Source organism: Fontibacillus forbon (assembly GCF_046559655.1).
Lineage (GTDB): Bacteria > Bacillota > Bacilli > Paenibacillales > Paenibacillaceae > Fontibacillus.
On record NZ_JBKGFV010000003.1, the window covers coordinates 56,313 to 171,655 of the forward strand.

The 115,343-nt window shown below is 48.9% G+C and carries 110 protein-coding genes (3 of these 110 running past the window's edge); 82 read left to right on the forward strand and 28 right to left on the reverse strand.

Annotated elements, in window-relative coordinates; all coding sequences use genetic code 11:
* On the forward strand, positions 1-21 hold the final stretch of the coding sequence (locus ACLB09_RS12345) for an ABC transporter permease (RefSeq protein ID WP_410770760.1). It extends 990 nt beyond the left edge of the window; the window shows 21 of its 1,011 coding nt (coding positions 991-1,011); its start codon lies off the left edge, out of view; the stop codon is at positions 19-21.
* A protein-coding gene (locus ACLB09_RS12350) for an ABC transporter ATP-binding protein (protein WP_410770137.1) crosses the window boundary here: on the forward strand, positions 1-1,016 show its 3' portion. Its footprint begins 13 nt before the window's first position; only the last 1,016 of its 1,029 coding nucleotides appear in the window; its start codon lies off the left edge, out of view; the stop codon is at positions 1,014-1,016. Before ACLB09_RS12345 ends, ACLB09_RS12350 begins: the two co-directional genes overlap by 34 nt.
* A complete protein-coding gene (locus ACLB09_RS12355) occupies positions 1,013-2,047 on the forward strand; it encodes an ABC transporter ATP-binding protein (protein WP_410770138.1) in 1,035 nt (344 codons plus the stop codon). Before ACLB09_RS12350 ends, ACLB09_RS12355 begins: the two co-directional genes overlap by 4 nt.
* Before the next feature lie 282 nt (positions 2,048-2,329).
* Positions 2,330-3,418 carry an LCP family protein gene (locus ACLB09_RS12360; RefSeq protein WP_410770139.1) on the forward strand — a complete coding sequence of 363 codons (1,089 nt, stop codon included), beginning with the start codon at positions 2,330-2,332 and terminating at the stop codon, positions 3,416-3,418.
* 222 nt (positions 3,419-3,640) lie between these two features.
* Positions 3,641-4,069, forward strand: coding sequence for a CBS domain-containing protein (locus ACLB09_RS12365; protein WP_410770140.1), 429 nt, complete (start codon positions 3,641-3,643; stop codon positions 4,067-4,069).
* 139 nt (positions 4,070-4,208) lie between these two features.
* Positions 4,209-4,511: a MazG-like family protein gene (locus ACLB09_RS12370; protein WP_410770141.1), complete on the forward strand. Its 303-nt coding sequence runs from the start codon at positions 4,209-4,211 to the stop codon at positions 4,509-4,511.
* Positions 4,512-4,517: 6 nt separating this feature from the next.
* Complete coding sequence (locus ACLB09_RS12375; protein WP_410770142.1) at positions 4,518-5,438, forward strand: DUF2232 domain-containing protein; 921 nt, start codon at positions 4,518-4,520, stop codon at positions 5,436-5,438.
* A gap of 11 nt (positions 5,439-5,449) precedes the next feature.
* A complete protein-coding gene (locus ACLB09_RS12380; protein WP_410770143.1) occupies positions 5,450-7,432 on the forward strand; it encodes a DHH family phosphoesterase in 1,983 nt (660 codons plus the stop codon).
* A complete protein-coding gene (gene rplI / locus ACLB09_RS12385) occupies positions 7,429-7,872 on the forward strand; it encodes a 50S ribosomal protein L9 (protein WP_410770144.1) in 444 nt (147 codons plus the stop codon). Before ACLB09_RS12380 ends, rplI begins: the two co-directional genes overlap by 4 nt.
* A gap of 1 nt (position 7,873) precedes the next feature.
* Positions 7,874-9,235 carry a replicative DNA helicase gene (gene dnaB / locus ACLB09_RS12390; protein WP_410770145.1) on the forward strand — a complete coding sequence of 454 codons (1,362 nt, stop codon included), beginning with the start codon at positions 7,874-7,876 and terminating at the stop codon, positions 9,233-9,235.
* A gap of 312 nt (positions 9,236-9,547) precedes the next feature.
* Complete coding sequence (locus ACLB09_RS12395) at positions 9,548-10,834, forward strand: adenylosuccinate synthase (protein WP_410770146.1); 1,287 nt, start codon at positions 9,548-9,550, stop codon at positions 10,832-10,834.
* A gap of 65 nt (positions 10,835-10,899) precedes the next feature.
* On the opposite strand, the gene ACLB09_RS12400 is transcribed toward ACLB09_RS12395, so the two are convergent.
* Complete coding sequence (locus tag ACLB09_RS12400) at positions 10,900-12,666, reverse strand: ABC transporter substrate-binding protein (RefSeq protein WP_410770147.1); 1,767 nt, start codon at positions 12,664-12,666, stop codon at positions 10,900-10,902.
* 140 nt (positions 12,667-12,806) lie between these two features.
* Between ACLB09_RS12400 and ACLB09_RS12405 the strand changes: the two genes are divergently transcribed.
* The 3 genes from ACLB09_RS12405 (at position 12,807) to ACLB09_RS12415 (ending at position 17,191) form a co-directional block, all read left to right on the forward strand.
* A complete protein-coding gene (locus ACLB09_RS12405; RefSeq protein ID WP_410770148.1) occupies positions 12,807-14,360 on the forward strand; it encodes a DUF4153 domain-containing protein in 1,554 nt (517 codons plus the stop codon).
* A gap of 192 nt (positions 14,361-14,552) precedes the next feature.
* The gene (locus ACLB09_RS12410; protein ID WP_410770149.1) at positions 14,553-15,377 is read left to right on the forward strand and encodes a hypothetical protein; all 825 of its coding nucleotides are present in this window, start codon (positions 14,553-14,555) and stop codon (positions 15,375-15,377) included.
* 239 nt (positions 15,378-15,616) lie between these two features.
* On the forward strand, positions 15,617-17,191 hold the full coding sequence (locus tag ACLB09_RS12415; protein WP_410770150.1) for a peptidoglycan DD-metalloendopeptidase family protein: 1,575 nt from the start codon (positions 15,617-15,619) through the stop codon (positions 17,189-17,191).
* Positions 17,192-17,279: 88 nt separating this feature from the next.
* On the opposite strand, the gene ACLB09_RS12420 is transcribed toward ACLB09_RS12415, so the two are convergent.
* Both ACLB09_RS12420 and ACLB09_RS12425 read right to left on the reverse strand, forming a co-directional pair.
* The gene (locus ACLB09_RS12420; RefSeq protein WP_410770151.1) at positions 17,280-17,624 is read right to left on the reverse strand and encodes a hypothetical protein; all 345 of its coding nucleotides are present in this window, start codon (positions 17,622-17,624) and stop codon (positions 17,280-17,282) included.
* A gap of 13 nt (positions 17,625-17,637) precedes the next feature.
* The gene (locus ACLB09_RS12425; protein ID WP_410770152.1) at positions 17,638-18,129 is read right to left on the reverse strand and encodes a hypothetical protein; all 492 of its coding nucleotides are present in this window, start codon (positions 18,127-18,129) and stop codon (positions 17,638-17,640) included.
* 352 nt (positions 18,130-18,481) lie between these two features.
* On the opposite strand from ACLB09_RS12425, the gene yycF reads away from it, so the two are divergent.
* The 5 genes from yycF to ACLB09_RS12450 are packed head-to-tail and all read left to right on the forward strand — an operon-like array spanning position 18,482 to position 23,930.
* A complete protein-coding gene (gene yycF, locus ACLB09_RS12430; RefSeq protein ID WP_410770153.1) occupies positions 18,482-19,195 on the forward strand; it encodes a response regulator YycF in 714 nt (237 codons plus the stop codon).
* 1 nt (position 19,196) lies between these two features.
* Positions 19,197-21,020: a cell wall metabolism sensor histidine kinase WalK gene (gene walK, locus ACLB09_RS12435; RefSeq protein ID WP_410770154.1), complete on the forward strand. Its 1,824-nt coding sequence runs from the start codon at positions 19,197-19,199 to the stop codon at positions 21,018-21,020.
* Entirely contained in the window at positions 21,017-22,309 is a 1,293-nt protein-coding gene (locus ACLB09_RS12440) for a YycH family regulatory protein (RefSeq protein WP_410770155.1), read from the forward strand. Before walK ends, ACLB09_RS12440 begins: the two co-directional genes overlap by 4 nt.
* Positions 22,310-22,359: 50 nt before the next feature.
* Positions 22,360-23,115, forward strand: a complete 756-nt coding sequence (gene yycI, locus ACLB09_RS12445) for a two-component system regulatory protein YycI (protein WP_410770156.1) — start codon at positions 22,360-22,362, stop codon at positions 23,113-23,115.
* An 8-nt stretch (positions 23,116-23,123) separates the two neighbouring features.
* A complete protein-coding gene (locus tag ACLB09_RS12450) occupies positions 23,124-23,930 on the forward strand; it encodes an MBL fold metallo-hydrolase (RefSeq protein ID WP_410770157.1) in 807 nt (268 codons plus the stop codon).
* Here the strand turns inward: ACLB09_RS12450 and ACLB09_RS12455 are convergent.
* The gene (locus ACLB09_RS12455) at positions 23,899-24,108 is read right to left on the reverse strand and encodes a hypothetical protein (protein WP_410770158.1); all 210 of its coding nucleotides are present in this window, start codon (positions 24,106-24,108) and stop codon (positions 23,899-23,901) included. The genes ACLB09_RS12450 and ACLB09_RS12455 overlap by 32 nt on opposite strands.
* Before the next feature lie 372 nt (positions 24,109-24,480).
* Between ACLB09_RS12455 and ACLB09_RS12460 the strand changes: the two genes are divergently transcribed.
* From ACLB09_RS12460 to rlmH, 4 genes are all read left to right on the forward strand, one after another.
* Positions 24,481-25,746 (forward strand): S1C family serine protease, encoded by a 1,266-nt coding sequence (locus ACLB09_RS12460; protein WP_410770159.1) that lies wholly within the window; start codon positions 24,481-24,483, stop codon positions 25,744-25,746.
* A gap of 676 nt (positions 25,747-26,422) precedes the next feature.
* The gene (locus ACLB09_RS12465) at positions 26,423-28,279 is read left to right on the forward strand and encodes a glycerol-3-phosphate dehydrogenase/oxidase (protein ID WP_410770160.1); all 1,857 of its coding nucleotides are present in this window, start codon (positions 26,423-26,425) and stop codon (positions 28,277-28,279) included.
* A gap of 201 nt (positions 28,280-28,480) precedes the next feature.
* Positions 28,481-28,648, forward strand: a complete 168-nt coding sequence (locus ACLB09_RS12470) for a CxxH/CxxC protein (RefSeq protein ID WP_410770161.1) — start codon at positions 28,481-28,483, stop codon at positions 28,646-28,648.
* Between the two features lie 557 nt (positions 28,649-29,205).
* Positions 29,206-29,685, forward strand: a complete 480-nt coding sequence (gene rlmH, locus ACLB09_RS12475; protein WP_410770761.1) for a 23S rRNA (pseudouridine(1915)-N(3))-methyltransferase RlmH — start codon at positions 29,206-29,208, stop codon at positions 29,683-29,685.
* A 259-nt stretch (positions 29,686-29,944) separates the two neighbouring features.
* Here rlmH and ACLB09_RS12480 read toward each other — a convergent pair whose 3' ends face one another.
* Entirely contained in the window at positions 29,945-31,084 is a 1,140-nt protein-coding gene (locus ACLB09_RS12480; protein WP_410770162.1) for a recombinase family protein, read from the reverse strand.
* Positions 31,085-31,228: 144 nt separating this feature from the next.
* On the opposite strand from ACLB09_RS12480, the gene ACLB09_RS12485 reads away from it, so the two are divergent.
* Positions 31,229-31,489 carry a helix-turn-helix domain-containing protein gene (locus ACLB09_RS12485; RefSeq protein WP_410770163.1) on the forward strand — a complete coding sequence of 87 codons (261 nt, stop codon included), beginning with the start codon at positions 31,229-31,231 and terminating at the stop codon, positions 31,487-31,489.
* A gap of 18 nt (positions 31,490-31,507) precedes the next feature.
* Positions 31,508-32,152 (forward strand): IS630 family transposase, encoded by a 645-nt coding sequence (locus ACLB09_RS12490; protein ID WP_410770164.1) that lies wholly within the window; start codon positions 31,508-31,510, stop codon positions 32,150-32,152.
* 215 nt (positions 32,153-32,367) lie between these two features.
* Here ACLB09_RS12490 and ACLB09_RS12495 read toward each other — a convergent pair whose 3' ends face one another.
* Positions 32,368-33,234, reverse strand: coding sequence for an SDR family NAD(P)-dependent oxidoreductase (locus tag ACLB09_RS12495; protein ID WP_410770165.1), 867 nt, complete (start codon positions 33,232-33,234; stop codon positions 32,368-32,370).
* 146 nt (positions 33,235-33,380) lie between these two features.
* On the opposite strand from ACLB09_RS12495, the gene ACLB09_RS12500 reads away from it, so the two are divergent.
* Positions 33,381-33,737: a winged helix-turn-helix transcriptional regulator gene (locus tag ACLB09_RS12500; protein ID WP_410770166.1), complete on the forward strand. Its 357-nt coding sequence runs from the start codon at positions 33,381-33,383 to the stop codon at positions 33,735-33,737.
* Positions 33,738-33,906: 169 nt separating this feature from the next.
* Here the strand turns inward: ACLB09_RS12500 and ACLB09_RS12505 are convergent, their stop codons facing one another.
* On the reverse strand, positions 33,907-35,310 hold the full coding sequence (locus ACLB09_RS12505; protein ID WP_410770167.1) for an MFS transporter: 1,404 nt from the start codon (positions 35,308-35,310) through the stop codon (positions 33,907-33,909).
* 113 nt (positions 35,311-35,423) lie between these two features.
* Here ACLB09_RS12505 and ACLB09_RS12510 point away from each other — a divergent pair, with 113 nt between their 5' ends.
* A complete protein-coding gene (locus tag ACLB09_RS12510) occupies positions 35,424-36,311 on the forward strand; it encodes a LysR family transcriptional regulator (protein ID WP_410770168.1) in 888 nt (295 codons plus the stop codon).
* 297 nt (positions 36,312-36,608) lie between these two features.
* On the opposite strand, the gene ACLB09_RS12515 is transcribed toward ACLB09_RS12510, so the two are convergent.
* On the reverse strand, positions 36,609-36,965 hold the full coding sequence (locus ACLB09_RS12515) for a DUF4190 domain-containing protein (protein WP_410770169.1): 357 nt from the start codon (positions 36,963-36,965) through the stop codon (positions 36,609-36,611).
* Between the two features lie 338 nt (positions 36,966-37,303).
* Here ACLB09_RS12515 and ACLB09_RS12520 point away from each other — a divergent pair, with 338 nt between their 5' ends.
* Together ACLB09_RS12520 and ACLB09_RS12525 are read left to right on the forward strand one after the other, a co-directional pair.
* Positions 37,304-38,368 carry a serine hydrolase domain-containing protein gene (locus tag ACLB09_RS12520; RefSeq protein ID WP_410770170.1) on the forward strand — a complete coding sequence of 355 codons (1,065 nt, stop codon included), beginning with the start codon at positions 37,304-37,306 and terminating at the stop codon, positions 38,366-38,368.
* 364 nt (positions 38,369-38,732) lie between these two features.
* On the forward strand, positions 38,733-40,472 hold the full coding sequence (locus tag ACLB09_RS12525) for an ABC-F family ATP-binding cassette domain-containing protein (RefSeq protein ID WP_410770171.1): 1,740 nt from the start codon (positions 38,733-38,735) through the stop codon (positions 40,470-40,472).
* Between the two features lie 175 nt (positions 40,473-40,647).
* On the opposite strand, the gene ACLB09_RS12530 is transcribed toward ACLB09_RS12525, so the two are convergent.
* Positions 40,648-41,286 carry a nitroreductase family protein gene (locus tag ACLB09_RS12530; RefSeq protein ID WP_410770172.1) on the reverse strand — a complete coding sequence of 213 codons (639 nt, stop codon included), beginning with the start codon at positions 41,284-41,286 and terminating at the stop codon, positions 40,648-40,650.
* Positions 41,287-41,404: 118 nt separating this feature from the next.
* Here ACLB09_RS12530 and ACLB09_RS12535 point away from each other — a divergent pair, with 118 nt between their 5' ends.
* The 14 genes from ACLB09_RS12535 to ACLB09_RS12600 all read left to right on the forward strand — a co-directional run bounded on the left by ACLB09_RS12535 (position 41,405) and on the right by ACLB09_RS12600 (position 52,147).
* Entirely contained in the window at positions 41,405-41,764 is a 360-nt protein-coding gene (locus tag ACLB09_RS12535; protein ID WP_410770173.1) for a MerR family DNA-binding transcriptional regulator, read from the forward strand.
* Between the two features lie 42 nt (positions 41,765-41,806).
* On the forward strand, positions 41,807-42,442 hold the full coding sequence (locus ACLB09_RS12540; protein WP_410770174.1) for a hypothetical protein: 636 nt from the start codon (positions 41,807-41,809) through the stop codon (positions 42,440-42,442).
* Positions 42,443-42,747: 305 nt separating this feature from the next.
* Positions 42,748-43,686 carry a VanZ family protein gene (locus ACLB09_RS12545; protein ID WP_410770175.1) on the forward strand — a complete coding sequence of 313 codons (939 nt, stop codon included), beginning with the start codon at positions 42,748-42,750 and terminating at the stop codon, positions 43,684-43,686.
* 23 nt (positions 43,687-43,709) lie between these two features.
* Complete coding sequence (locus tag ACLB09_RS12550) at positions 43,710-44,135, forward strand: VOC family protein (protein WP_410770762.1); 426 nt, start codon at positions 43,710-43,712, stop codon at positions 44,133-44,135.
* Positions 44,136-44,222: 87 nt separating this feature from the next.
* Positions 44,223-44,585 (forward strand): nucleotide excision repair endonuclease, encoded by a 363-nt coding sequence (locus tag ACLB09_RS12555; RefSeq protein WP_410770176.1) that lies wholly within the window; start codon positions 44,223-44,225, stop codon positions 44,583-44,585.
* The gene (locus ACLB09_RS12560) at positions 44,586-46,130 is read left to right on the forward strand and encodes a tetratricopeptide repeat protein (protein WP_410770177.1); all 1,545 of its coding nucleotides are present in this window, start codon (positions 44,586-44,588) and stop codon (positions 46,128-46,130) included.
* 157 nt (positions 46,131-46,287) lie between these two features.
* Positions 46,288-46,692, forward strand: coding sequence for a VOC family protein (locus ACLB09_RS12565; RefSeq protein ID WP_410770178.1), 405 nt, complete (start codon positions 46,288-46,290; stop codon positions 46,690-46,692).
* A 242-nt stretch (positions 46,693-46,934) separates the two neighbouring features.
* Positions 46,935-47,438, forward strand: a complete 504-nt coding sequence (locus ACLB09_RS12570; protein ID WP_410770179.1) for a hypothetical protein — start codon at positions 46,935-46,937, stop codon at positions 47,436-47,438.
* Between the two features lie 135 nt (positions 47,439-47,573).
* Complete coding sequence (locus ACLB09_RS12575; RefSeq protein WP_410770180.1) at positions 47,574-48,767, forward strand: winged helix-turn-helix domain-containing protein; 1,194 nt, start codon at positions 47,574-47,576, stop codon at positions 48,765-48,767.
* A 130-nt stretch (positions 48,768-48,897) separates the two neighbouring features.
* Positions 48,898-49,773 (forward strand): DUF4261 domain-containing protein, encoded by an 876-nt coding sequence (locus tag ACLB09_RS12580; RefSeq protein WP_410770181.1) that lies wholly within the window; start codon positions 48,898-48,900, stop codon positions 49,771-49,773.
* A 19-nt stretch (positions 49,774-49,792) separates the two neighbouring features.
* Positions 49,793-50,200 carry a DUF7668 domain-containing protein gene (locus ACLB09_RS12585; protein WP_410770182.1) on the forward strand — a complete coding sequence of 136 codons (408 nt, stop codon included), beginning with the start codon at positions 49,793-49,795 and terminating at the stop codon, positions 50,198-50,200.
* 49 nt (positions 50,201-50,249) lie between these two features.
* On the forward strand, positions 50,250-50,867 hold the full coding sequence (locus tag ACLB09_RS12590; protein ID WP_410770183.1) for a hypothetical protein: 618 nt from the start codon (positions 50,250-50,252) through the stop codon (positions 50,865-50,867).
* A 125-nt stretch (positions 50,868-50,992) separates the two neighbouring features.
* A complete protein-coding gene (locus ACLB09_RS12595) occupies positions 50,993-51,733 on the forward strand; it encodes a YwqG family protein (protein WP_410770184.1) in 741 nt (246 codons plus the stop codon).
* A gap of 177 nt (positions 51,734-51,910) precedes the next feature.
* Entirely contained in the window at positions 51,911-52,147 is a 237-nt protein-coding gene (locus ACLB09_RS12600; RefSeq protein WP_410770185.1) for a DUF6953 family protein, read from the forward strand.
* Between the two features lie 271 nt (positions 52,148-52,418).
* Here the strand turns inward: ACLB09_RS12600 and pdxR are convergent, their stop codons facing one another.
* Positions 52,419-53,849 carry a MocR-like pyridoxine biosynthesis transcription factor PdxR gene (pdxR, locus tag ACLB09_RS12605; protein ID WP_410770186.1) on the reverse strand — a complete coding sequence of 477 codons (1,431 nt, stop codon included), beginning with the start codon at positions 53,847-53,849 and terminating at the stop codon, positions 52,419-52,421.
* 217 nt (positions 53,850-54,066) lie between these two features.
* Here pdxR and ACLB09_RS12610 point away from each other — a divergent pair, with 217 nt between their 5' ends.
* Positions 54,067-54,615 (forward strand): pyridoxamine 5'-phosphate oxidase family protein, encoded by a 549-nt coding sequence (locus ACLB09_RS12610; RefSeq protein ID WP_410770187.1) that lies wholly within the window; start codon positions 54,067-54,069, stop codon positions 54,613-54,615.
* A gap of 161 nt (positions 54,616-54,776) precedes the next feature.
* Here ACLB09_RS12610 and ACLB09_RS12615 read toward each other — a convergent pair whose 3' ends face one another.
* Positions 54,777-55,247 (reverse strand): pyridoxamine 5'-phosphate oxidase family protein, encoded by a 471-nt coding sequence (locus ACLB09_RS12615; protein WP_410770188.1) that lies wholly within the window; start codon positions 55,245-55,247, stop codon positions 54,777-54,779.
* Between the two features lie 121 nt (positions 55,248-55,368).
* Here ACLB09_RS12615 and ACLB09_RS12620 point away from each other — a divergent pair, with 121 nt between their 5' ends.
* The 8 genes from ACLB09_RS12620 to secA2 all read left to right on the forward strand — a co-directional run bounded on the left by ACLB09_RS12620 (position 55,369) and on the right by secA2 (position 64,658).
* Positions 55,369-55,848 (forward strand): DinB family protein, encoded by a 480-nt coding sequence (locus tag ACLB09_RS12620; RefSeq protein WP_410770189.1) that lies wholly within the window; start codon positions 55,369-55,371, stop codon positions 55,846-55,848.
* 177 nt (positions 55,849-56,025) lie between these two features.
* Entirely contained in the window at positions 56,026-58,170 is a 2,145-nt protein-coding gene (locus ACLB09_RS12625) for a LuxR C-terminal-related transcriptional regulator (protein WP_410770190.1), read from the forward strand.
* Between the two features lie 66 nt (positions 58,171-58,236).
* Positions 58,237-58,902, forward strand: coding sequence for a DUF4386 domain-containing protein (locus ACLB09_RS12630; protein WP_410770191.1), 666 nt, complete (start codon positions 58,237-58,239; stop codon positions 58,900-58,902).
* A gap of 145 nt (positions 58,903-59,047) precedes the next feature.
* Positions 59,048-59,440, forward strand: coding sequence for a VOC family protein (locus ACLB09_RS12635; protein WP_410770192.1), 393 nt, complete (start codon positions 59,048-59,050; stop codon positions 59,438-59,440).
* Positions 59,441-59,666: 226 nt separating this feature from the next.
* Positions 59,667-60,602 (forward strand): LytTR family DNA-binding domain-containing protein, encoded by a 936-nt coding sequence (locus ACLB09_RS12640; protein ID WP_410770193.1) that lies wholly within the window; start codon positions 59,667-59,669, stop codon positions 60,600-60,602.
* A 176-nt stretch (positions 60,603-60,778) separates the two neighbouring features.
* Positions 60,779-61,624, forward strand: a complete 846-nt coding sequence (locus ACLB09_RS12645) for an ABC transporter ATP-binding protein (RefSeq protein ID WP_410770194.1) — start codon at positions 60,779-60,781, stop codon at positions 61,622-61,624.
* Positions 61,621-62,346, forward strand: a complete 726-nt coding sequence (locus ACLB09_RS12650; protein WP_410770195.1) for an ABC transporter permease — start codon at positions 61,621-61,623, stop codon at positions 62,344-62,346. The genes ACLB09_RS12645 and ACLB09_RS12650 overlap by 4 nt, the downstream gene beginning before the upstream one ends.
* Before the next feature lie 17 nt (positions 62,347-62,363).
* Entirely contained in the window at positions 62,364-64,658 is a 2,295-nt protein-coding gene (secA2, locus tag ACLB09_RS12655; protein WP_410770196.1) for an accessory Sec system translocase SecA2, read from the forward strand.
* Between the two features lie 106 nt (positions 64,659-64,764).
* Here secA2 and ACLB09_RS12660 read toward each other — a convergent pair whose 3' ends face one another.
* Positions 64,765-65,568: an AAC(3) family N-acetyltransferase gene (locus tag ACLB09_RS12660; protein ID WP_410770197.1), complete on the reverse strand. Its 804-nt coding sequence runs from the start codon at positions 65,566-65,568 to the stop codon at positions 64,765-64,767.
* 207 nt (positions 65,569-65,775) lie between these two features.
* Here ACLB09_RS12660 and ACLB09_RS12665 point away from each other — a divergent pair, with 207 nt between their 5' ends.
* The 14 genes from ACLB09_RS12665 (at position 65,776) to ACLB09_RS12730 (ending at position 78,768) form a co-directional block, all read left to right on the forward strand.
* Positions 65,776-66,792 (forward strand): LacI family DNA-binding transcriptional regulator, encoded by a 1,017-nt coding sequence (locus tag ACLB09_RS12665; protein WP_410770198.1) that lies wholly within the window; start codon positions 65,776-65,778, stop codon positions 66,790-66,792.
* Positions 66,793-66,989: 197 nt separating this feature from the next.
* A complete protein-coding gene (locus ACLB09_RS12670; protein WP_410770199.1) occupies positions 66,990-67,460 on the forward strand; it encodes a hypothetical protein in 471 nt (156 codons plus the stop codon).
* Complete coding sequence (locus ACLB09_RS12675; protein ID WP_410770200.1) at positions 67,457-68,470, forward strand: CehA/McbA family metallohydrolase; 1,014 nt, start codon at positions 67,457-67,459, stop codon at positions 68,468-68,470. Before ACLB09_RS12670 ends, ACLB09_RS12675 begins: the two co-directional genes overlap by 4 nt.
* Positions 68,471-68,489: 19 nt before the next feature.
* Complete coding sequence (locus ACLB09_RS12680; protein ID WP_410770201.1) at positions 68,490-69,191, forward strand: glycerophosphodiester phosphodiesterase; 702 nt, start codon at positions 68,490-68,492, stop codon at positions 69,189-69,191.
* A complete protein-coding gene (locus tag ACLB09_RS12685; protein WP_410770202.1) occupies positions 69,188-70,576 on the forward strand; it encodes an MATE family efflux transporter in 1,389 nt (462 codons plus the stop codon). Before ACLB09_RS12680 ends, ACLB09_RS12685 begins: the two co-directional genes overlap by 4 nt.
* A gap of 57 nt (positions 70,577-70,633) precedes the next feature.
* Positions 70,634-71,563: a carbohydrate ABC transporter permease gene (locus ACLB09_RS12690; protein ID WP_410770203.1), complete on the forward strand. Its 930-nt coding sequence runs from the start codon at positions 70,634-70,636 to the stop codon at positions 71,561-71,563.
* A 16-nt stretch (positions 71,564-71,579) separates the two neighbouring features.
* Positions 71,580-72,425 carry a carbohydrate ABC transporter permease gene (locus tag ACLB09_RS12695; protein ID WP_410770204.1) on the forward strand — a complete coding sequence of 282 codons (846 nt, stop codon included), beginning with the start codon at positions 71,580-71,582 and terminating at the stop codon, positions 72,423-72,425.
* Between the two features lie 93 nt (positions 72,426-72,518).
* Positions 72,519-73,913 (forward strand): extracellular solute-binding protein, encoded by a 1,395-nt coding sequence (locus ACLB09_RS12700; protein ID WP_410770205.1) that lies wholly within the window; start codon positions 72,519-72,521, stop codon positions 73,911-73,913.
* A gap of 256 nt (positions 73,914-74,169) precedes the next feature.
* Positions 74,170-75,177 carry a sigma-70 family RNA polymerase sigma factor gene (locus tag ACLB09_RS12705; protein WP_410770206.1) on the forward strand — a complete coding sequence of 336 codons (1,008 nt, stop codon included), beginning with the start codon at positions 74,170-74,172 and terminating at the stop codon, positions 75,175-75,177.
* Positions 75,178-75,249: 72 nt separating this feature from the next.
* The gene (locus ACLB09_RS12710; protein WP_410770207.1) at positions 75,250-75,675 is read left to right on the forward strand and encodes an SRPBCC family protein; all 426 of its coding nucleotides are present in this window, start codon (positions 75,250-75,252) and stop codon (positions 75,673-75,675) included.
* A gap of 20 nt (positions 75,676-75,695) precedes the next feature.
* Positions 75,696-76,112: a VOC family protein gene (locus ACLB09_RS12715; RefSeq protein WP_410770208.1), complete on the forward strand. Its 417-nt coding sequence runs from the start codon at positions 75,696-75,698 to the stop codon at positions 76,110-76,112.
* A 76-nt stretch (positions 76,113-76,188) separates the two neighbouring features.
* Positions 76,189-76,527, forward strand: coding sequence for a thioredoxin family protein (locus tag ACLB09_RS12720; RefSeq protein WP_410770209.1), 339 nt, complete (start codon positions 76,189-76,191; stop codon positions 76,525-76,527).
* A 206-nt stretch (positions 76,528-76,733) separates the two neighbouring features.
* The gene (locus tag ACLB09_RS12725) at positions 76,734-77,300 is read left to right on the forward strand and encodes a hypothetical protein (RefSeq protein WP_410770210.1); all 567 of its coding nucleotides are present in this window, start codon (positions 76,734-76,736) and stop codon (positions 77,298-77,300) included.
* 304 nt (positions 77,301-77,604) lie between these two features.
* Complete coding sequence (locus ACLB09_RS12730) at positions 77,605-78,768, forward strand: InlB B-repeat-containing protein (protein ID WP_410770211.1); 1,164 nt, start codon at positions 77,605-77,607, stop codon at positions 78,766-78,768.
* Positions 78,769-78,846: 78 nt separating this feature from the next.
* Here ACLB09_RS12730 and ACLB09_RS12735 read toward each other — a convergent pair whose 3' ends face one another.
* The gene (locus ACLB09_RS12735; RefSeq protein ID WP_410770212.1) at positions 78,847-79,644 is read right to left on the reverse strand and encodes a LacI family DNA-binding transcriptional regulator; all 798 of its coding nucleotides are present in this window, start codon (positions 79,642-79,644) and stop codon (positions 78,847-78,849) included.
* 58 nt (positions 79,645-79,702) lie between these two features.
* Between ACLB09_RS12735 and ACLB09_RS12740 the strand changes: the two genes are divergently transcribed.
* From ACLB09_RS12740 to ACLB09_RS12785, 10 genes are all read left to right on the forward strand, one after another.
* On the forward strand, positions 79,703-81,400 hold the full coding sequence (locus ACLB09_RS12740) for a glycoside hydrolase family 13 protein (protein WP_410770213.1): 1,698 nt from the start codon (positions 79,703-79,705) through the stop codon (positions 81,398-81,400).
* 14 nt (positions 81,401-81,414) lie between these two features.
* Complete coding sequence (locus tag ACLB09_RS12745; RefSeq protein ID WP_410770214.1) at positions 81,415-82,875, forward strand: sugar ABC transporter substrate-binding protein; 1,461 nt, start codon at positions 81,415-81,417, stop codon at positions 82,873-82,875.
* Between the two features lie 10 nt (positions 82,876-82,885).
* Positions 82,886-84,202 (forward strand): carbohydrate ABC transporter permease, encoded by a 1,317-nt coding sequence (locus ACLB09_RS12750; RefSeq protein ID WP_410770215.1) that lies wholly within the window; start codon positions 82,886-82,888, stop codon positions 84,200-84,202.
* Entirely contained in the window at positions 84,199-85,035 is an 837-nt protein-coding gene (locus tag ACLB09_RS12755) for a sugar ABC transporter permease (RefSeq protein ID WP_410770216.1), read from the forward strand. Before ACLB09_RS12750 ends, ACLB09_RS12755 begins: the two co-directional genes overlap by 4 nt.
* Before the next feature lie 174 nt (positions 85,036-85,209).
* On the forward strand, positions 85,210-85,920 hold the full coding sequence (locus tag ACLB09_RS12760; protein ID WP_410770217.1) for an aspartate/glutamate racemase family protein: 711 nt from the start codon (positions 85,210-85,212) through the stop codon (positions 85,918-85,920).
* A 46-nt stretch (positions 85,921-85,966) separates the two neighbouring features.
* Positions 85,967-86,977 (forward strand): GNAT family N-acetyltransferase, encoded by a 1,011-nt coding sequence (locus ACLB09_RS12765; protein WP_410770218.1) that lies wholly within the window; start codon positions 85,967-85,969, stop codon positions 86,975-86,977.
* A 155-nt stretch (positions 86,978-87,132) separates the two neighbouring features.
* A complete protein-coding gene (locus ACLB09_RS12770; protein WP_410770219.1) occupies positions 87,133-87,711 on the forward strand; it encodes a TMEM175 family protein in 579 nt (192 codons plus the stop codon).
* A gap of 214 nt (positions 87,712-87,925) precedes the next feature.
* Positions 87,926-88,624 carry a response regulator transcription factor gene (locus ACLB09_RS12775; RefSeq protein ID WP_410770220.1) on the forward strand — a complete coding sequence of 233 codons (699 nt, stop codon included), beginning with the start codon at positions 87,926-87,928 and terminating at the stop codon, positions 88,622-88,624.
* 20 nt (positions 88,625-88,644) lie between these two features.
* Positions 88,645-90,021 carry a sensor histidine kinase gene (locus ACLB09_RS12780; protein WP_410770221.1) on the forward strand — a complete coding sequence of 459 codons (1,377 nt, stop codon included), beginning with the start codon at positions 88,645-88,647 and terminating at the stop codon, positions 90,019-90,021.
* Positions 90,022-90,122: 101 nt separating this feature from the next.
* Positions 90,123-90,824 (forward strand): hypothetical protein, encoded by a 702-nt coding sequence (locus ACLB09_RS12785; protein WP_410770222.1) that lies wholly within the window; start codon positions 90,123-90,125, stop codon positions 90,822-90,824.
* A 151-nt stretch (positions 90,825-90,975) separates the two neighbouring features.
* On the opposite strand, the gene gtfA is transcribed toward ACLB09_RS12785, so the two are convergent.
* The 14 genes from gtfA to ACLB09_RS12855 all read right to left on the reverse strand — a co-directional run bounded on the left by gtfA (position 90,976) and on the right by ACLB09_RS12855 (position 108,270).
* The gene (gene gtfA / locus ACLB09_RS12790) at positions 90,976-92,445 is read right to left on the reverse strand and encodes a sucrose phosphorylase (protein ID WP_410770223.1); all 1,470 of its coding nucleotides are present in this window, start codon (positions 92,443-92,445) and stop codon (positions 90,976-90,978) included.
* A 13-nt stretch (positions 92,446-92,458) separates the two neighbouring features.
* Positions 92,459-93,415 (reverse strand): carbohydrate kinase family protein, encoded by a 957-nt coding sequence (locus ACLB09_RS12795; protein WP_410770224.1) that lies wholly within the window; start codon positions 93,413-93,415, stop codon positions 92,459-92,461.
* A gap of 137 nt (positions 93,416-93,552) precedes the next feature.
* Positions 93,553-94,530, reverse strand: a complete 978-nt coding sequence (locus ACLB09_RS12800; RefSeq protein WP_410770225.1) for a LacI family DNA-binding transcriptional regulator — start codon at positions 94,528-94,530, stop codon at positions 93,553-93,555.
* Between the two features lie 60 nt (positions 94,531-94,590).
* Positions 94,591-95,439: an AraC family transcriptional regulator gene (locus ACLB09_RS12805; RefSeq protein WP_410770226.1), complete on the reverse strand. Its 849-nt coding sequence runs from the start codon at positions 95,437-95,439 to the stop codon at positions 94,591-94,593.
* Positions 95,440-95,557: 118 nt separating this feature from the next.
* A complete protein-coding gene (locus ACLB09_RS12810) occupies positions 95,558-96,685 on the reverse strand; it encodes a sialidase family protein (RefSeq protein ID WP_410770227.1) in 1,128 nt (375 codons plus the stop codon).
* Between the two features lie 73 nt (positions 96,686-96,758).
* Complete coding sequence (locus ACLB09_RS12815) at positions 96,759-97,631, reverse strand: carbohydrate ABC transporter permease (protein WP_410770228.1); 873 nt, start codon at positions 97,629-97,631, stop codon at positions 96,759-96,761.
* Between the two features lie 15 nt (positions 97,632-97,646).
* Positions 97,647-98,606, reverse strand: coding sequence for an ABC transporter permease (locus ACLB09_RS12820; protein WP_410770229.1), 960 nt, complete (start codon positions 98,604-98,606; stop codon positions 97,647-97,649).
* An 88-nt stretch (positions 98,607-98,694) separates the two neighbouring features.
* Complete coding sequence (locus ACLB09_RS12825) at positions 98,695-100,266, reverse strand: type 2 periplasmic-binding domain-containing protein (RefSeq protein ID WP_410770230.1); 1,572 nt, start codon at positions 100,264-100,266, stop codon at positions 98,695-98,697.
* A gap of 184 nt (positions 100,267-100,450) precedes the next feature.
* Positions 100,451-101,341, reverse strand: coding sequence for a 4-hydroxy-tetrahydrodipicolinate synthase (dapA, locus tag ACLB09_RS12830; RefSeq protein WP_410770231.1), 891 nt, complete (start codon positions 101,339-101,341; stop codon positions 100,451-100,453).
* A gap of 117 nt (positions 101,342-101,458) precedes the next feature.
* Positions 101,459-102,463, reverse strand: a complete 1,005-nt coding sequence (pdxA, locus tag ACLB09_RS12835; protein WP_410770232.1) for a 4-hydroxythreonine-4-phosphate dehydrogenase PdxA — start codon at positions 102,461-102,463, stop codon at positions 101,459-101,461.
* On the reverse strand, positions 102,460-103,824 hold the full coding sequence (locus ACLB09_RS12840; RefSeq protein WP_410770233.1) for a four-carbon acid sugar kinase family protein: 1,365 nt from the start codon (positions 103,822-103,824) through the stop codon (positions 102,460-102,462). The genes pdxA and ACLB09_RS12840 overlap by 4 nt, the downstream gene beginning before the upstream one ends.
* Positions 103,825-104,080: 256 nt before the next feature.
* Positions 104,081-105,832, reverse strand: coding sequence for a PrpR N-terminal domain-containing protein (locus ACLB09_RS12845; protein ID WP_410770234.1), 1,752 nt, complete (start codon positions 105,830-105,832; stop codon positions 104,081-104,083).
* A gap of 83 nt (positions 105,833-105,915) precedes the next feature.
* Positions 105,916-107,073, reverse strand: a complete 1,158-nt coding sequence (locus ACLB09_RS12850; protein ID WP_410770235.1) for an iron-containing alcohol dehydrogenase — start codon at positions 107,071-107,073, stop codon at positions 105,916-105,918.
* A 282-nt stretch (positions 107,074-107,355) separates the two neighbouring features.
* Positions 107,356-108,270: a helix-turn-helix transcriptional regulator gene (locus ACLB09_RS12855; RefSeq protein ID WP_410770236.1), complete on the reverse strand. Its 915-nt coding sequence runs from the start codon at positions 108,268-108,270 to the stop codon at positions 107,356-107,358.
* Positions 108,271-108,368: 98 nt separating this feature from the next.
* Here ACLB09_RS12855 and ACLB09_RS12860 point away from each other — a divergent pair, with 98 nt between their 5' ends.
* The 6 genes from ACLB09_RS12860 to ACLB09_RS12885 all read left to right on the forward strand — a co-directional run bounded on the left by ACLB09_RS12860 (position 108,369) and on the right by ACLB09_RS12885 (position 114,882).
* Complete coding sequence (locus ACLB09_RS12860; RefSeq protein ID WP_410770237.1) at positions 108,369-108,833, forward strand: VOC family protein; 465 nt, start codon at positions 108,369-108,371, stop codon at positions 108,831-108,833.
* 76 nt (positions 108,834-108,909) lie between these two features.
* Positions 108,910-109,479 carry a YdeI/OmpD-associated family protein gene (locus tag ACLB09_RS12865; protein ID WP_410770238.1) on the forward strand — a complete coding sequence of 190 codons (570 nt, stop codon included), beginning with the start codon at positions 108,910-108,912 and terminating at the stop codon, positions 109,477-109,479.
* Between the two features lie 200 nt (positions 109,480-109,679).
* Positions 109,680-110,399 (forward strand): hypothetical protein, encoded by a 720-nt coding sequence (locus tag ACLB09_RS12870; RefSeq protein WP_410770239.1) that lies wholly within the window; start codon positions 109,680-109,682, stop codon positions 110,397-110,399.
* Between the two features lie 166 nt (positions 110,400-110,565).
* Positions 110,566-110,928 carry a collagen-like protein gene (locus tag ACLB09_RS12875; protein WP_410770240.1) on the forward strand — a complete coding sequence of 121 codons (363 nt, stop codon included), beginning with the start codon at positions 110,566-110,568 and terminating at the stop codon, positions 110,926-110,928.
* Between the two features lie 161 nt (positions 110,929-111,089).
* Complete coding sequence (locus ACLB09_RS12880) at positions 111,090-111,704, forward strand: hypothetical protein (RefSeq protein WP_410770241.1); 615 nt, start codon at positions 111,090-111,092, stop codon at positions 111,702-111,704.
* Positions 111,705-111,936: 232 nt separating this feature from the next.
* Complete coding sequence (locus ACLB09_RS12885; protein WP_410770242.1) at positions 111,937-114,882, forward strand: glycosyl hydrolase 115 family protein; 2,946 nt, start codon at positions 111,937-111,939, stop codon at positions 114,880-114,882.
* Positions 114,883-114,957: 75 nt separating this feature from the next.
* Here the strand turns inward: ACLB09_RS12885 and ACLB09_RS12890 are convergent, their stop codons facing one another.
* Positions 114,958-115,343: the end of a peptide MFS transporter gene (locus ACLB09_RS12890; protein WP_410770243.1), read on the reverse strand. 1,108 nt of this gene lie beyond the right edge of the window; 386 of the gene's 1,494 nt are visible here — the last part of the coding sequence; the start codon falls outside the window, past its right edge; the stop codon is at positions 114,958-114,960.

The window sequence follows — 115,343 nt, forward strand, 5'->3', positions numbered from 1 at the left end:
TACTCGAAATCCGGAAACTGACGGTCGGCTTTGTAACCGATAAAGGAATGGTCAAAGCCACCGATGAAATTTCGCTGTCCATTGGCCAGGGGCAGACCGTGTGCCTGGTCGGCGAATCCGGCAGCGGAAAGAGCGTCACCTCGCTCGCCGTGATGCGGCTGATCGACTATGCGGGCGGAGTGATCGCGGATGGGAGCATTGAGTACCACGGGCAGGATTTAACCGTGAAAAGTCAGGAAGAAATGCGTCATATCCGGGGCAACCGGATCGCCATGATTTTTCAGGATCCGATGTCATCGCTGAATCCGGTATTTACGGTCGGGGAGCAAATTGCTGAAAGTTTGCGCCTGCATCAAGAGATGAGCGGAGACAAAGCCTGGAATGCAGCGGTCGACATGCTGCGCATGGTCGGGATTCCGGCACCGGAAATTCGTGCAAAACAGTATCCGCATGAACTGTCCGGCGGGATGTGTCAGCGCGTCGTTATTGCGATTGCCCTGGCGTGTAATCCCGAACTGCTGATTGCCGACGAGCCGACAACGGCGCTCGACGTTACGGTACAGGCGCAGATTTTGGACTTGCTTCGCAAGCTGCAGTCGGAGCTCGGGATGTCTATTTTGCTGATCACCCATGATATGGGGGTTGCGGCGGAAATGGCGGACCGCGTAGCCGTTATGTACGCGGGGGCCATTGTGGAGGAAGGCCCTGTGGAAGAAATTTTCAGCAATCCGAGCCATCCTTACACGATCGGACTGCTGCAATCGATTCCCGGATTTGAAGGGGAGCGGGGCCGGGAACTCTATACGATTCAGGGGACGATTCCGCCGATCGGGCAGTTGCCGACAGGTTGCCGCTTTAATCCGCGGTGCCCGCACGCTATGGATGTTTGCCGCGAAAAAGAGCCTTTCGACTTTTTGGTGGGGGAAGATCATCGGACGGCCTGCTGGTTGTTTGAAGATCGGCCGGTGGCGCTTGTGGACGGTAGAGGCGGCAGAGATGGGGTGAAGCGCGGATGAGTACGAAAACCAAAGTGAAAAATCCATCGGCTGCTGGAGTATCAGCGACTGAAGAGATATTAGTCGATGTCCGGAACCTGAAGAAATATTTTCCGATTCATAAAGGGCTGCTGAGCCGGGTAGTCGGCCAGGTCAAAGCGGTGGATGATGTGTCCCTGACGATCAAGAAGGGCGAGACCTTCGGACTCGTCGGTGAATCCGGCTGCGGCAAGTCTACGCTGGGACGGGTGATTTTGCGGCTTCAAGGCGCAACCGAAGGCGAAGTGCTGTTTAACGGGCGGGATATCCATGAGATGAACGGGAAGGACCTCCGGGAACTGCGCGAGGAAATGCAGATTATTTTCCAGGATCCGTTCGGGTCGCTGAACCCGCGTTTTCTGGTAAAAGACATCATCGGGGAGCCGCTGCGCGTTCACCGGAATATGTCGGGGAAAGAAATCGATGAGCGGGTCGTCGAATTGATGGAAATGGTAGGCTTGGATGCTTCCCGCCGCAACCGGTATCCGCATGAATTTTCCGGCGGGCAGCGGCAGCGGATCGGCATTGCACGGGCGATTGCGTTGCATCCTCAATTCATTGTGGCGGATGAAGCGGTGTCCGCACTGGACGTATCGGTTCAATCGCAGGTCATCAATTTGCTGATGAAGCTGCAAAAAGAACTGGGTCTCACCTTTTTGTTCATTGCACACGGTCTTAACGTAGTCCGGCATATTTCCGACCGGGTCGGCGTCATGTATCTGGGCAAGATGGTGGAAGTGGGGGAAACGGAAACGCTGTTTGCCGCCCCTTTGCATCCCTATACAGCCGCATTGCTGTCGGCCATTCCTAAGCCGTCGCCGGGCCGCCGTCAGGAGCGGATCGTCCTTCAGGGGGATGTACCTTCACCGGCCAATCCGCCTTCGGGCTGCCGCTTCCATACGCGTTGTCCGCTGGCTCAAGCGAAATGCTCCCAAGTGGAGCCGTTGCTGGAGGAGATCATCCCAGGCAGACAAGTCGCTTGCCATTTTCCGTTGGTCAAAGGCGATTCCTAAGTAGCGCCGACTAAACAAAAACGAAAGTACGAAATTAAAATGAAAAGTCCGTCTCCTCTTTATAATGGGAGGCGGACTTTTTTTGCTTATTCTGCAGTAGTGTTTTGTGTACATTTTAGTCATAAATGGGGAATTTATCGGCGCATGCCATTAAACGGAGGCGGTAACTTTGTTGTACCGAAATTCGTCTATATGGTATAGTACGAAACGGTAGGGTATTTATTTAATGAGCAGAGTCGTACCTTTATAATAAGAAATAATCAACACAGATGGAGGCATATGATGAAACAAAGAGATAAAAGGGTAAAGAAGAAAGGGAGCCGGGGAAAAACGGTCGCGATCGTGCTGACGATCCTGGTAATCCTCGGGGCGGGAGGCTACGTGTTCCGCAAACCGTTAGCCGTGATGGCGTTTGATTTATTCCTTTCCGGCCAAGTGGAGAAGAAGCTGGAGAAATCCTACTCCCCGCTGGAGGGAGAACAGCCAAAGCCGGTAGTCAAGGAGCAGAAGATGGAGCCGTTCAGCGCCCTCTTGCTAGGGGTAGATCAGCGGGCGAATGAACCGGCCCGTTCGGATACGATGATTTATGCGGTCATTCGTCCGGAGGAATCCAAAGTGCTGCTCGTCTCGATCCCGCGGGATACGTACACGGAAATCGTCGGCAAGGATAAGGAAGACAAGATTAACCATGCTTATGCGTTCGGCGGCGAAAAAATGGCTAAGGATACCGTCGAAAACTTCCTCGGCAGTCCTGTCGATTACTATGCGGCCATTAACTTCGAGGGGTTGCGGAAAGTAGTTGACGCGCTTGGTGGTATTGAGCTGCCGATCACGGAAGATATCGTCAACAAACAGAAGGACCATGAGAAGTTCACGATCAAGGCGGGAAAACCGCTGTATGACGGTCAGGAAGCATTGAACTTCGTCCGGTACCGCGAGGATAGCGATTTTAACCGGACCAAACGGCATCAGGTATTTTTGAACGCCATCGTGGACCGGATGCTGAAGCTGGATCAGGTATCGAAAATCCCGGATTTGATGGATATGCTTGGTGAAAATTTTAAAACCGATATGATGCCGAGTTATATTATCGATCTCTCCAAGAAAGTGTTGCTGGGAGATGCCCCATCCATTAACGGGTTTACCATTATGGGGGAAGGCTTCCGCAAGAATGGCGTATACTATGATGCAGCCGATGAAGAAGACCTTGAATTTGCCAAGCAATTGATCGTCAGCTGGAATGATCCAAGCACGGCGCCGGAACAGCTGTTGATGCCGGATGCCCGTGAGAAAGCCGCGGAAGAAGCGGAAACAGAGGGTAGCAAGGAATCTGCGGATAAGAAACCTGCGGAAACGGTTCAGGCCCAATAATCAGTTATTATTCCATTATTCAGCACAACGACCTAGCAATCATACATTCCGCGAATCCTTCGGCAGTCCGGTATACCGGCTGCCGATTTCGCGCCATTTGACGGAACAGGATTCATCCTGAAACGTACAAACTAGTGTAACCGGAACGGAAAAATAATGCGAAACATGGATTTTTCCGATTTCTAAAGGAAGGTTAATAGGATAGAGGAGGAACTTATTCTCATGAATATTGCGTTTTTTTTACTGCCGAAAAATGATGTCGTTACGGTAACGCTGGATTCGACTTTGCGGCAGACGCTGGAAAGGATGGAATTTCACCGGTACTCGGCGGTGCCGATACTCGGCCGGGACGGAGTATACGTAGGGACGGTCACGGAAGGTGACCTGCTATGGTATATGAAGAATTCCGAAGGCAAGATTACTTTTGAGACCGCTTCAAAATTTTATCTCCGGGATGTTCCCCTCAAAATGGACATCAAGCCGGTATCGATCGATGCCGATATGGAAGACCTTATCAATTTGGCAAAAATGCAAAACTTCGTGCCGGTGGTGGATGATATGGGCCGGTTTATCGGTATTGTTCGCCGCAGCCAGATTATCGAGTATTGCGAAAAATTCGTGACCCGCGACGCCTCGTTGCCGAAATCATAGGAGGCTTCCGCATAAATGGGAAACACGGATGGAAACCTTGCTGTAAAAACTTGCTGCGCCCGTTTGCGTCCCTTGGTGGGCTTGCTTTATGCTATAATGTAGAATAAAGCTTTTTCTGGGAGGGTGGAAGCTGTCGGCCATGCAAAGGGAAATGGATGTAGCCAAACGAGCTAAAGTGATCGAGTGGTTAAAAACCGAAGTTGTCGATCACGTATCCCGTTTATTCAAAGCATTGTGGGAAGGCAGCACGACACGGATAACGGACAGCCTTGCCAGCCTGATCGTCAGCAGTTATATACTGGGACGCAGACTGGGTGTTTCCTATCGGGATTTGGATGAGGCCATCTTGGAGAAGTTGAAAAAACATAAACAGGAAGGGCACCAGCTCGAGGATTGGTATCAGGATATATCTACATTGGAAGAACATATGCGTAAGAGGTGAACCCATTTGAAGCTGCGCTGGACATCGGTGGCTTGGAGCGTCGTTTATCTGCTGCTCCTGTTGTCACTCGCTACTCCGCTTACCGTCGTCACGGCTTTTTTTCTGATTGTGCCTGGCGTCCTGTTGTACACTACTTTATCGGCCAAAGCGTTCGTGCTTCATATTGTGCCGGTCTGGATTATTTGCTCACTGATCTTTGGGCCAGCGATGCTGCTTCAAGCAGCTTATTTCTTGATCCCCGCGATCGTGATGGGGTATCTCTATAAGAAGAGGGCGTCCGCGATCCGGACTATTCTGATGGGAGCCGGTACGATTATGGCTCTATTTTTGCTGATTCTGCTCATCAGCACGGTGTTTTTTGATTTCAATTTGGCTGTGGCCATTGAAGATATGCTCAATACCGCGATGGCTCCGCTCCAAAACGTGGCGGATAGCCCGCTAGCCAGCGGGGTGATCTGGTCACCTGAGATAAGTCAGCAATTATCAAGCCTGACGGTGCGGCTTATTCCGTTTACGATGATCGTCTGCTCGCTGATTATTACGGTCATCGCGCATGCGGTTGCCCGTCCTACGCTGGGCAGCATGGGACATATCGTACCTAAGCTTCCGCCGTTCCGGGACTGGCGGTTGCCTAGATCGCTGATCTGGTATTATCTGATCGGCCTACTGATTCAAATGTTTGGCGGGGAAGCGATTCACCAAGGCTTTATGGGAACGATTCTTCTTAACTTGATGCCGCTACTGCAGTTCCTATTCATGATTCAATCGGCAAGTCTGTTCTTCTTTGCAGCTTACCACCGAAAGTGGAATCCGGCGATTCCGGTTCTCCTTGTGGTGGCGATGGTATTTATTCCGCCGCTTCGCATTGTCGGAATGTTGGACATCGCGTTTCCGCTGCGTGAGATGCTTACAAGACCAAGACGATAGGGTGGGAAAGCATGCCTAGTTTACTGCAAAAGCGTTGGCACGGCTATCAGACGGTTTGGATGTTCATGCTTCAGCTGCTGCTTGTCATTTTCGTCTCTTACTATAATTGGATTCTCGGCTTGATCGGGTTGTGCCTGGTTTGCGTGCTGGCATACCTGATGCTTCAGGCGGAACGGCGTTTTCGCAGGGATCTGATCAAGTATGTTACGGATTTGACCTACCGGATTAAGCGGGTAGAGGGGGAAGCCATCGGGCGTCTTCCCTTCGGGATCTTGCTTTACAGTGACGACCGGGTAGTGGAATGGCATAACCGTTTTGTGGGCGGCATGTTCGGCAAGGATACGGTGGTAGGGTCCTCTTTAGCCGAGCTACTGCCTCCATTGCCGCAGCCGGCCAAGGACAAAAAGGATAATAAAGCAGGCAGATCCATGGTCGAAGTGGTGGCGAATGAGCGGTACTACGAGCTCACGATCGATCATGACGAGCGGTTGATCTACATTCACGATATGACCGAACTCGCGATGCTGCGCGACCGTTATGAGAACGAACGGCCCGCGCTCGGCATCGTGATGCTGGACAATCTGGACGAGGCTGCTCAGGGCATGGATGACCAGCAGCGGACCGCGCTGATCGCCCGGGTGGCGTCGGCGATCACGGAATGGGCTAAGCAGCACCGCATTTATTTGCGGCGCTTGTCGTCCGAGCGGTATCTGATGATGCTGAATCAGAGATCGCTGACCGAACTGGAGCAAAGCCGGTTCGTGATTCTGGACGAGGTCCGCGAGATGACCGCGGACCTGAAGGTGCCGATGACGCTCAGCATCGGCCTGGCGTTCGGCACCGAGCGCTTCAGCGAGCTGGGCGAACTCGCCCAGTCGAGTCTGGACATGGCGCTCGGGCGCGGGGGCGACCAGGCCGCGGTGAAGGCCGGTCAGCGGCTGTCGTTCTACGGCGGCAAGACGGGTGCCGTAGAGAAGCGGACGCGCGTCCGCGCCCGCGTCATCGCGCATGCGCTGCGCGATTTGATGCAGGAGAGCGACCGCGTCATCATCATGGGCCATCGCATGCCCGACCTTGACGTCATCGGCGCCTCCATCGGGGTGATGAAGGCGGCCGATATGTACTCGGTCGAAGCGCACATCGTGCTCGACGGCTCAAACCCGGGAATCGAGCGCCTGATGGAGCGCGTCGATAAAGAAGAGGCGCTGGCGCGCCGCTTCATCTCGCCGGAGCAGGCGCTCGGTATGATGACCCCGCACACGCTGCTGGTCGTCGTCGACACCCATAAGGCGTCGATTACGATGGAGCCGCGTCTGGTGGACGCCGCACGGCGGGTCGTGGTGGTGGATCACCACCGCCGCGGCGAAGAGTTTATCAACGACGCCGTGCTGGTTTATCTGGAGCCGTACGCCTCCTCGGCATGCGAGCTCGTGACCGAGCTCCTGCAGTATATTCACGAGAAGGTCGAACTTAGTCCGCTGGAAGCAACGACGTTGCTGGCGGGGATTACGATCGATACGAAGCATTTTGCGCTGCATACCGGGTCGCGGACGTTTGAAGCGGCCGCCTTCCTCCGCCGGATGGGGGCGGATACGGCCATGGTGCAGCGGCTCCTGAAGGAAGACCTGCAGGAATACATCGCCAAGGCGGATATCATCAAGCATGCCCGGATGATTCACGGGCATATCGCGTTGGCGGTGACGGAAGAGGATCGCAAGATTCCGCAACTGCTGATCGCCCAGGTGGCGGACACGCTGCTGAATATGACGAACGTGCTTGCATCGTTCGTCATCAGCGAACGGCCCGACGGCCTGATCGGCATCAGTGCCCGATCCTTAGGCAGCATGAACGTGCAGGTGGTTATGGAACGGCTTGGCGGCGGGGGGCACTTGACGAACGCCGCGGTACAATTGGAAGGCACTCAGGCGGAGGCGGAGCAACGATTGCTGGCCGTACTGGATGAAATAGAGAAGGAAGAGGGGTTATTCGAATGAAGGTAATCTTTTTGAAAGACGTGAAGGGTCAAGGCAAAAAAGGGGAAATCAAGGAAGTATCGGAAGGCTACGCACAGAACTTCCTGATGCCGCGCGGGCTGGTTCGTCCGGCGACCGACGGCAACGTAAAAACGCTGGAGCATCAAACGGCGGCTGAAGTGAAGCGCAAGGAGAAGGAAAAAGAAGAAGCGCAGGCGCTCGGCAAGAAGCTGGAAGAAATGACGGTCACATTGAAGGCGAAAGCCGGGGAAGGCGGCCGTTTGTTCGGAGCGATTACGAGCAAACAGGTGGCTGAAGCGCTGGAGAAAGCCGGTGTGAAGATCGACAAGCGCAAGATTGAAATGCACGATCCGATCCGTACGCTGGGCGTAACCCAGGTACCGGTGAAGCTCCATCCTGAAGTGAAGTCGACGTTTAAAGTTCAGGTTACGGAGGAGTAACATGAGCGGCGATCCATTTTACGATCGGATCCCCCCGCAAAATCTGGAGGCGGAGCAGGCGGTACTCGGTGCGATATTGCTTCAGTCCGAGGCGCTTATTACCGCGATGGAGCGGGTTCGAACCGATGATTTCTATGACAAGCCCCATCAGTTGATTTATGAAGCGATGGTCCAATTGGGCGAAGAGGGACAGCCGATTGATCTGGTTACCCTGACTTCTCGGCTGCAAGATCGCGGCGAGCTGGAGGATACCGGCGGAGTCAGCTATTTGGCGAAATTGGCACATGCGGTCCCTACGGCGGCCAATGTCGATTATTACGCGCGCATTATCGAAGAGAAATCGATGCTGCGCCGTTTGATCCGGACCGCGACGCAAATCGTCAGCGACGGATACACCGGCGGCGAGGATGTCTCCGGGATGCTAAGCGATGCGGAGCGGCGCATTCTCGAAATTTCGAACCGTCGCTCCGGCAGCGGGTTTATCGCAATTCGCGACGTGGTGATGGAAGTGTTCGAACGCGTTGAATTGCTGCACCAGAACCGCGGGAATACGACCGGAATCCCGTCCGGCTTCGTCGATCTCGATAAGATGACGGCGGGTTTTCAACGGAACGATCTGATCATCGTGGCAGCCCGTCCGTCCGTAGGTAAAACCGCCTTCGCGCTCAATATCGCGCAAAACGTGGCGGTTCGCGCCAAGGAAACCGTCGCGATCTTCAGTCTGGAAATGTCCGCCGCCCAGTTGGTGCAGCGGATGATCTGCGCCGAGGCGAATCTCGACGCCGGCATCATGCGGACAGGCGACTTCAAGAGCGACGACGACTGGGCCAAGCTGACGATGGGTATTTCGGCTTTGTCGGAGGCGGAAATCTACATTGATGATACGCCGGGCGTGACCGTGGCCGATATCCGGGCAAAATGCCGGCGGCTGAAGAAGGAGCGGGGGCTCGGGATGATCCTCATCGACTACTTGCAGCTGATTCACGGCCGCGGCAAACCGGGCGAGAACCGGCAGCAGGAAGTGTCGGAGATTTCCCGGACGCTGAAGCAGATCGCACGTGAGCTGGAAGTGCCGGTAATCGCGTTATCCCAGCTTAGCCGGGGCGTGGAGCAGCGGCAGGACAAGCGTCCGATGATGTCGGACCTTCGGGAATCCGGCTCAATCGAGCAGGATGCCGATATCGTGGCGTTTCTTTACCGGGACGACTATTATAACCAGGAGACGGAGAAGAAGAACATCATCGAGATCATTATCGCCAAACAGCGGAATGGTCCGGTCGGCACCGTCGAGCTGGTCTTTCTCAAAAACTTCAATAAATTTGCGAATTATGAACGGGCGCATACGGATGCGTTTGCCGGGTAATACTGACTTTGGCGAATACTGCGTGTTTTTTATACCTGTAATTCTTAGCAATTATTCATTATTTCCGAACAATCATACGGGCGACTGTGTGATTGTTCGTTTTTTAATTTGACTTTAAAAATGGAGACTGGTAAACTGATATTGCTGCTTTCCAGCAGTAAATTAACGTGTTGTGTAAGTCTGGTCTGTTTTTTTTAGGAAGGCCTGAAGCGGATTCGGAGGCTAGATCATACTGTTCCGGTGCGTCGTTCGGGTTTTCGGTTATAAAATTGTTCAAATACAGGTGCGATGGCACCGGGCGGGGGAATGTACATGTCAACGGTAGTCGTTGTAGGAACCCAATGGGGAGACGAAGGTAAAGGTAAAATCACGGATTATCTGGCGGAGAGCGCAGATGTGGTGGCCCGTTATCAAGGAGGCAACAATGCCGGTCACACCATCCTCATCGATGGCAAGAAGTACAAACTCAGCCTGATCCCGTCGGGCGTGTTTTATTCGGATAAGAAATGCGTAATCGGCAACGGCATGGTCGTGAATCCGGCCGCGCTGATTGAAGAGATTAACTATATTCACGAAAATGGCTTCAATACGAAAAACCTGGTCATCAGCGACCGCGCCCATGTCATTATGCCTTACCACATGGTGCTCGACGCACTGGAAGAAGACCGCAAGGGACCGAACAAAATCGGAACGACCCGCAAAGGGATCGGCCCGGCTTATATGGATAAAGCGGCACGCAGCGGCATCCGGATTGCGGATTTGATGGATGCGGAAGAGTTTGAGCTGAAGCTTCGCCATTTGATGAACGAGAAAAATCATGTGATCCAGCAAGTGTACGGTTCGGAACCGCTGGACGTGGAAGAGATTCTGAAGCAGTATCTGGAATACGCGGAAGTTCTTCGCCCTTACGTAACGGATACTTCGGTTGTGCTTAACGATGCGATCGATTCGAAGGAAAAGGTGCTGTTCGAAGGTGCACAAGGCGTTATGCTCGATATCGACCAAGGGACGTATCCGTTCGTAACGTCCTCCAACCCTTCGGCTGGCGGCGTCTGCATCGGATCCGGTGTCGGACCGTCGAAGATCGATCAGGTGATCGGGGTTGCGAAGTCCTACACGACCCGCGTCGGCGACGGACCATTCCCGACCGAGCTGAAGGACGAGATCGGCGATTTCATCCGTGAAACCGGCCATGAATACGGCACGGTTACCGGACGTCCACGCCGCGTCGGCTGGTTCGACAGCGTCGTGGTGCGCCATGCCCGCCGCGTAAGCGGACTGACCGGCCTCTCGCTGAACTCGCTGGACGTATTGACCGGGCTGAAGACGGTCAAAATTTGCACCGGCTACAAGTACCGGGGCGAGGTAATTACGCATTATCCGGCCAGCCTGAAAATGCTCGCCGAGTGCGAAGCGGTGTACGAGGAGCTTCCGGGCTGGTCCGAAGATATCAGCGGCGCGAAGACGCTGGAGGATCTGCCGGAAACGACCCGCAACTATGTGAAGCGCGTGTCCGAACTGACGGGCATTCCGATCGCGATTTTCTCCGTCGGCCGTAACCGCAGCCAAACGAATCAAGTATTGCCGATTTACGAGTAAGATCAGAAAATGAAAGCCGTTCAGAGCAGGTAATTCGCTCTGTAACGGCTTTTTTTATTTATGAATTATAGCTGTGGCGGGAACCAGATGTTTCGCAGGTCGACCCAGCCCTGGCTGTTAAAGGTGACCCCGCGGACCGTGGGGAGTACCGCGGTCTGTACCGGTTTTTCATACAGAATATGCAACTCGTCTCCTTCAATCAGCATGTTTTCAATTCCGGCGAACAGGGCGTTCCTTGCCAGCGGGTCAGGTTCACGGGCAACATTGCGGAGCGCCTGCTCGATGTCGGTTTGGGTATGAGAGTCAACGTGCTTCGAGACCGTCTGGTACAGGTCGAACAGGCGAAGCTGCTCATCCCGGTCGCGGACAAGCGAAAAGATAATGAGGTCGCACTCCAGCCGAAGGGTCCCTTTGAATGCCTCCGCCGAGGAGGTCAGTACCTCGCAGCCGTAACCGGCCGCCTCTAACTGCCTTGCGACGAAATCGGCATCCGGCTTGTACGGAGCAATGGTCGCAATGCGGAGGGCTATCGGAACCTGAGCAGTCAAGTCTTGAGCTTCCGCTTCTTGTCGCAGGATGGAGAATACCTTGGAGCGGGTCGCGGGATCGCTCAACGGGCCATTATTTCTGGTATTGCCCGTGATGAATTTACGTACGGACACCTGGGAATGCATTTGATGCATCTGGTGTGTCTGTTGCGTCTGCTCTGTCTGTTGTGTTTTTCCTGTCTGTTGTGTTATCAGTGACTTCGGTGTCTGTCCTCCAGCCCCTCCAATGTCGGCTGAGGGATTGGGAATCAAATGAAACGGAGACCAGGCGTCGCTATCGTCACTCCGTGTTCCCGGCAACTCCCAGGGGACATGGACGATTTCCACGCGGTCCAGATGAACCTGGCCCTGATAATAATGGGGGAATGCTTCGAGAACACACATATTATCACACATTTCCACGACCTTAAACGGCCCGGAGCCGACAGGGCGAGTCCCGAACAAGGCCTCCCCGCGTTGATCGAGGTGCCGGGGAACGATGGACGCCCGGCTGGTGGACAGGCAGGGCAGAAACAACTCGGAGGGTTCATGGAGCTCCATGCGGACCGTGTTTTGATTTAGAGCTTGCACGGTTTTGATTTGTTTGAAGATATAGCTGTACAGTGTCCGGTACGGATTTTGCGCCAGCCGCCTGAACGTATATACGACGTCTTCGGCGGTCAGCAGGCTGCCGTTGTGGAACAGGACGCCCTTGCGCAGGAAAAAGGTCCATACCGTACGGCTTTCGTCCGTCTCCCAAGCGTGAGCGATACCCGGAATAATTTCGCCTGAAGGGTTGTCCCTACGGGTTAATCCGTCAAATACATGTCCGGCGACAAAAGCCTCTGCCAGCAAATTCATATGTACGGGGTCAACCGTATGGATCTGTTGACGTACCGGCAGACGCAAAGTATCGATTTGGCGATTGCGGCGGATTTCGGCATGATGACCGAAATAGGTCAACAGCCAGCCGTGGAGGTGATCCGGGAGCGAGGATGATCCGTTATGCCGCCGGATGTCTTCAATCGCCTGCCCGATATCTTTGCGGTGAATGGCTTGCATGACGGATTGGGCGGCGATTTCCCCGGGCTGCATCCGGAACTGCAGGGCGGACCGGGCCCCGCGGCCCCGTTGCGAAGCCCAGCCGATCCATCCGCACGCCTCCATTTTATGAATGATAGTCAACGCACTGCGGTGCGTACAACCGAGAACCGCAGCAAGCTCGTCCAGCGTAACCTCGACGGGCGTATTGTGGTTGGAGCCGTACCGCGCATGCAGCTGCAAAAATTGCCGATGCAATTTCACCTTCCGATCCTCCCCCGATAAAATAAGAAATTTTCCAGATTATTTCTTCTCTTTATTTTCCTATTTTATCATCTAAAATGGGCTGTAGAAAATATGAAGGAGCTTTCTATACCGTGTAAGCCCGAATTGGAGGAATCAAAATGATGGACGAAAAACACATGGCTATGGCTGTATCCCGACGCGAGGTGATCGCGCTGTTGGCCGGATTTACGCTGGCTGCTGCCCATCAGTATTTGTTCTACGGTCATTCGCTTGGACTTTCTGTGCCGATTTTTGTGGTTCTTTTCTACGCATATCTCTTTTTGTGTGCAGGTGAGCGCATCCGGCGGCCTTTCACCTGGTTTGGCTGGCTGTCTTTTGCGGCGGTTCTGCTGCTCTCGATGACCTATGCGCTGTTTGCCAACCCCGTTTTTCACTCGCTTAATGTACTGGCGCTTCCATGCCTGATCTTGCTTCAGACGACATACATACTCAGTCCCAAGACGCGCTCATGGGGAGATTTGCGGATGATTCTTGATGCGTTTGACCACCTTTTTCCGCAGAATTTGCGTCATTTTGCCACCTTTTTTAACTTGCTGAAATCTTTCATCGTCCGGAAAATGGGGGATCGTAGCCGGAAAATGGCCGGCAAAGTACTGCTCGGACTGCTCATTGCGCTGCCGCTGCTCATCATTGTCGTCAGTTTGCTGACCTCGGCGGACAGCAGTTTTGAGCGTCTGCTTTCGGGTATTCCCGACTGGCTGAACCGCTGGTTTTCGTTTGGGGAAATTGTGTTTCGCCTTGCTTGGATCGTTTTGATCGGGTTGTTGTTATTCGGTTATTTGTGGGGATTTGTAAGTCCGCGTCCGGAGCAGCCGGAGCAACGAGAGGGTGAAGCGGCCGGTGTGCCCGGCGTGAATGTGCGTGGTGTAGACGCAAGTAACATCGAGATCAAATTTGATCCGGTGATTACAGCGACCGTGCTGATTGTGGTCAATATCGTCTATTTGCTGTTCGTGTCGCTGCAATTCAGTTATCTGTTCGGCGCCTGGCGCGGCATGCTACCGGAAGGCAGCACCTATGCGGAGTATGCCCGGAGCGGGTTTCTGGAGTTGGTATTCGTAACTGCGATTAATTTTGCCATTCTGATCGGGACCTTGGTGTTTAGCGGACAGGCGGGACATTGGTTGCGCAAATGGAATAACTGGATGTTGTACATTCTGGTGGGCTGTTCGTGCGTGATGCTGGTGTCGGCGTATACGCGCCTGATTATGTATGAGCAAGCGTATGGATACACGTATATCCGATTTTTGGTACATGCGTTTATGATCTTTCTGGCTTTGCTGTTCTTGTGTGCCGGGCTTCGCATTTATTTTGCGAGCATCCCGCTGCTTAAGTGCTTTGTCGTGATCGGGCTGGTTGCCTATGTTGCCATCAACTATGCCAATATGGACCGTGTCATTGCGACGAAGAACATGGAACTCTACAAGGAGAGCGGAACGATCGATGCGAGATACCTGACAGGACTCTCTGCCGATGTGGTTCCGCAGCTCATCCGGTTTAGCCGTGACAAGGACCTGGATGATTTGAACCGGCAGTTATATGAGAGATGGGAGCCGCTAATGAAAAAAGAGTCCGAATGGCCTTCATTTAACGCGGCAAATTCCCGTGCGGTCACCGCATTGAAGCAAAATGCGAAAAACGCCGCCCGGTGAGGACAGTTATGTAATTTTACCGACTTATGCCGTGAGACCTGTACTTTCTGAATTTATCGCTGACGGCCCAGTCTACTATTTTTACAACATCGTTTCTATTTCAAAAGATTACTTTCCGCTTCTGTCGTCCATACTGGAATTTAGGAGAACAGGTATGCCGGTCTAACCGGCAGGCAGAAGGAGGATGTAAAAATGCGATGGATAGGTAGACTGGCAAAGCTGGTTATAACGGTAGTTATCGTTTGCATGTTGACGGTTATGACCACGGGTTACGTGGTGAATACGTATATACAGTCGCTGCTGGGCAGCTATAATCTGCCTCTGGCGGCTGAGGCCCCTACTTTAGGCGGGATGATGAAGGGGATGCTTGGGATTGGGGGAAGCAAGGAAAAGGACAAGAACAACAAGAACGCGGCTGGGGAAGATAAGGACAGCCAGTATGCGGATACGGGAAAAGAGAGTGACGAAACCGGAGGCTTAACCGGGCTTGGCGGATCAGAGGGCAAAGGGGAAAATACGAGCGGGGAATTGGGAGATACAAGCGGCACTAATAGTAATGGCAGTAATAATAGTACAGGCGGCACCGGATCGGATACGGACGGCAGTAAGACGGGGAAAAGCGGGGAGAATGACGGCAATCCGGGAAGCGGCGGCACCGGCGGTTCCGGAGGCAGTACGGACGGGGAGGCTCCTCCGGAAGACGCACTACCGGTTATGGGAGGCATCTCCGGCGGCTCGGGATCAGCGGGCGGCAGCCAGGGTGCGCTAGGCCAGGACGAGCAGGTCGTAGTGACGCCGGATGAGATGGTGGCCAAGAAAGACGGACTTTCGGATAAGGATAAAGAGGAAGTCTTCGCTATGCTGATGGCAAAGCTGCCGCAAGAGGAGATGCAGAAGATGACGGAAGCGATGGAAGGGGGGCTGACGGAAGCTGAGATGATCGAAATCGAACAAATTATTGCCAAATATTTGGATAAAACGGAGTATACCAAAATGATGCAAATCCTGAATGGCTGAAAAATAAACCCTAAAAACTTCATAATAAAGCGGTGTCATTCACAGGATTGTAAATATATACCTCAAGCCAATAATGTCGATAAAACGCTCGAATCCCTTGTCACAAAAGGGAATTGGGCGTTTTTTGCGTTGGTTGAAATCCATTGATGGACTATGTTAAAGTAAACAATAGCGGTAAAAGGTTAAAATTTTGAAACCTTTTTTTGTCGTATTGAGTCGAATGGGAGATGGAGATCAGCATGAGAGGTTTCAGGGGGATACGTTGGCAGCTGTGGCGCAAGGGCCAAGACCCGGCGCAGATGAATCACGGCCGCCCGGAAAACAATCTGGAGATGTCCGAACAAGATACAACAGCGGCGGAAAGCAATACCGGCCGGCGCTCGAAGCCACGCATCATCGCGGCAAGCGCAATTGCAGCTTTGCTGGTTGCGGGCGGGATTTATTTCGCGGGGCAGCAGTATGTGGAGGCCAACACGGTGTCCTATTATCGGGTTTACGTCGCAGGCAAAGAAATTGGCACGATCGCCAACGAGGAACAATTGCAGGCTCTTTTTAAACAAAAGGAGCAGGAATATAACGAAAAATACCCGCAGGTAGAGATGGCGGTACATACCGAAGGAATCACGACGGTACCGGACAAAGCTTACAAAGCGGAGATTCATAGCGAAGAAACGCTGGAAACGCTGAACGGTATGCTAACGGGTTACGCCAAAGGCGTGGAGCTGAAGGTTGACGGCAAAACGATCGGAATCGTAAAAGATCAGGCCACAGCCGATGCGGTACTGGAGCAGATTAAGGACAAGTACGCTCCGCAAGCGAAAGCAGTGGCTGCATCAAGCTCGCTGGCTTCGAAAGTGAAGAAAACCGGAGGCCTGCAGCAAACCGCCGCCAAATCGGCGGCGGACGATTCCGGCGTTGCGCTGGAGTCGGTCGATATTAAGGAAGACGTGTCCACGGCGGCCGTAGATACGGATCCGAACAAAGTGCTGGACACGAATGCGGCAGTAGCGCGAATCCTCGAAGGTGACGAAGCTGCCATTACGTATGCGGTCAAGGAAGGCGATACTATTTCTTCCATTGCGTCCCGCTTTGATATTACCCAGAAGGAATTGTTCAGCAACAATCCCGGGGTGAAGGAATTGACGCTGCAGATCGGCACGGAACTGAAGATTAACGCCGTTCAGCCGGCGCTAACGGTAAAGACCGTGGAGCGTGTGTCCGAGGAAATCGTTACGGAGCCGCAGGTCATCGTCCGCAAGAGCGCGGATATGCGGTCGGGTCAGACTAAGGTGATCTCTTTGGGAGAGAGCGGCTTGAAGACGATGAAATATCGTTTGACGAAGGAGAACGGCGAGGTCGTGGCGGAGGAATGGCTCGGCCAAGAGGTTATTAAGGAATCGCAGCCTAAAATCGTCGTCAGAGGCACGAAAGTCGTGCTTGGCGAAGGCTCGGGCGATTTTGCCTGGCCGGTGTCGGGCGCTACCATGACCAGCAGTTACGGCAAACGTTGGGGCAAGACGCATAAAGGCGTGGATCTCGTTTCTTCCAATCGCAGCATCCTTGCCGCGGATGACGGAGTGGTCACCTTTGTGGGGACCAAATCGGGTTATGGCAACTGCATTATCATCGACCACAAGAACGGGTACGAGACCCTGTACGGCCACTTGAGCAAAATCAGCGTGAAAAAGGGAGAGGTCGTAGAGAAGGGCTCGAAGATCGGCGTGATGGGCAACACAGGCCGCTCCACCGGCACGCATCTTCACTTTGAGATTCACAAGAACGGCAACATCCAGAACCCGTTGAAGTATCTATAATGCGAATCAAATAAATGCAATTAAAAAAGGAACCCAGTACATTTACGATACGGGGTTCCTTTTATATTAGCCTTGCAACGTTTGATTATTAAGAGCGAACCTTTTTTCCAGTCAATTGTTCAAATTCATCATTGGCTTCTTTTATGCGTTTCTCATAAGCTTCTTGGCCAATTTCATTGATAATATCCATTCGTATTCTTTTCATATCCTGATCAATTAAAGGCATCAATCCAGGCGCTGGAGGAATTATCATAACTCCATCATCGTAGGACTGTGCTGCATTCAAGGTTTTCGATCTTATAATCCTAGAAACTGAGTTAATACCCGAAACTCTTGGGAAACGGCCTGAACCTCTAGGAGAGACTTCCCGGTATTTTCGGTCAGATAATGGCAAAGCCGGTACCTTTATAGCTTTCCGTTTTCCATTCTCCATAAAAATCACTCCCTTATTTATAGTATAACCGAATCAAGCGGATAGCTTCAACCGAGGTGAGATACATTTGTCTCATACCGCCATAACGTGCGCCGAATCTCGTCTTATAGTAGCTGTATAAATTTGATTTTGGAATAAATGCAACCTCACCTTGTTTTCCATGAGCAAAGCTTTGAACGCAAGCCTCTCCGAGCAGAACGTCCGTTACATTTGAAAAGTCGCGATCCTTCGTTTTATAGCGGTTCAATGGTGCGCTCTCCAGGAGATCGACAAATACACAGTGTTCTCTGACATGGTACGCAATAGCGCCTTGTATATAGTTGTTGTTTCCGATTACAAGGAGTTTATACGGAGTGGACGATTCGTTTGAACGAAGATATCTCGTCCAATCGAAGTTTTCCTCCCATCCGGCTTGATGCAGGGATTGGGCATCGGACAGATTCATATGTATAACTTCTGAGGGGTAAAACTCGCCACTTTTGTGTTTTAGCTGCCATTGTGGCATATTGACATCTCCTTATCCCATACAAGTACGGGGCGTTCATTCCTACATGAAAGATATTAATCGGACATACTGAAATAGAACATTTTCACGTCATATTTTGTATTATCTTATCTTTTGTCTATCAGTTTAGCATATCTTGGAATTGAATAGTGACGGCTGTCATTTTCAGCCTCATTATCTTGAAAATGTATCCAGCCGGTTGTTCAGATTAATTTTAACGGCGAACTCAGAATAGATAAATCCCTTTTGTAAATCATCGAATCTATAAGGAATCGGTTATGAAGGGGGAGGCCAGGTATGGTAAGATAGAGTAAGATCGGCCAAGCCTGAAAGTTTGGGGTGAATAGATAGCATGCAAGGGAAAATTCTGGTCGTTGACGATGAACGGCCCATCGCGGATATTTTGAAGTTTAATCTGGAAAAAGAGGGCTACGAGGTCATTCTCGCGTTCGATGGAATCGAAGCGGTGGAGCTCGCTTATTCGGAGCAGCCCGATTTGATTCTGCTCGACTTGATGCTGCCCGGCAAGGACGGCATGGACGTGTGCAGGGAAGTGCGGGCCAAGCTGCAAACCCCGATTATCATGCTGACGGCCAAGGACGGAGAGATCGACAAAGTGCTGGGTCTCGAACTTGGCGCGGATGATTATGTCACCAAGCCGTTCAGCACGCGCGAGCTGTTGGCCCGGGTAAAGGCCCAGATGCGGCGGCAGCAGAAGCCTGTGGCGCTTGAGGGACCGGAGGAACGGCAGGGGATCAGCCTGTTTGAGCTGTTTATCGACACGGATACTTATACGGTTTACAAGAACGGAGAGCCGCTCGACCTGACTCACCGGGAATTTGAGCTGGTCCATTATCTGGTGAAAAATGCCGGGAAAGTGATGACCCGCGAACATCTGCTGCAGGCGGTGTGGGGATTTGAATACTTCGGCGACGTGCGTACGGTCGATGTGACCATCCGGCGTTTGCGGGAAAAAATCGAGAAAGACCCGAGCAAGCCGGAATACATTTTGACCCGGCGCGGTCTCGGATACATGATGCGAAGCTCCAAGGCGGGTGGGTTCTAGCATGAAGCTGCCCTCCTTTTTCCGCACCATCCAGGCAAAGCTGATCATTATTTATGTGCTGCTGATCTTGATTGCAATGCAGTTGATCGGGGTCTATTTCGTGAGCGCGATGAAGACGTCGTTGACCAGCAATTTCACGAAAGAATTGCAGGAACGGGCGGAACTGCTCTCCGTGCTGGCAGCACAGAACCTGGGGGTGACCGGGGATTCGGCGGAGGAATCGCTGGAAAATTTGCGCGTGCTGGTGAACAATTTGTTCAACATTAACGGCGCGGAAATTCAGGTGCTGGACGCGAGCGGCAAGGTGCTGACGACGTCCAAGCCGTCGCATGCCGATTATGTCGGCACGAAGAATACGCAAACCGTGGTCAACCGGGCTTTGCAGGGGATCCGGGACAACGAGGAATACATTATCGACGAAGATAATATCCGCAAAAAGGTCGTAGCCAAGCCGGTGGTCAATGACGGAAAAATCGTCGGCGCGATCTACATCGCGGCCTCGATGAACGAGCTGTACGATACGATGGAGCGGATTAATAATATTTTTATTTCGGGGATATTGCTGGCACTGGGTCTGACGGCGGTACTGGGCGTGATTCTGGCGCACACGATTACTTCGCCGATCAAGGAGCTGACCCGGCGGGCAACGGCGGTGGCTGAAGGGGAATTCCACCAGAAGATGCCGGTGCTCGGGAACGACGAGATCGGCCAGCTCAGCAAAGCTTTCAACTATATGACGAGCCGTCTTCGGGACGCGCTGGCCCAGAACGAGGAAGAGAAGGAGAAGCTGGCTTCGATCCTCACGAACATGAGCGACGGGGTTATCGCGACCGACGAGAGCGGGAAGGTCATTCTCATGAATCGCCGGGCGGGCGAGATGCTGCGCATCGAAGAGGAGCTGACAGGAAGCAGCGACATGATCTCGCTCTTGCATCTGCCACCGGAGGAACGCGAGATTTTCCGGCAAGGAACGATGCATTCCACGATCCTGGAAAACGAGACGCCGGAAGGGGACACGTTCCTCATCCGCGTGACGTTTACGCCGATCCATCGGCGGGAGATCGGCATCGTCGGAACGATCGCCGTACTCCAGGACGTCACGGAGCAGGAGCAACTGGAGGCGTCGCGGCGGGAGTTCGTGGCCAACGTGTCGCATGAGCTGCGCACGCCGCTGACGACGATCAAGAGCTATACGGAGGCGCTGGAGGACGGCGCCATGGAGGACCCGGAACTGGGACCGAAATTCGCCTCCGTCATCCAGAACCAGACCGAGCGCATGATCCGTCTTGTAACCGATCTGCTGCATCTTTCGCGGCTTGACTCGAAGGAAGCGCTGCTGCGCAAGCAGCCGGTCTCCGTGATGGAGATGCTGGAAGAGGTGACCGACCGGTTTTCATTTCAAATGCAGGAAAAAGACATCAAGCCGTCTCTTTTTATCGGCAATAGCGTAGGGTCGGCCTGGATGGACCGGGACCAGATCGACCAGGTATTGGACAATTTGATCTCCAATGCGATGAAATATACGCCGGAAGGCGGGACCATTGGCATCGAGGCCAGAACGGCGGACGATGGATCGCTCGCGATTTCCGTGCAGGATAACGGGATCGGGATTCCGAAGAAGGACCTGGACCGGATTTTCGAACGTTTTTACCGGGTGGACAAGGCCCGTTCGAGGAATATGGGCGGGACGGGGCTGGGCCTCTCCATTGCCCGGGAAATTGTAAAAGCGCACGGCGGGACGATCTCGCTGCAGTCGGAGCTGGGCAAAGGCACCAAGGTGACCTTTACGTTGCCGCAGCATGAACAAGGAGGCGACCGGCGATGAAGGAAAGAGTAAAATCGCTGATGCTTGCCCTGCTGGTCGTGTGCAGTCTGGTGCAGAGCTATTTTCTTATCTATCGGCTGCCGGGAAGCGACCCGGTGGTCAAGACGGAAAGTGATTATATCAAGACGGAAGATATGGGTCAGGAAGCCGAAGCGGAAGATATGCTGTTTCCGTCGCAGATCGCCGTGCATTTGGGGGAAAACCGCCACACGGTATTTTATCCGGACTCGGCTTTTTACAACTTGATTTACTCCCGGCTGAAGGGGCGGCAGTTCGACGGATTCCAGCGCTATGCGGTGGAGAATCTGAATTGGACCGACATCCGCAGCCGTTATGCGGGAATTGAACTGCAATTCGGCGGCGGAATGCCGGTTGCTTTGCTTCAGAAGGTGATGCAGATCGCTCCCGACCCGCTGTTTGAAGGAGAGAGTATCAGCCGGGTGCTGATTTACAATTCCGAAAACGAGGATCAGGTGCGGGTGTTCTTTTTCAGCTCGCGGGGGGATGTCGTGTATGAAGCGACGAAAGCCGATCTGACGGTGCAGGATGTGCGGCAGCAGGTGGATTTCGGCAAGGATTGGGTGCCATATACGCTGGTGAACGGGTACTACATTCCGGAGAAGCCGATTCATATGGTGGAGACGGGGCTGAACGTCGGACTGTTTTCCACGGATCAGATGCAGAGCAGCTTGTTCTTTGATCCGAGCATCACCCGTTATATCCGCGAAAAAGACGGCTCCGAGATTTACACGGACAGCAAGCGGAGCTTGCAGGTAAAGCAGAACCGGAATTGGATCAATTATACCGATCCGGCCGCTCCGGCGGCAGGCGAGAACAATCCGGGGCAGAATGCGTTGTCCGCCGTTGATTTTGTCAATCTGCACGGGGGCTGGAACGGCCAATACCGGCTGAAGCAAACCGAAGACACGGGAAGCGAGCAGCATACGGTAGTGTTCCAACAGTATTACGGGGAAGGGCAGTTCGGGGCTTTTCCGATCATTGATATTTCCTCGTTCCATTACAGCGAAATTACTTTGGAGATGCGGCAGGGCACGATCATGGGGTATGAACGCTCGCTGATCTACTCTACCGAAGGATTCTGGAACAAAAGAATGGTCGAGCTGCCCAGCGGAGAAGAGCTGCGGAATCAGATCGCGCGGCTCGAAAATGAAGCCGAAATCGTCAATTTGTATCCGGCCTATCTGCCCTCGCTAACGGAAGACGGCCTGCTGCTGAAGCCGATGTGGGCGGCCGAGTTCAAAAACGGGGCAACCCGGGTGATATATTAGATGTCCTGAATCGGGCAATAAGCAAAGTGATCAAATTCGGAGGTGAAGGAATGGATTGGGGCCGAGCGAAAAACGTGCTGATATACGCTTTTTTGTTGCTGAATCTGGTGCTGGGTTATCAGCTGTGGAACGATTTGCAGGAACAGGCCGACTCCAATCCGGACTTTACCTCGTTGGAGAGCAGCATCCAGAAGTCGATGGATGATAAGCGGATCAAGGTGCTGGCCAAGATCCCGAGCGAAACGCCGGAGCTGCCGAAGATATCTTACCGTTTCGTCAACGGCGGGCAGACCGAGGAAATGGTCAATTTGCAGACGCCGGTGGACAGCAGGCTGATCTATACGCCGAAGGAGCTGACGAGCGCGCTGAAGGCCAGCGTGCCGGATATCGGCCAATACAGATATGATGAAGCGGCAAGCCGGAGCCGGGCCGGGGAATTCGTGCTCCATCCGCTGGTCGACGGGAAATGGCCATTGTTCAAGATCGAGCTGAGGTTATATTACAGCAATCAGAAAATCATCTCTTACCGTGAGCAAGTGATCGAAATCAGCGGTGTGGAAGGCGAGAAGCAGCAACGGGTCCTGTCCGCTTCCAAGGCGCTTGGGAATCTGATCGAGAACTTCCTGCCGGAGGGCTCCGTCGTAACGGAAATCGAGCTGGGCTATTATGGCGAAGTGTTCAATTCGGACGCGCATTTGCCGGCGGCGCCGGCATGGAGATTTATTTTGGAGAGCGGAAAAGAGTACTACGTGCAAGGCATCAGCGGGGACGTTATCAGTCCGAACACCGAGAAAACAAAGGAGTAATGGGAATCATGGGATTAAGATTTACAGTGTTGTCGAGCGGGTCGACGGGGAATGCGACGGTGGTGGATAACGGGGAATCGACGCTGTTGATCGACGCGGGCTTCAGTTGCCGCCGGATCGATGAGCTGTTAATGGAGCGCGAAGTGTCGGGTCAGGATTTGAACGGCATTCTGGTGACGCATGAACATTCCGATCACATCAAGGGCCTTGGGGCTGTCGCGAGAAAATATAATCTTCCGGTGTATGCCAACGAGAAGACATGGAGCGCTATGGAAAAATCGATCGGCCAAATTCCGGACGAAAACCGCTGTGTACTGGGTACGGGAGAATCGCGGGATTTCGGATCGCTGCGGGTGGAGTCGTTTGCGATCTCGCATGATGCCGCCGAGCCGGTGGGCTACTGCTTCTATGACGGCAAGGAAAAGCTGAGCGTCTGCACCGATCTCGGCTATGCCAGCGACAAGGTGAAGGCGGCGATTGCCGATTCGGATGTGCTGGTACTGGAAGCAAACCATGATATCGAGATGCTGCGCATGGGGCGCTACCCCTGGAATATCAAGCGGCGCATTCTCGGCGACATGGGCCACTTGTCCAACGAAGCGACGGGCGAATTGCTGAGCGAGCTGATGAACGGCCGGATCAAGCGGACGTATCTCGCGCACTTGAGCCGTGAGCATAACATGCTGGACCTTGCCCGTATGGCCGTGCGCGGCTCCATGGAGGACCGCGGTTGCTTTTACAAAGACAACGAATTCAAGCTGCGGGATACGTACTTTGACCGTCCTACACCGTGGGATATTGTGGCGGAGCTATAAACCGGTCGAGTTCGGCCGCTTTTTGTTCGATTTCCTTGCGGGTCAAGATGCCTTTCTCAACCAATAGTTCCATGATCGCACTGAGCGTTACCAGCTGATGGTAATGCTCTTCTTTCATATCGGCCAGTTTGGCAAGGACGTGTACCTCATTCATCGGTGTGGAAAAGTGGGAATTCATAACGGTTTGAACCTCCTTTGGTTTAAAAACAGGATCGTCGCGCAAGGGTCTATGTTCCCGAAATTTCCCTTTACGGAAAATGCACCAGAACCCCCCGGATATGGTAAAATAAATCTATCAATCTAGCGCTTTGTTATTAGTGTAGTCCGACATCGGCATAAACATTCCTGATGTACGAAAAACGGAAGAAAATTTCTTTCCCGGTGAGGCAACATCCAGCCATTTTATTACGTTAAGATAGTAAAGGGTTGAACGGGAATATGGCTGTGCCGTCACGGCATAAAGTGAAATGTGCGGCGACTCTTGGGTAATAAAGATTATAGATAAATTGGGCATCAGGACCCGGGTAGTCCATGGAGGGAGAGAAACGGGATGGGATTGTTTGATGATGATTTTTACTCCACCAGGGTGTCGAGACGGCCGCTTCGCAGAAGTCCGGACGGCAACCAGCGCTGGCAGGGAAACAAACGGAGGACCGGATGGTCCACGCTGCAGATTTCCCTGGTTTCTTCCATCCTGAGTGCGGTGGTCGCTGTACTGTTGTTCAGCCTGATCACCGGACTCCCCTCAGCCTCCAATGAAGCCGGAGCGAACGGCAGTTCCGCGGCGGGTATGGGAGGCGATCCGTTCGACCGGATCAGTACGGCTGCGGCCAAGGTAGCCCCGGCCGTAGTGAGCATCCTGAACCACAGTGATCTGACCGGGGAAGATCCGGAGCAGGCGGCGCTGGGCTCAGGCGTGATCTACAAGAAAGATAAAGGCAAGGCTTACATCATCACCAATACCCATGTCATTGCCGGAGCCGACAATTTGGAAGTGGTGACGAGCGACGGAGATTCGCGTAAGGCCAAGGTCGTCGGCCAGGACTCCATCAACGACATCGCGGTACTCGAAGTGGATGACAAGGGGATTAACACCGTCATCGATCTCGGGGATTCCAAGAAGCTTCGTCCCGGCGAAACGGTGATTGCGGTCGGCAATCCGCTCGGTTTGGGCGGAACGCTGACTTCGGGCATCGTCAGCTATACGAGCCGGCTGATTCCGATTTCGCTGAGCCAGGACGGCGTTTACGACTGGGAACAGGAAGTCATCCAGACCGACGCGGCGATCAATGAAGGCAACAGCGGCGGCGCGCTGGTCGACCTGAACGGAAGGCTGATCGGCATCAATACGATGAAGATCGCCGATACCGGGGTCGAAGGGCTCGGATTCGCGATTCCGGTCAACGAGGTCATGAAGACGGTAGACGATCTGATGCTGTACGGCAAAGTCGTCCGCCCGTATCTTGGCGTATACTCGCTCGACTTGAATAATCCGTATATGGCGATGAGCGATGAGCAGCGGAAGGATCTGAACTTGCCGAGCCATGTCACCGAAGGCGTGATCGTGCTAGAGGCGCATGGCCCCGCGAAGGACGCAGGCCTGAAGCTGAACGACGTCATCACCCAGTTCGACAAGCAACCCATCGAATCCACGCTGGAGCTGCGGAGATATTTGTACGAGAACAAGAAGATCGGCGAAGACCTGGAGGTTACCTTCTACCGCGACGGCAAGCCGCAAAGCGTAACCGTGAAGCTCTCCGACAAGCCGTCCGAAGCGGAACTCGACGCCGAGGCGGAAGGATCGGAAGGCAAATAAAGCGAAATTGTTGATAAGCAGTAGATCAAAATAGAATGATCGGAACGGAAGATCGAAACAGAAGATCGAAACAGAAGATCGAAACAGAAGATCCCATTACATGAACAGTCGTAGAATTTAGCGTCTGAGGTGTGGTGGGGTCTTTTTTTGTGGGGTGGCTGGTGCGGCTGGGCAGCCGTCACCGTAAATTAACTGGAAAACTTACAACTAATTCAGCCTAATGAGAGCTTGAAGGACAATTAACTGGAAATCCTACAGTTAATTAGGGGTCCAGCAGCTGATTTGGGCAAAAACCCGGAAATTAGATGGAGGTTTTCCATCTAATCTTGAGAAAGACGCGAAAATGGGGGAAATAACTGGAGGAAATCCAGTTATTTTTCGGCGCACAGGGGTAAGTAGTGGAAGGATGGCTCGAAAGAAGCACAAACGCAAAGGTACATTAAGAAATATGGAGTTACATAGATCACGAAAGTTGGCGTTGGAGCAGATAGTTGTTTGTGCGGGGCTTAACTAAATTGAGGATTGCGTTTGGGCGCCGTGGCGCGGCGGAGTATTGTTACTTAGGTGCAGGCAGGACATTACTCGAACCCTGGGTATATATTGCAAAGTAAGCGCCAATCGGGGAAGTGAGGATATATCGCAGGATGCACTTCTTCAGCAAAGGGGGTTGGGCGAAATGAATTCTCCGTTTTCGGGTAAAGGCAGGGCGAGCTTGCTGCAACAGATGGCACAGGCGCCGCTGGATGTGCTGGTGATCGGCGGGGGGATTACGGGCGCCGGGATTGTGCTGGATGCGGCGGCGCGGGGGATGCGGGCCGGGCTGGTGGAGATGCAAGACTTTGCCGCCGGGACGTCGAGCCGGTCGACGAAGCTGGTGCATGGCGGGCTGCGATACTTGAAGCAGCTCGAGATCGGGGTGGTGGCGGAGGTCGGTCGGGAGCGTGCGATCGTGTACGAGAACGGTCCGCATGTGACGACACCGGAATGGATGCTGCTGCCGATCTATAAGGGCGGCACGTTCGGCAGGCTCAGCACGTCGGTGGGCCTGCGCGTGTACGACCTGCTCGCCGGAGTGAAGCGGGGAGAGCGGCGGTCGATGTTGTCGGCGGAAGCCGCGCTGGCGAAGGAGCCGATGCTGCGCCGCGAGGGGCTACTCGGCGGCGGCTACTATGTCGAGTACCGCACGGACGACGCGCGGCTTACGATCGAGGTGTTGAAGGCCGCCGTGGCGCAAGGAGCAATGGCGGTAAATTATGCGAAGGCGACCGAATTCCGTTATGAGGACGGCCGGGTGATTGGCGCAGCGGTGCGGGATCGGATCGGCGGCGGGACTTACGAGCTGCGGGCTCGGAAGGTCGTTAATGCCGCCGGGCCGTGGGTAGACACGCTGCGTGAATGGGATGGGTCCAAGCAGGGCAAAATGCTGCAGTTGACCAAAGGCGTGCACCTGGTGATCGACCAGGAGCGGTTTCCTTTGCGGCAGGCGGTGTATTTTGATACGCCGGATGGGCGGATGATTTTTGCTATTCCGCGGGAGGGCAAGACCTATGTCGGTACGACGGACACGGTGTACCAGGGCGATATCGCCCATCCGCGCATGAACGCGGAAGATCGGCAGTATGTGATCGATGCGATCAACGGGATGTTTCCTTCGCTTGGGATCACGGCGGCAGACGTGGAATCAAGCTGGGCGGGCGTTCGGCCCTTGATCTATGAGGAAGGGAAATCGCCGTCCGAGATTTCGCGCCGGGATGAAATCTGGCAGTCGGACTCCGGCCTGATTACGATGGCGGGCGGTAAGCTGACGGGCTACCGTAAAATGGCCGAGACGGTCGTCGACCGGGTGGCCGCCCAGTTGGGGCGTGAGCATGGTCTGCGCTTCCATGCCTGTACGACAAAGCACTTGCCCATATCGGGAGGGCATGTGGGGGGCGGGGATGCTTTTTATGGATATGTGCAGGCCAAGAGCACAGAAGCCGAGGAGCTTGGCCTTCCGCGGGAGCTGGGCGCGGCATGGGCAATGAAGTATGGCTCGAACGCGGGCCAGTTGATGGCGATCGCCAGCGAGATGTTGCGGACGGGTAAGGGATTGGGAAATAGCGCGGTGAAACCGGAGCGGGAAGCAGAAGAGCGAAGCGGTTCCGTTAGGTCGGAGAGCGATGAAACCGGTTGGACCGGTTCGATGGCAGAAGAGGCGGAAGTGAAGGCTGAGGCCGAAGTTGAGTCTAATTTGAAAGGGGAAGCACGGCCTGTGGCCGGGTCTGACGCGCTGCCGCTGGAGGTGGCGGTTCCGCTGAAGTACGCTCTGGATGAGGAGATGGTGGTGACGCCGGGGGACTTTTTTATCCGAAGAACGGGTTCGTTGCTGTTTGATATCGCTTGGGCGCGCAGGTGGAAGGAGCCGGTGATCGCTTATATGGCGGGCTATTTCGGGTGGTCGGCGGAGGAGAAGGCGCGTCATGCCGATGAACTGGAGCGGGCGCTGACGGAGGCGGTGGAACCGGAGCGGGCTGGGCAATCAGGTGAAGGGTAGGCAAATGGTTAGCTTGGAAGGTTGATTGAGGCGGTAAGCGATAGCGGGTACAATGTTAAGGAATGGCGAAGAGGGGCAGATTGTTTGGTTATAAGTGATCTGTGCGGTTCCTTTTTGGGGCGGAGTATGGTAGAACAGATAAAGGACAACCTGTTAATACGGAGCGCGCCGCGGGAGCGGTAGGGAAAGGATGCTTGAGGTATGTATGTAGTTTGCAAAGATCATGTGGAGCTGGCGATCGATATGTTTGTGGATGAGTTTGAGGATGCCCCGGACGTCGTCGATTTGGAGCACACGAAGTTCATCGATTGGGAACCGCCGGTGAAATGCGAGCATTGCGATCATGAGGCGAAATTTTTGATCGTGTAAGGAAGGTTGTTTGGTTTGGCGTTATGGGATTCGGGGGCGGGTGGGCTGAGGAGCCCTAAAAAAGAGTATCGAGAAGGCGGTTTTCTCAAGTTGCGCGGGAGCGGGAGAAAGCTGCCTTTTTGCTTGGTAGCGGGGATGGTGGGACAATGCGTCGGCCTCCACAGGATATATGGTAGTTGGTATGGAGAGCGTTGCTTATTCCAGGCGTTGAAGCTCGATTCAACTGGGGTTTAGAGTTTTTAACGGACACCAGCGCCGTTACTAGGCGTGAAATTTCACTTTTCTGATTGTAACGGACATGGGAGACGTTATTTAGGCAAAATGGAGGCTTGTGTTCCGTTTATAGGGCCAATAAGGTCTGCTGTGTCCGTTAAATTTTATAATAGCCATTATTCGGCGAATTAAGGTCTTGTATGTCCGTTAGAGTCATTGTGTTGGCTCGGCGTTGCATGTCGGGGAACAAAAAGTCTGAGAGACGTCTGTTGATAGTGGCTTTAGGCAAAAGGGGACCTGTCATAGTAGGCCTTATGGATCAAAAATTAATGGAGGTCTCGGTAATGTTTATTCAAATTATTGCGGTCGGCAAGTTGAAGGAGAAGTTTTTGGTGCAGGGCATTGCAGAGTACGCGAAGCGGCTGGGCCCGTATGTGAAGTTCCAAGTTCTCGAGGTACCCGACGAGAAGGCGCCGGAGACGATGAGTGAGGCGGAGGTATTGCAGGTGAAGGCGCGAGAGGGCGAGCGCATTTTGGGTTTGGTGAAGAGCGATGCGCATGTCATCGCTCTGGAAGTGGGCGGCGAGCTGTGGAGCTCGGAGGAGCTCGCCGCTTGTTTGGACAGGCTCGGCACGTATGGGACGAGCCATGTCGTGTTTGTGATCGGAGGGAGCCACGGGCTCGCCGATGCCGTGATCAGCCGCGCGCAGCAGCGGCTGTCTTTTGGGCGCATGACGCTGCCCCATCAGCTCATGCGGCTAGTGTTGGTGGAGCAGATTTATCGGGCGGTGAAGATAAATCGGGGGGAGCCGTATCATAAATAAGGGCAAGTTTTTTTGCGGAATTCCTTGCGGGGCATGGATTTGTATATATGTGTGTAGGTTTCGGGCTATGGTAACGCTGAAAAGGTACATAGGGCTATCGCATTTTGAGTGGAGCATCCTCGTCACATCCCACGGAGGGAAAAGGGCTTCGTGAATGGAGGAGACTCCCCGAGGCTGGGAAAGAAAATTGTCAGAAGTGTCGATGCTGGCAGCGAACGCGCTTCTGACGGTACTTTCGCTTTGCAGAAAGGGAGAGGCTCTAGATCACGATCGTAAAGGGTGAGGGGTACTTGCGTCTGGACAAAGGAAAAGCCCCGTCCACCTTGTCGGTGGAGGGGGCTGCGACGACGAGACATTGTCTGAGCGTCTCGTCGAATTTCAGTTCAATGCCTCGAAGCTTTTGGCCTTGCTGTACGGCTATCTGCTTCACTATGGTCTGTATTAGGGTCTTCTGCGTTTCGACTGGAGAGGTCTGAAGAAGCCCGTTGAAGTCGCTGAGTGTTTTGCGTACAAGCTGGAGCGGGATGGGTTCCGCCTGATTTTCGTCAAGCTGGCGTTCTGCTTCGGACTTCCGGTTTGCGAGTACGTCGTACTTCGACTTCAACTCGTTGATGCGTTCAACCAGCATGTCGTTATCGATCGTGTCGCTTTCGTAGAGGGAAAAGTACCTTTGCTTCTGGGAGTCTAGAGTTTTCAACCCGTGCTCGATTGCAGCTAGCTCTTTTTGAAGCGGAGCAACGCTCTTGCTACGCGACTTATTGAGGCTAACGACAATATCGTCCAGCAATTTTGGCGTTTGTACTACCCCCGCGATCCGTTGGATGACATAGCTTTCGGCGAAGTCTGCTTTGACTGAGTTGGAGTTACAGACGCGGCTCCCCTTGTTTCGGAAGTTACTGCGAATGTAGTACCTCCGGACGACCTTCTCCCCGTTTTTCAGCGTGTCATTTACACGATGGGCGACAAGCGTCGCCCCGCACTGAGGGCATCTCATGAGCCCCGTCAGAAGGTAGATGCCGTCGAACTTTCGAGGAGCGGAGACGGCCTTCTTCTTGTAGAACTTCTGAACAGCCTCCCACAATTCCGTGCTAATGATCGGTTCGTGTTCGCTGTCAACGACAATGGGATCTTTGTTTGTCCCCTTCCGCCGTTTCTCATTCCAGTTTTCCCGTACGTTGTAGCGGATTTTGCCGATGTAGATGGGGTTGTTGATGATCGTTTTGACCGCAACGCTGCTAAAGGCGTTTCCTGGTTTGGTCTTGTAGCCTTCGGCGTTCAGCTGGTTTGCGATGCTTCGAAGGCCTTGGCCGCTACCGTACATCCTGAAGATTTTCCTTACAAGCTCTGCTTCGATGTGATTGATTTTTAGGACGGAGTCCTCGCCGCGACCGCTTTCCACCTCGACTACGTCGTATCCGAGGACTGTACCGCCATTCCATTTTCCCTTTCTATATAGATTGAATCATTGATCTTCCATTATCAGGGAGGTTTTTGGAGCCTCACCGTCGAAATAGAATAGCCCCTTATTGAGACGGTGAACGGGATGGAAAACCAAGAAGCTATGGCGACAATTGAAGAACGAATGAAATCAACGAAGGATCGTCGAATGTATGAACGACTTCAGACTATTCGTTTGCGACTCATGGGTATGCCTGTAAGAGAAATCGCCACGATCCTGTGTCGTTCGGAGAAAACCATTCGTATCTACATCCATGCCTTCGAAAAAGAAGGGGTTTCAGGTCTACCATGCGTTTCTCACCTGGGCGATCCCCGCGACTCACGGAAGAAGAGCGGGACGAGCTGAAGCGTGTCATCGTGAACCATGTACCGTCAGAGGTCGGCTTTACCGCTAGATTCAATTGGACGTTGCAGATCATCGCAGACTACACCCGAGCGGACGTATGGGTGCAAATATTCGCTGCGTGGCGTCTCCAAGTGGATGGAGCATTTGGGTATGAGCTACACGAAACCCACGTACACCCTTGCCGCTGCAGACCCTGTCAAGCAACGGGTGATTCAGACAACGGGTAAGCATCGCGGCGTAAAGTTACTCTCGACCATCGACTATTGCAAGGGGAAAATAGTCTGGCACGAAGACGAAGAGTATACGGCGGAAACATTCTTGAAATTCTTGAACAAGATTCTTGAAGCGTACCCTTCGGGAAACATCACCATGGTTTTGGATAACGCTCGAATTCATCACGCGAAGCTACTTGAGCCATTTTTGAATGAAAACAACCGACTCACATTCATCTTTCTTCCGCCGTACAGCCCGAAGCTCAACATTGTCGAGGGATTATGGAAGTGGCTCAAAGGCGATGTAATTAATAATGTTTTCTACCATACGGTTGCAGAAATTCGCAACAATGTTCACTCCTTCATGGAGTCGATTATGGAGAAACCCCAAGTCATAATCGACCGCCTATGTGTGCTGATGGAGTCAGACGAAATACTAGAACATCTTTAATTCATCTTATATAGAACATCTTTAATTCTTATATAGACGGTAATTTCATTGAAGTTTGGAGTGTACCTGAGGGTAAGAATTGATAATACTTAACTCACGGGGAACAAAGCTAGACCAGAGTGGGGCCATCCGGAAGGATGGCCCTAAAACTTGCCGTTACAGACAGAGCGGAGAACACTATCATAGGTGACGGCAAGTTATTGGTGTGTTCATTCTTAGTCAATCTTGAAGTCCCCATATTTACGTTTTATTAATTCCAGCGTGAGACATACTAGCCTTTCGAATTGATCTTTGTTGTGTATAACTTGAACTATATCTAATTTCTTGCTTTGTTTATATGCAGTTAGCGGAGCTTCAGGCGGCGATTGTATGAAATGAAGAATGGGTTCTACTGCTTTCTGGACAGGTAGCCCGATTATATTGTACATGAGCTTGACCAATATTTTTATCAACTTGTGTTCGAATGCTTCCGTTGCTCCTTTTGTTTGAACGGCTCCGGGATTGAATAATACATATTTGGTATTCATATCTGCAGCGCTTTGGACAAATGCCGCACCTAGCAAGTTGTTTAGTCTGCTGCCATGCATAATGGCTTTAATACTGTTAAAAGGCTTCTTAGTCTGTAGTTGCAAATCATCCCATTCGATGTCCCCTTTCACGCCTGGAGCGCAAACGTTGACAATAAGAGGGGCCTCGCTGCCCCTGAGTAGTTCACGCAATTGGTAGCTTAGAATAAATCGACTCAAGTAATACAATGCAAAATGATGCTCAAACCCTTCTTTCGTTTCTCGATACACTTTGCTAAATTTTTGGGATTGTGCGCAGAGTATTAATTGATTGATGTGATTTACTCTTTCGCTTACTTCTCGGACTATCCGAATATTTTCTGAGACAAGGCTTAAATCTGCTTGGAGAAATAAGAATCTGTCTTCCCCGCCTAACTTTGCGGACTCTAGCCGTAAAGCCTCGCCTTTCTTCGGACTACGACCGATAATAATGACATATTCCCCTTTGCGTATGAGCTGTAAGGCTAATTGCCTTCCAATTCCATCGGTTCCTCCGGTAATGACAATTGTACGCATCGTGATTTTACCCCCAACGACTTATTTTATTTTATGAATGAATTACTATGAAGTATAATGGAATCAACTATGGAGCTAAAGAAGGCACATTTATCTTATTTAGTTTGCCCTAATGAAGCTGCTTACTATTAGTAATTGTGAGGTGGATGATGTATTCACACAGCCAAAAAGAAGAATGCTCTGCCTCAATGGTGGAAGCTATGCAAATTATGGGGAGTAAGTGGACGTTCTGGGTTATTGGTGAACTCGCTACAGCTCCTCGACGATTCAATGAACTGAAGAGAGCCTTAGGCAACATTAGCACCAAATCGTTAACGGACGTATTGCGTACTTTGGAGCAGGCCCACATTATTCATCGTCAGGTCTTTGCAACCGTACCTGTAACCGTCGAGTATTCCTTGACAGACAAGGGGATGGATTTCCTTCGGGTGTACTACACCATGCATGGTTGGGGAGAGAAGTGGAAGGACTATGATAATCAGGTGCAAGGGGACAAAACATAGAAAACTTGCCGTTACAGACAGTACGGTGAACCGTATCACAAATGACGCGAATTTTCTTGAAGCGTTTGGTAAGTAAATTCGGTGTAAACAGGCTTTTGTGAGCTTTTCTGCAGTTTGCGGAAGGGGGTAACTCAAAAGGTGCTTCTGGACTGTCGGGTAGTTAATTTTACTAGCCAACTCCATTATTCGCACTAGTTCCTTTCCGTTGTCCAGACACCTGAAATCGAAGACTAATCACAACAAGAATTAAAGCAACGGCTGTGAGGAATACCCCAAGAAGGCGAAATCCTGCGAAGCTGAACGTCCCCCTCATGATGATTCCTGTCAATAAGGAAGATAAAATTGTACCCAGATACCGCGAAGTATTAAACAGACCTGATGCTACACCGGCTATTTCTTTAGGGGAACTTTTAAACAAGGCTGCCTGCATACCGACGGAATTCAGCCCGTTACTGATCCCGAATGCAGTCAATGCAAAGCTCACGCTGATCACCGGTGACGTTTCATTTAAGGTCACGATCCACACCGAACCGACTACCATCAAGATTGCGGATAACACTAATGCAGGACGGGGTCCCGATTTGTCGATCCATTTGCCTGCGATGGGGGAGGCAATAAGGGAGCTCACGCCTAAGGTCAGCATCAGGAGGCCGGTATGGAACTCGCTAACATGACGCACCATTTGCAAATAGGACGGAAGCCCGAAGAATAGGGCATAGAATAGTAGGTTGACCAGCATGAATTGTACATTTACCCAGGTTATCGATGGATATAAGGCAAATGTACGCAGCGGAATTAAGGGCGACGTCGTTCTTAACTCGTGTCGGATGAACACGCCCAGAGCCGCAAAGCCGATCGCTGCAACAACCCCATTCCATAATGAGACATATCCGGATGAGTTAGCCGACAGTACGCCGACTAGCAGGGCAACCAGTCCGATAGTAAAAAATATAATCCCTGGGGCATCAATCATAGCCAGCCATTTACGAATGGACATGCGGCCTTCAAAGGAAGCCGGTTGACCTTTGGGGATCATTCTCCAAGCTAAGAGAAAGCTTATGACCACAAACGGAATATTGATGATAAAGATCGAAGGCCAATCCCACCACTCTAGCAAGACTCCCCCGGCGAAGGGTCCGATGGCTGCCGCTCCGGACATGAAAATAGAGAGAATGGATAGGGCTGTCGCCTGCTTCTCCGTTATATGAACGCGCACAATGGCCATTCCAGTTGCAACCATCATACTTGTCCCGATCGATTGCACAATACGCGACACGATTAACCAACCAAAGTTAGGTGAGAACGGAGCCAGTAAAGAAGAAATGAAAGATACGACAAGGCCGGCTAGGAATATTTTCCTCCGCCCGAATAAATCGCTCAACTTGCCGACGACGGGCTGCGCAATCGCACTTGCAATGTAGAAGGAGAAAATCAGCCAGGATACCACGTTGAAATTTAGATGATATACGTGTTGCAGCCTCGCGATTGCGACAGCAATCATCGAAGAATTTAACGGGTTCAACATAATCCCGAGCCCGACGGCTATCACTAGCCATCTACTTTGAGCACCCATTGCAAATCATCCCCTTTATGTTTGTATAGTTATCTTACTTGAGTATTTACATTTACTCTAACGCATTTTGTGATATAATCCCATTTACTAAAAGGAATGAATGGGGCGTTGAAATGGAACTTCTTCAATTGCAGTATTTTCTCACGGTAGCTCGCTTGGAGCATATGACTGAAGCCTCACGAGCGCTGCACGTTACGCAGTCTTCGCTCAGCCGAACGATTCAGCGTCTTGAGGAGAGTTTGGGTGTCCCTCTCTTTAATCGATCAGGCAGAAAACTGAAATTAAGCGAGGCCGGAAGCCGATTCCTTCGCCGTGCGGAAAGGGCTTTGTTTGAACTGGAACAGGGGAAGCTGGAGCTTAGTGATTTAGCTGGCCGGGTGCCGGGCACACTCGAATTAGCGGTAACGACCGCAAGCACGTTACCCAATATCCTTCGAGCGTTTCAAAAAAGGAGGAACAACATTCAAGTCCACGTCCAAATGACGAGCTTGTGGGAAATGATCGCGCTCCTCCATAGAGGAGAGGTCGATTTTTGCTTATCCTCCCCGCCAATTTATGAGGAGGACATAGAGTGCCAAATCGTGTTTGTTGACCCGATCCTCGTTGCCGTTCCGAATGGACATCGGCTGGCGAACCGAAACAGCGTTACGCTGTTGGAACTCAGGGAAGAGCGGTTTGTCGGGGTAAAGAGGGGTTATGGGATTCGCGATATTGTAGACGCCGCCTGTAAATCGGTTGAATTTGAACCCCATTATGTGTATGAGGGGGATGAACCAGCAAGATTAAGTGCACTCGTGGAAGCCGAAATCGGGATCGCCTTTATGCCGAGTACAGCCAGAAATGAAAGAGAACCGATCCGTTATCTCCATATCGACGACCATAACTTAGTGCGGGAAATCGCCTTGTTACGGCACAAAAGTCGGTACCTTACGCAGGGGGCTTTGGAATTTCGGGAGGTGGTCATTGACTATTTCGAGACACTTTCCAAGCAGGGGATATAGTAGGTCTACGATCTGTAACGAGCAAACAAACTGCTAAGCTTTTACTACAAAGGTGAAAGTGATTCCAATATGCACCTCTTTCACTTAAAGTACATCCATTAATTTGGAAACTCACCAGAGAGGAAAATGCCCAATGACTTCAGCTGTTGCTTATCTGTTCTTTGATCATTTCAGGACACTTGACCCCAAAAGTGAATTTACGACTGTTCATGTAAAAGGACTGGTGTAACAAACGATTCATTAGCTTTTCTATACAGTCTGACTCCTTCCAGTTTTGGAAAAGCGGTTTTGTTGTGTTTACACATTATTCATAGCATTCATGAAGCCAATCACAAACGAGATAACAAAGGCAAGCACATTCACAGACGTCGAGACAATTCCGCATACCAATCCTGCAATTGCCATACCGCGTCCTCGCACCTGTACTCGCTTGATTTCTTTAAACGATAAAGACGAGAATACAATCGCAAGGATACCGCTGAAGAGGCCAATGATTCCAAGGAATATGATTCCTCCTAAGGGCAAAGTAATTAAGGATATTATACCTAGTATTAAAGAGGCAATTGCTTTACCGCTCGTATTCGCCTGTGGCGGAATGTGAGATGGGGTTAGCGGAGAAAACTCGTATTGTGGCTCTTTGTAATTGTTATCCAAGGAATATCCTCCTATTAATGAGTCATTATTCCTATTATACTTCTCGTAGTAAATTACTGTAAATCTATCTCGTAAATAATAATTTTTGCCGAACGTATAAAACTCCCCTCTATCACTCTAACAAGTCGTTACAAACTGATTCTGGTCCTGTTGCTCATCTACCCGATCCTGTCCAACTCATGTACCTTACGAGAAATGCAAGTTTTTGAATGAAGTGAATTAAAGCTAACGGGCAGGAATATGAGAAATGGAAATGAATACATAATTTAGCTTCCCCAAATAGGTTGATTAACGTGATTTCAACATTCCTCATAAAACTAAAAGGAGTAACTTTTACCATGAAGGATTTACAAAGTTTTGTTTCAGATTACACGAAAGATAAGAAATATTTACATCTTGGTATCGGGATTATTAGGGAGGGAGATATTGAATACCATTCGTTTTGTAATAGTAAAAAGAAAAGTATGATCGCTCCTGAGAATATGTTGTTTGAGATCGGATCCATAACCAAAGTTTTCACATCAATACTCTTATTAGAAATGGAACGGGAAAAACTGCTCTCCTCGGATGACATGGTTGGTAAGTTTGTGCAGAACGCTGAAAACGACTATTTGAATAAGATTACCTTGAAAAACCTTGCTACTCATACCTCTGGATTACCTGTATTGGCAACAAACCACATTTTGTCTAAAAATAGATCGAATCCTTATTCCATTTATACCGAGGAAGATTTAACTGCTTTTTTATCTAATGCTGACTACAGTGATAACATTGATTCGTTTGAATATTCTAATTTCGGTGTGGGCTTACTGGGAAATATTCTATGTAAGGTGTCAGGAAGTACGTATGACGAACTGTTGAAAAAATATATAACGACTCCATTAAAGATGAATGAGACAGCCGTTATGCTTGATTCGGAACAGAATGGCAGGTTTCTGGATGGGCATGCTTCAACCGGGAGAAGAGTCCCTCATTGGGATCTTTCCATATATGAAGGAGCTGGGGGAATTAAGTCATCTGTTAGGGATTTGAGTTTATTTGTCCAAGCCAATCTAAAGGATGATCATCCGATAGCCTCTACGCTACAAAAAAGTCATCTCCCCATATGGATCGGAAATTCAAACCGGTATTTTGGCTGGGGTGAGGATAAACTTCTAGATCAAGGTATCCTTTGGCATAACGGGGGCACATCTGGCTTTAATAGTTATCTAGCTTTCAATAAGGAACTCCGTGTAGGAGTTGTATTGCTATCCAATTATTCTTTTTTCTCGAATTCTCTTATCGATTATTATTCAGCTCAATTACTAAAATGGATTACTAAAAAAGAGCCTTCCCAAGGAACTATGATAGACTTTACAGGTAAAAAAATATTTGAAGCTATCATAGGAGAGGCATTAAAATGAGGCAGTGAAGTCTCATCATGTGGGGGAACCTCTTCGAAAAGATCGGAGAGGTTCCTTACTAAGATAAAAAGCCGGTTGGTTATCCGATATATATTCTGCTAAGGGTCATCCCAAAGGATGGCTTAAAACTTGCCGTTACAGACAGCGCGGTGAACCATATCAGAAGTAAAAACTCAGGGCCTTGAGGTTTTCGAAAATTCAGCTCTAATAGTAAGCGAAGAAAATTCCAAAGCAAGAGTATAACCTACAAACCAATTGTACTCCCCACCAAACAGTGTTAATCTGAAAATCGGCAACCTTAAGTTTACAAGCTGCCGCACACCCCACACTACCCGCCGTTATGGCGATTCAGAAAGGTAACTCCATGATTAAAATAGATAACCTATCCTTCTCTTTCCCGCAAAAAGAACTTTATCAAAACATTTCCTTCACGCTCGAAAAAGGCCAACACTGCGCCTTTATCGGCACGAGCGGCAGCGGGAAAAGTACACTGATCGAGATGTTGATGGACCCGGAAAGGCATTTGTTCGAGGGAAAGCTGGAGATTGACCCAGATTGTAGAATCGGGTACGTCAGTCAGTTCTCGCAGGTGGACAAAACGAAAGAAATGACCGTTTTTGAATATATCGGGGAAGACTTTATCAAGATCCAGGACGAGCTCACCGCGATTTATGCTGAGATGGAAACCACATCGGATATGGATTCGCTGATGGAAAAGTATCAATCGGCGTTGGACGCACTCGATGCAATAGGCGGGGATGATTTCGAAAGCACTATTAATAAGCAACTGAATCTCGCCAACCTGATGAAGCTGAAAGACACCAGCGTATCTTCCTTGAGCGGCGGGGAATTCAAGCTGATTCAAGTCATGAAGGAAATGCTCGGCAGCCCGGACTTGATGATCATGGACGAACCGGACGTGTTTTTGGATTTTGAAAACCTCAACGCGCTCAAAAAATTGATCAATTCCCACAAAGGCATGCTGCTGGTCGTTACGCACAACCGCTATCTGTTGAATCATTGCTTCAATAAAATCATCCACCTCGAAAACATGGAGATCCAGGAGTTTGACGGGCGGTATATCGATTATAACTTCTCGCTGCTTCAGACCAAGATCGAGCTGCAAGAAATCGCGGTCGCCGAAGCGGAAGAAATCGAGCGATACGATCACCTCATCGATAATCTTAGAGAGATCGCAACGAATGTTGCAGACGCGTCCAGAGGCCGAGCATTAAAAGCCAGAGTTAAGTTTCAGGAAAGATTGGAAGCACGCCGAATCAAAGCGCCGTTTGTCGAGATCAAGCAGCCGAATATTCGTTTTGATCTGGATCGTGAAGTGGAAGACGCCACTGTTGTAAAGGTTGCCAATTACAGCGTCGCCTTCGACGAGCTTCTTCTGCACAACGTTAATTTTGAGATCCAATCTACAGATAAAGTCGCGATCATTGGTCCGAACGGCACAGGGAAAACGACTTTGCTCCGTGAAATCTTCAAAAACAACCATGACTCCATCGAAATCAATGCAGATATGAAAGTGGCTTATTTATCGCAGCTTCAAGGCGAAACGCTAAAAGACTCGAATACGATCCTTAATGAATTCATCGACGCTGGGTTCAAAACGTATGACGAGATTAGAGCGTATCTTGCGAACTACGGCTTTGAAGGCGAAATTCTGGATCAGAAGATCCAATCATTATCCGGTGGAGAAAAAAACTTGCTTCAACTGGCTAAAGTCGCCGGTAGTCAAGCCGACCTGCTTCTGCTTGACGAACCGACCAGCCATTTGGACCTCTATACGCAGATCGCGCTGGAGAAAGCCATCGAAGACTACAAAGGCGCGATTCTGATGATTTCCCACGATTTCTATTCAGTCGTAAACGGTATGGATTATGTGCTGATCATTGACGACAAGACGATTAGAAAAATGAGTATGCGCAAATTCAGACAGATGATCTACGCCAGCCATTTTGATAAAGACTATTTGGAAAACGAACAAAAGAAAAAGGCCGTTGAAATGCAGATCGAATTGGCTTTGAAAAATACGGATTTTGAAACTGCAAAAGGCTTGGTCGACGAGCTGGAAGACATCATTAAGCAGCTTTAGACGGCAACGCTTATGATGACGGTAGAAAAAGGCCAAAGAAGACACTGATGAATAAAATCTCAGTGTCTTTTTACTGCATACTTATTGAATTCACTATGGTTTCGATTCCATGAAATCAGCGGAGGGGAGTTTTGGCCTTGTATAAGAGAGGAGTTAGAATAATTATGCTTGGAGATTATCTCCAAAATGTAATCTTGTCCGAGCTTAATCGAACGGATTCATACCCGTCTTCCTTGGCTTTTCCTATAGAGATCATCATCACCGGAGCATAGCGTTCTTCATCCAAATCAAACGCTTTGGCTACCTGATCGACTTCAAAGCCTGCCATTGGGTTCGTATCATACCCATGCGCACGAGCTACCAGCATGAACTGCATGGCAAACAGGCTGCTATCGATTTTTGCAACTTCAACTTTTATTTCTTGAGGGAGAGTCGGGTACATCGATAGGATGGTTTTGAGTTGGCTGTCTCGCACTTCAGCCGGCATTTTCCCTTGTTCCACTGCTGTATTAAAGATTTCTTCAGCATTTAAGTAGCTTTGGGTATCCCCGAAAATTAACACCATGGCCGATGAAGTGTCGTTTTGTAACGTATTGAACCGCACAAGTGGCCTTAGCTTTTCTTTTCCTTCCGGAGTGTCGACCACGACTACGCGCCAAGGCTGCAGATTGGCTGAGGACGGAGCCAAGCTGGCTTCCGAGATCATCTCGTGAATCTCTTCTTTCGATATTTTAAAGTTCTCATCATAACGACGAACGGAACGTCGTCCCTTGACGATACGGGTGAAATCGTTATTTTGGATAGAGTTGAACATAGAATCTCTCCTTTAGATAACCTTAATATTTTTGACATGGCTTGTGTCATTCGTTATCTTATTTTTATTATGAACTATGAACTTAGGTTTATAGCAACAAATAAAAAGAGGGCTAATGATGAAAATAAATGACGTTTCAAAATTAACGGGTCTGCCAATATCCACTTTGAGATTTTATGAACGCAAAAACCTCATTCCGGACGTATTTGTTCAAAGAGATGCGAATAATTATCGGATTTACTCTGAAGAGGTTGTTGAATATCTAAATGATGTGAAGGCACTTTTGTTCGTAGAATTCTCTATAGAAGAGCTAAGTTTGCTGGTCAATCAACAACTTCATTTAACCTATGAGGAAAAAAAGAAGATAGTGGAGCAGAAAATTAAAGAAATTGAAGATATTCAGAAGCAGTTGAGAAAGTCGAAAAAATTCCTGAAGGCCATCTTGGAAGGAAAAGCGAATTTCCAAACCAAGTGTTAAGCTAAGTTTGCTAGTTAAATTAAAAAGACGAGGCGTAAAATTATGAATACGTTAGAACACTTACCAGAACCGGAAAGCTTAAAAAGGCTAATGATCGTTCAAGCAGCTCTGAATACGATTATTTGTGAGACGGAATGGCTTCGTTATCATAGCTTTGTTCAAGAATGGGATGAAGGAGTTTGTATGGCAAAAATAGATAATGGGGCAGGGGATCATCTTATCATGTTGTTTTCCGTTGAAGGCTCCATCATCAAGGGTTTTGATCATGAGTCCCAATTAAGCCCGTATGCACAAGACGAACATAGAGTATGGCCAGGCATCTATGATAACGTTCCAAGCGAATTATTATCTCATCTGGAGCATGAAGGAATTGAAAAAGAAGATGTGACTTTTTGTATATGGCGTAAAAATAGTGATTCGAGCTGGCAGAAGGGAAAGGTTAAAATGCCAAAAGGAGCAGACGATGGGTCTGCTTTTCTAATAGGTGCGATTTACCGGACACCCGAAGAGTTCGTGCAATTTGCGAAAGATTATTATGAATTGGCCCTGCCAGTAGAAGTTGTTGAAAAAGTTTACGAAGGTATCCCTATTACTATAGAGATGATTCAAATGCTAAACCCCGACTGTGCTGTAGAGGAAGTTTATCGGGAGTTGGAGTCAATGAGGTTAATTAAATGAAGGGCTGGTTGTGCCAGCCGTATACGCTAGTTCATTTCGCTAACGGGAGTTTGTTATATTGAAAATGAATCACTCGATGTTACGATGAACCGTACCACAAATAAGGACAAGTTTTTTGGCGGAATTCCTTGCGGGGCATGAATTCTCTTATCGATTATTATTCAGCTCAATTACTAAAATGGATTACTAAAAAAGAGCCTTCCCAAGGAACTATGATAGACTTTACAGGTAAAAAAATATTTGAAGCTATCATAGGAGAGGCATTAAAATGAGGCAGTGAAGTCTCATCATGTGGAGGAAAGACCATGCATTTGAAGAAACACCGTAAAATTATGTTCACCCTCACTATACTCTATACCCTATTTATTCTTTACTTTTTATTCTTCGCCTTCGGCAGAGCGGGTAAGGCCGATCAAATCTCCGAATACACATTCATGTTTCTACCGGACGGTTTTTTTAGGCTGCCGGATCTATCCGATCTTCTGCATCCTACGCTGATGGATTTTGTGGGTTTTGGGAACATCGCAGCCTTCATTCCTTTCGGTATACTCATTCCGTTGCTATATCGGGTGAGCTTCGTTCGTTTTATGACGCTGTTTATCCTATCCATTCTCGTGTTGGAGACCATACAGGCATTCACCTTTCTCGGCAGCTTTGACATAAATGATGTCATCCAGAACTCAACGGGCGCGGCTATCGGATTCGGTGCGTACAAATTGGGCTTTCGTACTAAGAAAGACTTGAGAAATATTGCTGTTGCGGTCATATCCGGCATTGTCTTGATGATTGGGGTATGGGGAGTCTTTGGGGTCCTTGATCAAGTGTTCACGAAGGAAATGGGTCCTTTTGTGGCGATCCATGAATGGGAGGATGGTACCGGGGTTCCAATAACAGGAACCGAGTTGGCCCCGCTGAAGATTGGGGGCGAAGAGGTGCAACCTCAATATAATGTGTACCGCAGTGAAGGTAAAGGCAAAGAAACACTCACGTATAAGCTAGGCAATAAGAAGGAGTTGTATCTTTACTTTAATTATGGCATTCCGGATCATCTGGATTCCCAGGGCAGCATTAAGGTTACCGTCGATGGGCAAGAGGTGTTGTCCGCGTCTGCCGAAGCCGGGCGACATGAGCAGGGTATGGGCTCTATTTTAATCGAGCAGGGAAACGAGCTTACAATAATTATTGAGGGGGATGAAGCCCTATGGGATGTGGGATATAGAGAGATGGTATATTCTTGGGAATAAGCATTAGGAGAGGAAGGCTTGTGATGAGAGTGAAATTAGAAGGGATTACGATTTTGGCGCTGGATGTTCCTGGATTAACGAGCTTTTATCGTGATGTGCTGGGGTTCAAGGTGATAGTAACGGAAGAGAATTACACGGAATTTGAAAATGATGGCGTTCGTCTGGCTATTTTTTCGGCACCCTTAATGGCGGATAACACAAACGATCATCCTTCTTATGCAGAAGAGCGGAAAGGACAATCTTTTGAGCTTAACTTTGAATGTGATACTCCTGAGGATGTCTATAAGATATATGATGAGTTGATTTCAAAAGGAGCGACAGGGATCACTGCGCCGAAAGTCATGTCCTGGGGGCATACTACGGGCTTCTTTGCAGACCCTGAAGGCAACATTCATTCCCTCTTCGCGGTTAACAACACCGACAACACCAGCGTGAAGCGAGAATCGTAAGAAGTTGGGTATAATGATACCATGTAGTAAGCTTGGAGTACGAGCACAGCATACAATCTAATACAGGAAAAGGAAGTAACTACTATTATGATCAATATCATCATTCCCACCCCTGATGTCACTATTACCAAAAAGGTTGATCCTCAGGAAAGCAACATTTACGGCTTTACCGAATTTCACCTGATCACTAGAGAATTAGGTGGAATTTTCATGTTTTACAACGATAAAGATGAATTGTTGTTCGTCGGAAAAGCCAGAAAGCTAAGACCGCGAATAAAAAAACATTTTGAGGATTCCGTATCCCCGATCAGAATGCACAGAGACGAAGTAACGAAAATCGAAGTTTGCATCGTGGAAGATCCTGTCCACAGAGAAATTTATGAAACGTATATCATTAATGAAGGCAAGGCCAAATATAACGATGACAAAGTATTTTTTAGGCAGGCCTAAATGACAAGCAATCCTAAACAACGTTATCGTTTCAGTGAAGCACCGATCTGGAAAGTCCAGCGAGAATATTATGAAGAGAAGGGAACGAAGGCCTGGAATAATGACCAAGTTCCCCAATATATAACGAGTAATCCCATGATCGCTGCTGCCTATGCAGAAATGATCTTTGGGTTTCTACAGGATCGAGCGAATAGGGGAAATGACTCTGAGCCAGTGTATATTGTGGAGCTTGGGGCAGGAGCGGGACGTTTTGCTTTCCATTTGTTACACGAATTGTGTCAGTTAATAGACTACGCCGGGATCCCACTGCCTTCGTTCCGCTATATTATGACGGATTTGGCCATGGACAATGTTATGGCATGGAAGGGGCATCCCGCGTTTCAAAAGTTTATTGCTGAAGGGTTACTGGACTTTGCGCGATTTGATGCGGTGCATGATTCCGTGCTGAACCTCATTGTATCAGGCACAACGATTCGTGAAGGAGATTTAAAACAACCGTTAATTCTTGTGGCCAACTACTTCTTCGATAGCATACCGCAAGAATTGATTTACATTGGCGATGGGAAAGTTTATGAAACTGATGTTTATGTTGAACAATCCGAACATCATGATTCACTTAAACCAGCAGAATGGTTAGATCAAATCACTTTACGCTATGAGCATCGACGAGCGCCCGAGTACGAACAAGAAACCTATCCTTACCGCAATGTGATTTCCCTTTATCAGGAACAACTAGAAGACTCGCATATTTTATTTCCTGCTGCGGGTATCGCTTGTCTAGAGCATTTGAATCGGTTATCCCAGTGTGGATTTCTATTGATAACCGCAGACAAAGGAGATCACTTGCTGGATAGCTGGAAATTTGCAGAACCCCCCGAGTTGATCTTACATGGAAGCTTTTCCTTAACGGCAAACTACCATGCGATTAAATATGTCTATGAACAAAAAGGAGCTGCGGCGTTATTCCCGCCGCATCATTATAAAAATATTAATGTGGGCTGTATTCTCCATCTGGATAAACCCATGGATCATTATAACCTGCGTTTAGCTTACCGTCGTTGTATTGAACGCTTTGGTCCTGATGATTTTTTTAGTATGAAATGGTGGGTGGACCGCAATCTGGATAGCATGGGGTTGCAGCAAATCTTAAGCTTTTGGCGTTTGGGCGGCTATGATGCGGAATTTTTCATTCAGAGTACGAAGCGGATTTCCAACCTGTTGCCTGAATCAAATGAAGACGAAAAGCAGGATTTGCTTAGAGGCATTCAACTGATGTGGTCATCGTACTACGTCATGGAGCAGCGATATGATCTGGCGCTTGATGCCGGATTGATCCTATTCGAGATGGACATGTACGAACACTCCAAATATTATTTGGAGATTTCGGTACACGAAGAGCAAGACGAGGTCGTATCTACAGTATTTTATTGTCTAGCCATTTGCTGTTTCGAGTTAGACTTAGTTGAAGAAGCCAAGAGGTACTTACAAAAGTTGTTGGAACTTGAGCCTGAAAACGAAGAGGCATTAGCGCTATTGAGCCACTGATACGGGTATCTCACAGCGGGCGTAATAGTATTGGAACCCGATTCATTCAAAAATCGGATTCGTGAGGAAGCCCAAAAATTCTAAAACGCTACTGACATAACGTTGTCAGTAGTGTTTTTTTATAATTTGACATGAAATATAAAGGAGATGATATCTTGTGAATTTCGCTTCTGTACGCATCATTACTGACGACGTGGATCGTCTCGTCGAGTTTTATGAGAAAGTCATGGGGGTTTCGGCGGAGCGACCCGCGCCCGTATTTGCCGAACTCATTGTGCCCTCATGCACACTTGCCATCGGCCACTCCCAGACAGCGCAGCTATTCGGTGCCGGTTCCGTAGTGGGAGCCAACAATCACACTGTCATCATTGAGTTCCGCGTCGACGATGTCGAGGCCGAATATGTGCGCTTGAAGTCGTTTGTCGATCATTGGGTCATGGAACCGACCACGATGCCGTGGGGGAACCGTTCTATGCTGTTCCGCGATCCCGACGGCAACCTTCTTAACCTCTTCGAGCCGGTGACCGAGGATGCGATTAAACGTTTTAAAGATAGAAATTGACGGGCCGTAAAGGATGGCTTTCAAACTTGCCGATCCAGACATCACGGTGAACCGTACCATAAGAGGGGCAAGTTTTTTGGTGAAAGACTCGTAAGAGTTGATGGGTTCACGCTTCAGCACTATGATCGTTCTAACGGAAAGTACGTGCCGTTCATTACATAATTAATTGTGAGATAAATTTTATTGATTTAGTTAAGTAATACATAGCTGCTTAATCCAGTAAGTTCAGGCAGGTGAATTTCATGAGCTTCAAAAAACTTTTTATAGGTCTTGCCGTTGTAGTATTGGTTGTGGCGGCAGGATACGTCTTTAGCGATATGTATTACAGGGCGAAATATGATATTTTCAAGGAGCATCACGAGTTGTTTGAAGCTGTGAAAGACGAGACAGAGCTTCTGATGAACAAGCAGGAGGAAGGAAGCGATACCGGGGTTACAATACTCTACAACACCGGTGGCAATGCTTCAATAGATTCCTTCGACGAGGTTGTGAACCCAAGCCTGCAAAGCAAAATCCGGGAGCTTGATGTATTGTCGGAAGGCAAGCTGAGTATTCTGCGGTACAGTAAGCAGGGTGGAGAGAGTCTGATTCAATTTTTGTTCGACTGGGAAAGCGCTTATGGGGACCCTTATCACATTGTGTATTGCGAAAGTCGCGATATACTCGTAAATGAATATGATAGTGAGCATATTGAGTACGTGCTGGATAAGCTGAAGGATAACTGGTACGGGATTGCGCTAAAATAGACAATGACTTCGCTCAGCAAGTATTATTTGTACGTATTTTCCAAGTTAGGAACAAATGTTTGCATTTTTTCTTTTCTTTTGAGTAAATAATTTGTATGATTAAAGAAAAGTAAACGAAAGAGGAGCCTTGCAAACATGATCCAATTAACAAACCGCCAGGCACGGCAATTTCTGTTGTTGAAGCATGGACTATTGGGCGAGTATAAATTTAGTGGGAAGCAAGGCGTATTGGACTTTGCCCGGCAGGTTGGCTGTATTCAATACGATCCCATCGATGTTTGCGGAAAAAATGCCGAATTGGTGCTGCAGTCGCGAATCAAGGGATTTACCAAGGGAATGCTCGCCGAATTGCTGTATGAGGATAGAAGCCTTGTGGATTATCCCGATAAGAATCTGGCCATTATCCCTGTCGAGGACTGGCCGTATTTTGAGCGATACAGGCAGGCCGCGAGGCAACATGCCGAACGCTATCCAGAAATGGAAGCGCTGACAGTGCAAGTACGGGCTCATATCCAAAATCACGGTGTACTAAGTTCGGATGATTTGAAATTGGATGGAGATTTCTCTTGGCAATCGGCCATCCACTGGAGCGCAGGAAACAACTCATCCCGATCGGTGCTGGAACAGATGTATTCGACGGGTGAGTTGATTGTCCATCATAAAAAAGGAACGCGTAAATACTACGATTTGGCCAAGAATTACATACATGCAGATCTGCTGAATGCATCAGAGCCGCTGGAGGATGAGCTGGAGCATCATAAATGGCGGGTATTGCGCCGGATCGGCGCTGTCGGCCTTTTATGGAATCGTGCGTCGGATGCATGGCTGAATATTTGGGGATTGAAAGCAGCACAGCGCAACGAGGTTTTTCGCCAGCTATTAGACGAAGCCCGCATTGTTGCTGTTGCCGTGGAACATATGAAGGATATACTGTACTGCCGCGCCGAGGACTTGCCGCTTATTGAAGCCGTCCTGCAAAACCCGGAGCCGAAATTTCGCTGCGAGCTGATTGCCCCGCTGGACAATATGATGTGGGACAGAAAGCTGATCAACGAATTGTTTGGATTCGATTACACCTGGGAGATTTACACGCCTGCAATCAAACGGAAGTTCGGCTATTATGTGCTGCCTCTTTTATATGGAGAGAGCTTCATTGGACGAGCCGAGATCATCGCGGAGCGCAAAACCGGAACGCTCGTTGTTAAAAACATCTGGCATGAGAACGGTGTGAAGCAAACAACACAATTGCGCACAGCCTTGAACCGTTGTCTCCAAAGGTTTGCTTTATTCAACGGGTGTGGGACGATTTTGACGGAGTCTATAAACTGATATTTCCTGCATTTGAATAGAGAGTGGTATAGATCGGACTTTGGAATCAATTTCCTTTCCAGACTTGCGTGAAACGTGCGGGAATCTCTATAGTAGAGGGAACGACATACGAACGGAGTGGTAGGGAGAAATGGAGAGCGAACGCGTACTTCAGCAAAATTTAGATGAAAAAAGTGAGTTTCAGCGGTTGTTTCAAATGGTTCTGCTTTTTGAGGAGAAAGTGGAGCGGCCGAATGCGGAAGTTGTCCGGAACGCGTTAGAAACCCGATGCGGAAAAACGGATACCGTGTCGCCGGACGACGCATTGTCGTCGTTTGCCGTAGAGGCTTATAAAGTAGCCTACAAGGAGGGGGAACTACCGGCCCAGGTCATGATGGCAGACGTTACTCCGTTTAAACAGGAGACGATTACCGACTTGGAGCGCACTCAGTTTTGGACGATGCCGGATGCGGAGGACGTCCTGCAGGAATGTCACTATAAGCTGCTGATCAGCGACTTCATGGCGGCGGGGCTGGACTATAAATCGCGCAGCGCCTTATTGGCGGATTGGCTGGAGGCTGCCGTAAGCCTGTTCCCGACCTGCAAAGCGATCTGGATTCCATCAAGCGGGAAATTGCTGTACCCGGCCGAAATTACGGATAACCCATACGAAGGTGCCGCGAGGTTCTTGCAGTTCGGCATGAATATCCGCTATTTTACGATTCATGGGACCGAAGACAGTTTGATCGATTCGCTCGGCCTCTTTGCGCTTGGACTTCCGGATGTCCAGTACCATTTTCATACCTTGGATCCGAACGACGTGTCACAACATGCCTTCAATGTCGCAGCCTACTTGTTTGAAGCGGAGGTGCCGGTGAGCGACGGCGAGACGATCGCCGGCTTGCTGGACGGGGAGATGGCGCCGGACGTGCATTGGGTTTGCAGATTCGAAATGGCGCTGATCCAGCCTTCGAGAGAAGTGATGGACGTCTGTCCGGGCGAATATGCGGCAGGAGAACGAGAATAAAGATAGGGGAGCAGGCGGTATGCTTAAACGGGAATTAGGCAAAGAGGAAGACATGATTCGGGCGTTTGCAAGAGAGCTTGTTGACTCCATCGCAGACGGAAAGTATGAAGAAATTGCTCAAAAAGTTGATGATATGCAGGATTGGAACGTTGAGCTATTAAAAGAGGTCATTGAGAGTTTTAAGGAAGATAATGAGTTGGAACAGATCGATAGGTTTGATGTGGAATGTACCTTTAGGCCTGTTTATAAAGATGGCAGTGTTTATCAACAAGAATCTTTCTACCACTTTAACGATGGAAGCGGAATTTCCTACGAATATGCACTGACGACGGATGGCGAACCCAATGATTTGACTTTGAGTGTTGAGTTTCACTTTGAGGGTGACGATTTGAAAGTCATTTTTGAGAGTGGGATTACCGTACTTTAATGACTTCGTATATTAGATGATGGAAACTCTGCAAAGGAGTTATAACGATATGCCTTTACAGCTTCACAAGGAATCGATGAAGTACTTAACGACGGCCTCCCTTCGTGAAAGTGATTCTAAGTTTATCTCCGCAATAAGTAATATAGACTATGAGTTTTTAACAACAGATGAGGCTAAATGGATTGAGCAACTGTATTTTAAATTGAAAAGTATCGCGTTGCGAAATAAAATTCTGTATGGTCTCATCCACTGCAAGGAATTGGAGCTGGAACAATTTTTTCGAAAAGCTTATAAAAAGGAACGATACTTGGACATGAGACTCCTCGCGATCCGTGGGTTAGCACATTATGCCCCAGAAGAAGAGATCGACAAGGTCATCGATCATTTCCTGAAGATCTTGGTAAAAAGGCCGGAGACTACCCCCTATAACTACCAAGAATATGAGTTTTTAAGATCTGCTTTCGGGCTGCCTTTCTTAATTAAAAAGTACGGGTATCCCTGTTTTGAAAAAGCACTTCAACAAGTCGAGAAACAGTATGAGGATATGCCGGAAGCATTTAAGGGGCATTTTACTTTTGATGAAGACGGGAAGGCAGTACAGTTGAGAAGTCCACACGAAACGAAAATAATGATTGAACGCTTTTTTGCGTCACAGTCCGATCACTAACTAATCTTGTCGTACTTACATAAAAGAGAGCAGCACGGGAGCGGCAGTCACTCGTATTGCTCTCTTTTCTGGGCCTGTCGGTGGTTTGGTGAACGACGTTGATATGAAGGATGGAGGAACCTGAATTGATAAAATATGAGATTCCTGAAATGTTGAAAGATCACGAAGACTTAATTAAAAGAACGCTTAGGTATAGTAATGAGATAAGTTTTAAACGTGAAGAAACAAAACCATGGGAAAGCAAATTAGGTGGCTGCCCCTACTTGAAGGATATCAAGGATTACCCGATGGATGAGGCTGGAGAACCCATGTTGTTTATAGCTCAAATAAATCTGGCGGATCTTGAAAACCTGGACGAATTACCCGAAAAGGGATTGCTGCAATTTTATGTTGTAAATGAAGAGATGTTTGGTTTGGAAAGCCCTGTTTTAGTAAAATATATAGAAGATTTTGAAGAAAACGAAGAACCCTTAATAAGGACTAATCCTTATGAAAATGAAGAGTATCAGATGAATCTTCCTTTTTCGCACAGTGGAAAAATGTATTTTAAAACAAGGGAAATGCCTATGTCCTCCTCCCTGGATTTGTTTCATGAGACTTTTAAGAATGAGCTTTCGAAAGTAGAATATGAGAAACTGAGCGAGGATTGCTACAGTAGTGACAGCAGAATTGGCGGGTATCCTTATTTTGTTCAGAATGACTACATAGGTTTTGATGAAAATGATTTTTTGTTATTGCAACTGGACATAGAGGATGAATGCGGTATTATGTTTGGGGATGCCGGGAATTGTGTTTTTTCTATTCCAAAGAATGCTTTGAAAAATAGGGACTTTTCAAAAGTAGTGTATGACTGGCAGTGCTGCTGAACCCTACCATAAGTAACGGCGCCACTTAACTTGCCGTCTTATTGACAAAATCAATCTCATTTCTGATCCCTTTGTTGTGGGCGTCATTCCACAGGTCCTTGTTGTCATGATCTTCGCGTTTTTCTCACCACACATCCAGCAATGGGGCAATAAGCGAGTAGAAAGGAGCATAATCCTATGGAAGTAACCGCACAGGAAGTGGCAGAATGGATGGTCAAGGAAATCAGGTCTACGGGAACGCTATACCAGACCGATGCGATTGAATATGTGAAGGCCCATTTCGGCGAACAATTCGTATTCGTGAATGAGAATGGAAATACATCGCTGTCTAAAGAGGTGAAGAAGGCTTTCCGCAAACTCCACGGCGGCAGAATTGCTTGGGACCGCGACGGATTCTTTTGGGCTTGGACCTGAGGAGTGTAATGCTGCATTGAGATATACGAACTTGAAGAAGTACTTCTACATCAATAGAAGCTATCGCTAGAATTACTGCCTGTCAAGCTTAAACCAGCGCTTTTGGAAGTATATCAGACCCGTATGAAAGTCATAATCAATAAAAAGCACCTGCCCAGTGCGGTGAACCGTATTATAGGTAACGGCGAAAAATTTGGCTTAACGGCTCAAGGGTGCGGCAAGGATTTTTAATGCTGCACCTTCATTTATCTGGAATGGATGTCATGATGACCTATAAGGTCGACTCCGCAAAACGATGAATCCCCTGCTCAATCAATGCTTCATCTACTTTTGCAAACCCCAACACCCATCCCTTTCGTTTGCTTTCCAAACAATAGGGTCCAAGAGGATATACACGTATTCCCTTTTGAAGGGCTAACTTTGTCATGGTTTCTTCGTCGTATGACTCTTCAGCTTCAAGGAACATATGCAGTCCCGTTTCTACCCCGCTTAGTGTGAATCGCTCCCCTAAACCGCTAGCCATAATGGCCTTTGTCATGGCTTCGTGTCTTCGTCGGTACACATTTCTGACTCTTCTCATATGGCGCATAAAATGCCCGTTCTTGATGAAATGGGTTAGTGTTATCTGATCCATAATCGGAAGATGACGGTAGGTCAACTCCTGTACTTTGGCTAGTTGAGCAATCGCCTCGACAGATCCGGCGATAGCCGAAATACGAATGCCTGGGGCAATCATTTTAGAAAAACTCATGAGGTACAAGGTATTATTAGGTGCCTGGCTAAACAGCGTAGGAAGTGGTTCCCCGCGATATCGAAATTCGCTATCATAATCGTCCTCGATGATCCAGAATTGTTCTTGAACAGCTTTATGTAGCAATTGTTGCCTACGCGGCTCCGACATAACGACCCCGACCGCGCACTGGTGCGAAGGAGTCGTAAAGATCAGTTTGGATTTTGGATGAATATGCTCAACCACTAGACCATACTCATCAACGGGTACGGGCACCACATTCATACGCCGATATTTCATCGCCATCCAGGCAGCCGGAAAACCGGGGTCTTCAACAGAGACAGTGTCCCCGTCAGCTAAAAGCGATTGTGCGATTAAGTCAATACTATGCTGAGCCCCTGAGGTCAACAGAATCTGATTTGTTTGGAGATGGATGCCTCGTTCAAGTGATAAATAACGCTGAATTTGCTCACGTAACGGCGTAAAACCATAGGGATCACCGTAAGACCAGTTTGATAAATCCATTGCAGCGGATGCGTGGAGAAGCGATTGTCGCCAGTTCTTTTGAAATGGTTCATCCAAATAGGGCTCATGGGGACTAAAATCAATATCCACTTCTTGTTGTTCTTTGCCTCTGAACCAGTCATGTAATTGATCGACAGCCGAGTTCAATAAGGGAAGTGAGGGGGGGATGGGACCATCTGCCATTATTTTCTTCGTTGACTCCGTGACTTGCTTCCAATTACTAACTCGCGTTCCTCCCCGGCGAGATGTAACCGTATAGCCTCGACTTAGTAGTTCCTCATAGACGATCTGTATAGTTGAACGAGAGACACCTACCATGTGCGCAAGTTCGCGGGAAGGAATCAGCAATTCTCCTGGCGCCCAGATTCCGCTAGTAATATTATGAATCGCTTGATCAAGCAATTGCTGCCAGATTGGTCTCTTGTCATTACGAATTACTTTCATCATCGCACTCACCCCCATATTAGAAATTCAATCATAGATATTGATTATGGACTGTCCAATATCGAGATGTTTGGATGTTTTAACACAATCCATTCGCTGATATACTACCGTAAGAACGCTGGTATTTGCAACTTGGTCGTTGCTGCACTCCAGAAGAGTATCGAAGTTAAGACAAATTGAAGCGGATGAATATTTTAGGAGTGAAAGGAGAGACTTCGAAATGGATTCGGTTCGTTATAAGGTCAGGGAATGCCGGGATCAAGAGAAAATCGAAAGTTTCCTTCATCAAGCGAGAATTGGGTATCTTGGGTTGGTTGATGGGAAACGGCCCTATGTTGTACCGCTTAATTATGTGTGGACGGAAGGGAAGCTCTATTTTCACGGGGCTAGAGATGGAAGACGTAATCATGTCATGAGTGAAAATCCAGAGGTGTGTTTTACGGTATGTGAGGAATACGGAACTATCACGGATCCGGTACCTGCCAAAACGGATACGGCTTACATGAGCGTAATGATATTTGGTCAAGCGGAGCCAATCACAGATTTGGACGAAGCTACCCACGTACTTCAGGAAATGATCAATAAGTACGTACCCGGCTATTATAACCGCCCCTTGTCGAAGCAGCATGTGGACAAGTACAGGTCGGCTGTGTTCGGCGGACCGGTTCAAGTTTGCCGTGTTATTCCGCACCATATGACGGCAAAAGAAAGTCCAATTGAAGCAGAAAAAATGTATAGAACGGTCATGAATGCCGGAAGAGAGATTTAACGACAAAATCCTGTTGCGTTTTGATTTGATACATTTCGGTTGGCTCTATTATAAGTAACGGCGAAAAATAGGGAGTGTCCGGACACTCCCTTTGAGCTAACATTGTCTGTTATTAAATGTCTACTTTACATTAATCCAATAAGGCGAACCACACAGACCACCTAATTTGCCGTCTTATTGACAAAGTCAATCTCATTTCTTATCCCTTTGTGGGCGTCATTCCACAGGCCCTTTGTCAGACGAATGCGCAGCAGGCATGTGTTAGGGTCTTCGTCGTTATTGGCTTCGTTATACCACTCGGCGAATATTGTGCGCAGCTTTGTCATCATCTCCGCGTTTTTCTCGTCACACACCCAGCCCAGGTTTTCACCGATACCATCGGCCGTAAAGTTCTCGACGATGATACAAACGGCGACTTCGGGGTTTTGGGCGATCTGCTGCATCTTGTTTGAGGTCGCGTAGGTGACAGTGTAGAACGAGCCGTCCTCATAATAGGCGTCCACAATACGGGCGGCGGGACGGCTTTTGCCATCGGCCCCCGGTTCCAGCGCGATGGTGGACAGAGAGATCAGGCCGTCCTTGTTGCCCACTTGGTCTTCCAGCAGCTTCATGGCTTCGTCGTACTTGCTCACTTTATTACCTCCTAAAGTGTAATAAGGCATACATTATTAAGCGTATCATTGTAAAATCTTATTGCATGTGAAGAATAATACGATAAAATAGCAGCAAATGGCGGATATAGGAGGTTGCGATATGTTGAAATTATTCGAATATAACTGGCAGGTTCGCAAGGATTGGTTTGATTGGTGTGATACGGTGAGCGAGGAGGAATTACTGAAAAAGCATACTGGCGGGATCGGATACATTCTACCCACTTTGTATCACATTGTAGCAGTCGAGTATGGCTGGATATGCGGGGGAATTCAAAGAAAAGACATTGAAATCCTTCCTTTCGAGGATATGATCAGCTTGCAACAAATCAAGGACTTTTCCGACCGTTGCCACACGGAAGTCGCACCGTTTATCTATGATTGGAATGACAGCCTGGAGGACCTTATTATGATTGATATCACGGATGAAGGGGAACGAGAAGCTCATAAATATGGCGAAGTATTACGGCACGTTATTGCTCACGAGATTCACCACATCGGTCAATTATCAATATGGTCACGTGAAATAGGGAAGAAGCCTGTCACTGCAAATTTAATTGGAAGAGGATTATTCCCAATTTAGCGTTGCCAAGCCAGCAGCGAATTTCGGGAATTTTGGGACTCCCATAAAGTTCTGGATGCCATCGATGCTCCAAAGGCGCTGCCGTGTCCAAACCGGGGGATTTTGAATTTTGATATGGTTTCGTTTCAGTATTTGACCCCATTGATGACGGATAATCGGTGTTGCTATAATAGTCCTATGTCAACCCAAATAAACACCACCAAATTATATATCCCTGCGCTTCGGTCGAGGACGGTAATACGCCAGCGGTTAACTGATAGATTGAACAAGGGTCTGCACCGCAAACTGACCTTAATCTCTGCACCGGCGGGCTATGGCAAAACGACGTTAGTCTGCGAGTGGCTTGCCAGTTGCAAGCGGTCGGCCGCATGGCTTTCGCTTGAACAGGGAGACACCGAACTTACGCGCTTTTTGACGTATATGATTTCCGCTCTTCAGACTATAGAGGAGAGTATAGGAGAAGGCGTGCTTTCCGTACTTCACTCCCCCCAACCGGCACCGACGGAGTCGATCCTGACGGCTCTTCTTAATGAACTTGCGGCCATTCCGTCTCCTCTCATCCTTGTCCTTGATGATTATCATGCGGCGAGCTCAAGAGAGGTCGACGAGGCGGTAAGCTTCCTGCTGGACCATCTTCCCGCACAGCTGCACCTTGTCATCACGTCCCGCGAGGACCCTTCCATTTCTTTGCCACGGTTGCGAGTTCGGGACCAATTAACCGAGCTTCGCGCAGCAGATATGAGATTCACGCTTACCGAAGCCGAAGCCCTCTTTAACCATGTCATGGATCTTCAACTCTCCACGGATCATGTAACCGAGTTACAATCACGCACCGAAGGATGGGCTGCGGGCCTGCGCTTGGCCGCGCTCTCTATTCAGGAGGATCACGATGCCGATCGGCTCCTTCAGTCTTTCACCGGCAATCACCATTTCGTGCTGGATTACCTGGCAGAAGAGGTTCTGCAACGGCAGCCCTCGGCCGTGCAGGAATTTTTGCTACGAACCTCTATCCTTGACCGATTATGCGGATCTTTGTGCGATGACCTTATGGCCTATTCCGAGGTTTCCGGCAAAGACATGCTAATCGAGCTTGATCGTAGAAATTTGTTTATTGTTCCCATGGATCAGGAACGACGCTGGTATCGCTATCATCACTTGTTCGCGGATATCCTCCGCAGACGGCTGCTGGAAAATATGGCTTTGGGCGATATCTCCGAGTTACACCAGCGAGCGAGCATTTGGTACGAAGACCATGGCTTCGAGATGGAGGCGTTTCACCATGCCGTAAAAGCTAAGGATATCACGCGAAGCGCACGTCTGCTTCAAGGCGGCGGAATGCCTTTACATCTGCGAGGAGCTGCAAGAATGGCGCTCGACTGGCTGAAGTCGTTGCCTGCCAAGGAACTGGATGCAAGGCCGGAGTTGTGGGTGTATTATGGCTCCGCCCTATTGATTGCCGGTAAGCCGACGGGAGTCGAACACAAGCTTCGGGCGGCAGAGGCCGTATTGGAAGACATCGAACAAGATGTTGGCGTCAAGGAACTGATCGGATGGATTGCGGCCACTCGCGCGACATTGGCCTCCTTGATGTTAGCCGACAATCACAATGATGCGGAACCGAATCTGCAAGCGGCCGAATCGGCTATGCAAGTCTCGGAACTAGAAGATAAGACGGAGGACCTTGTCGGCTTAATTACGCCTGCTCGAAATGCGGGGAGAAGCAGAACAAACGGAGTAGACCAAGTCATCGCCCAATCGCGACGAGCTCTTGCCTATTTGCGACAGGACAATCTGCCTGCCCGGACGGCATCTGCCTGGATGCTGGGCGTCGCTTGCCAGCGGCGGGGGGATTACGCCGAAGCATGCGCAGCTTATAACGAAGTCATAGCGAATTGCCGCATGATCGATCATCAACTGATGGCAGTGATGGCCATGATCGGAATCGCTCAGATCAGGGAAGCGGAGGGGCGGCCTGACCTGGCAGCAGATCATTACCGGGAAGTTCTAAAAGTGGCCGGCAGTCTGCCGCACCCGGCTATAGAAGAAGCCAAGATGAGTCTGGAGCGCATAAGCCGCGTCCTCGAAGGCGGATTGAACGGTACCTTGATTGAGCCGCTTAGCCAGCGTGAAATGGAAGTGCTGCAGCTCATCGACCAGGGGCTCTCCAACCGGGAGATCGCCGACAAGCTATTCCTGGCACTGGATACGGTCAAGGGCCATAATCGAAGGATTTTTGAAAAGCTTCACGTGCAAAGACGAACGGAAGCGGTCGCCCGCGCCCGCGAACTCAACTTACTGACGAGAACCCCAAAACCACACTAAAGTGTCTATAGGTCTCATCCCCTTTGAGCTATACTGCAATCAATTAGCCAGGAGAGGGGATCAGGCATGAAAAAAACGGAGAGAGTGGTAGGGGCCTTGTTTTTGTTGTCGACATGCTCATTTCTGATAGGAAGCGGGATGTTGGATCCTATTTTGCATCGAACTGACTTGCTTGTCCATATGGAATCCGACCGAATTAACGTAATGGCAGGATTGTTCCTGGAGCTCATTAACGCCGTAGCGGTTGTGGGGATTGCCATGTTGCTGCAGCCGACGATAAAGAAATATCATGAAGCGTTTGCGTTTGGTTACTTCGCTTCTCGTGTCATGGAGTCGGCATTGCTGATGATAAGTTTAATCGGTCCGCTTATCCTTCTTGCGTTAAGCAAGCAGTCTATATCCGCAGGAACTTCCGGTGATTCATACTTGCAAACGTTAGGAAGTCTAGCGGTGGAGGCTCACTATTTACTGTTCGATATAGCCATGCTCGTGCTGAGTTTAGGAAGCTTGTTATTTTGCTATATTCTCTATCGATCGGGATTAGTTCCGCGATGGTTGTCCATTATCGGCTTGATCGGGTATACGGGTCTGTTGGCAAGCAGCTCTCTGTCCGTAGCCGGTCTGGATATCGGAGAGGTTCTTTACATCCCTGGGGCGATATTCGAAATCGTCTTGCCGGTATGGCTCATAGTGAGGGGGTTTAATCGGCATACGCAAGCTTCCATCAAATAAGGTCATTTCAAAAAGCTCCCCACTCGGGTCAAGGCCGGGTGCGGAGCTTCATTTTTTTATCTGGAGCGTAAGCGTCCTAGCGCATTGGCAGCATTCTTTGGGGTTGTTATATTATTAACATACTATGACATAGGGGGTATTAGCCGTGAAACTGGGAGCAACGTTATACATTAAGAATACGGTTGAAGCTGTAGAGTTTTATAAGGAAGCCTTCGGGATGACATTGGGATATAACGAGAAATTTCCGGACGGAACATTCATGCACGCGGAGCTGCTAAGAGACGGACAACAAGTATTCGCTGTTAGCGAATCTCAAAATGATACCTTTGTTCAAGTTATGTTAGCGTCCTCATTAAAAGAGTCTCGTCCGACTATGAGTTATGGAATTAATTTTGATCATGAGGATGAAGTAAGCAAAGCATTCTCCATGTTAGCAGAAGGCGGAAACGTTCTTTTTGCGTTAGGTTCTCTCCCTTGGAGTTCTTGTTGTGCCGAAGTAATAGATAAGTATGGCGTTTATTGGTACATAAGCGTGTGAAGTTTATTGGAGTATATCTGGCTGCGGATCTGTGTGCCGGCCCGGTCACATCGAAAAATTTGACAACCTCCTTAAACCATCCCCAAGTTCGGTATCTCTCCGGTATCTGTTATTATGAGTCGTTTTGAATTATACAGCCGTATTAACAGATAGTGATCCAAACTTACAAATCACCATCCCCAATGTATTATTATTTTTATATCCCGGCGTTTACATGGAGGACGGCATGGAATTTGAACCAATTTATCAAGATGGGAAAATACTCCTACCAAAGATTGAATTAAATATGACATCGAACCAACCGGTTGGCATTATAACCGACTTAAAGCGAAAGCAGCTATTAATGGATCAATTGTCAAATCGTTCCCAATATTATGTGCTTCGAGCTGGGCAAAACGAGTATCTGCATTTAACGGTGAAAGAGCTGATCACTTTTCTAATCCATGTAACGGAACGGAATGAGCGTGTTGCTTTGTTAATGGATTATTTTGCTTTAAAAGAAGAACGTAAGGTGAAAATCAAGAATCTAAGCTCATCGAAAAGGATGTATGTAACATTGCTGCGCGTCTTTTTTGCGCATCAGCCTACAATCGTGTTGGAGGAGCCCTATTTTTACTTGGAAGAAGAAGACCGTCGGCATTTTAAAGTAATTTTGGACGGCCTTTCGAAAGAAAAGCGGATTTTAATTCTAACTTCAAACTTAGAGGATGCCATGATATCCTGCGATGTCATTTATCGATTGAACGAGCTCGGATTTCATCCACTGGATATTAGGGACTCGGAAGAGGATAAGCAGGAAGCGCAGGAACAAGATCGGGCCAATATCACCCTGCAGAAGATTTATACGAAAAGAAATGACAAGGTGATTCTATTCGATCCGCCTGAAGTCGATTACATAGAAAGTTTGGATGGCTCGATCCTTGTACATGTAGGTGGAGAAAATTATGTCTGTGCTTTGACGCTAACCGAGCTCGAGCAGAGGCTGAACAATTTCGGATTTTTCAGGTGCCATCGATCCTACATCGTTAATCTGCAAAAAGTAAGAGAGATTATTACATGGACGAAGAATAGCTACAGCTTGCGATTAAATACGGGTAAAGATGCCGTGGTTCCGTTATCCCGTTCAAAATTGCAGGAATTAAAAGGGCTTCTTAACATATAAAATGTTTGCGAAGCAAATATAACTTCGTAAGCATATGCCATTTCCGGGGAAATACCGAACCAATCAGCCTTCTATAGTACCGTTCAGGCGATAACAGCTACATTTCGGCGGGTTTTGATGGCTGGAAGCCTACCATCTTTATATGCTTAAGGCATCAATCCTAAGGAAGTGGTGTCATGGATGTTATCCAAGTGGAACGTATTCGAAAGCGATTTGGAAATAAGGATGCGTTATCGGACGTGTCCTTTTCCATTCCGAAAGGGGAAATTTTCGGTTTCCTGGGTCCGAGCGGTTCGGGAAAAACGACACTCATTAAGATTTTAACGGCGCAAGTAAATCCGACAAGCGGACAGGCAAGCGTATTTAACGAGCCGGCGGAGAGGATGCAGCAGTCTGCGCAGAAGATGCGCTTTGGCATTTTGACGGATAACAGCGGTCTATATGAGAGATTAACGATTGAGGAGAATCTGGAGTTGTACCGCCAATTGTATGATCTTCCCGGATCTGCGATCGAGAAGGTGCTGCAGTTTGTGAACTTAAACGGAGAGCGCAAAAAGAAAGTCCATCGCTTATCGAAAGGGATGCGCCAGCGCGTCATGTTGGCATGCGCGGTGATTCATGAGCCGGAATTATTATTTTTGGATGAACCTACTTCGGCTTTGGATCCGGTAAACTCGGCACATATTTATAAGGGTTTACGCTACCTAAATGAGAAGGGGACGACGATTTTTTTAACTACGCATGACATGACAGAGGCAGAATTGATGTGTAACCGTGTAGCGATATTGTATCAAGGGAAAATCCAAGCCATCGGTTCGCCCAAGGAACTTAAAAAACAACATCGGGAAAACGTAGTTCGTGTGGAGTTAATCCAAGGGGAAGCCTACGAGCTTCCGATCGATGAGGGCACGGCCGAGCAAATCGCCGATTGGATGAAACGAGGGTTCATTGATCGATTGGAAACGAAAGAGCCAAGTCTAGGGGATATTTTTATTAAAATGACAGGAAGTGAGTTACTATGAGTATCTCATTAAAACGTGCCCGAGCGATATTTGTGAAGGATTACAAAGAGTTTTCACGCAATTACGCGATCTCCATTATGTTGATTATTCCTATTGTTCTAGCACTTCTTATTCGAGGCGTAGATTCGTCTTTGCCCTTAGCCTCCGTGGCCGGAACTTTCGCTACAGTTCTTAATCTTTCATTTGTGCTGCTGACATGTTTCGCACAAGCCTGCTTGATTGCGGAAGAAAAGGAGCGTAACACGTTAAGATCATTAATGCTGACTCCGGCCACGACCCTGGACGTTTTAATCGGTAAAAGCAGTCTGGTCTTTATCATGTCTGCTGTGGTTCTGGCTATTTCTACGTATATATTCGGATATAAGCCGGCCAATATATGGACTTTTACGGCGGCCGTTATTCTTTCGATCATTCTATACATCGCGGCCGGAACGATCTGCGGCTTATTCTCCAGGACGCTGCTGGATGCATCTTTATCTATAATTCCCGTGGCATTCATATTTACCGGGGCGCCTTGGGGAGTGTTTCTGGCGGATGATTATCCGATCTTCAAAGTGCTGGATTACGTACCAAGCAGCCAACTTGTGCATTTGCTACGTATAAGCGATGCCGGTTTTACGACGGGAGATGTGTTAAAACCCCTCTTCATTATTTTGGCATGGACGGTTGGATTAACGATGGTGTCTGTTGTCTTGTATCAACGACGGTTAAAGGATGAGTAGAAAGGAGGGAAAATGCCATGAATTTAGCCGTCAAGTGGATACGGGAATTTAAAGACCACGATAACCGGCAAAGGCTGAATGGCTATCGGGACAAAGTGGAGCTCATCAGGAAACGAAACCTGGAAGCTTGGGACGATCAGCGGCTGCAAATGGAATCTCTCCGGCTGAGAAAGGAAGCGAAATCGGGCACGCCTTTGGACGAACTGCTTGTCGATGCTTATGCGCTAGTCTGCGAGGCAGCGAAGAGAACGCTCGGTTTACAGCCCTACGATGTCCAGATCATGGCTGCTATCGCTCTGCACGAGGGATTTCTGATCGAGCAGCATACCGGCGAAGGAAAAACGCTCTCTGCGGTGATGCCTGCTTATCTCAATGCGCTAACCGGCGAAGGCGTTCATGTGCTGACTTTTAACGATTATTTGGCAAACCGGGACGCGGAGTGGATGGGCCCGATCTATCGTTTCCTCGGGTTAACGGTAAAATCGGTGCAATCGGACATGAGCCTGTCCGAAAAACGGGAAGCGTACGCCGCGGATATCACCTATGTTACGGCCAAAGAGGCGGGATTCGACTATTTGCGCGACACGATCGCACTGGACGAAGCCGACACCGTGCATCGTCCTTTCCACTATGTCATCGTCGACGAAGCGGATTCGCTGCTTCTTGACGAAGCGCGGGTGCCGTTGGTCATCGCCGGCGAGCCGGTTACTTCCGAAAGCGACGGCGCTTGTTTCGCCGAAGTGGCCAGGCAGCTTAAGCAAGAGGAACATTACGACTTCGACGAGTTCCAGCGGAATGTTTATTTGAATGAAGCGGGCGCTGCGAGAGCGGAAGAACTGCTGGGATGCGGCAATTTGTACGAAAGCCGTAATAGTCATTTGTTATCGTCGCTAAATTGCGCAGTGCATGCGGAGTCGTTATTGAAGAAAGACGTCGATTACATCGTCCGGAACGGCAAAATCGAGCTGATCGACGAATATACCGGCCGCGTGGCGGAGAACAGGCATTTACCGGAGGGGCTGCAAGCCGCACTTACGGCAAAAGAAGGGCTGCAATCCTTAGCCGGCGGGAAAATTCTCGGTACGATCACCCTTCAACACTTCCTTAGCCTATATCCGAAGATTTGCGGAATGACGGCTACGGCACACGTTTCCGCCGTGGAATTCGAAGAGACTTATGTGCTGCAGGTTGTGCAAATTCCGCCGAATCGGCCAAACCTGCGGATCGACCATCCGCACCGGATTTATACCCATAAAGAAGCCAAGTTTAAGGCGCTTATACAAGAAATTTCGTCCGCTCATAGGACGGGACGTCCGATTCTTATTGGTACGTCAAGCATCGAAGAGTCCGACATACTGGCGGAGGCGCTTGCGGCTATTGGCGTGCCTTGCCATGTTCTGAATGCAAAAAACGATGCAGAAGAAGCCGAGATCATCGCCAAAGCGGGAGAAATCGGCGCCGTGACGGTGTCGACGAATATGGCGGGACGCGGCGTCGACATTCGGCTCGGCGGGGGCGACCCCACCCAAGCGGAAGTTGCCGCCAAGCTGGGCGGGTTGTATGTAATCGGTACGCATGTACACGAAAGCGTGCGGATCGACGACCAACTGCGCGGGCGTTCCGGCCGCCAAGGAGACCCGGGAGCCTCCGTATTTTTCGTAAGCCTGGAAGACGAGTTGATGCTTAGGTTTGGCATTGATACAGCGATTCCGCCTGCCTATCGCAATCTCAGACAGGATGATGCTCTGGATGAATCGGTGCTGCGCAGCAAAATCGCACAGATTCAGCGTGTGATTGTGGGTCAAAACTTCCATATCCGGTTGGAGCTAAACCGTTATTCGGATACGGTGGAGAAACAGAGACGTATTCTATATGAGGAGCGGCTCGGCATTTTGAAGGGCGAGACGAAGATGGGCCCTTCGGAACAACGGGTACGGCTATATTATATCGACAAGTTCTGGGCTGAACATCTGGCATACGTTTCTTACATCCGCGAAAGCATCCATTTGACGAGCCTTGTAGACCGCTATCCGATCAACGAATTTCATGCGGAAGTCATTCAAGCTTATGAGCAAATTCCGGATAAAATAAATAGGGAGACAGCGAATATGCTTGTGCGGCTCGGAGGTTCGAATGATCCGGAGAAGTGGGAACAGTTCGGTCTGAAGAATCCTACTTCCACTCGGACTTATATGATCAACGATCAATACATGGAGTACTTGCAGAATCCCAGTTCATGGGGCGCAGGAACGGTACTCGCTTATTGGATGCGCAAGATGTTGAGGCCGGTATTCGGGTGGCAAAAATTTTAATCGAGTTACGTATATATTGGCATCTACTGGAACAATCATCGAGGATAATTAATTTATCCAGGAATAGAAAAAGCTAAGTACAAAAGGCCATCCCTTGTGGGGTGGCCTACACCCTGTTGTTCTCCATCCATGCGGCTGCCCAGTCCACCAACTGCCGTTGCTCCAGAAACCGGACCTCGGCGTTTCCGACTTCATGAATCTTGATATCCATTTCTTTATCATATTCATCTCCCAAGCGGATAAAGTCTTCATCGTCCACAGCCTGGGTTTCGTAAGTTACCCATTTGCGCGCTCCATCCTCCATAATTGCACTGCTTTCATGGATAAACTTCTTGGAAGAAAAATCAGCTATAGTTTCGGCGAGGTGCAGCGACGTGTTTTTATCATAGCCGACGCCGATCAGGAGGACGTAACCATGTAGTTGGTACAATTTATCCAACGGGGAATCCTTCCCGAAGATGTTGCATAAATCGTGGTGTTGCGTCAGATATTCCGCGTGCTTGCCTACTGCGGCAATTGACCGTGCCGGGTGATCCGACCTTTTGGCTCCCGGCCATTTGCGAAACACTTCAGCCACGATGCCCATGCCGATCGCAGGGGTTATTTCCTTATCGTAGGGCGGCCAATATTCACGAATTATCGGCCACCATTCCTTAGGCACATCGCCATGGACTCCCGTTGAAGGGTCGAGATTCTTCCATGTTTGGGAAGGCATCATCAAAGTCCCTTCTTCACCGACAATTTCAAGAAGGGATTGAATTAAGGTTTCGGCTCCACCTACTACAAAACCCAATTTACTTAAAGAAGTATGGACGAATATGTGTTGCCCTTCCCTTAATCCACATGCTCTAAAAGCATGGACTAGATCTTCTTTCGTTAATATGGCTCTTGTTTCTTGCAGTTCGGTCATGTGGATCCCCGCCTTTTCTCTAGAGTGGCCACCAGCAGTTCTTCAATTGATTCTATATTATACTAGAGGTACTTCTTTAGACCAGTAAAGGCGATTAAAAGCCTAGAAAATTACACAGGCTTTACACTTCGAAATGCAACTGTCTGTATAATGGATGTAAAATCCGTAGGTTTTATCCGCGTTGCCCTTGCTAAGGAGTGATTACACATGGGCGCAAGAATTAAAGATGTAGCTGAACGAGCCGGTGTCTCGGTTACCAGTGTGTCCAGAGTGCTGAATGGAGAAAAATATATTAGCCAAAGTATTCTTGATAAGGTGAACCGGGCGATCAAGGAATTGAACTATTCCCCAAGCCAGATTGCCCGCAGTTTAAAAAAGCAAAAAACCGATACCATTGGCGTCATCGTTCCCGATTTCACGAATTATTTCTGCTCAACGATATTAAGCAGTATTGAGGAAAGTGCCAGCGAATATGGCTATAATCTGATCGTCTGCAATATTGCGGAGAATCTGGATAAGGAATTGAAATATCTGCATGCTGTGCAGGAGATGCGGGTAGACGGAATTATCATCATGCACCAAAAGGTGGACGAGCGCATCCTTTCTTTTATAGAAAGCGCTTCTATGCCTATCTTGTTCTCTTGTGTCCGCTCCCCGCTGCCGGACAGGTTCTCTGTGCTGATTAATGACTATCAGGCGGCACGGGATGCCACCGAATATCTGATTAGTCTCGGTCATCGCCGGATTGCCTTCCTGGGCGGGGATTTGGAAGATGTAACTTCAGGCCAAAGCCGGTATCAAGGTTATTTGGACGCTTTAAATCAATCCGGTATTCCGCAGAATTCGGATTTCATCAGGTTCGGCAATTATAAGCAGGAGAGCGGACGATTAATGATGCAGGAGATTCTGGAGCAAGGACAAGGAGAGCGGCCTACGGTTGTTTTTGCCGCCAGTGACGATATGGCCGTAGGCGCCATGAACTGTATTCTTGATTATGGACTCCGTGTTCCCGAGGATATTTCCGTCATGGGATTTGACGACAGTCTGATTGCCAGGGCCGTCAGGCCAATGCTTACTTCCGTGCATCAGCCTGCCCGAGAGCTCGGACGGACTTCGCTTGAATATCTCCACAGCTTGATAGAAGATCGGGGATCCCGGCCCGACAGTAAAGAAATCTATTTACCGCATCGGATCATGGAGCGGGCAAGCTGTCGAAGAATATAATATGAAGCACCGTATATGCAGGTTCCGTCCAGGTTGACGGACCTGCTTTTTGTATGTCAATGACGAACAAATCAAGCGACCATATTTAACATAAATCGACTATAAAGCAGGAGTTCATTTAACAAGCAATGATTATGCTAGTGTTGTTCAGGTATCGATACCATATCGATGAATACAGTGCGAAAGAGGTATAGACAATGCTTAAAGATATCATTGCAGTGGAGGGAAAGCTCACTCCGCTGAGTTCCAAAACACATATCACTTACCAATTTCACGTGGAGCACGCCTTGTCATCACTGGAGATCGATTTCAGATATTCGCCCAAGCCCTTTTTAGACAGAGAAGCATCACAGCCACTTATATTAGAAGCCATTGAGACCTACTCCGATCCGGCTTGGGTGGAATTGCATAAGAAGCAATGGGAGAATTTCTACCCCTTGCAGAATTTGTTGACATTATCTCTGGACAGCCCCACGGGCTTTCGCGGCTCAGCACACCGGCATGCTCCAGAGCAGCAGCATATTATCTGCCCGGATTGGAGCAAGACCTCTCCCGGGTTTATCGCCGGGGACGTTCCCTCCGGAGTATGGAAGGTAACGATCAGCGTGCATTGTGTTGTTACACCAGATTGCCGCTATGAATTATTCGTGAGGGGGACCGGCAGATGAGATGGCTTCCATTCGAGCTACATACCCATACGCCCCATAGTGATGGGACACATTCTCTACTGGAGATGTGCCGGGCAGCCGCGGAGCTTGGGCTTGAAGGCATCGCGCTTACGGATCATAACACTGTATCGGGACTCGCAGATGCCGAAGCCGTCAGCAGGCAGACAGGTATCACCATCATTCCCGGCATGGAGTGGACGACATTCTACGGACATATGCTGACCCTTGGCGCCCCTTACTGTGAATGGAGGGACCTTGGTCCGGGCGACATTCATAAAGGCGTCGCTCGTGTTCATGAGAAGGGAGGCATCGTGGGCATTGCCCATCCCTACAGCTTCGGCAGTCCGATCTGTACAGGCTGCCACTGGGATTACACCGTAAGCGACTGGAATCAGATTGATTATATGGAGGTATGGCATGAGACGATGCCTCCAATGAAGAATCATAATGTGCCTGCTTTCAGACAGTGGACCGAGCTGCTGAACGAAGGGTACCGGATATCCGCTACAGCCGGTCGGGATTGGCATAGGTCGGATCCGGCTGATGATCTGGCTGCTTACACGTATATCGGCCTTCCCGATGCATCCTTGCCGCATTCCATAACTGATATTATCGCCGCAATCAGGCAGGGACAGCTTTGCCTGAGCATGGGACCGCTTCTGGAGATCAGTCTCACTCTTGGAGCTGATCAATATGGGCTAGGCGACGAAGTTCTCTTAGATAACAGGGAGGCCCATCCCGATGCCGAACTGACTGTGCAGATCACACGTTCAACTCAGCCCGAACGTCCTTGGGGAGCGGAGGAGGGCAGCCTGATCATCGTAGATTCTAATTTGGGAGAGCTGGCAAAGTTACCGGCCAACGGGGATGACGCATTGCCTATATTGCTGGCAACCGCAGGATTGCGATGGCTGCGTGTGCGGTTGTTCGGCACCATCAACGGCATCCTGACAACCATGGCCTGCACCAATGCGATTTATTTCGCAAACGGGCAGCGTGATGAAGAATAACCGTAAAAGAGGGATAGCGATGCAATATCCGAAGCTGATCGCCCATACAGGCTGCGAGGGAACGAGCTACAATTCGCTTGAATCCTGTGAAGCCGGAATGAAGGCGGGTGCTCCTATTTTAGAAGTGGATGTCAGAGCAACCAAGGATCATGTGGCTGTTCTCCAGCATGATGATGAGCCTTTCGTCAACCAGTTGAACTATGCGCAGCTGCTGGAGACAGGGCATCATCCGGAGACGCTGAACCGGGTACTAACCCGGTTCAGCCAGCTGCCCGTCGGCTTCAATCTGGATCTCAAGACAGAAGAGGCGGCGGTGGCGGCCATAGCCGATATAGCCGCCACATCGACCTGGAGCCAGGTATGGTTCACCGGGGATACGCGACGGATAGAAAATTCCGAGTATTCCGGACATGTCATGAGGAACTTACCGAAGGACCTATGCGAGTTGGACGAAGCAAGTTATCGGCAGCAAGCGGCTGAGCTGTGCCGGCGAGCGGCTGAAGCGAAGCTCGGCGGCGTAAATCTTCACTATGAAAGCTGCCGGCCTTATCTGGTTCAGCAGGCACATCATCATGGGCTTCGGGTGTGGATCTATACCTTACCCGATGACCCGGACTTGTTCTTTAAATATATGGACATGGGCGTAGATGCAATTTCTGTCTATGAGGTGAGGAGATTTGCAGCTTTGCTCGCTGATCTGGCTGAGGGCGGCGGGGAATGAAGGGTACCCCGGCTCCACTCACCCTGCTGGGGTTGGCCGGACCGCTATTTCTGAGCCAACTGGTGCAGACGGTTATTTTCACCATCGATACCTTGATGCTTAGCAATTATTCCGATCTTGCCGTTGCCGCCGTAGGTACGGTTGCGCAATTGCTCACTACGGTCAATCTGCTGTTCGGATTCGCCACCATAGGGGCCGGGATCATTATGAGTCAATTGAACGGCTCGGGGAAGCGGGCGGAGGCGGCCGGCGTCGCCCGGACGGCAATCTTAGCGAACCTGCTGATTGGCGGTTTAGCCAGCATAGGGTTGTTCTTGTTCCCTGAACCGATCCTGCGCGCCATCTCTTTGCCGGAGGAATTAATGCAGTACGGGACAGTGTTTCTATCGGTTACAGGACTTGCCTCCATGGCCACGGCCTTTATTATGACCGCGGAAATGATCTTGCGCATGAACGGCATGGTCAAGCGGATGCTTCTGTTGTCCTTCACGATGGTTGCTCTCAATACGGCGGGCAATTATATGGTGCTGTATGAACCGCTTGGCCTGCCTTCCTATGGTGTTGAGGGCGTGGCATGGGCGACCTTCGGAAGCAAGCTGGTCGGCGTGGCGTTGGCGGTGATCCTGTTGATCCGTGCGATGGATCAAGCGCTGTTCAGCGTTAAGGGCATCTCGTTCCGATTTGCTGATGTACGGGAAATCTTCAAGCTGGGCATTCCCTCAGCCGGCGAGAATCTCTCCCATTCCGCTTCCCAGGTTGTCATTATGATGATCGTGACGCTCTTAGGTACTACAGCCATCACCACCAAGATCTACACACAGACGCTTACCGGATATATCTTCCTCATATCTGTTTCGATCGGTCAGGCGACTTCGATTATGATAGGGCATCTGATAGGAGCCGGTAAATCGGAGCAGGCGAAAACTACCGGGCTTCGGCATCTGAAAATAGGGCTCGTCCTGAGTTGCTCGGTCAACCTGTTACTGTATCTGGTGTCCAAGCCGCTGATGGGTCTGTTTACAGAGGACAGTCATGTTATTAACATGTCCTCCAACCTGATCCTGCTGTCCGTCCTGCTGGAGGCTGCCCGTGCCTGCAATGTCATTATGATTGCTTCGCTGAATGCTAGCGGTGAAGTAAAATATCCTGTCATGATGGGCCTGATCATGATGTGGGGAGTAAGCGTCCCTGCGGCTTATCTGTTCGGAATTGTATGGGGCTATGGGATATACGGCATTTGGCTGGCTTTTATTATAGATGAATGGATTAGAGCCTGCTTCATGCTCCGGCGCTGGAGATCAGAGAAGTGGCGGCAAATTCGCTTGTCCGCACTCGCACCCAAATACAGTAGCACAGAATTGCAGCCCGATGCCGAAGCTGGTTAGCGTTAACTTTCACAAGACGATTCATTTTCGAAAAAAACAGCAAGGAGGATGGTTCCCTTGTCCAACCACATGTCAAAAGCTACACCGCTCGGCGTCTTAGACCAACGCATGCTGCGTAAACGCAACAAAGTGATCCGGAGGCAGCCTACGCTTGCCTGGTATCTGTTTTTGCTGCCCACTTTGCTTGGTATTGCGGTGTTCATGATCTATCCGTTGGCGGAGTCGCTGCGGCTCAGCTTCACCAAAGGGGCTGATGAGCGATTCGTTGGACTGGAGAATTACGTGAGTGTACTGGAGTCAGGCACCTTCTGGTATTCGGTGTACAACACGCTCTACATTACGGTTTTCCAGCTTCTGATTGCCATTCCGATCGGTTTCATCATTGCTTGTCTGATCAACAATTTACGCCGTGGCTCCAACTTCTTCAAGGTACTGTTCTATCTACCTAATGTCACTTCTATTGTTGCGGCTGCCACTGTCTTTCTGGCGCTTCTTCATCCGGATGGACCACTCAATTATGTTGCGCAATTGTTGGGCTTCGAGAAGGTAGTCTGGCTGTCACAGCCGCTCTCTGCCAAGTGGGGTACGATCATTCTCTCGGTCTGGCATTGGCTGGGCTTCGTCATCATTATTAATCTGGCCAATTTGCAGGCGATATCAAGCGACTATTATGAAGCGGCTTCCATAGATGGGGCTTCGGGCTTCAAGCAGTGGCTATATATCACCCTGCCGAATATGGTTGGAAGTCTGACGGTCCTGTTTATCATTGGCTGGATCGGCGGCTTGCAGCGGTTCTCCGATGCTTATATGCTTGGGGGCTTGCAGGGAAGTCCGGCGCGGTCCTTGCATACGGTTGTCGGATTTATCTTCGAGAGAGGGTTCGGCGGTCATGAATATGGCCTCGCCTCTGCGGCGTCATATATTCTATTCTTCTTTATTCTTGTGTTCACTTACATCAATACCAAAGTCACTAAGATGAAAATTTAAGGAGGGGACTAGTCACATGTTGAGTGTAACGGGAAAAGGTAAATGGGTTAACGGATTGTTGTTCCTGCTCCTGCTTGGATTGGGTGTGCTGATGTTGTACCCCTTCCTCTGGATGATTAGCGTCAGCTTGGAAAGAACCAGCAACATAGCCGTTCCGTTCCCACCCCGGCTAATTCCTGAGCAGTTCTCCCTATTCAACTATAGGCTGGTATTCGAGAACGGGGTTCTGTTCAAGACCTATGCCAATTCAGCAATCATTTCATTGTTCAGCGTCCTACTCAGTGTGTCTTCAGCCCTGCTGGCCGGCTATGCCTTCTCCAGGGGGGAATTTCGGGGCAAGAAATTTCTATTCTTCGCAGTCCTGGCTACCATGATGATTCCGTTCGAGGCCAGGCTGATTCCGATGTTCAGTATGTTCAATGATCTCGGGATGATTAATACCAAATACCCTCTGATATTTCCGGCAATCATTAATGCGCTTGGCATTGTACTGGTGAAGCAGTATTTTGACCGTCTCCCTGAAGGGTTACGCGAATCCGCCAAGATTGATGGGGCTAATGAGTTCACGATCTTTTTCCGTATTTTCGCTCCCTTGACCGGGCCGATTACAGCAACGCTGGCGATTCTAGCCTTCCAAGACAGTTGGAATTCCTTCCTGTGGCCGCTCGTGGTCATCAACGATCAGGATATGAAGACCGTACCGTTATTTCTGTCCAGCTTCTCTTCGGAGAATGGCAGCCGGCTGGTGGGAGTAACGATGGCTACAGCGGCCATGAGTATTCTGCCGATCGTGATCGTGTTTCTTTTTTTACAAAAATACATTATTCGCAGTATTGCCCTCAGCGGCTTGAAGGGAGAGTGATAGCCGGAGGTTGCGTGGTCACTTAAAGAGGCGGGACCGGTAAGCAGGTAAGCGGCAATTTATAAAAATATAATGGAGTTGGGAGAGCTAATCATGTTTAGTAAATTGACCTTGAAGTTGATGGGAACGCTGCTGGCGTCCACTATGATTCTAAGTGCATGCGGGACAAACGGTAACTCGAACGGGGCAGTAAAGACCAGCAATCAACCGGCACCAGCGGAAAGCACCACGGAGACGAATGAAGAGCCGACAGGAAAACTGAAAGTGCAGCTTGTGGGCGACTTCTCGCTGGAGGACAAGACCGATGCAGTATCAGGAAAAACCTCCAAGGGTGTAAAGGTGCTGAAGGAAGAGTTTGAGAAGCAGCATCCTAACACAGAAGTCGAGTTTGTACTTATGGGCTGGGATAACTATAACGAGAAGACTCAGACTATGCTTCAGTCCGGAGCAGCCGATGTATATCAAGTGCCGGGGATTGCCGCTTTTGCCGAGCAAGGGCTGCTGGAGCCTTTGCAGCCCTACATCGATAAAGACAGTTATGATCTGGGAAGCTATCTGACCGGACAGGTGGATGGCTGGAAGGCCATGGGGCCGAATGATCAGGAGTTGCAGATTTATGGCCTGCCTTTTATCGGCGATGCGCGGGTCATTGTTTACGACCGTCAGTTGTTCGATGATTGGGGCGTGGAATATCTGTCCGAGTCTCCGACGATCGAGGAAGTCTTGGAGAAAGCCTCCAAGATGACAGGCAAGAACCCCAAGACAGGGGAACAAAACTATGGTCTGACCTTCAAAGGCGCGGATGCTGCCGATACTGTAATGAATATTAATGAATCGCTGGGCGGACAGTGGGGCACCGGGTTCTTATGGAAGGATATGAAGCTGGAATTCGATAGCGAGACCATGGTGCAATCGATCGATTTGATGAAGGAAGTGCTCAAGTATGCACCGGAGGGAATAATGGCCGGACAAGGCGCCGAAAATTTCCTGACGGAAAAAAACAACATTGCGATCAACTTGCGTGAATCTCCGGGATTCATCAATACGCTGGCCAATTTCGGGCTGGAGGACCGCTATCAGGCAGCTTTGCTGTTCAAGAATCAGGCGACAGGCATGGGCGGCATGTTCGCCGGAAGTCCGTTCTCCATCGGAGCATCCAGCAGCAATAAAGACCTGGCTTGGGAATGGTTGAAATTCAGCGGCAGCGAGTTCTTCCAGCAATATATGTGGGATGAACAGCGTTCGCAGAGTATGCCGGTCATCAAGGCAGCCGAGAATTGGTCTTCTGTACAGGAGATTGGACAAATGGATATTATCCTGAAGCAAATGAGCCAGCTGTGGACACCGCGTTATCCATATCGCTCCGGTCAACCGCGCTATATTCTGTCAGAGAATGTGGAACGTGTCCTGTTAGGTGAACTGAGTGCGGCCGAAGGAATGAAGAAGGCCCAAGAGGAAGGTGCCAAATGGTTGGCCGATCAGCAGTAATGCTATGATGTAAGCCTTAGATAAGTCTGGCCCCGGCCTATGCGGGATAGTTCGAAAGAGGGTGTCTCAAAGTCCTGAAAGGACGGAGGGTCGTCCTCTTTTCTCATGAGGAGTGAAATGTGCACATGAATTCTTCATTAGGGCGGGACCTTGGATCGCTATAAGTTTCCGCTAGAATCGAACATACACTGAAAGGAACATCCGATAGCAGGTTTTTGACGATACTCATGATCTCCGAACCTTCCTGTGGTAAACTATGACAAAACGCACAAATCTATTTCCTCGTCAAAAGGAGGCTGCTATGAGCGATACGGCACTGGATCTGCAGTTACTGGATCATTTAAAGCCGGAATTAACCTCATTTTGTTACCGAATGTTGGGGTCTATCGAAGACGCAGACGATGCGGTTCAGGAAACCTACATCCGTGTTTGGCAAAGCTGGAATTCATTCCGGCAGGAATCGTCACACAAAACGTGGATTTATCGGATTGCCTCCAACTTGTGCTTGGACAAACTAAGACAAGCCAAACGCCGTACACTGCCCGTCGATCTGTCGGATCCGGCGGTCTCCATCATCCCACCCCGTGAAACGCTGCCGGACTCTTCCTGGATCTGGCTTACCCCCGATTTGGGGGAGAATCCCGAAGAAGCGCTCATCCGCAAGGATACTCTGCAGCTTTGTTTCATCGCACTCTTGCAAGCCTTGCCTCCCCGCCAACGTGCCGTGCTTATTTTGAAGGATGTATTCGATTGGTCCTCCAAAGAGATCGCCGAAACTTTGGGAATGTCGCCGGCCGCCGCGAATAGTGCCCTGCAAAGAGCCAGGGAGACGATGAACCGAACCCGGCTCCGTTCCGATGAGCTCAGCCGGACGGTGGATGCCGAACCTGATCATGAGCTGCTGTCACGGTATGTGGATGCCTTTGAACAATTCGATATCGATGCTCTGGTTGCGTTATTCCATGAGGAAGGCTGCATGTCCATGCCGCCGTTTGCCATGTGGGTGCAAGGCAAGGACGATTTGTTCCAGTTTTTCTCGCTGACCCGATGGCATTGCGAGGGCTCCCGCTTTTTGCCGGTCACGGTAAACGGCGGCTATCCGGCTTTTGCGCAGTACATGCCGAGTCCTGAAGAAGCATCCGTTCTGGTCCCTTGGGGAATCCACGTCATTGAGGTCAAAGACGGAAAAATCCTTCACCTCCAAAATTTTATAAACGCCAAATTATTTTCGCGATTTGGGCTTCCGGAGCAAATCGACCGATGAATTTCGAGTATGAAGTACGTCTATATTATTGAAAACTAAAAAATACGAGAAAATTAGCGAGGTGTTTTTGAAATGGGAACAAGTAATCCGACGAAAGTGACTGTTGAGGCAGTCGTTCAGGCGCCTATTGAAAAGGTATGGAACTGTTGGACGGAACCGGAGCACATTACGAAGTGGAATCAGGCTTCCGAAGATTGGCATGCCCCGAGGGCAGAGAATGATTTGCGGGCCGGCGGCAAGTTTTTGACCCGGATGGAAGCCAAGGATGGCAGCATGGGGTTTGATATGGGCGGTGTATATGACGAAGTAAAAACCCATGAATTGATTTCATATACGATGGGAGACGGGAGAAAGGTGGAGATTACCTTCACGGCTCAAGGCAGCGAAACGAAGGTCGTCGAAACTTTTGACGCCGAAGGCACGCATCCGGTTGAGGTCCAGCAAGCGGGCTGGCAAGCGATTATGGACAATTTCAAAAAGTACACGGAAGAATCCTAAGTATAAAGGAGGTACAATCGATGACAGTAAAACTCACTCCATATATCACTCTGGAGGGAAAAGCCAAGGAAGCTATTCGGTTTTATGAACAAGCCATCGGTGCAAAGGTTCTCTCTATCATTACTTACGGAGACATGCCGGAAATGTCGAATACTTTTACGGACGAAACAAAAAGTATGATTGCCAACGCAAAGATACAAGTAGGCGAAGCGGAGCTCATGTTTTCCGATGATCCGTTTGGTTCGCCTATTGCCAGCGGTAAAAAGGTTACCATTTGCATTACAACGAACGACGTGGAAACGTCAAAGCGCTTCTTCGAGGCCCTGCGGCAAGACGGTCAAGTCAATATGCCGTTTAAGGAAGAGCCGTTTAGCCCTGGATTTGGGGATGTCACGGATAAATTCGGAGTTACCTTTCAAATATATACGGAAATTTAGGGTTAATATAGAAGAAGGCCGCCCTCTTAGCGGGGAGGCCTTTTTTAATATTTGTTTGATGATTGGAGAGGGATCTATGCGAGAATTCGAAATATTAACGAGTGTCGAAGCGGCACATGAATTTATAAGACGCCATCGGTTATCGTTTCTCTATATCACGATGACGGGCTGTAGTGTTTGTCATGCATTGCAGCCGCAGGTGCAGAAATTATTAACGAAATACCCGGATATTCAACTGGCGACGATGAATGCGCAAGAAGTTCCGGCGGTCGCGGGGAGCTTTTCTGTTTTCACAGCGCCCGTATTATTGCTTTATGTGGAGGGGAAAGAATATCTCCGTGAAGCGAGAATCGTTCATCTGGATCTGCTGGACGAGAAAATCCGCAAAATTTATGATCTAGCGACGGGAATTTAAAGAGTTGCCCCAATCATGGTGCGACTCTTTTTTTTGCACTCGCTTATCTCATGAGGAAGTGAACCGCAGTAATTTCCAGAATTGAGGTAATAAGTAGGTAGGATTTGGGACAAACGATCTCTATAATGGAAATTAGATACATATCAAATATATCAATATTTAAGTAATGAACATAAAAATATCCTTTGGTTCTAGGAGGTTATCCTGTGGGAAGATCATTCGCAAATTTGCATATGAAGTCGAACAATCCGGAGAAGGCGGTCGAAGCCCTAAGAAAGTTGATCGAAAGGCACCCCAAAGTACTAGGAGAAGAGGAGGTACGGGAGACCAAGGTTGTCATGTACATAAGCGAAAGCAATGAGAACTGGATCAGCGTGCTCCATGAATATTTTGTATGGGGGACGGTGAAGAAGATCGGTCGAACGTTGTCCCGGTTGATCGATGACCCCATTATGACCATCGGATATATGAATGAGGAAATATTCGAATTGTCGATGTTCGCGGATGGAGAGATACAAGCCGAAAGAATCTTTTGCGAGCCATGGACAAGGGAGGAATATGAAGAACTCCGGGAAGAACGTCTTCATGATGACTACTTGGGAGAAGTCTTGGGTCTCCGTAAGGAGGAGCTTGATGAGCTTATAGGGATTACTAACCCGGAACAGGCGGTAAATAAGCTGTCGGAGCTCGCGGGGATGTCTTTATGGAGCGATGCGGAGTGGATACCGTACGAAGAAGATCTAAGAGAGCGATTTGTGAAGTATGAATTTTGAATGGGTGATTATTGATTCCTACTTTGTTTGAAATTTGTCCTAGGAGGCAGAAATGAGGCTGGATTTCTCATTAGATACCCTTGGAACATGTGTCGTCCAATTGAGAGACGAACTGCTGCCGTTAATGGAATTGGCAGGCTCCCTTTCGGTCGTTTCGAAAATCAAAAAGTAGAATTGACATGTAACAACCGGCATAGTAAAATCTGCTTAAACAGTTAAGCAGTAATAAATAGGCGTCTTTTGCGTAGACGCTATTTATTTTAATTTTTGCTTAACCGGTTAATCAATCGGGAGGTAACAATTTATGAGAAAAAGCAGGGCTATATTTATGGTATTATTATCTATTTTCTTAAGCGTTTTTTTACTGACTGCTTGCGGAAAATCAGACTCAACTATGGAACCCGGTGTATCAAACAACACGGATAGTTCAAAGGAAGACATAAAGAAAAATCTTTACACAGTAACGTTTTATGATATGGACGGGAGTACGGAATTATCAAAAGAAGAAGTCAAGGAGAATGAATCCGTAAGCGAATATACCCCGAAGAAAGATAACTATACCTTTATGGGCTGGTATGCAACGCCTTCTTTAACCCATAAATATGACTTTAGTACACCAGTGACTGCCGATACGAATATCTTTGCGGGATTTTTGGAAGATAAAGAAGATACAAGGAGTTTTGTTGTTGTTGGGAGCGGGAAGAGTCCGCTACTCGTCACCTCCAACTGGGGAACTGTGATTAATGACGATCTGATGCTAACCAAGGAGGAAGGTGAAAACGCTTACTCCATAAGCATGGATCTGTATGAAGGCGACGAATTCCAGTTAGCGACGAATTCATCCTGGTATAACCAAAGGGGGGCGGGCTATTTAACGACTACAAGTCAGGACGGAATTGAGTACTTTGCAGGCTCCGGCGGTAATTATCAATCCAATGAAGCCAAAAAGGCTAATATTAAATGCCTTAAATCCGGCAACTATACGCTTAAGTTGACTACATATCCTGGTGCCGATGTCTATGATACCGAAAATAGCAATTACACCGAAGAGACGAAAGAAAATTTTAATTCGAATCCCTACGATACCATAGAGTGGGTATATAACGGGGAGCCTAAGGACGCAATAGCAGACGTTACAACCTCATACTATATTAAGAGTTCCATCACAACCGGTTGGAATGATGTTTATAAGGACGAATACAGATTTAAAGAAATGGACGGACTACCTGTTTTAACGATTAAGTTAGCAGAGAAAGAAGAATTTTTATTTACTTCCACAGTCAAAGCCGGGGACACGGAAAATGTAGGAAACGAGTATGTAAAATTCAGTAATATTAAGGACGAAAATTCACTGGAATTTGTTGAAGGCAGTGCCAGTGACAATATCATCGCAAAAGCGGCGGGAGTTTATACCTTTACCTATAATCCGGAAACGAAAGAACTGACAGTAAGCTTTAAGACAAAATAATGAAATAAAAGTAAACAGGCCGCCGCATTTCACGGCAACAGGCTGCCATATATTTACGGCAGCCTGTTGCAAAAATGATTATACAAATTGGGCGTGTTCCATATCCGGAATGCGATTTATGGCAAAGTCTATGCAACGATACACCCTGTCCATTTTCGAATGTAAGTCATACGGAATATAGCAGGAACTTTCCCTTCCTGCCATAAGATCCTTCAGGGCACTCTGATTATATACGCAATTATGATCAGCCATCTCCGAAAGATCCTTTAAATCCTTTACAAACTTCACTTCACGGAAAGTTTTGCAGATAAACGACTTTAATAGCTCATTGTTTGGAGTTAGGCATAAATAGAAATAATTATCATCTCCAAAATGTTTATCGGCATTTTGCTTTAGAAGCTTATAGTCGCTGCAAACTTGAAAAAACCAGGGAATATCAATTAAGCAGTCAACGGCAATTACAGGAACAAGATTCTTATCCCCGATACGAAGGAAAAAATCAATTGTAGCGTCAAAACATAAAATGGCATCTACATGATTTAATTTTGCAATTTCCTTATTATCCTGGATAACCAAATGATATCCGTAATGAGCCGAAACCTCGGATAATGCCTCAATTAAAAGCAACTGCTCGGAACGTTTTAACAGAGAACTCTCAGGCATCATATAAAGAGCGATATTATAAGTTTTGCTCGTAGACAGAGACTTCGCGGAGGAGTTTGGTTTATAGTCCAAAAGATTAACGATTTGCAGGACCTTTTTCCTTGTTTCTTCGCTGATTCGTTGATCCGTGCGGTTGTTAATCACATATGAAATTGTGGCTACCGAGACACCTGCTTGCTTAGCAATGTCCTTCATTGTAATTTTTTTGTCCATGACTTAGTTATATACTTATTTATCATTTTTGTGAATATACAAAAGAGGAATTGATACCATGAATAGACAAGCCATGTTACATATACCTGAATCAAAATTCTGCTATCCCATAAATCAGGATACGATCATATTACGTTTGCGTATGGATAAAGAAGATGATGTAGACCGCGTTGAGGTAGTATACGGTTGTAAATATAAGTACTACATGGAACAAAAAGCGGCAGTAATGGAAGAGAAATATAAGGATGATCTATTTAAATACTACGAAGTAGAACTTAAGTTGGAAGATGTAAGACTATCTTATGTGTTTCGAATTTGGAAGGGTCAGGAATGCCGCTATTTTTCAGAAGACGGGCTTACTTCCGCCTATGATTTTAAATTGTCCTATTATAATTCCTTTCAGCTGCCTTATATAAACAAAAATGATATTCATGAAGTAGTAGAGTGGATGCGGGGCGCCGTATTTTATGAGATTTTTATCGACCGCTTTTATCAAGGGTTAACAGATAAAAATACGGATTATGTCAATTTGGAATGGGGCGGGATACCGGATCCCAAGAGCTTTACGGGCGGAGATATTCCGGGTGTTACACGCAAGTTGGATTATCTGAAGGATCTTGGGGTAAACGGCATCTACTTAACTCCCGTATTCGAGTCAATTTCTAACCATAAATACGATATATCCAATTACAAAAAAATTGACCCTCACTTTGGAACAAATGACGACCTTCTTAAACTAGTAAACGAGGCACATAAACGAGGTATTAAGATTGTATTGGATGCCGTGTTCAATCACTGCAGTAATCTGCTGCCGCAATTTCAGGATGTGCTTTTAAAAGGAAGAGAATCGAAGTATTTTGATTGGTTTATGATTGACGGCGACAGAATTGATACCCAAAACATCAATTATGAGGTGTTTGGCTACAGCGAATATATGCCAAAGTTTAATACCAGTAACCCCGAAGTACAAGAATTTCTATTGGACATAGCTCTCTTCTGGATCAAGGAATATGATATTGACGGCTGGCGCTTGGATGTATCCGATGAGGTTTCTCATCACTTTTGGAGAAAGTTAAGAGAAGCCGTTAAGAAAGTTAAGCCGGATTGTGTAATCATCGGGGAAAACTGGCACGATGCCAATGCATTTTTACAGGGAGACCAGTATGACAGCATCATGAATTATGCCTTTACCAAAGCCTGCCTGGATTATTATGCTTTCCGGACTGTTAATGCACAGGGCTTTGCCGAAAAGTTAAATCATTTGTTAATGAGAAATAACGGGCAGGTTAACGCTATGATGCTGAATCTTTTGGATTCTCACGATACGGACCGTTTTTTTACTTCCGTAAATAAGAATAAGGATCGCTTACTTTCTGCCATTGCCGTCATGTGTATGTATATGGGAGCACCTTGTATTTACTATGGAACGGAATTATACCTTGAGGGAGGATATGATCCGGATAACAGAAGGTGCTTTGATTGGGAGGAATCCCGCTGGGATATTCCGTTTGTGGAGAATTTAAAGAGTCTGTTGTCATTAAAGCAAAAGCCCGCTTTACGGAAGGGAGATATCCGTATTTCCTATGATGAGAATCTATGCTATATCCTTCGAACCTTTGAAAACAGTGAAGTTATATTAATTCTGAATCAATCCGGAAAAACAGTACGCATAAGCCAAACCGGAACAATACTGGCTCAAAATAAATTGCTGGAATGCAACTTATCAACGGATGGATTTGCAGTTTACGAAAATTAGAGGAGTGGATGATGATGAAGAGATTTTTCGGCCTTTTATTAGTAGTCTTGTTAAGCGTAGGACAACTGACCGGCTGTAAATCAGAGGCCTTGGATGAAAAGAATACGCCTGCCGAGACAAATGCACTAAAATCGATTTACAACGGGGAATTGGAAAGAAACGTTACACTCCGTATCCTTGAAAATGACACAGCCATCGAACAGGGATACTTCAAACAATTAATTGACGCTTTTAATGAAAAATATAAAGACTATGGAATTGTTGCCGTGGATGCCAATATGGATCAGCGCAGTAATTTGGCGGACGACGGACCTTATGGATATGGGCCGGATGTATTGTATCAGGCCAATGACTCCATTATGAAATATGTAAAGGGAAAACATATTTATCCAATCCCCGCAGAATCTTTGGAGTCCTTTTCCCGGATTCCCGAAAACGCATGGGAGGCCTATAAGTCTGAGGTAGACGGCAAAACCTATTATATGGGCGTTCCCGTAAATGTTCAGACCTCCATGTTATTTTATCGTAAGGATATGCTTCCTAAAGACTGGGAAACAAATTGGGATGCCAATAAGAATGAGGTACCGGACATGGTAGAAAACTGGAATGATTTGTATAAATATTCAAAGTCGATCGTTGAATCGGGTTCCGGAAAGTATGGTTATATGCGGTCGTTATATGATGTGTATTTTTCTTCCGGCTTCCTTTTCTCCTATGGAGGATATATCTTTGGAGATCATAATACGAACCCGAAAGAAGTGGGATTATCTGCCGGTAATGCCGAGGTGGGAGCAAATGTTTTGTTAAAGCTTGCTTCCGTGATGAACGAAGAGAGCATAGACGATTCCATCACAGTAAATGGCTATAGCAAAATTGCGGATGGTACTTATTTTGCCACTATGACAACACCGGATGTTTATTCCTTATTTATTAAAGAACTAACATTGCAATATGAAAAGCAAGGTATGAGTACGGAGAAGGCTAAAGCATCGGCTGAAGAAAATCTGGTTGTAGCCGGACTGCCTTTGCTTCCTGCAAGCGGTGATTTAACGGAAGAAAACCCCGAATTCATACCTCAAAAGGCTATGGGAGGCATAAACGGATATGCTATCAGTGCTTATACAAAAGCACCCAATGCCAGCCTTGCCTTTGTGGAATTTGCCACAAGTTATGAGATGATCATGAAGAGACAGGGGCTACTGGGAAGTATTCCGGCACGTTCCGATGCTGCTCAAGCGGTCGGAGGAGTCTCGGAAATCGTATTTAATAACTTAAATGAAGGAAACATTGTAGTCATGCCGTCCATTACTGAAATGGTACAGGTATGGTCACCGGCAGAAACATTCTTTACGGATTTGGCTAAGGATGCCTTTCGTACGTCCGATAAAAAATACACTTCTTTAGAAGAGCTAAAGAGTGGGCTAAAGCTTGTAGATCGGCAAATCTATGATGCAATCCACACTCTTTCTAATTAGAGGTGTTTAGATGAATATCTTTAGCAAACTAATTTTTTTCAAAAAAAATGCAGGCAAGAACGTTAAAGCCAGTATATGTCTTATGGGCCTGGGTCAGTTAATGTATGGTCAAATTGGAAAGGGTCTGCTATACCTTGCCATACTTGCCTGTGGAGTTTTCTATTTTATATCTCGGGGTTTTTCTGACTTGGCGGGTCTTTTCACATTAGGAACCAAAGAAAAGGATGCTTGGTTTGGCATTGAAGGAGATAACTCGGTTGTTATGCTGCTTATGGGTATTCTATTCATTGCGGCAATTATAGTATTTATTAGCTGCTACCTTTCAAATGTCCGAGATATTTATGAGACCCAAACTCTGGTGGAGAAGGGCGGGAAGCCTAGAACCTTCTCGGAAGATGTTAAAAAGTTGCTGGACGAAAAGTTCTACAAGACAGCATTGTTTCTGCCGGTTATAGGCGTATTTGTATTCAGTATACTGCCTATTATATTTATGATCGCGGTTTCATTTACGAATTATGGCGGTAATATTGTCCCTCCAAAATTGGTCGATTGGGTTGGCTTCAAGAATTTTATACAGATTGCAACCCTTTCAAAATTTGCGCCGACCTTTGGAAGGATTCTTAGCTGGAACCTGCTTTGGGCGGTAAGTGCCACCTTTTTAAATTATTTTGCGGGTCTTGGTCTTGCCCTGCTTCTTAATAAGAAGTGCGTAAGAGGCACGATTATATGGAGGGCATTTCCGATCCTGGCCTACGCGGTACCCGGATTTATTACCCTGCTTGGTTTCCGCTTTATGTTTTCTTATGGCGGACCTATTAACCAAATGATTATGGATATGGGGCATATGGCCATTGGTTTTTTGGATATCGATGCGAAATGGATGGCAAGGCTTATCGGCTTATTGGTAAACGCATGGATTACGGTACCTTCCATTATGCTTTTAGCAACGGGTATATTAACAAACCTTGATATGGATCAGATAGAAGCTGCTAAAATTGACGGTGCGAAACCGTGGAAGCAATTCACGAAAATCGTATTGCCTTTTGTTGTGTTTTCCACGACTCCGGTATTGATTGGCCAGTTTATTGGAAACTTTAATAATTTCGGCATCTTCTTCTTCCTCCGTGGCGGATTATATATGGACGGATATTTCTTAGCCAGCGATACGGATCTGTTAATTAACTGGCTCTATAATTTATCCATTAGCAACAACTATTATAATATCGGTGCGGCAATCAGTTTAGTCATATTCCTTATTACCTCTATGATTTCCCTGTTTGTATATGTTAAATCTCCATCTTATAAAGAGGAGGATGTTTTCCGATGAAAAAATACAGATTCCTTCGTGCGGCAGATACCGTTATTACCCATGCCGCGTTAGTTGTGGTTTCATTGATCTTCCTCATTCCTTGCCTTTGGTTGATTTTGGCATCCTTTAGTAAATCGGGATCCATCTATACCTATAATGGATTTCTCCCCAGCGAATATAGCTTGGACACCTTTATTACCTTATTTACGGATACGGCCATGTATAATTACCCCAGGTGGTTTATGAATACTTTGCAGATTGCGATATTCAGCAGTCTGATTGGTACTTTTCTTGTTATATTAACGGCATATACCATGTCCAGGTTCCAATTTAAGAGCAGGAAGAAAATCATGAAGGGAACGCTGATCCTTGGCATGTTTCCCTCTTTTATGGGAATGATCGCCGTATATATTATCATGACGCAATTCGGACTAATTAATAATTTATGGGGCGTCATCCTGATTTACAGTTCCAGCGCACCGATGGGCTATTTAACCCAAAAAGGTTTTTTTGATACAGTATCTTATTCCATTGATGAAGCGGCTAAAATTGACGGGGCAACGAATTTACAGATATTTTTAAAAATCAATTTGCCATTGTCCCAGCCCATGATCGTTTATACCGCACTTACGAGTTTCACCTTCCCATGGAGCGACTTTATATTGCCAAAGCTATTATTAAAGGAAAAAGATCTCTATACAGTAGCTGTGGGCCTGATGAACCTTGGCGAAACCGAGTTTTCAAGATTTGCGGCAGGCTCCGTTTTTATAGCGGTACCTATTGTTATTTTATACTTCATACTGATTCGTTATATGATACATGGTATGACGGCCGGGGCAGTGAAGGGATAAGAAAACAGTTCGCAAGGAATAGATGAGATGTGACAGGCTGACGAAAAAGAAAACACCAAAGGGGTGTTTTCTTTTTTATATTACGAAAGAAATTTTGTCGCTGCGAGAAATGGCTTGAAGTCGAGCAACATTTAAAGGAAAATATAGTGAAAATCCCCTGGGAGGGTGAGTTTTATGAAAACAATAGGTCTAATCGGCGGGATGAGTTGGGAGTCATCCTTGTTGTATTACCAAATCATGAACCAACGGGTGAATGAGAAGCTGGGAGGGCACCATTCCGCAAAAAGTCTCATGTATTCGGTAGATTTTGACGAGATCAAAAATCTTCAATATCAGGGGAAATGGGATGAGGCCACAAAAATAATGATCGATTCCGCACAAAGGTTGGAATCCGGCGGGGCCGATTTCATCGTGATATGCACCAATACCATGCACAAGATGGCAAAGGAGATAGAAGAATCGGTCACGATTCCACTACTCCATATCGCGGATTCAACGGCAAAAGAAATTGTTAAGGATGGAATTAAGAAAGTCGCTCTATTGGGTACAGCTTTTACGATGGAACAAGATTTCTATAAAGGCAGGCTGATGGATAAGTTCGGACTCGATGTTAGGGTCCCGGACGAAGCGGATCGAATGATCATTCATGACATCATCTATCAAGAACTGTGCCTTGGACTCATTAAGGATGAATCCAGGCAATCCTATCTAAGGATTATAGATAAGCTTAGTCGACAGGGAGCGGAGGCCATTATTCTCGGGTGCACCGAGATCACCTTGCTCGTTTCGCAAGAGAACTGCGGAGTCCCGCTATACGATACAACAAGACTTCATGCGGAGTCTGCCGTTGACTTCGCTTTGAGTGAGGGGAGAACAGTATCCTAAGTAGCGGCAAGTTTCTATTCTTGAATTCATGGGAGTGTTATGGAGAATGGGGAAAGAGGAAATGAAGGTGGTTACTTTTCAACACTCGCATTTAGAAGCGGCTGCGATGCTTCTGTCAGCACACCATGTTGAAGAACGAACAAAGACACCAAGCCTGCAGAAATTATTTGAAGAACCGGTACATGCCGGACGAGTTATCGATACATGGTTGGAGAAGGAAAATGTCAGTGGAATCGCCGCTTTCAGAGGCGCTGAACTTATCGGCTATATGATGGGGAGATTGGAAACCGACAAGCAGCGCGAGCGCTATACTTGGGTTGATTATGCCGGTACAGCCATTGCGGCAGAGGAGAGCGCCGAACTTTATCGGGAAATGTATGCTGTGATTGCTGCAGAATGGGTCAAGGCCGGTTCCTTCAAGCATTACGTTCTTGTGCCCGGCGGAGACACTAAGGCAATGGATGGCTGGCTTCGATTAGGCTTTGGTTATGAACAAGTCCATGGTGTTCAGGCCATACCCTCCGATATTTCGCTGCCTCTCCTGGATTCGGAAATTTGTATTCGACTTGCGACGGAAGAAGATGAACGGGAGGTTCGAAAAATAGCTACGCTGATCATGGAGCATCAAGCGGAATCGCCGGTGTGGGCACCCGCTTTTATCGAGGACCGCGGGATGCTGCAAGAGGGTTTTGTTGAGCTAATGAAGGATCCGACAGCTTATTTTTGGGTAGCTTCCCAAGGGCAGGACATTTTAGGATTTCAGGCATTTTATCCAGCTCAGAATTCAGATTCGAATATGATGATACCGGACTCTTGTATTTGTCTAGGTGTTGGAGCGACTGTTCCATATGCAAGAGGAAAGGGAGTTGCAACTCATCTTATAAAGCATGGATTCGATCATGCGCGTAAAGCAGGATATTTAAACTGTATGACGGATTGGAGAATGACCAATCTGGAATCTTCACGGTTTTGGCCAAAACAAAATTTTCTTCCTTATGCTTATCGGCTAGTGAGGCACATTGATCCCCGGATTGCCTGGGCCACGGGAAAAGCGTGAGCAACTCGTCGTTACAGACGGCGGGGAGCACCGTACCCTAAGCAACGGCTAATAGAATAAGAAGGCTTTTGCTTGACGGGATGAAGGATTTTATGCAAAGTTAGTGGTGTCGAAAAGGTAAATATAGCGCGCGAACCGAGAGAGGGGGAGACACAATGAAGGCGAATCGGATGGAAGCGTTCAGCGATGGCGTACTGGCGATTATTATTACGATCATGGTACTGGAATTTAAAGTGCCGGTAGGCCATGACTGGCATGCGCTGATCGAGCTCGGCCCAAAGATTCTTAGCTACATCTTTAGTTTCGTATATATCGGTATCTACTGGAACAATCATCATCACCTGCTGCACATGGTTCGAACGATGAACGGGCCGTTGATGTGGCTCAATTTGCTGCTTCTATTCTGGTTATCCCTGATCCCGTTTACCACGGCTTGGATGGGGGAAAGCCATTTTGCAGCCACTCCTACGGCGCTATACGGCATTATACTACTACTCGCAGCATTCTCGTACTGGCTGCTGCAGCGGGCGATTATTAACCAGCATTCCAGCGACTCCTCATTCTTTTCGATGATGGGGAAAGACTTGAAGGGGAAAGCATCCCCTTTACTCTACTTAGCTGCAGCCTTGACCGCATATGTGAGTCCTTGGATATCGGGCTTCTTTTTTGTACTGGTTGCCGTAGTCTGGTTCATGCCGGATAAACGAATCGAGCGTGCTCTGAAAGGACGCTGATTCCAAAGAGTTCTCAGCAAACGATAAGGAGTTGGCAATGGCCAACTCCATTGTTATTTTTCGCCGATAGAGCCGTAAAGCTGAAACTTATCGCAAGCAGAAGCAAGTTTTTTTTCATAAACGTTCGCAGGAGCCTTCAAAGTTGCATGGACTGTATCAGGTGGGGGATGGGCGGGCAGCAACGAACGGCAAACCTTGCGGGAGGAGGGATTAAGTGAAAAAGATCCTCGTGATTGATGATGAAGCGGCTCTCCGGGACTTGATCGAGCTGGTGCTCAGGAGAGAAAACTTTCGGGTACGAACCGCGGAGAATGGCAGTACGGGACTTCAGGAGCTGGATTCTTTTCAACCGGACTTGGTGTTGCTGGATTTGATGCTGCCGGACTACTCCGGTTATGACCTGTGCAAGGAAATTACTAAGAAACAGGCGATTCCCGTAATTATGCTGTCGGCGAAGAATGAAATTGTAGATAAGGTATTGGGACTCGAGCTTGGGGCGGAGGATTACATGACCAAGCCGTTCGATAACCGTGAACTCATTGCCCGAATTAAGGTTGTGCTTAGAAGATACGAGAACAAGGATGCGAAGAATAATAGCGAAGAAAACCGGATGGTCTATGGCGAACTCGTGTTTGATCCGGATACCAAAGTGGTGCTGAAAAACGGAATCCCGATTTCGCTGACGGCAAAGGAATTTAAGATTCTCGAAACGCTGCTGAAAAGGCCAGGGAAAATATTTACGAGGGATGAACTGTTGGAAATCGCGTGGGGATATGATTTTTTGGGGGACAGCCGCAGCGTGGATATGACGATCATGCGGTTAAGAAAGAAGCTGGAAGAGGATGCCGAGAATCCAAAGTACGTCAAGACCGTTTACGGATTCGGCTATCAGCTTGGAGGTGACTCCGACTGAAATATGCAACCCGGCTGTTGTTGAATTATTTGTTTTTTTCGGTGCTTTCCTTTGCGGTCATTATTTTTTCGGTGGATAAGGCGATTGATTACTTCAGTTTTGCGACCATCGAGAAGCAAATGATGGAAAAGGCGGATCTGTGCGAGTTGTCTTTCAGGGAGGTGCTCGCAAAGCATGACAAAGCCGTTGCCGAGGGGCGAGACTCGAATGTGCCGAGAAGCGCTCTGGAAACGTTAAAAGCTTCAGGGAAGGAAGTGCGGATCTACGATAGCAATCAGCAGCTGCTGGGCTTGGCGGTGGACGGAATCATCATTGCCGACGGGAGTCCTGTGATCCTTAAAGGGAATATCGAAAGGGCCCTCCAAGGGAATTACGCTTACACCGTCACTGACAATAAGCTGCTGTATTTCGCCATACCTATTCAAGATAAGTATTATCAAAATATCTACGTATTCGAGTTTGTGGAAGACATTTCTTACTTTTACGATATCATGGATCAAATCCGCAATATTCTGCTTGCCGGCGCGGCAGGATTCCTGGTTCTCATCACGATTTCCAGTTTGTTTATTGCCCGTACCACGACCAAACCGATCCGATATTTGCTTACGGCCACGGAGAATTTCTCCAAACAGCAGTTCCAACAGGTCCATTTGAACCGGAAAGACGAGCTCGGGATGCTTGCGGCGGGTTTAAACCGGATGGGCATCCAAATCAACGATTATATCCAGTATCAGAAGCAGTTTGTCTCCAACGTATCCCATGAGCTGAAAACGCCGCTCGCCGCCATCCGCGGATTTTCCCAATATTTATATGAGGGAGAAAATGAGGATAAAGAGCTGCAAAAGATATACTTTCATCTTGTACATGAATCGGAGCGGCTCACCCTGCTCATCAACGAGCTATTGATGTTATCCCGGTTCGACAAGGCCGGTCCGGAAGAGATCGGAACGGAAAAGACGGATTTATCGGAGTTAACCGGGCAGGTGGTTGCGGATATGAGAGCAAAAGCCGAGAGTAAAGGCATTACGCTGGAAGTCAAGCTGGAAAAAGCGGTTTGGGTATATATGAACAAAATCTTGATGTCGCACGCTATTGCGAATATTTTGGATAACGCCATCAAGTATTCCCATGCCGAAACTTCCATAAAAATTGAAACCTTTATCAGGCAGAAAGAAGCGGTAATCCAAATTAGGGATCAAGGCATTGGGATCGACGAGGACGATATTGCGCGGGTTCAGGAAAGGTTTTATCGGGCGAAGAATTCGAATGACGCCAAGGGATCGGGACTGGGACTGTCCATTTGCAAAGAAATAGCCGAGAAATTTAACGGGCGCTTGGAAATGGAGAGCAAAATGGGTGTAGGGACCACCGTTTCCATCGTTCTTCCGCGGATGTGAAGTGACGTTACAAGAATGATACAAATCTGTTATTACACTAATAAATTGTTTTCCTATACTGACCTCAGAAGATAAATCCATTCATTTTTGGAGGGGTAAGGATGAAAATAGGGAGAAAATCAGCAACCTTGTTGTTGTTCGCGGCATTTCTTGGCACCCTTTTGGCGGGATGCCAGGAAAACCAGGCGGATACGCCGCCGGCGCCATCCACGGCCAATGAATCGGCGGAGGCTCCGGTCAAAGCTCCAACCGACCCGCCTGCCGGCAATTCGGCAAGCAATAACTCGGATTCCCAAGTCATTAAGGAAGGCACGATTCAAAAAGACGGGAACGTGATCCTGAAAGAGCTGGCCTTTGTCTATAACGACCATACCATTGCGATTTCCGACATTGCCGACGACGAAAAGCTGGAAAGCATGCTGGGAGAAGCGGAGGAAATAAAATCCCATACCTACTCCGAGGATGACGGGTTGAATATGGATATGCTGATCGGCTTCACGGAGAAGCAATACAAATTTCCGGGGGTTGAAATTAAAACCATCGATGCGGCCGAAGGGAAGAAATTCTACATTTTCAATATCAAAATTACCGATCCCAAGTATGCCACGGTCCGAAACATCAAAGTGGGGGACAGCGTCGAACAGCTCAAAGAAGCTTATCCCGAAGGAAAACTGCTCGGCAACGGGGCACCCGACGAAGAGGACGATTTCCGGTATGAACCGGCCAATTACGTGGATGTCATGACCTTCCACATCAAGGACGCCAAGGTTGAAAACATTCAAATGTACACGCTTCTGGACTAAGTTTTACGCACTTGGCTTATAATTCGACCAAAAAATGGGGCCCAGGGATTCCGTGTTAAATGGAATCCTTGGGCCTCATTAATTTTTCATAAGTTAACCGCCTCTGACCGTCACTTAAATGGAGAGTTGGGATGGCGGCAGGCAGCCCTTACTATACGTCGAATTGAACACTCGTCCCTTCAGCATCCACATAATCAATGACCGTCCGGTTCGTGCCCAGATCAATATGCAGCGTACAGCGCAGATCCCCCTTGGTCCACTCCAGCCGGACCTCATGGCTTGCCGATTCCAGGACGCGGAAATCGCCGTTAAAGGCGCCGTATTCGTTGCGAAACCGGATCAGCGCAAGCAGACGCCGGACTGCGCTTTTGCCAAGCGCCTGTTCGATCTCGTCCATACTGAAGTTATGGCGGTTGATCTCCCGGCCTTCACCTGTGCGGCGAACCTCTTCTTCATCGTTCTCTCCGGCCAAAAGTCCGACGTAATACACCTGCGGGATGCCCGGAGCGAAGAACTGGATGGCACGGGCCGCCAGATAAGCGTCATCGTCGCTGTTCAGCACGGAGTAGTAGGAGCAGCGGATCTGGTGCACATCGAACCCGTCCTCGTCCTTATGCTCGTCGGAGACGATCAGGCTCAGATTGGAGCCGCGTTCAAGACAAGTATCCACCAGCTTGCGCGCTTCCTTCGTGTCGATCAGTCCGTCGAGATCGGGCTTGACGGGGATGCCGTCATGGCAGTCCAGCATCGTGAACTGCTTCGCAGGACGCGTGGTCAGGTAATCCTTCAACGCTTCCGCGTTTTTATTGACGAGCGTGTCGAGGATGCGATAAGGCAGAATGAAATCATAAATCCAGAAACCGTGCTCCGCCAGTTTATATTGAATGCTGTAGTGGGAATGAACCTCCGGCAGCAGTTCGATATCCAGCGAATCGGCCAGCCCCTTGATCCAGTCCAGAAAGCCGTAAATCTCGGGCTCCACGAAAAAGCAACTCGTGCCCAGCTTCTTGATGATGTAGCCCACGGCGTCCAGCCGCACAATTTTGACGTTGTTGTTGCGGAAGTTCTCAAAGATATCGGTCAGCAGACGTTTTATCTGATCCGAATGAATGTCGAGGTCAATCTGTTCCGAAGGATCGGTTTTGCCGAAAGTCGTCCATACCTTCTCCTCTTCGCCCGTCTCTTCAATCGTGAAAGTGGAGTAGGGCAGGGGACGGCGGAGGAACATCTTGTCTATATCGGCTTGAACGGGCTGGCCGTCCGCCCAGATTTTATCGAGTGTCAGGAACAAATCACTATAGGGCGAGCGTCTTCCTTGCCTTAGAAAATCCTGAAAATACTCCGACTGCCGGGAGATATGATTGACCATCACATCCAACAACACGTCATGTTTCGCCCCGATCGCCCTAATGTCATCCCAGGAACCGAAGGCAGGCTCAATCTCAAAATAAGTAAGCGGAGCGAAGCCCCGGTCTCCCGAGGAGGGGAATGGAGGGAGGATATGAACGCCGCCCTTGAAAATATCGTAAAAATGTTCATCCAGCACACGTTTTAAGGTTTGCAGGTTCCCGCCCAGCGAGTCGGGATACGTAATCAGTTGTACTTGATTGTGAATGGCCATTTCTCTCGCCCTCCTAGATTCGGTACTTTGTTTTGAATGTCTCGAGTGCCGGCAGCTCTATGACCGCCCCCGTAAATTGCAGCTTGTACGCGCTGACCGCAAGCCCGAATTCCAGCGCTTTGCGAATCGGATACCCCTTGACGAGTGCCGTATAAAAGCCGGACCAGAAGGCATCTCCCGCTCCCGTCGTATCCGTCACCTGCGTAGCCAGCGTAGCGAGCTTTACGGTTTCCTGTCCGTTTGAGACGAGCGCGCCGTCCTTGCCCAAGGTCAGAATGACCAGCTTCACGCCCAAGTCCAGAAACTTCTCAATCTGATTCTCGGGGGTGTCTTTCCCGAACAACCGCTCGGCATCGTCTTCCGACGGCTTGGCGATATCGACAAGGGGAAGGATGGATTGTATATACTTCACCCCGTCCTCGCCCTTCTCCCAAAGCGCGGGATGGTAATTGGGATCGAAGCAGACGAGAATCCCGTTTTGGCGGGCGTCCCGGATCACTTGCTCCACCGCCGATCTGACCGGCTGCCTGGACAAAGGCCAACAGGAGAAATGAACGATCTTCGTCCGGAGCAGGGCGGCGCGCAATTCCTCCGTGTAGGTGAGCCGGTAATCGGCTCCCCGGTAGAAGATCGGAACCGGCGTGGACCTGCTCTTGGTCACGACCACCAGGCTGGTTGCTTCGTCCACGCGCTGTACGCAACTTGTATCCATCCCGGCTCTGCTCAAATGCTCCACCAGAAATTGCCCCAGCCCGTCTCTCCCCACCGCGGAGGCGACAAGCGGGCGGATGCCAAGCCGCTTTGTATTCATGGCGATGTTGGCCGGCGAACCTCCGAAATATCGATGATACGCGCCGTTCTCAAAGGAATCGCCGTAATCCCCCGAGATCATGTCCACCAGCAGTTCCCCGACCGTTAAGAGATCCAGGTCTTTTTCTTCAAATTCTACGCAATTCTCAAAATCAAACATGGGCATTCCCCCCATTCGTAATCGATCTTCCGGACCACTATGACCTTGTGTCAATCCTTTGACATGTCAAACGTTTGACACAAAGGAATATAAACATGGCCGTAAGCACCTATTCTCCCATATAAAGCTATCAGCGCTTAAGTGGTTCCGCGCTCCACTAGCTCCACGGGAAGCTCGTTTTGCTGGCTTACGGCAAGGCCTTCGATTTGCATTTGCAGCAGCCTGACCGCCTCGCGCCCGAACCCGTCGATCGGCTGGCGGATGGTGGTCAGTTCCGGGGTAACCCACCGGGCCGTACCAACATCGTCATAGCCCACAATTCGCACATCGCCCGGCACGCTTCTTCCCGTCCGGATGCATTCCTTCAGGGCATAAGCCGCGATAACATCGCTTGTGGCAAATATCCCGTCAAGATCGGGATGAGCTTCCAGCACGGCTTGCAGAAGCCCGCGGTATCGTTCCTCGTCAAGCCCGTTCATCTCCGTCTGAACGATGACATGCTCCACTCCCGCTTTCCGGACAGCGTCGAGGAAGGCGTCCGTTCTTCGCTGGGAGAGCATATCCAACGCCAGACTACCGCAGATATGCAAGATTTTGCGGCATCCTTTGGATATAAGCAGTTCCGTTGCCAATGTACCGCCCCGGTAATTATCCGAGCTGAGGTAAGGGATATCCTCCCCGATTTTACGGTCAAACGTTACAAGCCTGGAATGCAGATTCCGGTACTCCCCGATCTCCAGCGTATGGCTGCCCATGATGATTCCGTCTACCCGGCTGCGCTTGAGCATATCGATGTAATCCCGCTCTTTGGCAGGATTCATCTGCGAATTGCAGAGCAGAATCTTGTATCCTTCCCGGTCCGCATAATACTCGATCCGTTCGGCAAGCTTGGCGAAGAACGGATGGGAAACGTCCGGCAGGATCAGGCCAAGCAGGTTGGACTGCTTGCGCAGCAGCGAACGGGCAAGCTCGTTGGGCTGGTAGTTCAGCTCCCTCATGGCGCCGTACACCTTGTTGCGCGTCGTTTCGCTGATATACCCCCTGTCGTTCAGCACCCGGGAGACGGTTGTGACGGAGACGCCGGCCTTCAGCGCCACATCATGAATCGTAGCCATCGCTCACACTCGTTTCACTAGCAGATTATATGTTTTTACAGATATAGACACGGGTTTGGCTCAGCGTCCCTGGTTGTGTTTCTTGTAGGACATGGGAGAGGTTCCCGTTACATTTTTAAACAGCTTGGAGAAGTAGAGGGAATCCGCTATGCCGACGGATGCCGAAATCTCCTGGATGTTGAGGTCCGTTTCCTGCAGCAGCACCTTAGCGTTCTGGATGCGAATTTTGCTGATATATTCCGGGATGGACATTCCGGTAATCCGCTTGAAGTAACGGGAAAGGTAGGAACGGCTGTAGTTGACGTGTTTGCACAGCAGATCGACATCGATATGCATGTAATAATTTTGCTCGATAAAAAGAACGGCCTGCTGCACCACGCTTTCGGAGCCTGTCCGCAGGCCGGCCTCGCCGTAGTGTTTGGCACCGTGCTCAACCAGGTGAAAAATATGAAGCAGATAGCTGATGCATAGCAGTTGCCCGTCCCTCGCTTCCGGGAGCTCCTGGATCAGCAGCAGCATTTTATTAGTAATGGTATGCGTCGTAATTCCCGTCAGGCAACAGTGATTAATATCCAGCCCCATCAAGCTCAGATAGTAGGGAATCTGCTTGCCGTTGAAGGAGACCCACATGATTTCCCACGGGTCCTCGGGATCGGCATAGTAAAAGTGCTTCTCCCTGGGAATGAGGATAAACATATCTCCCTGGCTTAGCATTTTATTGACATGATCGCCTTGGGTCAAATAACCTTTGCCGCTAAGGACAAACACCATTTTATAGTTCTCGAGGACGCGCGGACCTACGACATGGTCTTTGCCGCACTTCCGGTGACCAGCCCAGGTAATGAAAGGGGACTGATCCATTTGTGATTTTGTCGGCGAGTGAAAATGCTGAACGATATGATCTTCCATTTCTGTTTCACCCCAAAAGGTAGCCGTAAATGTGATTCTCCCACTGTATCGTACCGCTTTTTCTTTGTCAATTGATTAAAAAAGCCCCAAAAAGGGGCTGAGTCGGGCATCGGCCCGGTTATTCGGCGCCGGTCACCCACTGCTCCGTGAAGGAGACGAACTTCATCGTGCGGCGGTTGCCGAAGGAATAGGCCGCATGCAGACTTCCGTCCGCTGCCTGCATGATGCAAGGATACTCATAGCGGCGGTTGCGGATTAAGTTCTTGTGGCCGCTGAAGCCTTCGCCGGTCTCCACGTGGCGGCGGTACGGCCACGTTCTGCCCTCGTCCTCCGAAATGGCTACAGTAACAGGGCAGCGTTCAAACGGCCAGACGGTAATATCCGGCTTGTCGTTGAAGCGCAAATCATTATAGATGATGGCAAGCTTGCCGCTCGCAAGCTTGATGGCGGAAATGCTGGAGTTGTTGTTCGGCAGTTCGGTGCGCACCGGTTCCGTCCAGGTGTCTCCGTTGTCGTCCGATTTCGCAAAATAAATATTGTCCGCTGCACGGCTGCGGAAGAGCCCGATCAGCTTCCCGGGCGCCAACTCGATCACGTTGCAGTGCACGCGGCCACGGCTTCCGGGAACCTCGACGCTACGCCACGTGGCGCCTTCATCGTCGGAGATGTTCATGACCGTGATATCGCTGCCGTTGCGGGTGTCGTCATTGAAGCAGATCCAGTTCTCGAAGATCCATCTTCCGCTGGAGAGAGTCTGGATTTTCTGGCGGCAGAACGAGCCTTCCCGGGAAAACATCATCTCTGCCTCCCCCCAGGTATACCCGTTATCCTTGGAAACTTTGCGGTAAATTTTGGAGGTGTACTGCAGGTTAAACTCCGGCGGCTCGGTGGCCGTACGGGCCCGCTGGGCCGTGTACATCACCCACAGCTCGCCGTTTGGGTGAAGAAACAGGGAAGGATTTTGCTCGCTGAAGCCGTTATCGTCGGAAATTCTTACAGCGGGCGTCCAGGCGTCCGCACCGGCGTTCAGACGGGACATCACGATGCTGACATCCGAGTTGCCTTCATCCGAGCCGGCAAACCAGACGCAGATCAAATCGCCGTTAGGCAGTTCCTGCAGGTCGCAGGCATGGCTTGTTTCAAAACCGCAGGGCAAAAGGGATTCCACCAGTCCGAGGCGGCGGTTGAAATACAGCTTTCCGTCTTCCGTAAGGTCGTTCAATTCGATCATCGGATTGTTTAGCATAATTCGCTCCTTCTTTTAGCCATATTGTAGGGTCTGAACGATGGGATCGTGATCGTAACAAAGCTGGACGAGCTTACTTCACGGAACCGATCAGAATCCCCTTCTTGAAGTACTTCTGCACAAACGGATAGATCAGCACGATCGGCACCATCGCTACGAAGATAGCAGCAGCTTTCAGGTTGCCCGGATTCAGCATAATACCGTTCTGGATAATCGTGCGGAAAGCCGTATTGGAATCTCCCGAACTGATGACAAGCCGTTTCAGCATAACCTGAATCGTCTGCAAGTCGGGAGTTTGCAAATAAATGAGCGGCATCAGGTACTGGTTCCAGATGAATACGGCGTAGAAGACGCCGATGGTGGCCAGAATCGGTTTGGAGATGGCGAGAAAGACGCGGCTCATAATCTGGAAATCGTTGGCGCCGTCGATTTTGGCTGCTTCTTCAAGTTCAGGCGGCAAGCCGTCCAGGAATGTTTTCGTAATAATCAGAAACTGCACATTAATCGCATTGGGAATGATCATCACCAGCCAGTTGTCAACAAAGCCAAGCTTGTTCAGGACGATATAAGCCGGAATAATTCCCGCTTCGAATACCCAGGTGAACACGAACAGGCTCATGATCAGAAAGCGGCCTTTAATCTGCTTGCGGGACAGCACATAAGCCGTCATATACGTCAGCAGCAGCGCGACAATCGTGCCGACCGCCGTATAGATGGCCGAATTCAGCAGCCCCCGGAAAATGCCGAGGCTCGGATTCGTCAAAATATATTGATAGGCTTCAAAGTTGGGGTTCTTCGGAAAGAACACGACGTCCCCCGAGGCGATGCTTCTTCCGTCGCTGATGGAAAGAAAGAATATATACAGGAAAGGATACGTGCAGATAAGAGCGATCAATAGCAGAAAAATATTGTTGCAGATGTCGAACAGACTGATCTTTGATCTCATCATCCTTCTCCTTTCTCAGAATAGTCGCGTATCGGAATATTTAGTGGACAGCTTGTTGGTGCCGACAACCAGGACGTAGGCGACTACGGATTTTAGCAGGTTGACTGCCGTGCCATAGCTGTATTCCGGGAATCCCGAGCTGGCGAAAGCCAGGCGGTACACATAAGTCTGAATGACGTCGGCCGTCTCATAGACGCTTTGGTTGTACATGAGCAAAATCCGGTCCAGATCGACCGTGAAAATGTTGCCCACGCTGATAATCAGCATGATGGCAATCGTCGGCTTAAGGGAAGGCAGCGTGATGTGAAGCATTTGCTGAAAGCGGCTGGCGCCGTCGAGCGAAGCCGATTCATAGACGGATGGATCAATAGCTGCCATTGCGGCAATATAGACGATGGCCGAATAGCCGAAGGTCTGCCATACCTGAAGCAGCACGTAGTTGCTGCGGAACCATCCCGGTTCAGCCATGAAATAGATCTTGTCCAGGCCAAAGCTGGCCAGAATATCGTTAACAAGGCCGGTCGAAGGCGAAAGCAGCGTGTACAGAATGCTGACCATAACGGCCGAAGAAATGAAATAAGGCAAAAAGCTCAGCGATTGCACGCTTCCTTTGATCCAGCGGACCCGTACCTCGTTCAGCAGCAAGGCGAACAGAATCGGAATGGGAAACGTGAATACAAGAGAATAGAAGGCGAGAATGACCGTGTTTTTGACGAGGATCCAAATATAAGGATCCTCAAAGATACGCTGAAAATGTTGCAGACCGACAAAGGGACTGCCCAGCACCCCGCGGAAGGCGCTAAAATCTTGAAAGGCGATAATCATGCCGGCCAGCGGAGCCAGTTTGAACAATACGAGGCTGATCAAACCGGGTAACAGCATGAGCAGCAGCAGCTTGTTCGTATTCATATAGGCGAGAAAACGGCGCGTCCTTGTTTTCCGGGGAAGAGTCGTCATTCTTTCGCTTGTTATCACTTTCTCCACCACCCATTTTATCTGTATTTGTACCCTGCATTTAGGAGCCGCGCCGTCCCTTGGAGGATGGCGCGGCCGTTACTGCTGTTTATTTATACATGGCGTCGTAAGCTTCTTGCTGGAGGGCTACGATATTCTTGTAGCCTGCCGCTTCCATTTCGCCGAGGAAGGCGTCCCATTCGCTCATAGGGCGTTTACCGGTGACGAATTGCGTCACGCCTGCGGTTACCGCCTCATTGACCTTGGCGGAAAGGTCGGCCAATTGTTTTGCCTGATCAGCCGTGTAAGTCACCTGTACGCCGGTTTTCAAACTTTGATCCGTGAACAGTTCATGCGCGGCTTTGCGTACAAGATCGGTATTCCAGGAGTAGAAGGCATCGTTATCGATCGGCTTGACGAAAGTGAGACGGTCATTGAGGAAAGACCAGCGCGGTTCGCCGGCAGGCGTTGCTTCCTGCTCCGAGAAGTTCACGATGTACTTCTTCTCTCCGCCCGATTCCTCATAGCTTTCGCCTTTAACGCCCCACGATACGAGCGTTTGGCCTTCGTCGGAATAGAGGTAATCCAGGAATTTAATAATCGTTTCCGCTTTGTCTTCACTGTCTTTGTTAACTACCATCGCTCTCAAGGTGTTGTACTGGGTTTCCGTCGTCTGTACGGATGGATTGCCGTTCAGGTCTTTCAGATAAGGCAGGATAGAAATCGTATAGTCCGGATCGTTCTCCGGTCCTCCGTTATCCAAGAACCACGATGGACGGGTCAGATAGTCATAGCTGATAGAGCCTTGTCCTGTCAGCATTTTCGATTCCCAGCTTTCCTCCGTGCCGGAACCCGCTACCCATTCAGGATCGATCAAGCCTTCATCATAGAGGGTCTTGTACCATTCCACCATTTTCTTGTACCCTTCGGAATACAGGTCCGTGCCTGTTTTGCCGTTGCCATACACCCCTTTGGATATGCCGTCATCGTAATTGGCGGCTGCATTGAATGCGCTCTGGAAGCGGATGTATCCTTCACGGCCGACCATAGGATAGTAGTTCTTATCCTCCTTGCCGTAATGCGCTTTCAGTTTGCGCATCGCTTCGGTCAACTCGTCAATCGTCTGCGGCACCTTGGTAATGCCGGCCTTATTAAAATGATCGGCGCGATAGAAGATGAAGTCCGCAAAACGCGGAGCCTCGGCGACCAGCCCATAGATTTTTCCGTCTTCATTGGTAATCAGCGTTTTATAGGTTGGGTTCTTTTCTATATAACTTTTGATATTGGGTCCGAATTTATCGATATATGGAGCGAGATCGACAAAAGCGCCCTGGGCACCGTATACGGTAGCCTGCGAAACCGAAACGATGCCGGAATCGGGGAAGGTGCGGCTAATAATTTTCTGATCGACGGAAGCGTAGTACTCGTCGTCGTTGGACCCGCCGGGAACAAATTCGACCTTCGTGCCGGTGGCCTCTTCCACGTACGGATACCACTTGTCCTCATGCAGCCAGTTAATAAATTTATCATGCATCAAATAAGAAAAGCTGCCGTTTCCTTCCGTATTCCCGTTCCCGCTGTTAGCCGTGTTCTTGTTGGCATTTTGCGAGCAGCCGGCCAGCACGCTCCCTGCCGTAAGCAGGGCGGCGAAGAGTAAGTAAAACGCTTTCTTTTTTCTCAAAATTTGTTCCCCCTCATAGTGTAATTTGAAATACTAGGAGTGTATCTAAGGCTAGTATCTCACGGCAGAAGTAGAATATTAATGCAAAAATAGCTATAACTCATGGAAAATTGCGCACGAAATCTATTTTGTGCTACTCATTTTAAAAATAAGTTGCAATTTGCAATATGATAGACAAAAAAATTTACAGTAAGCCTCTCTCTGCGTAACTAGCCACCATACGGCGCACTTCCTCCAGCGCTTGAGGCGTCAATGGAGCCACGGGCCGCCGAGCCGGGCCTGCCGACAATCCGATCTCATCGAGCACGGCCTTCAGTACGGAAGGCAGGGTCCCAAGCGCGAAGGATGCCCGCAGATCGCGAAGGACGCGCTGTGCCTTCTCTGCTTGCTCGTATTCGCCGGAGCGCCAATGCTCATAAATCGCCACCACCGCGGACGGGAAGATATTGGCCGTTGCTGCAATAGCCCCTGTGCCCCCTGCCATGAGCGTGGACAAGATGAGCGAATCCGTCCCGGCAAGCACGGAGAAAGATTCCGGTGTACGGTCGATTAATTGCAAAATGTTATCGAAACTGCCGCTGCTGTCCTTGATGCCAACGATATTCGGCAATTCCGCCAGCTTGGCCACCGTCTGCACGCTGAGCGTGTTGCCTGTACGCGCCGGAATCGTGTACAGCACGATAGGCAGCGATGTATCTCCCGCTACGGCTTCAAAGTGGTATTGCAGCTCAGGCTGCGTGTAGGTCAGAAAATAAGGCGTAATCACGGAAAGCGCATCCGCTCCCGCCTGCTCCAGTCTTTGCGCTAGGCGGCGGGTCTCGCCCGTTCCGGCACAGCCTGCCCCGGCATACACGGGCACGCGGCCTCGCGTCTCATCGATGACGATTTGCGCTACCGCCAGCTTTTCTTCAAAAGAAAGATTGAAGAATTCGCCGTTGGTCCCCAGGCAAAAAAGTCCGTGCACTCCGGCGTCAATATAACGGTTTACCATCTCCCGCAGCGCCTTCTCGTCGATTTCTTCCCGCTGATCCAGCGGGGTAACCATGGCAGGTATAATTCCCTTCACTTCCAGCATTGTCCCCAGCCCTTTCCTGTTTCTTCATGTATCTTGAACTCCAAGACCAAGCAGCCCCAAGGGTTCCGTATTAAAGTACGTGTTTAAATAATCGGCTACGGCTTTTTGAACTACCCCTTAAACTGCTTGCTTCGGGGCCAGCTCGACGGCGGAGCGGATCGCCTCCAGCATGCTTCTTTCATCCGCAATGCCCTTTCCGGCAATATCGAAAGCCGTGCCGTGATCAACGGAGGTACGGATGATGCCGCCCTTCAGGCCAACGGTGATATTGACGCCGGCCTCAATGCCGAGCACCTTGATCGGCGTATGCCCCTGGTCGTGGTAGCAGGCGACGACGATATCAAAGTCTCCCCGCATGGCCCTGTAAAAAAGGGTATCCGCCGGAGCCGGACCAAATACATCCATCCCTTCCGCCCGCGCTTTCTCTACGGCCGGAAGCAGCTTCTCTTCCTCCTCGCCGTTTCCGAACAAGCCGTTCTCTCCCGCATGGGGATTGATGCCGCACAGGGCGATACGCGGATGCTCGTTTCCCGCCGTTCGCAGTACCTGATCCGCGAGCTTCAGCACATTGTACGTCCGCTCCGGCGTAATCATTTCCACGGCCTTGACCAAACCGACATGGGTCGTCAGGTGAATCACCTTGAGGCGTCCGGTGGACAGCATCATCGAGAAATCTTCCGTTTCCGTCAGCTTGGCCAAAATTTCGGTATGTCCGGGATAGAGATGTCCCCCCTTGTGCAAGGCTTCCTTATTCAACGGAGCGGTACAGATTGCCCCGACTTCACCGGCCGTAGCCAACTCAACGGCCTTGGCAATATAATGGAACGCCGCATTTCCCGCAGCGGGAGACAATTGCCCGAAAGGCACGGGGTCCGGCAGAAGATTCAGGTCGATGCAATCAATAATGCCCGGTTGGAAAAGCGCCTCCGTGACTTCCGCCACCGGGCGGATTTCCATTTCGCTCCGGCCGGAGACGGCGGCTGCCCGTTTTAGCGTTCCGGCATCGCCGATGACAACCGGCTGGCACGCCTTGTAAACCTCAGGGTGCGATAACGCCTTCACAATAACCTCAGGACCGATACCGGCCGCATCCCCCATAGTAATGGCAATAATCGGCTTCATTTTGTCACGCCTTTCTGCAGAGCCTTCACGGAGCGGACCAGTACCTGATCGCTTCCGAATGCCCCTGCTTTCGTAATAATATATCTGCCGGATTCCCCCGGCGTCCGCCCGAGCGGAACTCCGTTCTCCACCTCATCGATGAGTTTGATCTCCACGTCGCTTAAATGGCGACAGACCTGCTTCGCGGTATCGCCTCCGGTCAGCACCATGTGGCGGATTCCGCATTCGGCGATAATATCGGCAGCCACCCGGCCAAGCTCCGCGCTGATGCGCTCGCCCGCTTCCGTAGCGCTAAGGCCGTTGGCGCGGCCAAGCTCATGGACCCGTTCGACCTCGTCCGGATCGCCCGAAGTATAGAGCGCCACATGCTTTCTCTCCCGGGAAATGATGCCAACGGCAAGCTCGCGGACCCGGTTCAATTCCATCCCGCAGGAGCTTGGGAAGAGCAGCTTATCCGATTCAACGACGATAGCACAGACGCTGTCCTCTTTCACCAGTTCGGTTAGCTGGCGGCGAGACCATGGGTTGACACTGCCTACGACAATAATCACACAATTACTATCGTAATACACGGTATTATTGTTGGAAATGGCTTGGTTCTTGCAAGAATTATCCAGTACGACACTGCCTTGTTCCGAGGCTCTTCTCATGCTGCGGAGAATTTGCGTCGTCAGGGCGCCTGCCAAGCCCGCCGACCCGGCCCATACCACTTTCGGCCGTCCCGGTTCTTCGGGAAACAAGGAAGCGATCAAGGCCAGATCTTCTTCCAGTTCCGCGTCGAACAGCAGATAGGGAATGCCTGACTGGTGATACCTGTCAATCAGTTCAACAAGCGCGGCGCGCTCACCCCTAAGCCGATCCAGCGGAATAAGGGCTGCCGGATAACGGCTTTGCCGCTCAAGAATAGCGGAGAAAGCCGATTCCGTTGCCGGATGCTTGGGATCGAAGGCCATCTCCGTCTCGTGTAGCGGCATCCCGTTTACATACACTATGCCGTCCGTCAGCGTGCGCCCGGCCCTTGGAAAAGAAGGAGCGATGACAATAAAATCAGGCTGCAGCGTCTCAAAAACGGCGTCCAGTTCACTGCCGATATTTCCGCGCAGCGTGGAATCAAATTTTTTGTAGATGACAGGAGAGGAAGCTTCTCCGCCGCGCCCCAGAAACAGACATACATCTTTGACTTTCTGATAAGCCTCCAGCGGAGGAAGAGAGCGGCTGTCGGTATCAAACACAACGGCCTCCTGTTTCCCGCCGCCCGTCTTCAGCTCCAGCAGAACGGAAGTAGCCAGGCCCTGACGGGCCATTTGCACCCCCGTGTCGTTCGCCCCGGTCAAATCATCCGCGATGACGGCGATGTTCATTTTCTAACCCCCTCCATACAACAGCAATCAAGTACGTCAGGGCAGAACACTGCTCCGGAAGCAGCCCGCCCTTTCAGTGCGTGTTCAAAAAGTCGGCTTTTCAGCACCGAGAAGGTTGGATGAAGCTAGGGCCTGAGGAGCGGAGCGTACGTTTTGGGTACGTGAGCACCGGAAGGCCCGGCTGAATTCAAGATTCGATGCCGAGTTACATCTGATTCGCTTCGTGATCAAAAGACGACTTTTTGAACAACCTCTATCAGTCTTCTTTTAATTTGCGCCACAGGGTCGAGCGGTTGATGCCAAGCCGCTTGGCGGCCAGCGACTGGTTCATGCCTTCCTGCTCCAGCACGGTCCGGATGATGTCCCGCTCAATGTCCTCCAGCGGCTGGCGCAGGTTCAGTCCTTCTCTACCGGGCGCCGGGGCCAATCCGCTGCGGGCTTTCCGGCTTCCTTCTTCGAGCATCGCCAGCGCTTCCCGTTCAATGAACGGCCCCTCCGCCGCAGATACAAAGAGCTCCATCACCGTGCGCAGTTCGGTAAAATTACCTTGCCACGGATGCGCGAGAAGCGCTTCCATCACTTCTCCCCGGATACCCGCAATTTGCTTGCCCTGCCGTTCGTTCGTCCAGATCAGGCAGGCGCGGATGCTGCGTTCCAGCCATGGCGTATCCCGTAGGGCCGGAAGCGGAGTTCTCCGGTTCTGGCAAATGCGCAGCAGCTTGCCGGCCAGTCGTTCCTCCACGGCGAGCACTTCCGGATCCTTGTCAAACAGAAAGACCGTCTTCATCTTACGCTTGGTAATGAACTCGGCCAGCTCTCTCTGTTGCTTGGCGGACAGCATTTCCGCCCCTTCTATGGCGGTGACGCGCCCGCCGCCATACAGCATTAGCTCCATCATGGCCTTCAGTACCTCTTCCGACGATCTGCGGATATGGAGGTACAAGATGCCGTCCCTGGATTCGGAGAGGGCGGCGTTGATGATGTACCGCTTGCGTCCGCTGCCCTTTTCGCCGTATACGGCTGCGGGATAAGCCTGAAAGTCCGTCTCCTGACCGCCTTCTTCCTGATGGCAGAAAAAAGGGGCTTCCGCCAGAAGGTAACTGGCCACAAGGCCGCTGTGCTCCGGTTCTTCCTCCGATGCGAGCAGCATATACAGCCGGCGTTCATCCGCGGCAGGCAGTGCTTGCGCCCGCAGGTACAAACCCTGCTCGGGCTCATAAACGGCTGTCGCCCGGTCAAAGTCCGCCCCCCGGCCGACGTCCCTGAGCATTTCGCGCAGACCCGGATACATGGCGTACAGCGTATCCGCCGTTTCGGGAAGCTTCAGCAGATGCTTGAACGAAGGGTTGGCAAACTCCAGCTTGCCGCCTTGGTCCGTTGCCGCATATCCGCCCTGCAGCTTGCCCAGCATCGCCTCGTACATTTCATTTTTTATCTTCAGTTTCTCGGAGGATTTATAGAGCTGCCCGGCCCGCGAGAACGCTTCCATTAAAGACTCTTTGCCGGAGGTGATTAGCACGCCCTGCAGCCCGCTCTCTGCCGCCATTTTGACCGTGATGCTGTCGCCAATGACCACCTGGATGCCCCTCGATTTGGCGTCCGCCAGGGCTGCGCCGACTTCCTGCTCCTGATGGATAACGGTGTAAGTAATATCGACTTCCATCAAGCTGGACACGGACATAAAGCCTTCGATGATGTTGGGAAATCCGATCATTTCACATTTGGCGTTATATTCTTTTACCAGCGTCAGGATCCGCAAGATGTCGAATCCGGAGACGGGAATTTCCACGACCGGCAGGTAGGAATGCTTTTGCAGCAGCTTTGCCGTTCCGCCTCTGCTGATTATGACATCGTAGCCTTCCGTGTGAATGCGGCCGATCAGTGGCAGCACCCTCGACAGATCTCCATGCTCCACTACAATTTCAAACTCCTGCAGCTCATGCTGCAAACTCAGCGTTAATTCGGATAATCCCGGGTAAGGAGCAATGACGATTGTTTTAATTTTCATGCAACGACTCATCCTTGTTTTTTTATGCCATTATAACCCAGCTGTTGCTCTTAAAGCAGTAATAAACAGCGCCTCAGAACCTCTTAATGAAACAGCTTGCCGTATACCGCCCCGATGTCACCCAGCGTCATCGCCTTCGGATTGTTGCCCATCAGCCGGGTAACTTGCGAGGCCGCGAGCGAAAGCTCGGGAATATCCCCGCGCGCAGCTCCGAAGAGCGCCAAATCCTGAGGAATGCTCATCTCCCGGATCCACGACCGGATCTGCTCGATCACCTGCTCGGCATCGCGCTGTTTTCCCGCTCCCGTCTGAAGTTCCATCGCTCCGGCAACGAGAGCCAGCCGCTCCACAATCGCATCGAAATTAAATTCCATCACGTGCGGCAAAAGCATGGAATTGGCAACGCCGTGCGGTACATGGAATTTCCCGCCGATCGGATAAGCCATGGCATGCACGGCCGCCGTTCCGGCACAGGTCAGCGCCATTCCGCCGTACATGGAACCGATCAGCATATCCTCCCGCGCTTTTCTGTCTTCGCCGCGGTGATAGGCCTGCAGCATACTTGCGGAAATGTTGCGGATGGATTCAAGAGCGAACATGTCGCTGAAACGGTTGGCCTTGTTGGAAATAAACGACTCCAGCGCGTGGGTAAAGGCATCCATTCCCGTCGAAGCCGTAATGTCGCGCGGCAAACCAAGCGTCAGCAACGGGTCCAAAATGACAAGCGCAGGCAGTAAGTAAGGGCTTACTACGCCGATCTTCAGCTCTTCCTCCGGCAAAGTCACAATGGCGTTCGGCGTCACTTCCGAGCCCGTGCCCGAGGTGGTGGGGATCAGTACCGTCGGAATGCCCGGATTCGGAATCAGATCCGTCCCCAGCATTTCCCGGACAGAGAGGTCATTGGTTTTCATGACCGACAGCAGCTTTACAACATCCAGCACACTGCCTCCGCCGATCCCGATAATCGCATCGCAGGGAATTTCGGCTATTGCGCTATAAAGCTCTTCCAGTTGGGCGATGGTCGGTTCAGGCTGAACATCTGTATTCCAGTGCACGGCGATACCGCCGCTCTTCAAAAGATTTGTAACTTCGTCCAGCGTGCCGCTGCTTTGAAGAAAGGGCTGGGATACAAGCAGCACCGATTTTAAAGACCCTAGCCTTTGCAGATGCTCCACAATCCGCTCTAAGGAGCCGCAGCCTGCGATAACGCTGCGAGCTGTTTGAAAGAAATACTGTTTCATCTTATCTTCTCCTCTGGACGTCTTAAGTACATCAACTATCGCATTAAGTATAGCATAACGTTGCTATATTACAACAGTTTATCGATCCCTATTGGATATAATTAAAATAGTGTTGTAAAATGCAACGATTATTATCTGAAAAAGGTAACGCCTTGGGCAAAAGAAAATGTCGCGCTATCGTTGACAGACGAATTGATTAACAGTTTAACGGAACATTTGGGGGCGATTGAAGGCAAAAAAAACGGCCTCAGTCCCATTGAATTCAGGGCTAAGACCGCACCATTAACCATCACCATATTTATCCACCATTTTAAGTAAATAATTTCGAAATTCCTCAACGTAGGATGGGGGCTCCACAATTTTCAGATTCGTACCGAAGCTGGCCAAAAATTGAAATCCAAAACTGTTTTGAGGGATATGGATGGTTGCCAAGAAATATTCGGAATTATAGTTTTCAATACTCTTACGACCGTACCTTTCAATGAATTGATCTTTAATGCTGGGCGAAATCAACGCCTTAATAGCGACCAGTTGCGGTTGATACTTGGCTTCTTCTTGTTCTAATGCATCATCTCTGGGATTAAACGTTTTTTCATCCATATAGAGATGATCGATCCTGGATAATTTAAATGTTCTATAACTCTGACGATGCAAACAGAATCCCTTCAAATACCAACTCGTTTCGCTAAAATGAAGCCGGTAAGGCTCGACAAGTCTATTTGTCGTGGCGCCGTCTTTATCAATATAGTCAAATGAGACCAACCTTCGCTTTAATATCGATTCTTGGCATATTCTCAAGGTCTTAATGATCTCGGACCGGCCTGCCCAATCATAAAATGACAGCTGGATCGAACCCTTCATGGACAATGGGCTAACCATGGCCTCCATTTTTTTGATCGTGACTTCAACTTCTTCGCTAATCAAAATTTGTTCCAATCCGCCGAGCGCGGTCAATATATTTTCTAAGTCGGAGCTATTTAAAAGACGTTTATCCACCTTGTATTCATCCAAAATACCGTATCCGCCGTTAACTCCATGAACGGAATAGACGGGAATGTTGGATAGGCTCAGGGTTTCCATATCGCGAAGAATCGTTCTTTTGGAAACGCTGAATAATTGGGCAAATTCTTTGGTTGAAACGACGTCTTTTTTCAGCAATATCATGACTATAGATATTAATCTCTCTACCTTCTCCATAGTTGTCCCTCTTTTTACACTTATTTATAAAAGGTGACATACAGATGTCACCACTTATAAATTATACTTCATTTATCAAAAGAAGGAGGCATGACTTTATGGCAGCTATTGCTTATTTAAACTTTGATGGTATCGCGGAACAAGCGATCCAATTTTATTCCGAGGCCCTGAATGCGAACGAGGTGAAAAAAGTGAAATTCAGGGACTTTCCGCAGGATCCGAACTATCCATTGCCGGAAAATGAATTAAATATGATCATGGAGTCTTCCATAGAATTTGCAGGCGGGAGAATCATGATGTCGGATATTTTGCCGTCCATGAAGGCGGTAACCGGCGAGTTGGCGAAAGGAAACCATATACTTATTAGTCTGGTCATTGATGATAAACAAGCATTGGAAGAATACTTTAATCATTTGTCCGTTGGGGGCTATGTTATAATGCCGTTATCAAATACACCTTGGTCATCGTGTTTTGGAATGCTGGTCGATAAGTTCGGGGTTTCCTGGAAATTTAATAGTGACGCAGATAAGTTTCTTGATAAAGTCATCTCCGGCAAACAGTAACTCCTTCAAAAAAATGGTCTTGAATATAAAGGCCATTTTTTTATATTTCTTTTAGAAAGGATAATATGGTTGATCTATGGAAATTGAAAATTTAATTCCCGTAAAATCGAGAGAAGATTTAAGGATTTGGCTACGGAACAACTGTAAGACCGAAAAGTTTTGCTGGGTTTTGGTTAGTATGACGCCCACCCCGGACGTGTTGTTATATTTGGACGCGGTGGAGGAAGCTTTATGCTTTGGATGGATCGATGGAGTCAAGAAGAAAATTTCCGAAAGGGAGCTGGCGCAGAGGCTATCTCCAAGAAGCAAAAAAAGTTCATGGACCGAATTAAATAAAGAACGTGTCCGCCGCCTCGAAAAGCTGGGGTTCATGAGAGAGGAAGGCAGAGCGGTTCTTCCCGATATGGATTACGATTCTTTTAGAATAGATGGAGTTATAGAACAAAGGTTAAAAGAGGATAAGCAAGTATACGAGAATTTCATGGCCTTTCCGGATCTTTATAAAAGAGTTCGGGTCGACACGATCCAAAGCAATAAGAATCAGCCGGAATTATTTAAGAGCAGATTAGACAAATTCATCACAAATACGAGAGCAAACCAAATGTACGGTCAATGGAACGATAATGGCCGTCTACTGGACTATTAATATTCCCTACCGAAATTCAGGTGAATAGCAGGTGGATTCAGGACAGACGATCACTATAATGGAAACAAGATACAAATTAATATAGAGCCAATCTACAGGTCGTCAGGACCGGTTAAGTAATCAGGAGCTGCGCTTCATGCCGGATCTGGAGGATTTGCCGCCCTTGAACGCATGGGCGTTGCTCGAAGGAGTTGAAGCAGATGGACCAAGAGGTAATCGCCTTGGTGTGCGGCACCTGTAAAGGTTTATCGGAGCGCGTGAAGACGGAGAGTGAGTTTTTTGATCTCGTTGGCTTCGAAAATGAGATTATGGAATGGTCGGATTACGAAAATGAAGTTCCTCCGCTAGATGAACCCCATTGGATGCGGTCAGATCGCCCTCCCGTGCAGGGTCAGGTTAGAACGGTGAAAATCCATCATCCTTTCCATATGAGGGTAGGAGAACCCTTTTGGATGTTGTACACTCCGGTATCCTCCAGCCTTAATGGCTGGGACTCTCATCCCGAAGAGATTGAGCAGTCTTCTTTTGTTCAGTGCTCCATCGAACGCGTGCTTGAGCGAAATGATTTTAAAGCGTGGTTACGGGTTAAGGTCTTGGAGGTATGGATGATTAAGGATTACGATAGGCGTTTCCCGGCCAGAGACGGGAGTAACGGGTACTTGGAGGATTTTGAGGTGTTCGGGGAGCCTTATATATTCCATTACCGGGATTGGTTATATATAAGTGCCGGCGCACAGGGAGACCTCGGCGTATGGGGACTCGTAAAACGAATGGATAGTCAGTACCATATGCTAGTCTATGGGGACTGGGACTTTCATAGAAATAATGCTTTTGGAGGCAACGTCCTGCTGCCTAAGCACCAGATTGAGGGATGGATCGAGCAGGCGAAGCAAAAGGATCGCTACGAGACCGTAGAGTAGCAGAATTATGTCTGAAAACCCGTATTGTGAGAGGAGTAATTTCTCAGTCAACGATTGTATGATGTCGGCGGACGGGCGGGGAATTTTTTATTGGCATCCGCCCAAACGCCCTATCCGCGAATGCATATGATGATTATGCCTACTCATTGAAAAGGAGTGATCACATATGGGATTTTTTCCATCGCCGGGACCCGGCGGAGGATTTCCGGGCGGACCTGGAGGACCGGGATTTCCGGGAGGAGCACCGGGAGGATTTCCGGGGGGAGCACCGGGGGGCGTTCAACCGCCGACGTCTCCTCCACCGCAATTCGTACCGCAAATGCAGGCCACCACATTTGCCGTCGACCCCGGCGGGATCAGACGCTGCCTGTTCCGCAACACATACATTTGGCTGAACAACGGCGAGCAATTCTGGTTCTTCCCGGTATTCGTCGGACGTAATTCTATTGCAGGGTTCAGATGGTTCGGTTTCTTCTGGGGGTACTTCGGCATTGATTTGAAACGGATTAGCTCGTTCACTTGCTTCTAAGGGAGACTACAAGAGAGAACAGCCTGCGGGCTGTTCTCTTTGTTGCGCGGCTTTTTTATTTTCGGCTGAGTAGGGCAGGGGGAATTGTGTCAAAAGTAATGGAAACTATTAGTTGGTCAGGCTAAGATGAAAGCTAAAAACTAATGTGAAGGGTAGCTCCTATGCAGATCAAATCGAGAAAGAAGCTTTTTGTGTATGGTGGTTTGATTCTTCTGCTCCTATTGATAGTTTCCGCGATAGAAATCGTGACGTATCTTCAGTATGAACGATATAAAACGGAACCTGTAACCGTAGACTCTATTCTGCGATCGGTCTTTTGGGATGCCGGAGAGTACCGCGTTTCTGAGGTCAGGGATGATGAATCTTTTCAAATCGGTTTCCGCAAAGAATGGATTCCGGCAGACACCGAGCATCCTATCGAAATCGGGAAGCCGATAAAAACCGTGGGGGATACGACCCTACTCCTTGATGTGGCTTATCGCACGCAATTCCCTGATGGAGAAGAGGTGACGCTCATGGTCCAATTGGAGAACGACACTAAAAAATTGCGCGGACAGTTTCTTTTGGACGGTTATATCGGTCAAACTGAGGTTTTGCAGCCCCAGCTTGAGTTGTCGTTTTACCATCAAAATGAACCTATAGAAGCAGCCTCGTACGGATACGGTACCGGGGGGAATATTACGGTGTCTTTACCGCTTGATATGCTGGAGAAGTATCAGTACCAAATTGATGTCGTTGTCAAGGGACTGGTACTGTACGAATACGAGTGTGAATGATTTTAAATCTTGGAATGATGACAACTTTAAAAACATGAGAATGTACAATGGAGCATGCTACGGCAGCTCCTTTTGTTGTTTTTAAAGCTTACGCCCCTGAGATAAACATGTGAAATTTACAAGAATCCTTCTTGCATTGGCACATATCTTTTAACAGACGACCTTTGTATACTTGCTGTAATAAAAACTCTAGGAGCATAAGCTGCATGAAAAACAGCAGAAAGGAAGTCTTATGGAATTTACTATAACTCGGCAGTTGTTGAAAAATGAAAGCGCTACAAACCACAGTCCATCCGTGTCGGATGCCTTGTTTTACCGGGAAGAGGAAGCCTTCAGCGGTGTGAACAAGATTGCTGAAAAGGTAATGCATGATGTGGAGCTGGTTTTTGGTTATGCCCCGCAAGCGGCAACGGACAGAAATCGGCTTGGAAAAAATGTCGTTCTGTACGGAACCGCAGGTCACAGTCCCATGCTGCTCGAGCTTGAAGAGAATAAATTGATCGATTTGTCGGAAATCGAGGGGAAAAGAGAGGTTTTTTTATTCCAGGTCGTTGATCGTCCCTTTGAAGGCGTTGAAAAAGCATTGGTCATCGCAGGAAGCGATAAACGCGGTACGATCTATGGACTTTTTCATCTGTCGGAGCGGCTTGGCGTTTCTCCGTTGGTGGATTGGGCGAATGTAAAACCGGAGCGCAAAGAATCCTTCGCCTTGAGCGGGGATTTGAAATATATCTCGAAAGAACCGTCCGTTCGTTTTCGCGGCTTTTTTATCAATGATGAATGGCCGGCCTTTGGGAATTGGACCACGAAAAATTTCGGCGGCTTTAATGCGGAAATGTATGATCACGTGTTTGAACTGCTGCTGAGGCTGAAGGGGAACTACCTCTGGCCTGCCATGTGGTCAGCCCGTTTTTATGATGACGGACCGGGCTTAGCCAATGCGGAATTGGCGAATGAATATGGAGTCGTCATGGGGGCCTCCCACCATGAGCCTTGTTTGCGTTATGGAGAGGAATATAAATATCTCCGCGGAAAGGATTCGATTTATGGGGACGCCTGGAATTTTGTTGCGAACAGGGAAGGGATCACGAAATTCTGGGAAGACGGCCTGAAACGCAGCGGCAAATTCGAGAGCGTAGTTACGGTCGGTATGCGCGGTGAAGCGGATACGGCCATCATGGGGAAAGAAGCTACCCTTGCCGATAACATCCGGTTGCTGCGGGAGGTACTGCAGACGCAAACCCGGTTGATCAGGGAAAATATTCATTCAAACCTTTCCGAAGTACCCAAAATGCTGGCTTTATATAAAGAAGTGGAGCCTTTTTTCTATGGAAATAAGAATACGCCTGGATTAATCGGCTCCGAGGAGCTTGAGGACGTTATTTTAATGCTCTGTGACGATAACCACGGGAATCTCCGGACCCTGCCAACCAAAGAGATGCGCAACCATAAAGGCGGTTATGGCATGTATTATCATTTTGATTATCACGGCGGGCCGATCTCTTATGAATGGATTAACAGCTCCTACCTCCCGAAAATCTGGGAGCAGATGACGATGGCTTACGACTTTGGAATCCGCGACCTTTGGATCGTTAATGTGGGTGACATCGCCACGCAAGAATTTCCGTTATCTTATTTTCTTGATCTGGCTTATGATTTTGAACAATGGGGAACCGGGGCGATCAATAAGACGGATTTATATACGAAGCAATGGATTCAAAAGCAGTTTGCCGGCACGTTCCTGGAGAAGGATATGAACAAGATTTTTGAGCTCATGACGGGATATACTAAGATTGCTCATAAGCGCAGGCCTGAACATATGAATTCAAAGGTATATCATCCGGTGAATTACAAGGAAACCGATGATTTATTAAACCAAATCGATCACCTTTTGGATCTGGCTAATGAGCTATATCATACGGTGGATGAAGCGCACTTGCCGGGCTATTTTGCACTCGTCTATTATCCGGCTGTCGGAAATCTCAATTTACAAAAAATGTGGCTGCTCACGGGTAAGAACCATTACAAAGCAAAGCTCGGGGAAATGGAAGCCAATAAGCTTACTGAACAGATTCGAGAATGCCTGACAAAAGATAGGGAGCTTGTGGACCAGTTTCATACTATGGATCAGGGCAGATGGTACGGTATGGGGCTATCCGAGCACATCGGCTTCACGCAATGGAATGAAGACGAGGCTCGAAATCCGATTCTCATGAATGTCATACCTGCGAATAAACCCAGATTACTCGTAACCGTTGATGGAACGACTCAGTATAGTGAAGGAAGCTCATGGCATAAAAATAAATTAGTTATGAATGATTTTTTGCAGCCGGAGGTGGAGGAAGCTTCATTTACGATTTCGAGTATTAGCGATCTTACCGCCGAGTACAGGATCACTTGTAATCATTCATGGCTAACCTGTTCCAAAACGAACGGCAGCTTGGACGGGAAAGAACAAACAACGGACGTCGTTCATGTAAAGATTGACCGCAGCGCGTTGAATGGCGAGACGGAAGGTCATATTGTCATAGAAATGCCGGTAGGTACCTGTACCGTTATCGTGAACGTATCCCGGTGTGATTTTAGTGAACTGCCGGACATGACCTTTATCGAGACGAACGGATATATTTCCATCGAAGCCGAACATTATGCTCTGAACAAGGAAGCCATAAATCAGAACGTTGATGTCAGCAGATTCGAAGTGATTAATGGATACGGCAAGACATTATCTGCTATGAAGGCTTATCCAACGACAGAATACTTTACTGCAGGCAAAGATGCGCCTTATCTGGAATATAAGTTTGCATTACAGGAAGGCGGATTGTATGAGGTAGAACTCTATATGCAGCCATCAAATCCGGTAACGAATGAAGGTACATTGTTCTGCGGGATCCAAGTAAATGAGGAAGAGATTAAAGTGGTTAATACACTTCCTGAGGGGTATCGGGTGGATGACTTTAATTGGGCAAAAGGAGTGCTTGATCACATTCGGAGATGCAGTATGGGAATCCATTGCCGGAAAGGGCTGAATACATTAAGGATTTTTGCCGTAAGTCCGGGGTTTGTATTGGAGAAACTGGTCATTTATCCGGAAGGAAAGAAACCTGCGGAAAGCTATCTGGGACCTGCGGAAACCTACTATATAGGTAAAAAGAGAAAAATCGAATTCGAATCTTGAAGGTGTTAATCAAAATCATGCAAAGAGCGGCGATTCTCCGATTATTGGAGAATCGCCGCTCTGCATTCGGTTCTTTTACTGTATCCCTTTCATATACCCCTGAATTTTAGAGGAGAACGAGAAGAGCAAGATGCTGAGGAGGATGGCCGCTCCTCCAATGGTGCCAAAGTATGCCATCTCGGTGGCAGGCGAGTAGAATTTAACAATTTGCGCATTAATCGCTTGGGCAGCCGCGCTGGCTAAGAACCATAAGCTCATGGCTTGAGCGGAGAAAGCGGCTGGCGCCAATTTGGTCGTCGCCGACAGTCCTACAGGAGACAGGCATAATTCCCCCAGCACCACGATGAAATAGCTGAGAACCAGCCACAGAGGATTAACCAACGAATCCTCGCCGCCAAAGTAAGCCGGCAAGAGGATCACCAGGAAGGATAATCCGGCAAACAATATGCCAAAGGCAAATT

Coding starts and splice junctions, on each gene's coding strand:
- ACLB09_RS12770 (WP_410770219.1), top strand. CDS start 87,133: ATGAAGGCGAATCGGATGGAAGCGTTCAGCGATGGCGTACTGGCGATT.
- ACLB09_RS12840 (WP_410770233.1), bottom strand. CDS start 103,824: ATGAACATCGCCGTCATCGCGGATGATTTGACCGGGGCGAACGACACG.
- ACLB09_RS12470 (WP_410770161.1), top strand. CDS start 28,481: ATGTATGTAGTTTGCAAAGATCATGTGGAGCTGGCGATCGATATGTTT.
- ACLB09_RS12505 (WP_410770167.1), bottom strand. CDS start 35,310: ATGGGTGCTCAAAGTAGATGGCTAGTGATAGCCGTCGGGCTCGGGATT.
- ACLB09_RS12535 (WP_410770173.1), top strand. CDS start 41,405: ATGAAAATAAATGACGTTTCAAAATTAACGGGTCTGCCAATATCCACT.
- pdxA (WP_410770232.1), bottom strand. CDS start 102,463: ATGAAGCCGATTATTGCCATTACTATGGGGGATGCGGCCGGTATCGGT.
- ACLB09_RS12720 (WP_410770209.1), top strand. CDS start 76,189: ATGCGAGAATTCGAAATATTAACGAGTGTCGAAGCGGCACATGAATTT.
- ACLB09_RS12885 (WP_410770242.1), top strand. CDS start 111,937: ATGGAATTTACTATAACTCGGCAGTTGTTGAAAAATGAAAGCGCTACA.
- ACLB09_RS12640 (WP_410770193.1), top strand. CDS start 59,667: ATGGAATTTGAACCAATTTATCAAGATGGGAAAATACTCCTACCAAAG.
- ACLB09_RS12765 (WP_410770218.1), top strand. CDS start 85,967: ATGGGGAAAGAGGAAATGAAGGTGGTTACTTTTCAACACTCGCATTTA.
- ACLB09_RS12695 (WP_410770204.1), top strand. CDS start 71,580: ATGTTGAGTGTAACGGGAAAAGGTAAATGGGTTAACGGATTGTTGTTC.
- ACLB09_RS12760 (WP_410770217.1), top strand. CDS start 85,210: ATGAAAACAATAGGTCTAATCGGCGGGATGAGTTGGGAGTCATCCTTG.
- ACLB09_RS12620 (WP_410770189.1), top strand. CDS start 55,369: ATGTTGAAATTATTCGAATATAACTGGCAGGTTCGCAAGGATTGGTTT.
- ACLB09_RS12405 (WP_410770148.1), top strand. CDS start 12,807: ATGATGGACGAAAAACACATGGCTATGGCTGTATCCCGACGCGAGGTG.
- ACLB09_RS12560 (WP_410770177.1), top strand. CDS start 44,586: ATGACAAGCAATCCTAAACAACGTTATCGTTTCAGTGAAGCACCGATC.
- ACLB09_RS12800 (WP_410770225.1), bottom strand. CDS start 94,530: ATGGCTACGATTCATGATGTGGCGCTGAAGGCCGGCGTCTCCGTCACA.
- ACLB09_RS12520 (WP_410770170.1), top strand. CDS start 37,304: ATGAAGGATTTACAAAGTTTTGTTTCAGATTACACGAAAGATAAGAAA.
- ACLB09_RS12700 (WP_410770205.1), top strand. CDS start 72,519: ATGTTTAGTAAATTGACCTTGAAGTTGATGGGAACGCTGCTGGCGTCC.
- ACLB09_RS12715 (WP_410770208.1), top strand. CDS start 75,696: ATGACAGTAAAACTCACTCCATATATCACTCTGGAGGGAAAAGCCAAG.
- ACLB09_RS12685 (WP_410770202.1), top strand. CDS start 69,188: ATGAAGGGTACCCCGGCTCCACTCACCCTGCTGGGGTTGGCCGGACCG.
- ACLB09_RS12710 (WP_410770207.1), top strand. CDS start 75,250: ATGGGAACAAGTAATCCGACGAAAGTGACTGTTGAGGCAGTCGTTCAG.
- yycI (WP_410770156.1), top strand. CDS start 22,360: ATGGATTGGGGCCGAGCGAAAAACGTGCTGATATACGCTTTTTTGTTG.
- ACLB09_RS12545 (WP_410770175.1), top strand. CDS start 42,748: ATGCATTTGAAGAAACACCGTAAAATTATGTTCACCCTCACTATACTC.
- ACLB09_RS12575 (WP_410770180.1), top strand. CDS start 47,574: ATGATCCAATTAACAAACCGCCAGGCACGGCAATTTCTGTTGTTGAAG.
- ACLB09_RS12425 (WP_410770152.1), bottom strand. CDS start 18,129: ATGCCACAATGGCAGCTAAAACACAAAAGTGGCGAGTTTTACCCCTCA.
- ACLB09_RS12670 (WP_410770199.1), top strand. CDS start 66,990: ATGCTTAAAGATATCATTGCAGTGGAGGGAAAGCTCACTCCGCTGAGT.
- ACLB09_RS12845 (WP_410770234.1), bottom strand. CDS start 105,832: ATGAAAATTAAAACAATCGTCATTGCTCCTTACCCGGGATTATCCGAA.
- dnaB (WP_410770145.1), top strand. CDS start 7,874: ATGAGCGGCGATCCATTTTACGATCGGATCCCCCCGCAAAATCTGGAG.
- rplI (WP_410770144.1), top strand. CDS start 7,429: ATGAAGGTAATCTTTTTGAAAGACGTGAAGGGTCAAGGCAAAAAAGGG.
- ACLB09_RS12645 (WP_410770194.1), top strand. CDS start 60,779: ATGGATGTTATCCAAGTGGAACGTATTCGAAAGCGATTTGGAAATAAG.
- ACLB09_RS12855 (WP_410770236.1), bottom strand. CDS start 108,270: ATGGAGAAGGTAGAGAGATTAATATCTATAGTCATGATATTGCTGAAA.
- yycF (WP_410770153.1), top strand. CDS start 18,482: ATGCAAGGGAAAATTCTGGTCGTTGACGATGAACGGCCCATCGCGGAT.
- ACLB09_RS12550 (WP_410770762.1), top strand. CDS start 43,710: ATGAGAGTGAAATTAGAAGGGATTACGATTTTGGCGCTGGATGTTCCT.
- ACLB09_RS12650 (WP_410770195.1), top strand. CDS start 61,621: ATGAGTATCTCATTAAAACGTGCCCGAGCGATATTTGTGAAGGATTAC.
- ACLB09_RS12815 (WP_410770228.1), bottom strand. CDS start 97,631: ATGAGATCAAAGATCAGTCTGTTCGACATCTGCAACAATATTTTTCTG.
- ACLB09_RS12590 (WP_410770183.1), top strand. CDS start 50,250: ATGCCTTTACAGCTTCACAAGGAATCGATGAAGTACTTAACGACGGCC.
- ACLB09_RS12880 (WP_410770241.1), top strand. CDS start 111,090: ATGCAGATCAAATCGAGAAAGAAGCTTTTTGTGTATGGTGGTTTGATT.
- ACLB09_RS12705 (WP_410770206.1), top strand. CDS start 74,170: ATGACAAAACGCACAAATCTATTTCCTCGTCAAAAGGAGGCTGCTATG.
- ACLB09_RS12585 (WP_410770182.1), top strand. CDS start 49,793: ATGCTTAAACGGGAATTAGGCAAAGAGGAAGACATGATTCGGGCGTTT.
- ACLB09_RS12750 (WP_410770215.1), top strand. CDS start 82,886: ATGAATATCTTTAGCAAACTAATTTTTTTCAAAAAAAATGCAGGCAAG.
- ACLB09_RS12730 (WP_410770211.1), top strand. CDS start 77,605: ATGAGAAAAAGCAGGGCTATATTTATGGTATTATTATCTATTTTCTTA.
- ACLB09_RS12450 (WP_410770157.1), top strand. CDS start 23,124: ATGGGATTAAGATTTACAGTGTTGTCGAGCGGGTCGACGGGGAATGCG.
- ACLB09_RS12740 (WP_410770213.1), top strand. CDS start 79,703: ATGAATAGACAAGCCATGTTACATATACCTGAATCAAAATTCTGCTAT.
- ACLB09_RS12465 (WP_410770160.1), top strand. CDS start 26,423: ATGAATTCTCCGTTTTCGGGTAAAGGCAGGGCGAGCTTGCTGCAACAG.
- gtfA (WP_410770223.1), bottom strand. CDS start 92,445: ATGGCCATTCACAATCAAGTACAACTGATTACGTATCCCGACTCGCTG.
- ACLB09_RS12660 (WP_410770197.1), bottom strand. CDS start 65,568: ATGACCGAACTGCAAGAAACAAGAGCCATATTAACGAAAGAAGATCTA.
- ACLB09_RS12365 (WP_410770140.1), top strand. CDS start 3,641: ATGAATATTGCGTTTTTTTTACTGCCGAAAAATGATGTCGTTACGGTA.
- ACLB09_RS12795 (WP_410770224.1), bottom strand. CDS start 93,415: ATGTTTGATTTTGAGAATTGCGTAGAATTTGAAGAAAAAGACCTGGAT.
- ACLB09_RS12865 (WP_410770238.1), top strand. CDS start 108,910: ATGGAAATTGAAAATTTAATTCCCGTAAAATCGAGAGAAGATTTAAGG.
- ACLB09_RS12870 (WP_410770239.1), top strand. CDS start 109,680: ATGGACCAAGAGGTAATCGCCTTGGTGTGCGGCACCTGTAAAGGTTTA.
- dapA (WP_410770231.1), bottom strand. CDS start 101,341: ATGCTGGAAGTGAAGGGAATTATACCTGCCATGGTTACCCCGCTGGAT.
- ACLB09_RS12610 (WP_410770187.1), top strand. CDS start 54,067: ATGGATTCGGTTCGTTATAAGGTCAGGGAATGCCGGGATCAAGAGAAA.
- ACLB09_RS12500 (WP_410770166.1), top strand. CDS start 33,381: ATGATGTATTCACACAGCCAAAAAGAAGAATGCTCTGCCTCAATGGTG.
- ACLB09_RS12630 (WP_410770191.1), top strand. CDS start 58,237: ATGAAAAAAACGGAGAGAGTGGTAGGGGCCTTGTTTTTGTTGTCGACA.
- ACLB09_RS12680 (WP_410770201.1), top strand. CDS start 68,490: ATGCAATATCCGAAGCTGATCGCCCATACAGGCTGCGAGGGAACGAGC.
- ACLB09_RS12455 (WP_410770158.1), bottom strand. CDS start 24,108: ATGAATTCCCACTTTTCCACACCGATGAATGAGGTACACGTCCTTGCC.
- ACLB09_RS12510 (WP_410770168.1), top strand. CDS start 35,424: ATGGAACTTCTTCAATTGCAGTATTTTCTCACGGTAGCTCGCTTGGAG.
- ACLB09_RS12530 (WP_410770172.1), bottom strand. CDS start 41,286: ATGTTCAACTCTATCCAAAATAACGATTTCACCCGTATCGTCAAGGGA.
- ACLB09_RS12360 (WP_410770139.1), top strand. CDS start 2,330: ATGAAACAAAGAGATAAAAGGGTAAAGAAGAAAGGGAGCCGGGGAAAA.
- ACLB09_RS12460 (WP_410770159.1), top strand. CDS start 24,481: ATGGGATTGTTTGATGATGATTTTTACTCCACCAGGGTGTCGAGACGG.
- ACLB09_RS12570 (WP_410770179.1), top strand. CDS start 46,935: ATGAGCTTCAAAAAACTTTTTATAGGTCTTGCCGTTGTAGTATTGGTT.
- ACLB09_RS12440 (WP_410770155.1), top strand. CDS start 21,017: ATGAAGGAAAGAGTAAAATCGCTGATGCTTGCCCTGCTGGTCGTGTGC.
- ACLB09_RS12380 (WP_410770143.1), top strand. CDS start 5,450: ATGCCTAGTTTACTGCAAAAGCGTTGGCACGGCTATCAGACGGTTTGG.
- ACLB09_RS12495 (WP_410770165.1), bottom strand. CDS start 33,234: ATGCGTACAATTGTCATTACCGGAGGAACCGATGGAATTGGAAGGCAA.
- ACLB09_RS12485 (WP_410770163.1), top strand. CDS start 31,229: ATGGAAAACCAAGAAGCTATGGCGACAATTGAAGAACGAATGAAATCA.
- ACLB09_RS12415 (WP_410770150.1), top strand. CDS start 15,617: ATGAGAGGTTTCAGGGGGATACGTTGGCAGCTGTGGCGCAAGGGCCAA.
- ACLB09_RS12370 (WP_410770141.1), top strand. CDS start 4,209: ATGCAAAGGGAAATGGATGTAGCCAAACGAGCTAAAGTGATCGAGTGG.
- ACLB09_RS12755 (WP_410770216.1), top strand. CDS start 84,199: ATGAAAAAATACAGATTCCTTCGTGCGGCAGATACCGTTATTACCCAT.
- ACLB09_RS12410 (WP_410770149.1), top strand. CDS start 14,553: ATGCGATGGATAGGTAGACTGGCAAAGCTGGTTATAACGGTAGTTATC.
- ACLB09_RS12805 (WP_410770226.1), bottom strand. CDS start 95,439: ATGGAAGATCATATCGTTCAGCATTTTCACTCGCCGACAAAATCACAA.
- ACLB09_RS12580 (WP_410770181.1), top strand. CDS start 48,898: ATGGAGAGCGAACGCGTACTTCAGCAAAATTTAGATGAAAAAAGTGAG.
- ACLB09_RS12525 (WP_410770171.1), top strand. CDS start 38,733: ATGATTAAAATAGATAACCTATCCTTCTCTTTCCCGCAAAAAGAACTT.
- ACLB09_RS12355 (WP_410770138.1), top strand. CDS start 1,013: ATGAGTACGAAAACCAAAGTGAAAAATCCATCGGCTGCTGGAGTATCA.
- ACLB09_RS12810 (WP_410770227.1), bottom strand. CDS start 96,685: ATGCTAAACAATCCGATGATCGAATTGAACGACCTTACGGAAGACGGA.
- ACLB09_RS12600 (WP_410770185.1), top strand. CDS start 51,911: ATGGAAGTAACCGCACAGGAAGTGGCAGAATGGATGGTCAAGGAAATC.
- rlmH (WP_410770761.1), top strand. CDS start 29,206: ATGTTTATTCAAATTATTGCGGTCGGCAAGTTGAAGGAGAAGTTTTTG.
- ACLB09_RS12625 (WP_410770190.1), top strand. CDS start 56,026: ATGTCAACCCAAATAAACACCACCAAATTATATATCCCTGCGCTTCGG.
- ACLB09_RS12785 (WP_410770222.1), top strand. CDS start 90,123: ATGAAAATAGGGAGAAAATCAGCAACCTTGTTGTTGTTCGCGGCATTT.
- ACLB09_RS12745 (WP_410770214.1), top strand. CDS start 81,415: ATGAAGAGATTTTTCGGCCTTTTATTAGTAGTCTTGTTAAGCGTAGGA.
- ACLB09_RS12555 (WP_410770176.1), top strand. CDS start 44,223: ATGATCAATATCATCATTCCCACCCCTGATGTCACTATTACCAAAAAG.
- ACLB09_RS12860 (WP_410770237.1), top strand. CDS start 108,369: ATGGCAGCTATTGCTTATTTAAACTTTGATGGTATCGCGGAACAAGCG.
- ACLB09_RS12540 (WP_410770174.1), top strand. CDS start 41,807: ATGAATACGTTAGAACACTTACCAGAACCGGAAAGCTTAAAAAGGCTA.
- ACLB09_RS12395 (WP_410770146.1), top strand. CDS start 9,548: ATGTCAACGGTAGTCGTTGTAGGAACCCAATGGGGAGACGAAGGTAAA.
- ACLB09_RS12875 (WP_410770240.1), top strand. CDS start 110,566: ATGGGATTTTTTCCATCGCCGGGACCCGGCGGAGGATTTCCGGGCGGA.
- ACLB09_RS12850 (WP_410770235.1), bottom strand. CDS start 107,073: ATGAAACAGTATTTCTTTCAAACAGCTCGCAGCGTTATCGCAGGCTGC.
- ACLB09_RS12490 (WP_410770164.1), top strand. CDS start 31,508: ATGTACCGTCAGAGGTCGGCTTTACCGCTAGATTCAATTGGACGTTGC.
- ACLB09_RS12735 (WP_410770212.1), bottom strand. CDS start 79,644: ATGGACAAAAAAATTACAATGAAGGACATTGCTAAGCAAGCAGGTGTC.
- pdxR (WP_410770186.1), bottom strand. CDS start 53,849: ATGATGAAAGTAATTCGTAATGACAAGAGACCAATCTGGCAGCAATTG.
- ACLB09_RS12420 (WP_410770151.1), bottom strand. CDS start 17,624: ATGGAGAATGGAAAACGGAAAGCTATAAAGGTACCGGCTTTGCCATTA.
- walK (WP_410770154.1), top strand. CDS start 19,197: ATGAAGCTGCCCTCCTTTTTCCGCACCATCCAGGCAAAGCTGATCATT.
- ACLB09_RS12665 (WP_410770198.1), top strand. CDS start 65,776: ATGGGCGCAAGAATTAAAGATGTAGCTGAACGAGCCGGTGTCTCGGTT.
- secA2 (WP_410770196.1), top strand. CDS start 62,364: ATGAATTTAGCCGTCAAGTGGATACGGGAATTTAAAGACCACGATAAC.
- ACLB09_RS12675 (WP_410770200.1), top strand. CDS start 67,457: ATGAGATGGCTTCCATTCGAGCTACATACCCATACGCCCCATAGTGAT.